The sequence below is a fragment of the Streptomyces sp. NPDC057287 genome (genome assembly GCF_042667905.1).
Taxonomy (GTDB): domain Bacteria; phylum Actinomycetota; class Actinomycetes; order Streptomycetales; family Streptomycetaceae; genus Streptomyces.
Genome location: NZ_JBHUYV010000015.1, coordinates 57016 through 172358 on the forward strand (window position 1 = coordinate 57016; position 115343 = coordinate 172358).

The window sequence follows — 115343 nt, forward strand, 5'->3', positions numbered from 1 at the left end:
AAGGCGCAGGTGTCGCTGGCACAGATGCAGTACATGCTGCCGCGTCTGCGCGGCTGGGGTCAGTCGCTGTCCCGTCAGATGGGCGGCGGCGGTTCCAGCGGCGGTGGCGGCATGGCCACCCGTGGTCCCGGTGAGACCAAGATCGAGACGGACCGGCGGCGGATCCGCGAGAAGATGGCGAAGATGCGCCGGGAGATCGCGGAGATGAAGACCGGCCGCGAGATCAAGCGCCAGGAACGCAAGCGCAACAAGGTGCCCTCGGTGGCGATCGCCGGTTACACCAACGCCGGGAAGTCGTCGCTGCTCAACCGGCTCACCGGAGCGGGCGTCCTCGTGGAGAACGCCCTGTTCGCGACCCTCGACCCGACGGTGCGCCGGGCCGAGACGCCGAGCGGCCGGATCTACACCCTGGCCGACACCGTCGGGTTCGTGCGGCACCTGCCCCACCACCTGGTCGAGGCCTTCCGTTCCACCATGGAGGAGGTCGGCGAGTCCGACCTGATCCTGCACGTGGTGGATGGCTCCCACCCGGTGCCGGAGGAGCAGCTCGCCGCCGTGCGCCAGGTGATCCGGGAGGTCGGCGCCGTCGACGTCCCGGAGGTCGTCGTGATCAACAAGGCGGACGCGGCGGACCCGCTCGTGCTGCAGCGGCTGCTGCGCACCGAGAAGCACGCGATCGCCGTGTCGGCGCGGACCGGCGCGGGAATCGACGAGCTGCTGGCGCTGATCGACGCCGAGCTGCCGCGGCCGTCCGTGGAGATCGAGGCGCTCGTGCCCTACACCCAGGGCGGACTCGTCTCCCGGGTGCACGCCGAGGGCGAGGTGATCTCCGAGGAGCACACCCCGGAGGGCACACTGCTCAAGGCACGCGTCCACGAGGAGCTCGGGGCGGACCTCGCGGTCTTCGTCCCGGCGGCCCACTGACGCGGCAGACGCACAGGAGGCCGGGCTTCCCCGTCGCACGGGGGAGTCCGGCCTCCTGCATGTCTCGGCACCCGGGCGCTCGCACGGCGGCCCCCGGCACGGCAACCGCCGTACCGGGGGCCGCCGTCCGCGGTCCTACTGCCCGGCGTACTTCTTGCTGACGGCCTCGTAGACGCCCTTGGCCTCCTTGCCCAGACGCGGGCCGGCCAGCCAGCCCGCCGTCACCGGGCCGATGGACGTGTTGGAGACCAGGGCCGGCTTACCGTCCTGGCCCTTCGCGACCCAGCCGCCGCCGGAGGAACCACCGGTCATCGTGCACCCGATGCGGTACATCGTCGGCTGCGCCTCGAACACGGCGAGGCGTCCCGGCTCGTCGGTGCACTGGAGGGCCTTCTGGCCGTCGTAGGGCGGGGCCGCCGGATAGCCGGTCGCCGTCATGCTGTCGATCTGCGGGACGGCCGGGGCGTTGAACTCGACCGGGAGCGCCGAACCGACGGTCTCCTCCAGGGACTTGCCTGTCGAGCCCTTCTCCGGGGCGACCTGAAGGACCGCGAAGTCGTACGGAGCGCCCTGCCCGCCGGTCGCGGCGCCCTGGTTGATCCACTGGTCGGAGGTCTGCGCCCACTGGCCCCACCACACGCCGTACGGAGCGAGCTCCTCCTTCGAGGCGTTCTCCAGCTCCGCCGCGGACCTGCCGCTGTCGTTGTACGAGGGGACGAAGGCGATGTTGCGGTACCAGCCGCCGTTCTTGCCCGCGTGCACGCAGTGCCCGGCAGTCCAGACCATGTTGGACTTGCCCGGGTGGGCCGGATCCTGCACCACGGTCGCCGAGCAGACCATCGACCCTTCGGGGCCGTCGAACAGGAGCTTGCCGGACTCCGGCGCGTTGCCGTGGTACGGCGTCCGCAGGTTCGCCGCCGCGACCGGTGCGGGGGTCGGATCCGTCACTCCCTCGTCGCCGGAGATGTCGTTGTCGACGGGGTTCTCCGGCGGCTTCTCGGCCTCGCGCATCCGGTCCGGGTTCCAGAGGTCCTCGATGATCGGGTTGACGTAGTCCTTGGCCTCACGCAGCCAGGTGTCCCTGTCCCAGTTCTTCCATTCGCCGTCCCTCCACTTGTCGAGGTCGATCCCGTGCTCCTTGAGGCGGTCCTTGAGGTCGTCCGGGATCACGACCTTCCCGTCCGAGGACTGACCGGTGGCACTGCTCGGCTCGCCGGCCGCGCCGTCCTCCTCCGGCCCGCAGGCCGTGGCGGTGAGCGTCAGGAGAGCGGCGAGGGCGGCTGCGGCGAACACCCGGGGGGCGCGGCGGGCGCTCCCCCCGCGGCGTGCGGTATCGATCGGGCGCATGGGTCGCATCTGGTGATCCCCCTGGGACTTCGTCACTTGCTTCGGCACCGCACTGCGGACTCGGGATGCGCGGCACGGCCCTGAGGGACGCGGCACACACCTCCGGAGCGGCGGCTCCGTCCCGAGTGCGGCCCCTACTATGCCGGTGCCGATGGGGACGGTGCGCGGCAGGGCCACGGTTCCGCCTGCGCAAGGATCTTCCGATTTACCCGTGATCTCCTGCCGTCCGCGTCGTTGGTACGTACGGGGGACACCCGGGCTGCGTTCATCCGCGCAGTCCGCCCTCTGCCGGACGTACCGAGGCGCAACGCAACATCTCAGCAGGAGGACCGACAGCCGTGGCCGTGACCGAACCAGCTCCGGTGGCACTTCCCCCTGCTCACGAGGGCATCCTGCGGCGTCAGGCGCTACGCGAGTCGGCGGCCCGTACCTACGCGCGGTCGCTGCCGATCGTCCCGGTACGCGCGCGCGGCATGACCATCGAGGGCGCGGACGGCAGGCGCTATCTCGACTGCCTGTCAGGGGCGGGCACCCTGGCGCTCGGCCACAACCACCCCGTGGTGCTCGAGGCCATCAGGAAGGTCATCGACTCCGGCGCCCCGCTGCACGTGCTCGACCTCGCCACACCGGTCAAGGACGCCTTCACGACCGAGCTGTTCGCCACTCTGCCGAAGGAGTTGGCCGACGACGCCCGCATCCAGTTCTGCGGTCCCGCGGGCACGGACGCCGTCGAGGCGGCGTTCAAGCTGGTGCGGCAGGCGAGCGGACGCAGCGAACTCCTCGCCTTCACCGGCGCGTACCACGGGATGACCGCCGGAGCCCTGGCCGCTTCGGGAGGCGCCCCGGACGTGCGGGTGACGAGGCTCCCCTTCCCGCAGAGCTACCGCTGCCCCTTCGGAGCCGGCGGGGAGCGCGGCGCGGACATCGCCGCGCGCTGGACCGAGTACCTCCTGGACGATCCCAAGGGCGGTGTGCCCGCGCCGGCGGCCATGATCCTGGAGCCGGTCCAGGGCGAGGGCGGGGTGAATCCCGCCCCCGACGCATGGATGCGCCGGATGCGGGAGATCACCCGGGATCGCTCCATCGCGCTGATCGCGGACGAGGTGCAGACCGGCGTCGGCAGGACCGGGGCGTTCTGGGCGGTCGAGCACAGCGGTGTCGTGCCCGACGTGATGGTGCTCTCGAAAGCCATCGGAGGCTCGCTGCCCCTCGCGGTGATCGTCTACCGCTCCGAGCTCGACCTGTGGCAGCCGGGGGCCCACGCCGGTACCTTCCGGGGCAACCAGCTCGCCATGGCGGCAGGTGCCGCGACCCTCGCGTACGTGCGGGAGAACCAGCTCGCCGAACGCGCGGGGACGCTGGGCGCGCGCATGCTCGCCCGGCTCCAGGCACTGAGCGCGGACCATCCGAGCATCGGCGACGTCCGGGGCCGCGGCCTGATGATCGGCATCGAGCTCGTGGACCCCGAGGCCGAGCCGCTCACCGTCACCGCCGAGAGCGGCTCCGCCCCACCGCCCGACCCCGCCCTGGCCGCGGCGGTGCAGCAGGAGTGCCTGCACCGGGGCCTCATCGTCGAACTCGGCGGACGCCACAGCGCCGTGGTGCGACTGCTCCCTCCTCTCACTCTCACCGACGAGCAGGCGGCGGCGGTCGTCGACCGCCTCGCCGACGCGCTGAGAGCGGCCGAGCGCTCTCCGCACCGCCGGGCCGCTGCCGGGCCGACCCGCTGATCCCGGACCCCTTACAAGGAAGACCGCCGTGAACCCCACCCCTGCACCCGAGGCCGACGGCCCCCTCACCAGCCAGCAGCGAGGACATGACCTGCCGGACGGCCTCCTCGCCGTCGAGTCGACGACCGTGCCGCGTCAGAAGGCCGGACCGCACGGAACCCCGCGTGCCGGGGCGGACGCCCCGGCCGGAGCCGCTGCCGCGGACCGCCCCTGCCATACGGACCCGCTGGACCATCCGGATCCGCTCCGGGCCGCGGACTCGGCCGGCACGGAGAATCTGCTGCGCTGCTGGACCCGGGAGAACGACCTGGCCCGGCCGCACGGCACCACGCTGCGCATCCCGCTTCCCGCGAGCGGCACAGCCCTGCTGGCCCCGGTGGCCCACTGGTCCGCCACGGGCTGGCACCGCTTCGGCACGCCCGTGCTCGAGAGCGCGCCCCCCGGCGCCCCGGGCGCCGACGCCGTCACCGTGGCCGCGCTGCTGAGCCGCGAGAGCGCGCGGAGCGCCGGAGTCGACCTGGTGGCCAGGGTGGCCGACTCAGTGCGGCACACCGCGGCCTTCATCGCGGACCGGCGCGGCGCACCCACCTCGTCGTCCGAGGCCGACCTCTTCCTCGCCGCCGAGCAGTCCCTCGTCCTCGGGCACCCCCTGCACCCCACGCCCAAGAGCCGCGAGGGCCTCTCCGAGTCCGAGACCCTCCTCTACTCGCCCGAGTTGCGCGGCTCGTTCCCGCTCCACTGGATGGCTGTGGACCGGTCCGTGCTGGCGACGGACTCGTCGTGGACGAAGGCAGGCCGGCCCGTCCCCGCGGAGGCCCTTCTCGCACCCCACGCCGAAGGGCTGAGCCTCCCCGAGGGGACCACGGCCCTCCCGCTCCACCCGTGGCAGGCCGCGGAGGTCCTGCGCCGCCCCGAGGTCGTCGCGCTGTGCGAGAAGGGCCTCCTGCACGACCTCGGCCCGTACGGGGAGCGCTGGCACCCCACCTCCTCCGTCCGCACCGTGCACCGGCCCGGGTCCGACCTCATGCTGAAGCTCTCCCTGGGCGTACGCATCACCAACTCCCGCCGGGAGAACCTCCGTAAGGAACTCCACCGCGGAGCCGAGGTCCACCGGCTGCTCCGCACGGGACTGGCCGACCGCTGGCGGGAGGCGCACCCCGGTTTCGACATCGTCCGGGACCCCGCCTGGCTGGCCGTCGACTACCCGGACGGCAGCCCCGTCCCCGGCCTCGACGTGATGCTCCGCCACAACCCGTTCGGCCCGGCCGACGACGCGGTGTGCATCGCCGGACTCACCGCTCCCCGCCCGTGGCCCGGCCGTCCCGGCACCCACTCGCGGCTCGCCGACACGGTCTCCTCGCTGGCCGCCCGCACGGGCAGGACGACCGGTGCCGTCTGCGCCGAGTGGTTCCTGCGCTACCTCGACCGCGTGGTCCTCCCCGTCCTCTGGCTCGACGCACACGCGGGCGTCGCTCTGGAGGCGCACCAGCAGAACACGCTCGTACTCCTCGACCGGGACGGCTGGCCCGTGGGCGGCAGGTACCGCGACAACCAGGGGTACTACTTCCGGGAGTCCCACCGGAGCGCACTCGAGCGCCGGCTCCCCGGCATCGGAGCCGTCAGCGACACCTTCGTGTCCGACTCCGTCACCGACGAACGGCTCGCCTACTACCTCGGCATCAACAACGTGTTCGGGCTGATCGGGGCCTTCGGTGCCCAGCGGCTCGCCGACGAGCAGCTCCTCCTCGCCGCGTTCCGCCGCTTCCTCGAAGGCGCGGTGGCGCTGGGCTCCCCCCTGCCCGCCTACCTCCTGGAGACGGCACAGCTGCGCTGCAAGGCCAACCTGCTGACCCGGATGCACGGCCTCGACGAACTGGTCGGGCCGGTCGACACCCAGTCCGTCTACGTCGCCATCGCCAATCCCCTCCGCAGCTGAGAGCCAGGACCGCCCGAACCCACGAGAGGAGAGCGTCACGGTGCATCAAGCCGACGCCCATCCCGAGACCGGTGTCGTCCCGCCCGACGCCACCGGTAGCGAGGACACCCTGGAACTGCGGCTCACCGAAGAGCTCCTCGCCCTGCTCGGTGACGACTCCGCGGTCCCCGCGGCGGCCGACGCCTCCGCTCTCGTGGGCAGCCCCGGCGCGTGGAGTCCCGTCGCCACCTCCGCCGGGGTGTTCCAGCTCGTCGCGGTCGAGGCCGGACGTGATCTCGCACTGATCAGCCGCTGGATGAACGACCCGGCGGTCGCCGCCTTCTGGGAGCTGGCCGGACCGGAGTCGGTCACCGCCGCCCACCTCCGGCACCAGCTCGCCGGGGACGGCCGCAGCGTGCCCTGCCTCGGGGTCCTCGACGGCTCGCCCATGAGCTACTGGGAGATCTACCGGGCGGATCTGGACCCACTGGCCCGCCATTACCCGGCACGGCCCCACGACATGGGCGTCCACCTCCTCATCGGCGGTGTGGGCAACCGCGGAAGGGGCATCGGCTCCGTGCTGCTCAGGGCCGTCTCCGACCTCGTACTCGACAACCGTCCGCCCTGCGGACGGGTCGTCGCGGAGCCGGATCTGCGTAACACCCCGTCCGTGTCCGCCTTCCTGAGCGCCGGGTTCCGCTTCTGCGGGGAAGTGGACCTGCCCGACAAGCGCGCCGCCCTGATGGTGCGTGACCGAGCCCACCGCGACCACCTGTGAACGACTCGCCGCACCGCACAGCCCGCTCGAACCCCATCGGTCCCACCCGGAGGAGTCCCCGTGCCGACATATCCCGCGAGCCATCATCCGGCGGAGCCACGCCCGCCGCTCGACACTCCGGAACTCAACCGGACCGTCTGGGACCGGGCAGCGGCGAGGCTCCTCGCCAAGATGCTCGGTGAGTTCGCCTACGAGGAGGTCATCCTGCCCGTACCGGTGAAGGACGGCGGCGCGGGGCGTTCCGGCGACTACACCCTGTCTCTCGACGACGGGGCGGCCCTGCTCTTCCGCGCCGGGCGTGGTGTCTACGGAAGCTGGCGCGTCGACCCCACGACGATCCGCGAGATCGCCGCCGGGAGCACCGGAGGCGGAAGCGCCGTCCACGCGCCCTTCCGGGACCCGCTGCGCTTCCTCGCCCGCGGCTGCCGCCTCCTCGGTCTCGACGGCGCCACGCTCGGCCACCTCATCCGGGAACTGACCGCCACACTCAGCGCCGACGCCCGGCTCGACCACACCGCACTCGGTGTCGCCCAGCTCGCCGAACTCCCCTACGCCGAGCTCGAAGGACACCAGACGGGCCACCCCTGGCTCGTCGCGAACAAGGGCCGCATCGGGTTCTCCGCCGCCGACGCCGCCCGCTTCACCCCCGAAGCCCGGTCGGCCACCGTGCTGCCCTGGATCGCCGTCAGCACACGCATAGCGGGCTACCGGGGAGTGGGCCGAGTGGCCACCTCCGGAGACCTCTACGACCAGGAACTGGACCCCGGTGTCCGGGAGTCCTTCACCGCCGTCCTGCGCGGCCGGGGGCTCGACCCCGAGGACTACCTGTTCCTTCCCGTGCACCCGTGGCAGTGGGACGAGTGGATCGTCCCGCTCTTCGCCCCCGCCATCGCGGACGGCGAGATCGTGCCCCTGCACCCGGACGACGACCTCCGGCTGCCACAGCAGTCCATCCGTACGTTCACCAATGTGGGGCGGCCCGACCGGCACACGGTCAAACTGCCGCTCTCGATCCTGAACACCCTCGTCTGGCGGGGACTGCCCACCGAGCGAACGCTCGCCGCTCCCGCGGTGACCGCGTGGGTCCAGGGGCTGTGCGAGGGCGACCCGTTCCTCCGGGACACCTGTCGCGTGATCCTGCTCGGCGAAGTCGCCTCGGTGGCGGTCGAGCACCCGCTCTACGACTACCTCCCCGAGTCGCCGTACCAGTTCAAGGAGATCCTCGGGGCGATCTGGCGGGAGCCCCTCCAGCCGAGACTCGCACCCGGTGAACGCGCCCGGACGCTCGCCTCGCTGCTGCACACGGATCCCGACGGCCGCTCCTTCACCGCGGAGCTCGTCGCCCGCTCGGGCCTGGCCCCCGCCGCCTGGCTGACCCGGCTCTTCGCGGCCCTGCTGCCCCCGCTCCTGCACTTCCTCTACCGCTACGGCACGGTGTTCTCCCCCCACGGCGAGAACGCCATCGTCGTCTTCGACGAGAACGACGTCCCCGTCCGCCTCGCGATCAAGGACTTCGTCGACGACGTCAACGTCAGCGCGCGGCCGTTGCCCGAGCACGACACGATGCCGCAGGACGTCCGGGACGTCCTGCTCACGGAGGACCCCTCCTTCCTGACCCAGTTCATCCACTCCGGGCTCTTCGTGGGCGTCTTCCGCTATCTGTCCCCCCTCTGCGAGGAGCAGCTGGACGTGCCGGAGGGTGAATTCTGGTCACTCGTCCGTGCCGAGATCCAGCGTCATCACGCCCGTTTCCCCGAGCTCAAGGAGCGGTTCGAGATCTTCGACATGCTGACGCCGACGATCGAGCGGCTGTGCCTCAACCGCAACCGTCTGCATCTGGACGGCTACCGCGACCGGCCCGAGCGCCCGCACGCCGCAGTCCACGGGGTGGTCCCCAACCCGCTCCACCCCTCCGCGTGAGACCGGGACCGGCCGATGGTGTCAGTGGGGAGCCTTAGGGTGGACGGGCTATGACGAAGCCATCTCTCCCCGAGCTCCTCCACGCCGCCGTAGCCGCCGTCGGCGGTACGGAACGGCCCGGCCAGGTCTCCATGGCCGAGGCCGTCGCCGAGGCCGTCGACGACAACGCCCATCTGCTCGTCCAGGCCGGTACCGGCACGGGCAAGTCCCTCGGCTACCTGGTGCCGGCACTGGCCCACGGCGAGCGGGTCGTGGTGGCCACGGCGACGCTCGCCCTCCAGCGCCAGCTCGTGGAGCGGGACCTCCCCCGTACGGTCGAGGCGCTGCATCCGCTGCTGCGCAGGCGGCCCCAGTTCGCGATGCTCAAGGGCCGGTCGAATTACCTCTGTCTGCACCGGCTCCACGAGGGGGCACCGCAGGACGAGGAGGAGGGGCTCTTCGACCAGTTCGAGGCGGCGGCGCCGTCGAGCAAGCTCGGCCAGGACCTCCTGCGCCTGCGCGACTGGTCGGACGAGACGGAGACCGGCGACCGGGACGACCTGACGCCGGGCGTCTCGGACCGCGCCTGGGCACAGATCTCCGTCTCCTCGCGCGAGTGCCTCGGTGCCACCAAGTGCGCGTACGGCGCCGAGTGCTTCGCGGAGGCGGCCCGCGAGCGGGCCAAGCTCGCCGATGTCGTGGTGACCAACCACGCCCTGCTCGCGATCGACGCGATCGAGGGCGCCCCCGTGCTCCCCAAGCACGAGGTGCTCATCGTCGACGAGGCCCATGAGCTGGTCTCGCGGGTCACCGGGGTGGCGACCGGCGAGCTCACCCCCGGCCAGGTGAACCGGGCGGTGCGCCGTGCCGCGAAGCTGGTCAACGAGAAGGCGGCCGACGCGCTGCTGACCGCGTCGGAGGGGTTCGAGCGGGTCCTGGAGCTGGCGCTCCCGGGACGCCTCGAAGAGGTGCCGGAAGACCTCGGCTACGCGCTGATGGCTCTGCGCGACGCCGCGCGTACGGTGATCTCCGCCCTCGGTGGCACCCGGGACAAGTCCGTCCAGGACGAGGACGCGGTGCGCAAGCAGGCCATGGCGTCGGTCGAGTCCATCCACAGCGTCGCGGAGCGCATCACGCAGGGCTCCGAGTACGACGTCGTCTGGTACGAGCGCCACGACCGCTTCGGGGCGTCCGTCCGCGTCGCACCGCTGTCCGTGTCCGGGCTGCTGCGCGAGAAGCTCTTCGCCGACCGCTCGGTGGTGCTGACCTCGGCCACGCTGAAGCTGGGCGGCGACTTCAACGGTGTGGGGGCGTCGCTGGGACTCGCGCCCGAGGGCACCGCCGGCGACGACATCCCGCAGTGGAAGGGGCTCGACGTCGGCTCGCCGTTCGACTACCCGAAGCAGGGCATTCTCTACGTCGCCCGACACCTGGCCACGCCCGGCCGGGAAGGTTCCCGCACGGACATGCTGGCCGAGCTGGCCGAGCTGGTGGAGGCGGCGGGCGGTCGCACCCTGGGCCTGTTCTCGTCCATGCGGGCGGCACAGGTGGCGGCCGAGGAGATGCGGGGCCGGCAGGACAAGCCGGTGCTGCTGCAGGGCGAGGAGACGCTCGGGGAGCTGATCAAGAATTTCGCCGCGGATCCCGAGACGTGTCTGTTCGGGACGCTTTCCCTCTGGCAGGGCGTCGACGTCCCCGGGCCGAGCTGTCAGCTCGTGGTCATGGACCGGATCCCGTTCCCCCGGCCGGACGATCCCCTTATGAGCGCGCGCCAGAAGGCGGTGGAGGAAGCCGGTGGCAACGGCTTCATGGCGGTGGCGGCGACCCATGCGGCGCTCCTGATGGCGCAGGGCGCGGGCCGGCTCGTCCGGGCCATGGGGGACAAGGGTGTGGTCGCGGTGCTCGACCCCCGGCTGGCGAACGCCCGGTACGGGAGCTACCTCCGCGCCTCGCTGCCGGACTTCTGGTACACGACCGACCGGAATCAGGCGCGGCGCTCGCTCGCGGCCATCGACGCGGCGGCCAGGACCGCGGAGTGAGCGAGCCGCCCTGGCGGTCCCGGGCCGTCGGCCCCGCTCAGGCGAGGGGCCGTGGCCGGCGACCTGTGCCATGCGGACGCGTCAGGGCCCCGGGATCGGCGCAGAGATCCCGGGGCCCGGTCCGAACCGGCGGAGCTCACACCCGCCGCAGCACTGCCACGACCTTGCCGAGGATCGTCGCCTCGTCACCCGGAATGGGCTGGTAGGCGGAGTTGTGCGGGAGCAGCCATACGTGGCCGTCCTCGCGCTTGAACCGCTTGACCGTGGCCTCGCCGTCCAGCATGGCCGCCACGATGTCGCCGTTCTCCGCGACCGGCTGGCGCCGGACGGTGACCCAGTCCCCGTCCATGATCGCTGCTTCGATCATCGAGTCGCCGACGACCTTCAGCACGAAGAGCTCGCCGTCACCGACGAGCTGGCGGGGGAGCGGGAAGACGTCCTCGACGGACTCCTCGGCGAGGATCGGCCCTCCGGCCGCGATCCTGCCGACCAGCGGCACGTACGAGGCGGCAGGCTTGCCGGTGGTGTCGGTCGGCTGCGTGCTGGGCTGGTCCGAGCCCCTGACCTCGTAGGCGCGCGGACGATGAGGGTCGCGGCGCAGGAAGCCCTTGCGCTCCAGAGCCATCAGCTGGTGGGCGACGGACGAGGTGCTGGACAGTCCCACCGCCTGGCCGATCTCGCGCATCGACGGGGGATAGCCCCGCCGCTGCACGGAGTCCCGGATCACCTCGATCACGCGCCGCTGCCGGTCCGTGAGCCCCGAGCTGTCCGCCCGGATCCCTGGAGGGCGGCCGGGCAAGGAGCGTGCGGGTCGCGTGGGCTCCGGACCCTCCGCGTTCATGACTGCGTCATTCATGGCATGCACCGGCTCAAGTCGGCCCTGGGAGCGGTGGTCCTGGGCAGTGATGGTGGCACTGTCTGCGGTGGTGGTCACGTCGGCCCCTCTCGAATGGTCTCCCTGGTTAGGCAACGGTAGTAGCTTTCGAAAGGTTGCGCCAAACACACGTTCGAGTGAAAAACAAATAAAGGGCCGTCGCGGGCTTACCGAGAGGTGTATGAGCTGATGCGGTCGACCCTGAATCGCGAGGAGGCTGCCGGTCCTCACGCTAGCGTTCCGCCGGCTCGATCCTGCGCCCGGGGTGTGGTCCCGGCGCGCTGCGGCACGCCCTCGCGGGTTCGCCGTCCGGTGCCCCCGCGGCCTCGGTCGTGGCGCGTTTCCCGTACCCTCGGGGCGGGCCGTAGGCTGCCCCCCGGCCCTTGGGGAACCGCGACACGCGCGGGGGGCCGCGGCGGAGCAAAACCCTAGATGTAGTGGTTGCACCGCTATCGCCACCCATAAGTAGTGGTCCCCGGTCCTCCGGGGTCGAGTTCATCGCCTATGCTTGGGGCTGTCTTCGAGGGTCCTTGGCGGACCCGACAGGGCTATTCAGTCGTGCTGTGAAGGAGGGTTCGGAGAAATGCACTGCCCCTTCTGCAGGCACCCCGACAGCCGGGTCGTGGACAGCCGCACGACGGACGACGGGACGTCGATCCGACGGCGCCGCCAGTGCCCCGACTGCTCCCGTCGCTTCACGACGGTGGAGACCTGTTCGCTGATGGTGGTCAAGCGCAGCGGCGTGACCGAACCCTTCAGCCGCACCAAGGTCATCTCGGGGGTCCGGAAGGCGTGCCAGGGGCGCCCGGTCACCGAGGACGCCCTGGCGAAGCTCGGCCAGCGGGTCGAGGAAGCCGTGCGGGCCACCGGGAGCGCCGAGCTGACGACGCACGACGTGGGTCTGGCCATACTCGGGCCCCTGCAGGAGCTCGACCTGGTCGCGTACCTGCGTTTCGCGTCGGTGTACCGGGCGTTCAATTCGCTCGAGGACTTCGAGACCGCCATCACGGAACTCCGTGAGCAGCGGCCTCGCGCAGAGCAATGCGGGAGCGGCGGGACCCCGGAGGTCCCCGCCCCCGCCGCAGTCGCCGCTGATTGATCACCGAGCCGGCCCGCAGGGACTGCGGGGCCGGTGGTGGGCGGCACCAGACCTGTTCCGAGGCGCTGTGCGCGGCGCCCGGAGCATCAGACACACACTGTGCCCTGGGAAGAACTGGGCACTTCAGGGCGTTTTTGCCCACATATGGGAGGCGGCATGACAGAGACGGCGAGCGGCCCGGCACGAGGTTCCCGCACCAAGGGAGCCAAGTCGACTGCGACCAAGCAGGGCCTGCGCATCGAGCGCATCCACACGAACCCCGGCGTGCATCCGTACGACGAGGTCGCGTGGGAGCGCCGTGACGTCGTCATGACCAACTGGCGCGACGGCTCGATCAACTTCGAGCAGCGTGGCGTCGAGTTCCCCGACTTCTGGTCGGTGAACGCGGTCAACATCGTCACCAGCAAGTACTTCCGGGGGGCTGTCGGCACCCCGCAGCGCGAGACCGGTCTGCGACAGCTGATCGACCGGATCGTGAAGACGTACCGGAAGGCCGGCGAGGACTACAACTACTTCGCCACCCCCGACGACGCCGAGATCTTCGAGCACGAGCTGGCGTACGCCCTCCTGCACCAGATCTTCAGCTTCAACTCGCCGGTGTGGTTCAACGTCGGAACGCCCCAGCCGCAGCAGGTCTCGGCCTGCTTCATCCTGGCCGTCGACGACTCCATGGAGTCGATCCTCGACTGGTACAAGGAAGAGGGAATGATCTTCAAGGGCGGCTCCGGCGCAGGCCTGAACCTGTCCCGCATCCGCTCCTCCAAGGAGCTGCTCTCCTCCGGCGGCAACGCGTCCGGTCCGGTCTCCTTCATGCGCGGTGCCGACGCCTCCGCAGGAACGATCAAGTCCGGTGGCGCCACGCGCCGCGCGGCCAAGATGGTCATCCTCGACGTCGACCACCCCGACATCGAGAACTTCATCGAGACCAAGGTGAAGGAGGAGGAGAAGATCCGCGCCCTGCGTGACGCGGGCTTCGACATGGACCTGGGCGGCGACGACATCACGTCCGTCCAGTACCAGAACGCCAACAACTCGGTCCGCGTGAACGACGAGTTCATGAAGGCCGTCGAGAACGGCGGGAAGTTCGGCCTGCGTGCCCGTATGACCGGGGACGTCATCGAAGAGGTCGAGGCCAAGTCCCTCTTCCGCAAGATGGCGGAAGCCGCCTGGGCCTGCGCCGACCCCGGCATCCAGTACGACGACACCATCAACAAGTGGCACACCTGCCCGGAGTCCGGCCGCATCAACGGCTCGAACCCGTGCAGCGAGTACATGCACCTGGACAACACCTCGTGCAACCTGGCCTCGCTGAACCTGATGAAGTTCCTCAAGGACGACGGCGAGGGCCACCAGTCCTTCCAGGCCGAGCGCTTCGCCAAGGTCGTCGAGCTGGTCATCACCGCGATGGACATCTCGATCTGCTTCGCGGACTTCCCGACCCAGAAGATCGGCGAGAACACCCGCGCCTACCGCCAGCTGGGCATCGGCTACGCCAACCTGGGCGCCCTGCTGATGGCCACCGGCCACGCGTACGACAGCGACGGCGGCCGCGCGCTCGCCGGTGCCACCACCTCGCTGATGACCAGCACGTCCTACCGGCGCTCCGCCGAGCTCGCCGCGGTCGTCGGCCCGTACGACGGCTACGCCCGCAACGCCGAGCCGCACCAGCGCGTCATGAAGCAGCACTCGGACGCCAACGCCGTGGCCGTCCACGTGGACGACCTGGACTCGCCGATCTGGGCCGCCGCCACGGAGGCCTGGCAGGACGTGCTCCGCCTCGGCGCGAAGAACGGCTTCCGCAACGCGCAGGCCTCGGTGATCGCCCCGACCGGCACCATCGGTCTCGCGATGTCCTGCGACACCACCGGCCTGGAGCCCGACCTCGCCCTGGTCAAGTTCAAGAAGCTCGTCGGTGGCGGCTCGATGCAGATCGTCAACGGCACCGTCCCGCAGGCGCTGCGCCGCCTCGGCTACCAGCCGGAGCAGATCGAGGCGGTCGTCGCCCACATCGCCGACAACGGCAACGTGATCGACGCACCCGGTCTCAGGACCGAGCACTACGAGGTCTTCGACTGCGCGATGGGCGAGCGTTCCATCTCGGCCATGGGGCACGTCCGGATGATGGCGGCGATCCAGCCGTGGATCTCCGGCGCCCTGTCCAAGACGGTGAACCTGCCGGAGACGGCCACCGTCGAGGACGTCGAGGAGGTCTACTTCGAGGCGTGGAAGATGGGCGTCAAGGCGCTCGCGATCTACCGCGACAACTGCAAGGTCGGCCAGCCCCTCTCCGCGAAGACCAAGGAGAAGGAGAAGGCCGCGGTCACCGCCAAGGCCGAGGACACCATTCGTACGGCCGTCGAGAAGGTCGTCGAGTACCGTCCGGTCCGCAAGCGCCTGCCCAAGGGGCGTCCCGGCATCACCACCTCCTTCACGGTGGGTGGCGCCGAGGGCTACATGACCGCCAATTCCTACCCGGACGACGGTCTCGGCGAGGTCTTCCTGAAGATGTCCAAGCAGGGCTCCACCCTCGCGGGCATGATGGACGCCTTCTCGATCGCCGTCTCGGTCGGTCTGCAGTACGGCGTGCCGCTGGAGACCTACGTCTCCAAGTTCACCAACATGCGCTTCGAGCCGGCCGGTATGACGGACGACCCTGACGTGCGGATGGCGCAGTCGATCGTCGACTACATCTTCCGGCGCCTGGCGCTCGACTTCCTGCCGTTCGAGACGCGCTCCGCGCTCGGCATCCACTCGGCCGAGGAACGTCAGCGTCACCTCGACACCGGTTCGTACGAGCCTGCCTTCGGGGACGACGAGCTCGACGTGGAGAGCCTGGCCCAGTCCGCTCCCGTGCGTGTGGAGCCTCTGAAGGCCGTGGCATCGCCCGAGGAGTCCGTCGCGGAGAAGCCGGCCCCCAGGGCCGCGCACACCTCGGCCGAGCTGGTCGAGATGCAGCTCGGCATCAGCGCGGACGCGCCGCTGTGCTTCTCGTGCGGTACGAAGATGCAGCGCGCCGGGTCCTGCTACATCTGCGAGGGCTGCGGCTCGACCAGCGGGTGCAGCTGATCCAGGGCGTGGCCACGCCGGACACCTCGTCCGGCGTGGCCCGCGCGGGCGGCTGACCAGCGCCTGACGAAGGGGACCGGCCGACGGCCGGTCCCCTTCGCCGTGTCCGTGACCCCTGCCGCCGAGTGGGTCCGGCCCGTGGCTCCCGCCTTCTCCCGGCGGAAACCCGGCTGACAACGTGTGCCCGCTCCTGGACCATCGGACCGTGACCACAGAACCGCGCCTCTACCTCCGCGTCGTCGTGCCCCCGCTCGGGACTCACGGGGCGGTGGAATGCAGGCCCGTCGTCGACGGGCGCGACATCCTGGCCGATGTCTTCGAGGACGGTCCGGCAGCGGACCCCCGGCACCTGCTCGGCCCGGAGGCGCCCCTGCACGCGACCGAGGCGCCCCGTGAGGTCCGGCTCGCCGAGGCGGAGTGCACCGAAGGGTGCTGCGGCGCCGTCCACGTGACGATCCGGCGTGAGGGACGGCACGTGGTCTGGAACGGATGGCGCAATCCGGATGACGACGGCCTCCGTCTCCCGGAGTTCCGGTTCGACGCGGAACAGTACGAGGCCGAGCTCCGACGGGCCGGTGCGGATCGCGGCTGGGAGTGGCCGGCCCGAAGGGTCGCCCGACTGCTGGAGGCGCGACTGCGGGCCCACTCCGACCGGCTCGCGGTCTGGGAGTGCGAGCTGTCCGCCGTCTCCGCATGGCCCTGGGAGCCCGAGCGGATCGTCGTCCTCCTGTTTCATCCCGGCCCTGCGGCGTCGGCGGACGACCGGCCCTGGCTCCAGTTCAGGATGACCGTCCCGGTCACCGGCGACGATCCCGCCGAACAGGCCGAGCGCATCTGCGCCCGCATCATCGCGCAGGACCCCCGCCGGGTCGCGGAGGTCTGCGGCGGGTCGAAGGAGTTCGCCGACCGGCTCGGCCACCCCTGGCCGCTCTCCTGAGAGGGCCGGGGATGCGCTGTCCTGACCCGTCGCCTCAGGACGTCCCGTCCGGCCGGCTGTAGCGGAGCAGCACGACGCCGTTGCCGAAGGTGCGGGTGCCGGTGTGCCGGAGGTGCATCGGCGTCGCCTCGGACGGCGAGAAGAGTGGTCTGCCCCGGCCGAGGACGACCGGGTGGACGTACAGGTGGAACTCGTCGATCAGGTCCAGGCGCATGAAGGACGCCGCGAGATCGGCACCCCCGACCAGCATGTCCCCGCCGGGCCGCGCCTGGAGGGCGCGGATCTCCTCGACGACCACCTCGCGCACGACGGTCGTGTTCCACTCCGCCCTGTCCAGGGTCCGCGAGAACACGAACTTGGGCATGTCACGCCAGATGCCGGCGAATTCGGCCATGGTGGGGGAGGCCGACGGGTCGTCGTCCGCCGTCGGCCAGAAACCGGCCATCAGTTCGTAGGTGATCCGCCCGTCGAGGAAGGCGCTCACCGTCTTCATCCGCTCGTTGAAGAAGCGGTGCAGTTCTTCGTCGACGAGGTGCCAGTCGAGCTGCCGGCCGGGTCCCTCGAAGAAGCCGTCGAGAGACACCGACATCATCAGGAGGATCTTTCTCATGCGCCCTCGCGGAGGAGTCTGGGGCGTCCGCCCCGTCGGGTATCAGCCGGACCGGCTCCCCATCACGGCGGCGAACGATCCGGGGTCGCCGTCGAATCCGCGGACCGTCCCGTGAAAGCCCCACGAGCCCGATGCGTCCCGGACGAATTCGGCGACGACCGCGGCCGTGGCGGCCGCCACCGCGGAGAAGTCGTCCTCCGCCAGGTTCGTGTAGCCCTCGCGGACCTGCACGGCCGTGTGCTCTATCTGGCCGAAGGTCTTGTGGCCGTCGCGCTGCTGGATGGCGACGCCGACCACCACCCTGGCGTACGCGTCCGACAGCCGGTCCAACTCAAGTGTCATGACCTCGTCGAAGCCGTACCCCTGTCCCGTCCGGCTGTCCCGGTTCAGCGTGATCGTCCCGTCCGGTGACCTGCTGTCGAAGTGCACGAGATAGGCGGGGCTGCCGTAGGGCGCGTCCGTCCCGTACGCCGCCGCGATGATGTCGAGGTCGTTGGCGGGCTCACCTGCGCCACTGGGGTCCCACTTGACCCTTATCTCGACCTTCTCGATGTCCTTGTTGGGAGTGCTCATCGGACGTGCCTCCTCGCTGCTGGACCGACCGTCCCTCTTCCGTCCTCAGATCATGTCCGTAACTGTCCGTGGATCCAACCGTGTTGGTTTCGGGCATCGGATTCGGGCCATCCCGCGGCCGGGACCGTGCGAGGCCGGTGCCGGACCGGCACCGGCACGTCCGGAGCGTGACCCACGCCACGCCGAGCGCCGTACGATGGCGCAGTGCTGGTCAAGTGGATTCGCTGCACCGTGGTGGACCGCCGCGGTTTCGAGCGGGGGCAGCGGAAGTGGGCGGGGCTGCTCGGTGAGCCGGGATTCCGGGGACAGAGCGGCGGGTGGAGCCGAGGGCGGCCCGAGATCGCCCACGTGTTCGCGTTCTGGGAGAACCGTGTCTTCTACGACTCCTTCATGGCCCGTGAGCACGACCGGCTGGCCGCTTCCCAGTCCGGCACGTACAAGGACATGCGGGTGAAGCTCTTCGAGTACCGCTTCGATGTGAAGACCGGTTTCGAGCCGGACTTCACCGACGCGGACGTGGTCAGGGTCGCGCACAGCCGGGTGTACGAGGACCGCGCCGACCACTTCGCCCTCATGCAGCAGAAGGTGTGGAACCCGGCCATGGCGGGATCCCCGGGGATGCTCCGCGGGGTCTTCGGGGAAGCGCCCGGCCGCGAGTTCCTGGTGCTGTCGATGTGGCAGTCGAGCGCGGAGCGAGGCAAGTACCGGCCCGAGGGCGTCGCCCGGCTCTCGGCTCGCGCGGAGGCCGAGAGGGACGTCGAGGTGCTCACGGGGGACGTGGTGCAGCTCGATCCGTCATGGACGGTCTGACGCGTCCCGCCGTTCCCTTCGTCACATACGCCCGATCGAGCCCGCACAATTGCTCGATCGCACCGCCCGGCATCTAGGGTCGCTACATGGCACGACCGCAACGCATCGTTCTCGTCCGCCACGGTGAGTCCGAGGGCAATGCCGACGACACGGTCTACGAACGCGAGCCCGACCACGCGCTCAGGCTCACGGCGAAGGGCCTCGGCCAGGCGCGGGCCACAGGGTCCCGGCTGCGGGAGACCTTCGGTGACGAGCACGTCAGCGTCTACATCTCGCCCTATCGGCGCACCCACGAGACGTTCGGGGCCTTCGGCCTCGAACCCGGGAGCGTCCGTGTGAGGGAAGAGCCCCGGCTGCGCGAGCAGGACTGGGGCAACTGGCAGGACCGGGACGACGTCAGGCTGCAGAAGGCCTACCGGGACGCGTACGGCCACTTCTTCTACCGCTTCGCGCAGGGTGAGTCCGGGGCCGACGTGTACGACCGGGTCGACGCGTTCCTGGAGAGCCTGCACCGCAGCTTCGACGCCCCCGACCACCCGCCGAACGTCCTGCTGGTCACCCATGGGCTGACCATGCGGCTCTTCTGCATGCGCTGGTTCCACTGGTCGGTGGCGGAGTTCGAATCGCTGTCCAATCCTGGAAACGGCGAATCCAGAACGCTGCTGCTCGGCGAGGACGGCCGCTATACGCTCGACCGGCCCTTCGAGCAGTGGCGCACCCCCGAGCCGTACGGCATCTCCGGATAGAGTGGCAGGGCGATGACCGCTGAACCCGCTTCCGACCGCTTCGAACGCGCTCTGGCCAGCCTGCGTGGACTGTCCGTGGGAGATGCCCTCGGCTCCCAGTTCTTCGTCCCGGCAAATTACCCCCTGCTCAAGAGCCGGGACCTGCCTCCCGGCGACTGGCAGTGGACCGACGACACAGAGATGGCCTGTTCCGTGCTGGCCGTGCTGGCCGCGCACGACCGGATCGACCAGGACGTGCTCGCCCACTCCTTCGCACGGCACCACGATTTCGACCGGGGCTACGGGCCCGCGGTGAACCGGCTGCTCAGACTGGTGAGGGAAGGCGGGGACTGGCGGGAGCTGGCATCCGCCCTCTTCCAGGGGCAGGGCTCCTGGGGGAACGGCTCGGCGATGCGTATCGCACCGCTGGGCGCCTGGTACGCGCACGACCCGGAGCAGGCCACCCACCAGGCGGAGATCTCGTCCTACACCACCCATCAGCACCGCGAAGCCGTCGTGGGGGCCATGGCCGTCGCGGCGGCGGCGGCCCTCGTCGCCGCACCGGGAGGGCCACCCTCACCGGAGGCCCTGCTCGACGGTGTCGTCGCCCTGGTCCCGCGCAGCGCGGTCGGTGCCGGGCTCCGCAGGGCGCGCGACATGCTCGACTACCGGGACGCGGGGACGGTGGCGGCGGTGCTCGGCAACGGCCGCCGTACGAGCGCCCACGACACCGTGCCCTTCGCCCTCTGGTCGGCGGCGCGGAGTCTCGGAGACTTCGAGCAGGCCTTCTGGGTGACGGCGCAGGCGGGCGGCGACGTGGACACCACCTGCGCCATCGTCGGCGGAATCATCGCCGCCGAGCCCGTCGGCGCTCCTCCCGCCGACTGGCTCGCACGGACCGAGGACCTGCCCGACTGGGTTCCCCTCGCGCCTGCGCACCGCTGACCTTCTCCCTCCCCGGCGGTCCGCAGGGCCGTCTCCGCGCGGCCCGGAACCCCTACTGTCACGGTCCTGCCACAGCGATGGCCCCGCACGGTTGAAGAGTCCGGCCCGGCCATACCCTTTCGGCCACGCCGCCCTCATCGATCATGGTGGGCGCGCGCCTAGAGACGCCGGGGCCTCGCGCCGCGATGTGCCGCGCGAGCGGACCTCGGTGGGGGGAGGGGTCCCATGTCCGAGAAGTCGTCCGACACGTCCGGTCGGCCCGAGTCGTCACCGGAGTCCGGTGACGGGGCGGAAGCCGCGCCCGGCAGTACGCCCGCGGCGGTGAGCGGGGCGGCTCGGGTGAGCCCCGGCCGCGCGAACGCGGCGGCCACGAAGCCCGCCCGGGCTTCCACCGCGCCTGTGCCGCCGCAGGACACCGGACCGGATGTGCCGAAGGTGCCCGCCTACCTCCAGACGCAGCCGCGCCCGGACGTGTGGCTGGGAAAGGGCCCGCAGCCGCCCGGCCTGCTGTCCCGGCTGCGGACTCCGTCCCCGCCCGCGATCGGGCCGGCGACTCTCTGGTCCGTCTTCGCCACGGCTCTGCTCAGCGCCCTGTTGCTCGGCGACGGCCTGGGGCCCAACCTGCTCATCGTGGCCGTGCCGGCCGCCCTGGGGGCGTTCTTCGCGGCACGCTCGGCGGGTCGTGTCCTCCGGCCCTGGACCGCCGTGTGGGCCGTCGGGGGCATGGCCCTCCTGGCCGTTCCGGCGCTCCGGGAAGCGGGATGGCCGGTCTTCCTCGCAGTGGTGTCGGCCCTCGCCCTGGGATCGCTCGCCCTGCACGGAAGCCGCAGCTGGCCCGGTGTACTGCTCGGTTCGCTGGGGCTGTTCCCCTCGGTCGCGGGGGGTGTGCGCTGGGGGTGGCGCGGGGTGCGCGACCGTGCGGGCGACTCCCGGGGCCGGGTGCGCACCGTGGTGCGCAGCGCGGCGGTGGCGGCCGTGCTGCTCATCGTGTTCGGCACGCTCTTCGCCTCCGCGGACGCCGCCTTCGCCGACCTGCTCGGCAGGCTCACTCCCGACGTCTCGGTCGGTGACAGCCCCTGGCGCCTCTTCCTCTTCGTGCTGGGAGCGGCCGGCGCTCTCGCCGCCGCGTACAGCGCTGCGGCTCCCGTGCGCTGGGACGGCATCACCGTCCGGCCGGGCAAGGCCAGGAACAGGGCGGAGTGGGCAGTTCCGCTGATCGTGCTCGACCTGCTCTTCGCGGCCTTCATCGCGCTGCAGCTCGTGGTGCTCCTCGGCGGGTACGACAAGGTGCGGGAGGAGACGGGCCTGCTGCCCGCCGAATACGCCCGTCAGGGCTTCTGGCAGCTTCTCTGGGCGACCGTCCTGACCCTGCTCGTCATCGCACTCGCCCTGCGCTGGGCCCCGCGGGGCGGACCGCGCGACCGGACCCTGGTCCGGAGCGTCCTCGGCACGCTGTGCGTACTCACGCTCGTCGTCGTGGCCTCCGCGCTGCGACGTATGGACCTCTACGTCGATGCCTTCGGGCTGACCCGGCTGCGGATCTCCGTCGCCGCCGTCGAGCTCTGGCTCGGAGTGGTGCTGGTCCTCATCATCGCGGCCGGTGTCCTCGGAGCCAGGATGCTGCCGCGTGCGATCGCGGCGAGCGCCGCGATCGGTGTGCTGGCCTTCGGCCTGCTCTCGCCGGACGGACTGATAGCCGAGCAGAACGTCGCCCGGTACGACAGGGACAAGAGGATCGACATCGAGTACCTGGAGAGTCTCTCCGCCGATGCCGTACCCGCCCTCGACACGCTGCCGGAACCGCTGAGGTCATGCGCGCTCGAGCACTTCCGGCGCGACCTCGCCCGGCAGGACACTCCGTGGTACGCCTCCAGCTGGGGCGAAGTCCGGGCCCGGGACATCCTGGAGAGGACTCCGGTACAGAACCACGGGTCCGACTGCTACGGCCTCGGGCAGGAGGCCGACGAGCGGGGCGGTGACGAGGAGGAGCACTCCTACGATCCGTACTGAGTACGGCCGTTCCGGGGCACGGGGAGTGGATGTTCCGGGCGCTGAGTGCGCGTGGCCGTTCCTGGGAGTGGATGTTCTCGGGCACTGGGCGTGGCTGTTCTCGGGCCGGGCCGGTGGGCTCCGCCGATCTCTCGGTCACGTGACAGAACACCTCGACGTGCGACTGCGTGCCGGGTGTCCGGTGAACGGGTGCCCGACCCGGCGGGTCCGGTGACAGTTCACGTCCTCGATGCCCCGGGGCGCACGCCGCTGCGGACGGGTGGCCCTCGGCCTCCGGGCTGTCCGCCCGGGCCGAGGAGAGCCTGTACGTAGATGTTCGCTCCTGCGATGTGGTCCGGCCGGGAGCGGCCTCGCGGGACGGCTTCGAGAAGGGGCGCAGCTATCGGACGGCCCTCCGTGAGTGGAACACCACCAGGCTGGCCAACGAAGTTCCTCCCAGCGTTGGGTGGGATTTTCGTAGTACCCAGGGGGTGCACATACGCCCCGTCGATGTGTGCGTAAGCGAACAGGCTTGCCAGGGAGGGGCCTAAGGTCACCGGCCGGGGCTCGGGGCAGCTCCCACGACTCCAAGGGCGTCGTCCCGGTGCGTCATCGCCTGCCGCGCACCGGGAGACGGTGTTCCGGGCGCGCCCGCCAGAGTGCGGAACCGCTCGACGGTGCCCCGGGGTGTTCTTGCCGTGGCCATCGGCGTAACCTGGCAGGCGCCATGCCGTACGAAGCACCCACGCACACCGTCGAGCGCTCACTGCGCGCTACCTCCGGTGCCAGGACCGTCGCCGGTGTCGATGAGGTCGGACGCGGAGCGTGGGCCGGCCCCGTCACCGTGTGCGCGGCCGTCACCGGTCTCCGCAGACCCCCCGAGGGCCTCACCGACTCCAAGCTGATCAGCCCCAAGCGCCGGGCCGAACTCGCCCCGGTGCTGGAGAAGTGGGTCACGGCCTACGGACTGGGCCATGCGTCACCCCTGGAGATCGACGACCTCGGCATGACCGCGGCACTCCGTCTCGCGGCTGTCAGGGCTCTCGAAGCCCTGCCTGTCCGGCCGGACGCCGTGATCCTCGACGGCAAGCACGACTACCTCGGACCGCCCTGGAACGTCCGTACGGTGATCAAGGGCGACCAGTCCTGCATCGCCGTCGCTGCGGCCTCGGTGATCGCCAAGGTCCGCCGGGACACGATGATGGCCGAACTGGGCGCGGGCACGGGGCAGTACACGGACTTCGCCTTCGGCGCGAACGCCGGCTATCCGTCACCGGTGCACCGGGCCGCGCTGGAGGAACAGGGGCCTACACCTCACCACCGCCTCAGCTGGGCCTACCTCGACGCGCTGCCCAGGTGGCAGCACCTGAAGAAGGTCCGATTCTCCGCCGAGGCGGCGGCACTGGAAAGCGGGGGCCAGCTCGGCTTCGACTTCTGATCGCGCAGGCGCACCTACTCGCCGACGCTTCACGCGTCGGCCGTGACAGACCACCATTCATGCCTCTCATCCCCGAGGAGCCTCAGATTCCCGAGAGCGTCCAGGGTCCCCGCGTTACTCCGGCCGCCGGCCGCACCGCGCCGACCCCCCGTCCCGTACCCGGCCCGCGTTCCGCGGCCACACCGCGTCCCGGTAACCCGGGCCGCGGCCCCGCGCGCCCCGCGCGCCCCGCGCCCCCGGTGCAGCGCACGCACCCCACACCCACACCCGCATCGCCCGCCGCGCCGGCTCCCGCCGGGCAGCCGCTGCCGGAGGACCGTTCCGCGGCGCAGTTCCAGGTGATCCCGGCTCCGGCCGGCGGTGCGGTCGACGCCGCCGACGAGGCCGTCGACCTGCTGCTCGACTCCGGACGGGCACCCGGCGACATCCTGGTGCTCACCACCGGCGAACAGCACCCCTGGGCCTCGCACGAGCTCTCCTTCGGAGAAGCCGCGTACTGGGCCCAGCAGGACGCGGGTGACGACGTCTTCTTCGCGGCCACCGCGAACGCCGGCCGCTGCGCCCCGCGGGCCGTGGTCATCGTCGCGGTCAACGGCGACCTGGACGGCCCGTCCGCCCGCGCGCTGTCCGACGTGCGGGAGCGCGCCGGTGCACTGCTGGTCGTGTGCGGCGATCCCGAGAAGATCAACTCCGCGCTCGGTGCCGGAGTCTGAGTTGTACGCCCGTGGGTCCCGGCCGTCCTCGCGGACGGCCGGGACCCACGGCGTTCACCGGGCTGCGCTCCGCCGCAGTGCCTCGGCGGCCCCGCCACCTGTGCGCAGCGGAACAGGGTCGTGGTGCGTGGACGTGGCCGCCAGGTCCGACGGTCCGGACAGCAGCGACGGCATGCGGCCGCCCCTGCCCTCGCCGAGGACCTGCCAACCGCCACGCGTCAGGGTGATGTAGGCCCCGCAGCGAAGGCCGTGCAGGGTGCAGGCGTCCCGCAGGCCCCACATCCATGCCCCGTCCTCTTCCGTCCAGCGCTCGTCGCCCTCGCGGCAGTAGAGCAGGACCGCGGTGCGCACCGGGGTGCGGCGGCGCAGATCGTGCGGGATGACCCTGCGCAGGTGCGCCAGCAGGGCATTGCGGAACTCCCAGCCGTCCGCGGCCGCGGTGGAGCGCCGGGCGAACGAGGCGCTGGCCGTGAGCCGTTCCTCATGATCGAGGACGGCGACGACCGCGGTGGCCGGGGACGGCCGGTGCCGTGCGTGGAGCCCGCTGACGACCTCTCGTGGACTGCGCAGCAGAGGTATGCCTGCCGCAGCCCACTCGGCCGGTTCGAGCATCCTGGCGACGTGGTTGACGGAGCCGGCGGTCGCCGACAGTGAATTGGCTGCGGACGGAGCGAATCCGAAGGTCACGGTCCTCCCTTCGCTACGCGCCCACGGTGCGGGCAGGGTCGAATGAGGGCGCGCCGCGGCACAGCCCTTCCGGGCCCGCGAAATGACCGTGCGGGGAGCGACTCCAATTCTTCCTGTCGTACCGGCAGGCGGCAACGAGCAATTGGCGCGGCTGACGGGTATCTGACGGAATGACACAGATATCCCTGCCCGTTCGGCGACGAACGAAGCCACTTGTGGCGACGAACGAAGCCACCTGTCACGCCTGGACCGCCAGGACCAGCGGAAACACCCCTTCCGCTCCCGCGCGTCGGAGCAGCCGTGCCGCGACGGCCAGTGTCCATCCGGTGTCGGAGAGATCGTCCACGAGCAGGACGGGCCCTCCCGCGGAGGCGAGCGCCTCCGCCAGCGCGGGCTCCACGACGAGCGCCCCGTGCAGCGCCTTCACCCGCTGTGCGCTGTTGGTCTGGGAGATCCGCAGATCCTCGCTGCCCGGTGCGTAGGTGACCGTACCCAGCAGGGGCATCCGGCCGACCTCCGCGATACGGCTGCCGAGCGACTGGACCAACTGCGGCCTCCGGCGTGAGGCGACCGTGACGACTCCTACCGGCCGGGCTGCCGCGTCCGGCCTCCCGGACCCCCAGCCACCAGGGCCCTTGGCCCAGTCCGTGATGACCGTGACCACCGCGGCGGACACGTCGTCGGGGACCGGGGCGTCAGGAGCCTGCGCCGCGAGCAGTGGACGCAGTCTGTTGCCCCACCCGATGTCCGAGAGCCTGCCGAGTGCCCGGCCGGGAAGCGCCAACTCGCCTGCCGGAATGCGTCCCTTGAGGTCGACCCCCACCGCTGAGAGCCCAGTGGGCCACATCTTGCGGGGCTCCACCTCCACTCCTGGCCGGCCGAGCTCGCCGCGAGCCCCGTCGAGGGCCGCCGTGGAGACCTTGTCGTCGAACCGCGAGCCCGCGCAGTTGTCGCAGCGCCCGCACGGGGTGGCCTCCTCGTCGTCCAGCTGGCGTCTGAGGAACTCCATGCGGCACCCGGTCCCGGACGCGTAGTCACGCATGGCCTGCTGCTCGGCGGCCCGCTGCCGCGCGACCCAGGCGTAGCGCTCGGAGTCGTAGACCCACGGCTCGCCGGTGGAGATCCAGCCGCCCTTCACCCTCTTCACCGCCCCGTCGACATCCAGCACCTTGAGCATCGTCTCGAGGCGGGTGCGCCGGAGGTCGACCAGGGGCTCCATGGCAGGCAGGGACAAGGGACGGCCGGCCTGGGCGAGGACGTCGAGCGTCCGGCGGACCTGCTCCTCCGGGGGGAAGGCGACGGAGGCGAAGTACTGCCAGATGGCTTCGTCCTCCTTCCCCGGGAGCAGCAGCACCTCGGCGTGCTCGACTCCACGGCCCGCGCGTCCGACCTGCTGGTAGTAGGCGATGGGGGAGGACGGTGACCCCACGTGCACGACGAAGCCTAGGTCGGGCTTGTCGAATCCCATGCCGAGCGCGGAGGTGGCCACCAGGGCCTTGACCCGGTTGGCCAGGAGATCGTCCTCGGCCTGCTGCCGGTCGGCGTTCTCCGTCCTGCCCGTGTACGACGTGACCGGGTGTCCGCACTGGCGGAGGTAGGCCGTGATCTCCTCGGCGGCCGCGACCGTGAGCGTGTAGATGATGCCCGAGCCCGGCAGCTCCCCGAGATGATCACCCAACCAGGCCAGACGGTGTGCGGCATTGGGAAGTTGGAGCACGCCGAGGCTGAGGCTCTCCCGGTCCAGCGGGCCCCTCAGCACCAGCGCGTCCGTGCCCGCCCCCGTGCCGAGCTGCTCCGCGACGTCCGCGGTCACCCGGGCGTTGGCGGTGGCCGTGGTGGCGAGCACGGGAACGCCCCCGGGCAGGTCGGCGAGCATGGTCCGCAGCCTCCGGTAGTCAGGGCGGAAGTCGTGCCCCCAGTCGGAGATGCAGTGGGCCTCGTCGACCACGAGCAGACCCGTCGCCGCGGCAAGGCGCGGCAGCACCTGGTCCCGGAAGTCGGGGTTGTTGAGCCGCTCGGGACTGACCAGCAGCACGTCGACCTCGCCCGCCGCCACCTCGGCCTGGACGGTGTCCCACTCCTCGGTGTTGGAGGAGTTGATCGTGCGGGCGCTGATACCGGCCCTTGCCGCCGCCGCCACCTGGTTCCGCATCAGGGCGAGGAGGGGCGAGACGATCACCGTCGGCCCGCTGCCCTGCGCGCGCAGCAGCGATGTGGCCACGAAGTACACAGCGGACTTGCCCCATCCCGTCCGCTGGACGACCAGAGCTCTGCGCTTGTCGGCGACGAGGGCCTCGATGGCCCGCCACTGGTCCTCACGCAGCCGGGCGGTGCCGGTGGCGTCCCCGACCAGACGGGCGAGTACGGAATCGGCCGAGGCCCTGAGCTCTGAGCGGTCTGCGTTGGTCATGACCCCATGCAACCCGATGCCTAGGACAAACCGCGAACGGTGGCGCCGACCCTGTGGACAAGTTATCCACAGGGGGTCGCGGAAATCTGCGCACCGCGGGACGGTCATTCCATGAACAAGCACGACGAAACCGCCGGACCGTCCGACGCGCAGCAGATCACGCTGCGCGGTCCCGCGGAACTTGCCGACGCCCTTCCCTACCTGATGGGCTTCCACCCGAACGACAGCGTGGTCATGGTGGCCCTCCACGGCGGCCGGGGCCGCTTCGGCGGCCGGCTCAGGCTGGGCATTCCGCGGGAGCAGGAGGAGTGGGCCGCCGTCGCCGACCAGCTCGCGCGCAGCCTGGTCGAGGGGAGCGAGAGGCGTGACTCCCGCCCTGACGCGATCGTCGTCTTCCTCTGCCAGGACCCTGCCGAGGGGGAGCGGGCACCGCAGACCATGGAGCGGCTGAGGCCGTTCGCGCAGCGTCTGCGCACGGCCTGCGGGACACTCGACGTCCCCGTGCTCGAAGCGCTCTGCATCTCCGACGGCCGGTACTGGTCCTACTGCTGTCCCGACGACCGCTGCTGTCCGGCCGAGGGCAATCCGCTGGCGCTCCCCGGCACCACGGTGATGGCGGCCGCTGCCGCGTACGCGGGGATCCAGGTGCGTGGATCGCTGCGGGACATGGAGGCGCGGCTGGCGCCGTTGATGGCAACCGCGGCCCAGGAGCAGGAGAGAGCTCTCGACTCGGCGGGCGCCGTCCTGGTGTCCCGGATCCTCGATCCCGACGGGCGCGGAGAGGTGGCGGGGGAGACGCTGGCGCTCGCGCGCGACCTCCTGCAGCGCCTCGGGAGTGCGCCTGCGGCGGGGGCTGCTGCGACCGACGGAGGTGACGACGGTCTGATCACGCCGGAGGAGGCCGCGGCGGTGATTCTCGGCCTTCAGGACCGCGAGACCAGGGACCGGGCCGCCGAGTGGATGGAGGGCCGCGAGGCCGAAGCGGCGCTGCGCCTGTGGCGTGCGCTCGCCCGCAGGTGTGTCGGCCCGTACGTGGAGCATTCGGCGGCGCCGCTCGCGCTGGCCGGCTGGGTCTCGTGGTCCACCGGAGACGAGGCCGGTGCCCGGGTGGCGCTGGCGCTCGCCCTGAGGGCCGACCCCGACTACACGTTCGCCCAACTACTGCACCAGGCGTGCAACCAAGGCCTGGACCCGGAGACGCTGCGCCGCTGTCTCCGGGGGGAGCGCATTCTGCGTGAGCGCCACGGAGGTGTCCGCGCCTCCGGGGAAGACGCAGGGCGGCACACGGCGGCGCGCCGCGCGCCGCGTCCGACGACGCGCACTCAGGCCGGGAAGCGGAGGCGGAAGGCGACGCCCCGGCCGCGACACGGCACAGGTCCGCATCAGGGCGCGGCTGTGAGCCGGGGCCGGGCCCGTTCCGCCGGACGGCCGGGTGATCGCGGCGCCAGGAGCCGGGATTGAGAGTCGGCCCGCCGGGGCGGCGCCCGGCAGGGGCTCGCACGAGCGGGGGAGGAGAGGCGGGCGGGTCCGGGCCGGGAGCGGAACGGGTGTCGCGAAGGGAGTGTTTATCGTCAGGAAGACGACTATGATTTCGGCATGCCGCCCTACGACCCGTCGACCTTCCCGCCCTTCGCCGTCACCGTCGACCTGGTCGTCCTCACGGTGCGACGTCACGCGCTCTGCGCGCTGGTGGTGCGCCGCGGCGAATCTCCTTTCCAGGGGCGGTGGGCACTTCCGGGAGGATTCGTCAGGGCCGATGAGGATCTCGGTGCGGCGGCAGCGCGTGAGCTGGTCGAGGAGACGGGGCTCTGCGCACACGATCCGGCCGGCCCCGCAGTCGGAAACGGTGCCCACCTCGAGCAGCTGGCCACCTACGGCGATCCGGAGCGCGACCCTCGGATGAGGGTCGTCAGCGTCGCGCACCTCGCGCTGGCGCCCGACCTCCCGGCCCCGCGTGCGGGCGGCGACGCGAACAGCGCACGCTGGGCGTCCGTCGACGACCTGCTCGGTCCGGGGGGTGGCTTCGGACGCGAGGGCGAGCAGCCCGCGCCACTCGCCTTCGACCACGCGAGGATCCTCGACGACGGAGTGGAACGAGCTCGTTCGAAGATCGAGTACTCCTCACTGGCCACGGCGTTCTGCCCACCCGAGTTCACGGTCGGGGAGCTGCGCAGGGTGTACGAGGCGGTGTGGGGCGTGGTCCTGGACCCGCGGAACTTCCATCGCAAGGTCACGGGCACGCCCGGCTTCCTGGTCCCCTCCGGGGGCACCACCACGCGGCAGGGAGGCCGCCCCGCGCAGCTGTTCCGGGCCGGTGCGGCGACCGTGCTGAACCCGCCGATGCTGAGGCCGGAGGTCTGAGCGGGCGCAGGTTCCGCAGGCTCGCGCCGCAGGAACCTGCGGAACGCGCACAGAAGCATCGATGCACCAAAAGTCTGAAATGTCGCGTTATCTTGCTGGGGTACCCCACCCTGCCGCCGAGCGGTCTCACCCTCCGCGAGAGAAGCGATGCTCCAGGCCATCGGACTCACCAGTGCCCCCCGCCGCGACCACCCTCCCGTCGTGGACGACCTGACCTTCGAAGCCCCGCCAGGCAGTGTCACCGCACTGCTCGGCGCTCCGGGCTCCGGCAAGAGCACGGCCCTCCGCCTGATGCTCGAACTGGAAGCGGGAAGGGGCGTCACCTACTTCAAAGGCCGGCCGCTGCATCGCATCGGCCATCCCGCCCGTGAGGTCGGGGTGCTTCTCGGGGACGTGCCGGGGCATCCGGCGCGCACCGCCCGTGGCCAGCTCCGGATGCTCTGCGCCGCTGCCGGAGTGCCGGCGTCACGGGCCGACGAACTGCTCGAGGTCGTCGGTCTCGCGGCGCTGGGGGACCAGCGGATCGGGACGCTCTCGGCGGGCATGGACCGTCGGCTCGGCCTCGCCTCGGTGCTCCTCGGGGACCCGCACACACTCGTCCTCGACGAGCCCACCGACGGCCTCTCCCCGCGCGAGAGGAGCTGGCTCCACGGGCTCCTCCGCGCCCACGCGGCCGAAGGCGGCACGGTCCTGCACACGACCGGCGACCCCAAGGAGGCCGCCCGCGCGGCCGACCGCGTGGTCACCATCGACCAGGGGCGGCTCGTCGCGGACCAGGATGTCGCCGATTTCTCCCGTACGCGCCTGAGGCCCCGCGTCGCCGTGCGGACCCCGCAGGCGGCCCGGCTTGCCGCCGTGATGAGCCGTGAGGCCCGCGCCGCCCATCGCTCCGTCGAAGTGGTCGCCGAGGACGGCAGCCGGCTGTCGGTGTACGGCAGCAGCTGCGCGGAGGTCGGGGACGTGGCGTACCGGCACGGTGTCCCCGTCCACCAACTCGCCGACGAGACGGGGGACGCGGGTCCGGTCGCCGTCCCGGCCCGAGGGCCGGGCGGCGTTCCGGTGAGGACCGTGCTGCCGGGGCCCGCCTCGACCGTTGCGATCTCGCGGCTGCCACCACCGATCCCCGTACGACCGGCCAGGGGCCCGCTCCGGCCTCTGCGTTACGAGCTGCGCAGGATCTTCGGTGTCAGGACGGCCGCCCTGATCCTGGCGGCGGTCCTCGTCGTGTCGGCGGGCATCTCCGTACTCCTGGCCCGCTCCGGCAGGACGCCCCTGCCGGATCTACTGGTCGCCTGGCCGGACCTGTTGCCGCTGCCCCCGGCCGCGTTCGCCGCCGGGCTGCTGGGCGCCCTCTCCTTCGGTGACGAGTTCCGCTACCCGGCACTCGCGGCCGGGCGGGGGACGGTCCCGCGCCGTCTCGGTCTCCTGGTGGCCAAACTGGCGGTCTCCGGGAGCGTCGCACTCCTGCTCGCCGTGCTCTCGGTGCTGGCCGACGCCGAAGCCCTGCGCCTCGTGTACGGCGGAGACTTGGTCACCGCACCCGTAAACGCCTGGCAGCTCGCCGCAAGTTGGGCGGGCCTCTCGGTCGGATGCGCCTGGGCAGGGTTGCTGGGCGCCGGTGTGTTCCGGCTGACCGGCGCCGGAGTCGCGGCGGTACTGGCGGTTCCGGCGCTCGTCGTACCGCTGGTGCAGAAGCTCCTGGCGGGCCCGTCGGTCCGTTCGATCACCGGGCTTCCGGGCCGGCTGCGTGAACTCGGCTGGCTGCAGTGGCCGTACGAGGTGGACCGGTGGGCCATGGCGGCTGTGCGTGTGGTCGCTCAGCCCGTAGGGCTGGCGCTCTCCTTGTCGTTGGCCGTCCTGGTCTGCGCGTATGTGTTCACCAGCCTTCGAGGGAGGGCCCGTTGGTGACCGGGTCGCCCCGGTCGGCGGAGCTCCTGAGGGCAACTCGCACGAAAACGCTTTATTTCTCCCAATAACGCGTCAATTGGGAGGTGGGTGCCGATCACCCTTTCGTGTGCTTTTCACCAAAGACCTCAAGGGCTGGGTGAGCCGCGCCGAAAAAGGATGCGTGAGTACCCTTGCGCACACCATGATGACCGCCGCCCGCTCCGCCGATTCCGGCCTCGCCGGCCCGGGCGAACTCGACCGCTACCCCTATACGGAGGCGCCGGCCGGCGAGCGTGCCGCGCTCCGTTCCTGGGGAGGGGCCGAATCCGACCTGGGGCGGACCGGCCGACGCGGCACGGCCAGTCGCGGCCGTGGACTCCACGGCCAACTGGTCCAGCAGCTCGGACAGATGATTGTTTCCGGTGACCTCGGAGCCGACCGGCCGCTCGTGCCGGAGGAGATCGGTCAGCGATTCGAGGTCTCCCGCACCGTTGTCAGGGAGTCCCTGCGTGTTCTCGAGGCCAAGGGCCTGGTCAGTGCCCGGCCCAACGTGGGCACGCGGGTCCGCCCGGTGAGCGACTGGAACCTGCTGGACCCCGACATCATCGAATGGCGCGCTTTCGGCCCGCAGCGCGATGACCAGCGCCGCGAGCTGGAGGACCTCCGGTGGACGATTGAACCGCTGGCCGCCCGACTGGCCGCGGGCCACGGGCGCGAGGACATTCAGCAGCGCCTCGGCGACATGATCGAGATCATGGGGCATGCGATGGGGCAGGGTGACGCCATCACGTTCTCCAGGGCCGATGCCGAGTTCCATGCCTTGCTCATCCAGGCGGCGGGCAACCGCATGCTCGAGCATCTCTCCGGAATCGTGTCGGCGGCCCTGCATGTTTCCGGCGGCCCTGTCACCGGCTGCGACCGGCCTGCCGAGGCGTCCCTCGGTCACCACGCGCGGATCGTCGAGGCTCTCGCGTCGGGCGATTCCGCCGGTGCCGAAGCCGCGATGCGGCAGCTGCTGGTCGGCCACACCGACGGGGAGCGCGTGGTTCCCGCGCCTCGCGAGCACTGAGCGCGGTCGGACCGGGGTGTGCGGACCGTGTGCCGCCGGGCCCGAGCGGTTCGGCGGCACGTTTGTGCGGACAGGTGACCTCTGGTTCTGTTTGTCGCGAATGGGGTGTGACTGGGGCCACGCGAATTGGGCGTAACACTCCTCGAAACAGTGCGATGACTTAAGAGGTGACCGCCGCGGAAGGAATACAGCAGCCACGTAGTGCGCTGTGCAGTTCTGAGGCCAAGCCCGCGCCGTCGGCGACATCCCCAGCCGACGGTCGTCGGTTCCAGCCCTCTCCAGGGCCGGGCCGGAAGCCGTTTCCATCGTTCCGAGAGGTTGTTCGTGTCGGCCAGCACATCCCGTACGCTCCCGCCGGAGATCGCCGAGTCCGAGTCTGTGATGGCGCTCATCGAGCGGGGAAAGGCTGATGGGCAGATCGCCGGCGATGACGTGCGTCGGGCCTTCGAGGCTGACCAGATTCCGCCAACCCAGTGGAAGAATGTTCTGCGCAGCCTCAACCAGATCCTCGAGGAAGAGGGTGTGACGCTGATGGTCAGTGCCGCGGAGTCGCCTAAGCGCGCCCGCAAGAGCGTCGCAGCGAAGAGCCCGGTCAAGCGCACCGCCACCAAGACTGTCGCGGCCAAGACGGCCGTGACGCGGACCGTCGCGGCATCTGCCGCCCCGGCGGCCGAGAGCGCGGACGCAGCGGCCGACGACGCCGTTGCCGCTCCTGCGAAGAAGACGGCGGCCAAGAAGACGGTCGCCAAGAAGACCGCCGCGAAGAAGACGGCGGTCAAGAAGACCGCCGCGAAGAAGTCCGGCAAGCAGGACGACGAACTGCTCGACGGCGACGAGGCGGCCGAGGAAGTCAAGGCCGGCAAGGGTGAGGAAGAGGAGGGCGAGGGCGAGAACAAGGGCTTCGTCCTCTCCGACGACGACGAGGACGACGCGCCTGCGCAGCAGGTCGCCGTCGCCGGCGCCACGGCCGACCCGGTCAAGGACTACCTGAAGCAGATCGGCAAGGTCCCCCTCCTCAACGCCGAGCAGGAGGTCGAGCTCGCCAAGCGGATCGAGGCCGGCCTCTTCGCCGAGGACAAGCTCGCCAACTCCGACAAGCTCGCACCGAAGCTCAAGCGCGAGCTGGAGATCATCGCCGAGGACGGCCGCCGGGCAAAGAACCACCTGCTGGAGGCCAACCTCCGTCTCGTGGTCTCGCTGGCCAAGCGGTACACCGGCCGCGGCATGCTGTTCCTGGACCTCATCCAGGAGGGCAACCTCGGTCTGATCCGAGCGGTCGAGAAGTTCGACTACACCAAGGGCTACAAGTTCTCCACGTACGCCACGTGGTGGATCCGCCAGGCCATCACCCGCGCCATGGCCGACCAGGCCCGCACCATCCGTATCCCGGTGCACATGGTCGAGGTCATCAACAAGCTCGCGCGGGTGCAGCGCCAGATGCTCCAGGACCTGGGCCGTGAGCCCACCCCGGAGGAGCTGGCCAAGGAGCTCGACATGACCCCTGAGAAGGTCATCGAGGTCCAGAAGTACGGCCGTGAGCCGATCTCTCTCCACACTCCGCTGGGTGAGGACGGGGACAGCGAGTTCGGAGACCTCATCGAGGACTCCGAGGCCGTCGTGCCCGCGGACGCGGTGAGCTTCACGCTGCTCCAGGAGCAGCTGCACTCCGTGCTCGACACGCTCTCCGAGCGTGAGGCGGGCGTGGTCTCGATGCGCTTCGGTCTCACCGACGGTCAGCCGAAGACGCTGGACGAGATCGGCAAGGTCTACGGGGTGACGCGCGAGCGCATCCGTCAGATCGAGTCCAAGACGATGTCGAAGCTGCGACACCCGTCGCGCTCGCAGGTGCTGCGCGACTACCTCGACTAGATCGGGGACGGACATGGGCCGGGCCCGGAACCTCTTCAGGTTCCGGGCCCGGCCCATGTCCGCGTGCGGCGGCCACGGTGGCGGATAACGCTGAGTGGGCACTGTTCACCTCGGCGTCAGGAGCTTCCATGCCCCGCGTTCTCGTCCGTGCTCTGCCCGCTGCCCTCACCCTGGCGTTTGCCACGGCAGTGATACCCCTCGGTCCCCCGGCCCTCGCCGCAGCGGACAGCATCATCGTCGGCGGGAAGCCGGTGGCCGTCGCGGACAGCCCGTGGACCGTGGCTCTGTCGAGCCGTGACCGGTTCGGAGGAACCCGTGCGGGCCAGTTCTGCGGGGGAGTGGCGATCGCACCCACCGAGGTGCTGACGGCCGCACACTGCCTGCGGGAGGACGTCCTGGGGGCCGCCGTCACGCACGTCCGGGACCTGCGGATCATCGCCGGACGGGACGAGCTGAGCGGGCCGGGCGGCCAGGAGATCCCCGTCCGGTCCGCATGGGTCAATCCTGGCTACGACCCGCACACGAACGCCGGCGACCTCGCGGTCCTCACCCTGGCCCGTGCGCTGCCGAAGGCCGACGTCATCCCGATGGCCGGGACGGGGAGCGAGGCGTACGAGCCGGGCACCGCGGCGACGGTGTACGGCTGGGGTGACACGACCGGGTACGGCGCGTACGCCTCCGGGCTGCGCGCTGCCACCGTGCGGGTACTGCCGGACAGCGAGTGCGTCCGGGCGTACCCCGGAGGCACACAGGGCGCCTACGCCGCCTCATCGATGCTCTGCGCCGGTGAGACGGCGGGAGGGCGGGATGCGTGCCAGGGAGACAGCGGAGGGCCGCTGGTGGCCCGTGGGCGCCTCATCGGGCTCGTCTCGTGGGGAAGCGGCTGCGGGAGCCCGGGCAGCCCCGGTGTGTACACCCGCGTATCCGCGGCGATCAGCTGGATGGCGGACCGGGGCTGACCGCGGGATTCCGTCGCACACATGAGAACGGGCGGCTCCCCTGAGGGGAGGCCGCCCGTCGGCCGGTCCTGGACCGTACCCATGGCTCGTCGTGGATGCGAGGTGTCAGTGTTGTTCCTCGTCGGCGGCACTGGCCTGCACGGCAGTGAGCCGATCTGTCTCATCCTGTATTTCCGCGGCGATCTTCTTGAGTTCCGGCTCGAACTTGCGCCCGTGGTGGGCACAGAAGAGCAGTTCACCGCCGCTGATCAGGACGACGCGCAGATAAGCCTGGGCGCCGCAACGGTCACAGCGGTCTGCTGCGGTCAGCGGGCTCGCGGGGGTCAGAACAGTAGTCACGTCGCCTCTTCTCTAGCTCGACGAGCTGTCGTACCAGGGTCAACATCCAACCAGGCCGAAAACGTTCCCGCTCGTGGCATTTCTTCGAAACTTCTTCTCAGGATGGCTGTCTGTTGCCGGTTCGCGGCGAATGTGCCGTATTGCGTAGCGCTACGGTTTCGCGTTGCTTGTGTGGGCCGGTCCGCCGGCTGGCTTGCCGGTTGTTCATGAGGACGTGCCCGGAGCCTAAATGGTTCATGCCTCGAAGGGAACGTGATGTGCACGTCACTCCAACGAATGATCGAACGCCTATGCGAGGCTGGACTAGCATAAGGATTCCCCCTGGGTGGCGTTACAACCGCTCTACCAGGCCTCGGTAGGCTCTCAGCGGCTACCTAGGCCGAGCCCGTTACCCACTGGGCCCCAAATGAAATTCAGCGAGGAGCGAACCGCGTGACCGCCGATTCCGTGCCGTCCACTGCGCTGCTGACCGGAGCAGGCGGCTCAGACAGGGACAGCTCCAACTACACCGCGCGGCACCTTCTCGTCCTCGAGGGGCTCGAAGCGGTTCGTAAGCGCCCCGGGATGTACATCGGGTCCACCGACAGCCGGGGACTCATGCACTGCCTCTGGGAGATCATCGACAACTCGGTCGACGAGGCTCTCGGGGGCTACTGCGACGCCATCGAGGTCATCCTGCACGACGACTCGTCCGTGGAGGTCCGGGACAACGGCCGGGGCATCCCGGTCGACGTCGAGCCCAAGACCGGGCTCTCCGGCATCGAGGTCGTCATGACCAAGCTGCACGCCGGCGGAAAGTTCGGCGGCGGGTCCTACTCGGCGTCCGGCGGCCTCCACGGCGTCGGCGCCTCGGTCGTGAACGCGCTCTCCGCCCGGCTGGACATCGAGGTCGACCGCAACAGCGCGACCCACGCGATCAGTTTCCGGCGCGGTGTCCCGGGCATGTTCACGGAGCAGGGACCGGACAGCCCCTTCGACCCCGCCAACGGCCTCCGCAAGGCCAAGCGCGTTCCGAAAGCGCGGACGGGTACCCGCACCCGGTACTGGGCGGACCGCCAGATCTTCCTCAAGGACGCGAAGCTCAACCTCGAGACGCTGTACCAGCGGGCACGGCAGACCGCCTTCCTCGTGCCCGGCCTGACCATCGTGGTGCGCGACGAGCGCGGCATCGACGGTGAGGGCAAGACGGAGGAGACCTTCCGTTTCGACGGCGGAATCAGCGAATTCTGCGAGTACCTGGCGCAGGACAAGGCCGTCTGCGACGTCCAGCGCCTGACCGGGACGGGCACGTTCAAGGAGACCGTGCCGGTCCTGGACGACCGCGGACACATGACGGCGACCGAGGTCACCCGGGAGCTGGGCGTCGACATCGCCCTGCGCTGGGGCACCGGCTACGAGACCAACCTCAAGTCCTTCGTCAACATCATCGCCACCCCCAAGGGCGGCACCCACGTATCCGGCTTCGAACGCTCCCTCACGAAGACGGTGAACGAGGTCCTGAGGTCCGCGAAGCTGCTCCGCGTCGCCGAGGACGACATCGTCAAGGACGACGCGCTGGAGGGGCTGACCGCGGTCGTCACCGTGCGGCTCGCCGAGCCGCAGTTCGAGGGACAGACCAAGGAGGTGCTGGGCACCTCGGCCGCCAACCGGATCGTGGCCAATGTGGTCGCCAAGGAGCTCAAGGCGTTCCTGACGTCCACCAAGCGCGACGCCAAGGCTCAGGCCAGGGCCGTGCTGGACAAGGCGGTGGCCGCGGCCCGCACACGCATCGCGGCCCGCCAGCACAAGGACGCGCAGCGCCGTAAGACCGCGCTCGAGTCCTCCTCGCTCCCCGCGAAGCTCGCGGACTGCCGGAGTGACGACGTGGAGCGGAGCGAGCTCTTCATCGTGGAGGGCGACTCGGCCCTCGGCACGGCGAAGCTGGCCCGCAACAGTGAGTTCCAGGCCCTGCTGCCCATCCGCGGGAAGATCCTCAACGTCCAGAAGTCGTCCGTCTCGGACATGCTCAAGAACGCCGAGTGCGGCGCCATCATCCAGGTCATAGGAGCGGGCTCCGGGCGCACCTTCGACATCGACGCGGCGCGGTACGGCAAGGTCATCATGATGACGGACGCCGACGTCGACGGTTCGCACATCCGCACCCTGCTGCTCACGCTCTTCCAGCGGTACATGCGGCCGATGGTCGAGGCGGGGCGGGTCTTCGCGGCCGTGCCTCCGCTGCACCGGATCGAGCTCGTCCAGCCCAAGAAGGGCCAGGACAAGTACATCTACACCTACTCGGACAACGAGCTCCGCCAGACGCTGCTGGAGCTGCAGCGGAAGAACGTCCGGTACAAGGACTCGATCCAGCGGTACAAGGGCCTCGGCGAGATGGACGCGGACCAGCTGGCGGAGACCACGATGGACCCGCGCCACCGCACCCTGCGCCGGATCAACATCGGCGACCTGGAGTCGTCCGAGCAGGTCTTCGATCTGCTGATGGGCAACGAGGTCGCCCCCCGCAAGGAGTTCATCACGAGCTCGGCGGCCACCCTGGACCGTTCGCGTATCGACGTCTGACCCTCTCCACCCGTGGGTGGAGGCTCTTTCTCCACCCACGGTCAGCCCCTGAGCCGATCCCAGGACCTCCGCGTCTCCGTAGCGTCGAAGACATCGAAATCTTCCCGCTTCTCGGAGGCTTCCATGTCAGAGCTCTTCAACGTGCTGGTGATCGTCGCGGTCGTCGCGCTCGTCGTCGTGCGGCAGTTCTCCGCCCAGCGGGTGGGCGATCAGAAGCGGTGGTGGGTGCTCCCCGTCGTCCTGTTCATCGTCGCTCTGCGCAGTGACGGAGCCCTCGACCCCCGTCACGAGACGCTGTCGGCGGTGATGCTGGGCGTGGGCCTCGTCCTGGGTCTGGTCACCGGGGCGGGATGGGGGTGGACCGCCCGGTTGTGGCAGGGGCCGGACGCATCCGTCTGGAGCCGGGGCACCAGGGCCACGCTCTTCGTATGGGCGGGAGGGATCGCGCTGCGCGTCTCGCTGGCCGTGGCCGCAGTGCTGCTCGGGGTACACCAGGGGACGGCCGCCCTGCTCATATCGCTCGCGGCGATGCTGTTCGCACGCAGTGGTGTCCTCTCCATGCGGGCCGACGGCGTGCGCGCGCAGTACGGTGTCACCGCAGGTTCTCCTGTCAGCGGCGCGCCGGCGGCGGCGGCCGCGCAGACCATGTCGAAGGGCGGGGCGTGAACCGCGATACGTGGACGAGCTGGCCCTCCAGGGAGGCTCTGACCCGAGCGCCTCACTCCCGGTCCCGGGCGGCGATCGCTCGGCTCGTGTGGGGCGCGGTGTTCGTCGGACTCCTCTGGAACGCGTTCGCGGACGGACGGTTCGCGCTCTGGCAGGTCGCGGTCGGCCTCGCGGTGACCGCAGGCTGTGTGGCAGCCGCCAGAGCGTTCTTCCGCACCACCAGGGAGCACCGCCTGTGGCCGTCCCTCGGTCTGCTGGTCCTGCTGACGCTGGTGGCGGCCGGGGCCCTGGAAGCGGGCGCGGGAGCCCTCGCGATCGTGCTGTGGTGCGGGTGCGCCGTGGTCACCCTGGAACGTCTCCCGCTGTTCGCCGCGGTTCCTCTCACCGCGGTGACACTCGTCGCCTACGCCGTGGCCAAGGGCGACGGCTGGCTGACGACAGTGATCACGACGGGCAGTCTGTGTCTGGGCGGATATGTGCTGCGTCTCGATGCCGAGGCCCGTGGCAGCTCCCAGCGCCTCCTTGCGCAGGAGCGGGCCGCGAGGGAGGCGGAAGCCGGTGCCGCCGCGCTGGCGGAGCGGTCCAGGATCGCCCGGGAGATCCACGATGTCCTCGCCCACAGCCTCTCCGCCCAGCTGGTGCACCTGGAGGCGGCCCGGCTGCTGATCGAGCGGGAGCCTTCTACGGAATTCCGCGACCAGGTGCTGGAGCGGGTGGTGGCGGCACGCTCCATGGCGCGTGAAGGCCTCGCGGAGACGCGCCAGGCACTCTCCGCGCTCCGCGGGGAGATGACCCCTGTGGAGGACTTCCTGCGGCAGCTGGTGGCCGATGAACGGGCCGACGTGTCCGTGGTGGGGGAGCGCAGGGAGTTGACCGCGGAAGCGTCGCAGACCGTGCGGAGGGTGGCGCAGGAGGCGCTGACCAACACCCGGAAGCACGCTCCGGGGGCAGCCGTCTCCGTCCGGCTGGAGTATCAACCGGACCTGGTGGCCCTGCAGGTACGGGATTGCGGTGGCCATCGTCCGGCGGGCGAGCTCGCTGTCAGCGGCTCCGGTTACGGTCTTGTGGGGATGAGGGAGCGTGCCGAGCTGCTCGGCGGCACTCTCGAGGCAGGGCCGGACGAGGAGGGGTTCGTGGTGAGACTGCGGGTGCCGGCGTGAGTGCGCGGGTGGTGGTCGCCGACGACCAGTCGGTGGTGCGTGAGGGAATCGTCATGCTGCTGGGGCTGCTGCCGGGCCTCGAGGTGGTCGGAGCCGCACGGGACGGGGACGAGGCGGTCGCCCTCGTCGCCGAGACGGCGCCCGATGTGGTTCTGATGGATCTGCGGATGCCCCGTTGCGACGGTGTCGAGGCCACTCGCCGGATCCGCCGGGAGCACCCCGGGACCCAGGTGGTGGTCCTCACCACCTTCGCGGACGACGATTCGCTGTTCGCCGCTCTGAAGGCGGGCGCGCGCGGTTACCTCACCAAGGACGCCCGCGGTGAGGAGATCGCCCAGGCCATCGAGGCAGTGCTGTCCGGTGAGGCGGGGCTCTCGCCCAAGGTGCAGAGCCGACTGCTGGAGCGGGTCACGGCCCAGGCCGTCGAGACCGGTGCGCCGTTGCCCTCCCAGCTGCCCGACGGGTTGACCCCGCGAGAGGCCGAGGTGCTGGTCCTCATCGCGGACGGGCTCTCCAACACGGAGATCGCGCGCACCTTGCACATCTCCAGGGCCACGGTGAAGACACACATCAACAACCTCTTCTCCAAGACGGGGGCACGCGACAGAACCGGGGCCGTGCGCTATGCCTACGGCCGGGGGCTCGCACACCCACCCGGCACTTCCGTCACCTGAAATGGTGAAGCACGGCGAATGAAGTGCCCGGGATCTTCCCGATCTGCCCATTCTTGGCTACGCGGCCGAACAGGCTCGTGGACAAGGGAGTTGTTGGTGGAGAAGGAAGCAGGGCCGGACGCCGCAGCGGTGCGGCTCGACGACCCGTGGTACGAGGCGCCGGCCACCGGGTGGGGCGAGCCCGACGGCGCGGGGGCCGTCGCGGGCGACGGGCGGTCCATGTCGGTGGAGCAGCACAGCCCCAGCGCGGCCGAGATCTATCTTGAGGTGCAGAGCAGCCCGGCGTTCCGCGAAGTGCGCCGCCGCTACCGGAGGTTCGTGGTGCCCGGGGCGGTCGCCTTCCTGCTCTGGTACCTCGCCTATGTCATCGCGGCGACCACCGCGCACGACCTGATGGCGCGCCCCGTGGCCGGTGCGCTGAATGTGGCCATGGTGGCGGGGCTCGGGCAGTTCCTCACCACGTTCCTGCTCACCTGGGCGTACGCGCGTCATGCGCGTCTGCACCGGGACCGTGCCGCGCTAGAACTGCGCTGGGAGACCCAGGAGATGACAAGAGGGGCGGGCCGGTGAGAGGGGAGCACCAGACGCTGGCGCTGCTGCTGTTCAGCGTGTTCATCGCCGTGACCCTCGGCATCACCACCTGGGTCAGCCGGAACAGGCAGGGTTCCGCGGAGGAGTTCTACGCGGGCGGGAGGCTGTTCTCCCCCATGGAGAACGGATTCGCCATCGCCGGTGACTACATGTCGGCGGCGTCCTTCCTCGGCATCTCGGGGCTGATCGCCCTCTTCGGCTACGACGGCATGCTCTACTCGGTGGGCTTCCTCGTGGCCTGGCTCGTCGTCCTGCTCCTCGTCGCCGAACTCGTCCGCAACTGCGGTCGGTTCACCCTCGCCGATGTGGTCGCCGCCCGTATGGCCGAGCGCCCGGTGCGTACTGCGGTGGGTACGTCGTCCGTCACCGTCTCGGTGCTGTACCTGGTGGCCCAGATGGTGGGGGCGGGCAGCCTGGTCGCGCTCCTGCTCGGTGGGACGAGCGACACCGCCCGGTCCTGGACCGTGGTCGGCGTCGGAGCGCTCATGGTGATCTACGTGTCGCTCGGCGGTATGCGCGCCACGACCTGGATCCAGATCGTCAAGGCGGTCCTGCTCATGGCCGGAGCCGTCGCACTCACCGTGCTCGTCCTCGCCCGATTCCACGGCGATGTCAACGCCCTGCTCACATCCGCGGCCGAACGCAGCGGCCACGGACGGGACTTCCTCTCGCCCGGACTCAAGTACGGCGGGAGCTGGACGGCGCGTTTCGACTTCATCAGTCTCGGCTTGGCGCTCGTTCTCGGCACGGCCGGACTGCCGCACATCCTGTCGCGCTTCTACACGGTGCCCACCGCACGCGCGGCCCGGCGGTCCGTCGTCTGGTCCATCGGCCTGATCGGCAGCTTCTACCTGATGACCATCGTGCTCGGGTTCGGAGCGGCCGCGCTCGTCGGCTCCACTGAGGTCCGGGCGTCCAACGCCTCCGGGAACACGGCTGTTCCGCTCCTGGCGCTCGTCCTCGGCGGCGGCGAGGGTTCCACAGGTGGCACGGTGCTCTTCGCCGTCGTGGCCGCGATCGCCTTCGCCACGATCCTCGCCGTCGTCGCCGGGATCACCCTCGCCTCCTCCGCATCGGTGGCCCACGACCTCTACGCCTCGTTCCGGCGGCCGGGTGCCAAGCAGCGGAGCGAGGTCGGCGTGGCGCGGGTGGCCGCCGCGGGCATCGGAGTGGTGGCCATCGGGCTGGGGCTGCTCGCCCAGGATCTGAACGTCGCGTTCCTGGTGGGGCTGGCCTTCGCGGTCGCGGCCTCCGCCAATCTCCCGGTGCTGCTCTACTCGCTGTTCTGGCGGAACTTCACCACCCGGGGTGCGGTCTGGGCCGTCTACGGCGGTCTGGTCCCGGCCGTTGTGCTGGTCCTGCTCTCGCCGGTCGTCTCGGGGAGTCCCACCTCGCTCTTCCCCGGAGTGGACCTCGCGCTGTTCCCTCTGGAGAATCCGGGTCTCGTGTCGATCCCCGCCGGCTTCCTGGCGGGCTGGATCGGCACCGTCACCTCGCCCGAGCCGCCCGACCCGGCCAGGCATGCGGAGACGGAGGTCCGGTCGCTGACCGGGGCGGGGGCGGCGTAGACGGACGGGGAGCGGGCGATCGCGGCTTCAGGAGCCGGTGGCCCAGGTGTACCGGTGCTCCGGGCGGCCCGTCTCGCCGTACTTGAGGGACAGCCGCACCCTGCCCGTGCGTTCCAGCAGCTTCAGATAGCGCTGGGCCGTCTGCCGGCTCATGCCGGCGCTCTCCGCGAGCTCCTGCGCGGAGAGCGGCCCCTCGGCCGTGCGCAGGGCCTGACGGACCAGATCCGCGGTCGTCGTCGAATGCCCCTTCGGCAGGTCGGAACCGCCCGTGGCCCACAGGGCCCCGAACAGCCGGTCCACCTCCGTCTGCTCGGCCTCGCCACCGCCCTCGAAGGTGCGGCGCAGGGCCGCGTACGCCTCCAGTTTGGTGCGGAGCCCGGCGTAGGCGAACGGCTTCACCAGGTACTGCAGGGCTCCGTGGCGCATCGCGGCCTGCACGGTTGCCACGTCGCGCGCCGCGGTCACCATGATCACATCGGTGTGATGGCCGAGCGCGCGCAGTTCCCGCACCACGGCCAGGCCGTTGCGGTCCGGCAGGTAGTGGTCCAGCAGGATCAGGTCGATGGGCGCCTCACCGATCCTGGCGAGCGCCTGTGCGGCCGAATGGGCCATGGCGGCCACCCGGAACCCGGGCACCTTGGAGACGTAGGCAGCGTTGATCCGGGCGACCCGTACGTCGTCGTCCACGACCAGAACCTCGATCACGGGGTGTCTCCTGACGTCGAGGGTCGTACCGGGGTCGGCAGGCTGCCCGGGGCGGGAATGCCCGGCCGCTGCGGCGCACCGGGCTCGGGGGTGGCCCTCCGCCGCGGTCCGCCCGGGTCGGGGACGGCGAGGTGTGCCGGTTCACCCAGGGCCTCGGGGAGGACGACGGTGAACACCGCCCCGCCTTCGGGGGACCCCGACACGGACACACTGCCGCCCTGCCGCTCGGCGAGCCGCCGCACCAGGGGCAGCCCCAGGCCGCGCTTGCCGTGGGCCGGGAGCTCCTTGGTCGACCAGCCCTCCATGAAAATGGATTCGTGGTCGGCGGCCGGTACGCCGGGCCCGCTGTCGCGCACCCGCAGTTCCACCGTACGGCCGTCGGCTCGCAGGCCGACCTCGATCCGTGCTTCGGCCGACCCCGCGGCCGCGTCCAGCGCGTTGTCGACCAGATTGCCGAGGACGGTCACGAGACCGCGCGGGTCCACCAGCCTGTCCGGCAGCCACGCCTCCGGAGCCATGCGCAGGGCCACACCGCGTTCCGCGGCCACGGTCGCCTTGCCGACCAGGAGAGAGGCCAGCAGAGGGTCGTGGACCTTCTCGGTGACCTGCTCGGCCGTTGCGCGGTGGACTCCGACGACCTCCGTGACGAACTCCGCCGCTTCTTCGTGCATCTCCAGTTCGAGCAGGCCCAGGAGTGTGTGCAGCCGGTTGGCGTGCTCGTGGTCCTGAGCGCGGAGTGCGTCGATCAGCCCGCGGGTGGAGTCGAGTTCGCGGCCGAGGTACTCCAGCTCCGTACGGTCGCGCAGCGTGGCCACAGCGCCGCCGTCGTCGGTCGGCATCCGGTTGGCGAGCAGGACGCGGCTTCCGCGGACGGTCACCAGGTCGTCGCCGACCACCCGCCCGGCCAGCACGTCGGTGGTCCGGCCCGCGCCGAGGGCCTCGTCGAGCTGTTTGCCCGCTGCTCCGGGGCCGAGGCCGAGCAGACGCTGCGCTTCGTCGTTCAGGAGCCTGATGCGCCCTGTGCGGTCGAGGGCGACGACCCCCTCGCGGATGCTGTGCAGCATGGCCTCGCGCTCGGTCAGCAGTGCCGAGATGTCGGAGAATGCCAGGTCATGGGTCTGCCGTTGCAGACGGCGGGAGATCAGATAGGCGGCCAGGGCTCCCACGGCCAGCGCCCCGCCCGCGTAGGCGAGCAGCCCTGGGATCGCGGCGAGCAGCCGGGCGCGGACGCTGTCGTACGCGATGCCGACCGAGACGGCACCGACGACCCGGTCCGATCCGTCGAGCAGCGGCACCTTGCCGCGGGCCGAACGTCCGAGCGTGCCGCTGTCGATCTCCATCACGGACCTGCCCGCGAGTGCCGTGCTCGGGTCGGTGGAGACGACGTCGCCGATGCGGGAGGAGTCGGTGTGCGACCAGCGCACTCCCTGCTTGTCCATGATCACCACGTACTCGGCCCCGGTCGACCGCCTGATCCGCTCCGCCGCCCTCTGGACGGCACCGTCCGGGCGCGGCTCGGTGGTGACCAGCGAATCGGCGATCTGCGGCTGAGCCGCGGTGCTCTGCGCGATCGCCAGGGCACGCCGCATCGCCTGGTCGTCGAGCTGCGCGCTGAGCGGTGCCAGGAAGAGGCCCGTGACGAGGACCGTGACGCCGGTGATGATGGCCAGCTGCATCAGCAGGACCTGCGAGAAGACCCGCTTCGGCCAGCCGAACCGGCGCGGTCCCCGTGAGGGGGTCGGTGGGGCGCTCATCGTACGAACGGTAGAGGGCGAAACGTGCTGACCGAAATCTCCTGGCGCCGGACGCGGGTGGACCGGAGCTCTTGCCTCTCCGCCGTCCATCTGTGAGCGTTCTATGGGTATCGGACTTGACGCAATCTTCTTGCTTTTCTTGCGCTAATCTTGCGTTCATGACGCGACGACTTGCTCAAGTTGCCCAGAAAGTAGGAGTCAGCGAGGCCACGGTCAGCCGCGTGCTGAACGGCAAGCCGGGCGTCTCCGACGCCACCCGGCAAGCCGTCCTCTCCGCTCTGGACGTGCTCGGGTACGAGCGTCCGACGCAGCTCCGGGGCGAGCGTGCCCGGCTGGTCGGACTGGTCCTGCCCGAACTGCAGAACCCGATCTTCCCGGCCTTCGCCGAAGTGGTCGGAGGAGCGCTCGCACAGCAGGGGCTGACCCCGGTGCTCTGCACGCAGACCAAGGGGGGAGTCTCCGAGGCCGACTACGTCGAGCTGCTGCTCCAGCAGCAGGTGTCCGGGGTCGTGTTCGCGGGTGGGCTCTACGCCCAGGCCGACGCCCCTCACGATCACTACAAGGTGCTCGCCGACCGCAAGATCCCGGTCGTCCTGATCAACGCGGCCATCGCCCACCTCGGCTTCCCCACGGTCTCCTGCGACGACTCGGTGGCCGTCGAGCAGGCCTGGCGCCATCTCGTCTCCCTGGGCCACGAGAAGATCGGATTCGTCCTCGGCCCGGCCGACCACATGCCCTCCCAGCGCAAGCTCGCCGCCGCCCGGGCCCTCGCCGGGCAGTCGGGGGCCACCGTGCCGGACGAGCGGGTGGCGCGGGCGATGTTCTCGCTCGAAGGCGGTCAGGCCGCGGCCACCCGGCTGCTCGAAGAGGGGGTCACCGGCATCATCTGCGCCAGTGACCCGCTGGCCCTGGGCGCGGTGCGCGCCGCGCGTCGCCGGGGCCTCTCGGTGCCCGGGGACGTCTCCGTCGTCGGCTACGACGATTCGGCGTTCATGAACTGCACGGAGCCCCCGCTGACGACGGTGCGCCAGCCGATCGAGGCCATGGGAAGGGCCGCGGTCGAACTGCTCTCGGTGCAGATCGGGGGGCGTGCGGTGCCGTCCGACGAGCTTCTCTTCGAGCCGGAGCTCGTCGTTCGCGGGTCCACTGCTCGCCCGCCCCGGTAGGCGATCGGCGAGATTTTGCGCAGGCTGTAGCTATTTTGCAGAGCGGTCCTCGCGGGGCGGTGCCGTCTCCGCGGCAGCCGTGCTCGGGGACGGCACCGGCCGCGGTGGACGCGGGCCGGTGTACTGCCCGCTGGGCCGCATGCGCAGCGGCCGTTCCGCGTACTCCTCCATGGCGTGGGCGATCCAGCCCGCGGTGCGGGAGACGGCGAACACCGTCTCGCCCGCCTCGGCAGGCATGCCGCAGGTGACCGAGAAGACGGCCAGAGCGAGGTCGACATTGGCGTGCAGCGGAGTGTGGCGGGCGGTGGTCGCCACGACGTCCCGGGCCGCCGCCATCGCCGGGGCCGCTCGCGGCACCTCGTCCAGCAGTGCGAACAGCACGCTCGCCCGCGGGTCCTCGCCCGTGTAGAGGCGATGGCCGAGCCCGGGTACGCGCCGGCCCGCGCGCAGGTGTTCCGCGACGACCGGGGCCGCGCCGCCCCGGCTGACGACCTCGGAGAGCATGCGGTGCGCCGACCCGCTCGCGGCACCGTGCAGGGGGCCCTCCAGTGCTCCCAGTCCCGCGGAGACCACGGCGTACGGGTGTGCGTGGGTCGAGGCGGCGACTCGTGCGGCCAAGGTCGACGCCGCGAGATCGTGGTCGGCCAGCAGCGCGAGGGCGGTGTCGAGCACGGCCAGCGAGGCCGCGTCCGCGGGCCGGCCGGAGAGCTTCGGCCACAGCCGGCAGGCGAGTGAGGCGCCGGGCTCCGCGTCACCATCGGCCTCCCCGGCGCCCGGCAGTGCGCCCACCAGGGTGGGGAGCAGTCCGCGGGCGCTGTTCAGCACCCCCTCCGGGGAGAGGTCGAAGCGAAGGGGGTCGGCGGCAGCGGCGGCGGCGACGGCCGCTCGGAGCCGGTCCGTCGAGCTGCTGTGCCGTGGGAGGGCGGCTGCTGTCCGCCGCGCCGCGGTGAGTGACTCGGCAGCGGCGGTGAACCGGATCCCGGGCCTGAGCTCACCTGTCCAGATCCACTCGGCGACCTCCTCGTAGCCGTACCGGCGGGCGAGCTCCGCGGCGTCCACGCCGCGGAAGTAGTAGCGGTCCGGCTCGATGAGCGTGATGCCGGTACGGAAGACCAGCTCACCCCCGGCGGACGGTGAAGGGTCCCTACGGCCGGTACGGCGGGCCAGGGCGTCGACCTCCGCGGCGTCGAACGTGCTGCCCCGGCCACCGGGGGTGCGCCTGCTGGTGAGCTGTCCCCGGCTCACGTACGCGTACACCGTCTCGGGCTTCACCCCGAGGCGTCCGGCGGCCTCCCGGGTCGTGAGCCCGGGTGTCCCGGAGCCGCCTTCGGCTCCCGCGTCCTGCGTACCGGTCCCGTGGGCCGAGTCATCCGTCATGGGTCCACCGTATCCATATCCATCGTTTGTCCATGTCCGATCACTCCCAGCCAGGCTTTTATGTTGATTCAATCAATATTGACACTTGTAAATCAATCATGGACAGTCGAATCAACGTTCAACTCACAGGTGGAAGAGAGACCGGCCATGTCTGCCACGCACACGCAAACCGCCCCGCTCGACGTCCCCCGGGGCCTCGCCGGCGTGATCGTCACCGACACCGCGCTCGGAGACGTGCGCGGACGCGAGGGCTTCTACCACTACCGCCAGTACTCGGCGGTCGAACTGGCGCAGAGCCGCAGCTTCGAGGACGTCTGGTACCTGATGTTCCACGGTGAGCTGCCCGACCGGGCGGCGAGCGCCGCCTTCGCCGCACGCACCGCCGGTCTGCGCCGGCTGCCGTCGGAGGTGCGGGAGGCCCTGCCCGCCATCGCCCGCGCCGGGGCGGTCTCCGGCCCGCTCGCCGGACTGCGGACCGCGCTCTCGCTGCTCGGGGCCTCGGCGGGGTTCCGGCCGGTCTACGACATCGGGTCGGACCGCCGCCGCGAGGACGCCCTCACCGTATGCGCCGCGGTTCCCACCGTCCTGACCTCCCTGTACCGCCTCGGGCAGGGTCTGGAGCCGGTCGAACCGCGCGACGATCTTCCGTTCGCCGCGAACTACCTGTACATGCTCACCGGCGAGGAGCCGGAGACGGCACGAGCCGCAGCCGTGGAGCGGTACCTCGTCTCCACCGTCGACCACGGCTTCAACGCCTCCACCTTCACCGCGCGGGTGATCGCCTCCACTGGTGCGGACGTCGCCGCCTGCCTGGTCGGAGCGGTCGGCGCGCTCTCCGGCCCGCTGCACGGCGGCGCGCCCAGCCGCGCGCTGGACACCCTCGACGCCATCGGCACCCCTGACCGGATCGACGGCTGGATCAGGGAACGGGTCCTCGCGGGGGAGCGGATCATGGGGTTCGGGCACCCCGTCTACCGCACGGAGGACCCGCGCTCCCGCATGCTGCGCTCGGTCGCCCAGAGCTTCGGCGGCAACCTCGTCGACTTCGCCGTCGAGGTGGAACGGCAGGTGGAGGCGATCCTCGCCGAGCTCAAGCCGGGACGCGAGCTGCACACGAACGTGGAGTTCTACGCAGGGGTCGTCATGGAACTCTGCGGACTGCCCCGCGAGATGTTCACCCCCACCTTCTGCGCCGCGCGCATGGTCGGCTGGAGCGCCAATATCCTTGAGCAGGCGGAGGACTCGAAGATCATCCGTCCGGCGGCCCGTTACGTCGGCACCCCGCCGCCGCACCCCGTGCCGGCACCCTGACCCACTTGAGGAAGGCCACCCGTTGACCCCGCCCCGCGCCCCGCAGATCCCGGTCGTCGTCCTGGCGGGCTTCCTCGGTTCCGGCAAGACGACGCTGCTCAACCATCTGCTCCGCAACAGGGCGGGCAACCGCATCGGCGTCGTCGTCAATGACTTCGGCTCCATCGAGATCGATGCCATGACCGTCGCGGGACAGGTCGGATCCACGGTCTCGCTGGGCAACGGCTGCATGTGCTGCGCCGTCGACGCGAGCGAGCTCGACACGTACCTGGAGACGCTGACCCGGCCGTCCGCCCGGCTCGATGTGATCGTCATCGAGGCGAGCGGTCTCGCCGAGCCCCAGGAGCTCGTACGGATGCTGCTGGCCAGCGACAATCCGCACATCAGGTACGGGGGACTGGTCGAGGTCGTCGACGCCGCGGAGTTCCCCGCCACGCGGGAGCGCCACCCCGAGATCGGCCGCCACCTCGCGGCCGCCGACCTGATCGTCCTGAACAAGACCGACCGGGTCGAGGACGCGGAGCTCCGGGCCGTCCGGGAAGCCGTCGTCACACTGGGCGGGAAGGCGGCGGTCATCAGCGCCGCGTACGGGAGGATCGACCCGGAGCTGCTCATCGACCCCGTGCTCAGGACCGACGAGGACGACCCGGTCCGTCAGTTGACCTTCGAGGATCTGCTCCCCGAGCAGGACCGCATGCACGAGGAGCATCTGCACGCGGCGTACGAGAGCGTCTCCTTCGCCACCGACGTGCCGCTGAGCCCCCGTCGCTTCATGGCGTTCCTCGACTCGCGGCCCGCGGGCCTCTACCGGATCAAGGGGTTCGCCGACTTCGGTGCCGGCGACCCCGGCAACCGTTACGTCCTCCATGCCGTCGGCGGGTTCCTGCGCTTCGTGCCGCAGTCCTGGCCCCGCGACGAACCGCGGCGGACCCAGCTCGTGCTGATCGGGTCCGGTATCGACGCGGACGTGCTGCGCAAGGAGCTCGCAGCCTGCCAGGACGCACGGCAGGACGCCACCGACGAGCTGGAGCGCAGCATGTGGGGCGTCCTGCGGTACGTGCGGCAGCCGGACGACGACGAGGCCTGAGGCCTCCCGCCGCCCGGCGGTGTCCTACAGCGGTCCGGCGATCACCGCGACCGGGCTGGTCAGGGGCGTGCCCGACCCGTCACGGCGCGGATCCGGGGCCGGCAGCTCGGCGGGCGCGCCGTTCTTCTGCGCGGCCCGTGCCGGGGCTCCGCCCACCCAGGCGAACACCAGGACGTCCTCCCCCTTGAGGAAGCGCTGGCAGCGCACGCCGCCGGTGGCCCTGCCCTTGCGCGGATACTGGTCGAACGGAGTGAGCTTCCAGGTGCGCTCGGAGTCGTCCAGCGTGCCGTGCGACCCGGCGACGGTGAAGACCACGGCGTCCGCCGCGGGGTCCACCGCGTTGAACGACAGGACCACGGTGCCCGGCGCTAGCTTGACGCCGGCCATGCCGCCTGCCGCGCGTCCCTGCGGACGCACGGCCGAGGCCGGGTAGCGCAGCAGCTGCGCGTCGGACGTGATGAAGACCAGGTCCTCCTCGCCCGTACGCAGCTGGGTGGCGCCGACGACGCGGTCACCGTCCTTCAGGGAGATGACCTCCAACTCGTCCTTGTTGGCCGGGTAGTCGGGCACCACACGCTTGACCACACCCTGCAGCGTGCCGATGGCGAGACCGGGCGCGTCCTCGTCCAGTGTGGTGAGGCAGACCAGCTCCTCGTCCGGCTCCAGCGTCAGGAACTCGGAGACCTGGGCCCCGCCAGAGAGGTTCGGAGCCGCGTGGGTGTCCGGCAGCTGCGGCAGGTCGATCACCGAGAGGCGCAGCAGCCGCCCGGTGGACGTCACCGCACCCACGTCCCCGCGAGCGGTGGCGGCGACGGCCGAGACGATCGCGTCGTGCTTCGTGCGCTTGGCGTCCTCGGCCTGGACGAGCGGCTCCGCGTTGGCCGTACGGGCCAGGAGGCCGGTCGAGGAGAGGAGGACCTGGCAGGGGTCGTCGGCGACCTCCAGCGGCACGGAGGCGACTTGCGAACCTGCGGACTCCAGCAGGACCGTGCGGCGATCAGTGCCGAACTTCTTCGCCACGGCGGCCAGTTCGGCCGAGACCAGCTTGCGCAGCTCGGCGTCCGACTCCAGGATCGCGGTCAGCTCGGCGATCTCCTCGGTCAGCTTGTCCCGCTCGGCCTCCAGCTCGATCCGGTCGAAGCGGGTGAGCCTGCGCAGCGGGGTGTCCAGGATGTACTGCGTCTGGATCTCGCTCAGCGAGAAGCGCTCCATCAGGCGCTCCTTCGCCTGCGCCGAGTTGTCGCTGTCCCGGATGAGGCGGATGACCTCGTCGATGTCGAGCAGCGCCACCAGGAGGCCCTCGACCAGGTGCAGCCGGTTGCGCCGCTTGGTCCTGCGGAACTCGCTGCGGCGGCGCACCACGTCGAAGCGGTGGTCGAGGTAGACCTCCAGGAGCTCCTTGAGCCCCAGGGTGAGAGGCTGCCCGTCGACCAGCGCCACGTTGTTGATGCCGAAGGACTCCTCCATCGGCGTCAGCTTGTAGAGCTGCTCCAGCACGGCCTCGGGGACGAAGCCGTTCTTGACCTCGATCACCAGACGCAGACCGTGGGCCCGGTCCGTGAGGTCCTTGACGTCGGCGATGCCCTGGAGCTTCTTCGAGCCGACGAGGTCCTTGATCTTGGCGATCACCTTCTCCGGGCCGACGGTGAAGGGGAGTTCGGTGACGACGAGACCCTTGCGACGGGCCGTGACGTTCTCTATGGCGACCGTGGCGCGGATCTTGAACGTGCCACGCCCGGCGGCGTAGGCGTCCTTGATGCCGCCGAGGCCGACGATCCGGCCGCCGGTCGGCAGGTCGGGCCCCGGGACGAAGCGCATCAGCGTCTCGAGGTCCGCGCCCGGGTGCCGGATGAGGTGGCGGGCGGCGGCGATGACCTCGCCGAGGTTGTGCGGGGGCATGTTGGTCGCCATGCCGACCGCGATCCCGGAGGCACCGTTGACCAGGAGGTTCGGGTACGCCGCCGGAAGGACGACCGGCTCCTGCTCCTGGCCGTCGTAGTTGGACTGGAAGTCGACGGTGTCCTCGTCGATCGACTCCGTCATCAGGGTCGTGGCGTCGGCCATCCGGCACTCGGTGTACCGCATGGCGGCGGGCGGGTCGTCGTTGCCCAGCGAGCCGAAGTTGCCGTGCCCGTCGACGAGGGGCAGGCGCATCGAGAACGGCTGTGCCATGCGCACCAGTGCGTCATAGATCGACGCGTCGCCGTGCGGGTGCAGTTTGCCCATCACCTCGCCGACGACGCGCGCGCACTTCACGTAGCCGCGGTCGGGGCGCAGCCCCATCTCGTTCATCTGGGACACGATGCGGCGGTGGACGGGCTTCATGCCGTCGCGGGCATCGGGCAGCGCCCTGGAGTAGATCACCGAGTACGCGTACTCGAGGAAGGAGCCCTGCATTTCGTCGACGACGTCGATGTCGAGGATCTTCTCCTCGAAGTCGTCCGGCGGCGGGGTTTTCGTGCTGCGGCGGGCCATCGCGGCTGCGACTCCTTCACAGATTCTGTCGGGCAACCTCAGGTTCTGACGCCGACCATTGTGGACCGCCGTACCGACAACGCCGACCTCGACCCGTCCGAAGCGGCCCCGGGGCCCCCGCTGAGCCCCCGTTTACGGCAGCATCTACGACAACATTCACCCAACGGGAACTTCGCCAGGTACCCGTGCGCTTGCTTAGAGTGGCAGGTCCGGCAGGAAATCCTGTACCGATCGAAGGGACGTACATGCCCATGGGTCACACGGCCACAGCCCAGGCCGGTTCCGGCGGCTTGACGGCGACCGAGCACCGCTTGGCCAACGGCCTGCGCGTGGTGCTCTCCGAGGACCATCTGACCCCCGTCGCCGCGGTCTGCCTCTGGTACGACGTCGGCTCCCGCCACGAGGTCAAGGGCCGCACAGGCCTGGCTCACCTCTTCGAGCACCTGATGTTCCAGGGTTCGGGCCAGGTCAAGGGGAACGGGCACTTCGAGCTGGTGCAGGGGGCCGGTGGTTCCCTGAACGGCACGACCAGCTTCGAGCGCACCAACTACTTCGAGACGATGCCCACGCACCAGCTGGAGCTGGCCCTGTGGCTCGAGGCCGACCGGATGGGCTCGCTGCTCGCCGCGCTCGACGAGGAGTCGATGGAGAACCAGCGGGACGTCGTGAAGAACGAGCGCCGCCAGCGCTACGACAACGTCCCGTACGGCACGGCCTTCGAGAAGCTCACCGCCCTCGCCTACCCGGAGGGCCACCCGTACCACCACACTCCGATCGGTTCGATGGCCGACCTGGACGCGGCGACCCTGGACGACGCGCAGGCGTTCTTCCGGACGTACTACGCGCCGAACAACGCCGTGCTCTCCGTCGTCGGGGACATCGACCCGGAGCAGACGCTCGCCTGGATCGAGAAGTACTTCGGTTCCATCCCCTCGCACGACGGCAAGCAGCCCCCGCGCGACGGCACGCTGCCGGACGTCATCGGCGAGCAGCTGCGCGAGGTCGTCGAGGAGGAGGTCCCCGCGCGTGCGCTGATGGCCGCCTACCGGCTGCCGCACGACGGCACGCGGGCGTGCGACGCCGCGGACCTCGCCCTGACCGTGCTCGGCGGCGGCGAGTCGTCCCGCCTGCACAACCGGCTGGTCCGCCGCGACCGTACGGCGGTGGCCGCCGGCTTCGGGCTGCTGAGGCTGGCCGGCGCGCCCTCCCTGGGCTGGCTGGACGTCAAGACGTCCGGTGGTGTCGAGGTGCCGCAGATCGAGGCGGCGGTCGACGAGGAGCTGGCCCGCTTCGCCGAGGAGGGTCCCACTCCGGAGGAAATGGAACGCGCTCAGGCGCAGTTGGAGCGCGAGTGGCTGGACCGGCTCGGCACGGTCGCCGGCCGCGCCGACGAACTGTGCCGGTACGCCGTCCTGTTCGGTGACCCGCAGCTCGCGCTGACCGCGGTGGGCCGCGTGCTCGACGTGACGGCGGACGAGGTCAGGGAGGCCGCCCGGGCCGCCCTGCGACCCGACAACCGTGCGGTCCTGGTCTACGAGCCGGTCGAACCGGCCGACGAGACGGACGGCACCGACGCGCACGAGGGGGCAGACAAGTGACCGACGCCGCCGTGACTGGAGTAGCGATGCAGTACCACCCGCAGCCGACCGCCGGCGAGGCCAGGCCCTGGGCCTTCCCCGCGCCCGAGCGTGGCGCCCTGCCCAACGGGCTGACCGTGCTGCGCTGCCACCGCCCCGGCCAGCAGGTCGTCGCCGTGGAGATCTTCCTCGACGCGCCGCTCGACGCCGAGCCCGAGGGGCTGGACGGCGTGGCGACGATCATGTCGCGCGCCCTGTCCGAGGGCACGGACAAGCGCTCCGCCGAGGAGTTCGCCGCGGAGCTGGAGCGCTGCGGCGCCACGCTGGACGCCCACGCGGACCACCCCGGGGTCCGCGTCTCCCTGGAGGTCCCGGTCTCCCGGCTGTCCAAGGCCCTCGGCCTGGTCGCCGAGGCCCTGCGGGCCCCGGCCTTTACGGAGAGCGAGGTCGAGCGCCTGGTCGTCAACCGCCTCGACGAGATCCCGCACGAGCAGGCCAACCCCGCCCGCCGGGCCGCCAAGCAGCTGTCCAGGGAGCTCTTCCCCGCCACGGCCCGGATGTCGCGTCCGCGCCAGGGCACCGAGGAGACGGTCCGGCGGATCGACGCCGCGGCCGTGCGCGCCTTCTACGACGCCCACGTCCGGCCGTCCACGGCGACGGCGGTCGTCGTCGGCGACCTCACCGAGGTGGATCTGGACGCGCTGCTCGCCGAGACCGTCGGCGACTGGTCGGGCAATGCGGGCCAGGCCCGCCCGGTGCCCCCGATCACCGCGGACGACACCGGCCGTGTGGTCATCGTGGACCGTCCCGGAGCCGTGCAGACACAGCTGCTGATCGGCCGCATCGGCGCGGACCGGCACGACAGCGTGTGGCCCGCCCAGGTCCTCGGCACCTACTGCCTGGGAGGCACGCTCACCTCGCGGCTGGACCGCGTGCTGCGCGAGGAGAAGGGCTACACCTACGGCGTCCGGGCCTTCGGACAGGTGCTGCGCTCGACTGCGCCCGGTTCCTCGTCCGGGGCGACCGGTGCCGCCATGCTCGCCATCAGCGGCTCCGTCGACACGGAATCCACGGGGCCCGCGCTCGACGACCTCTGGAAGGTCCTGCGCACCCTGGCGGCAGAAGGGCTCACCGACGCGGAGCGTGAGACCGCCGTGCAGAACCTCGTGGGCGTCGCCCCGCTGAAGTACGAGACGGCGGCCTCGGTGGCGGGCACTCTCGCCGACCAGGTGGAGCAGCACCTGCCGGACGACTACCAGGCCGAGCTGTACGCGCGCCTGGCCGGGACCGGCACGGTCGAGGCGACCGCCGCAGTGGTCAACGCGTTCCCGGTGGACCGGCTGGTCACCGTCCTGGTCGGGGACGCCTCGCAGATCGCGGAGCCCGTCCGGGCGCTCGGCATCGGAGAGGTGTCGGTCGTCTCCGGCTGACATGACGGGACATCAGGGGCCCCGGCGGGCAATCCCGCCGGGGTTCTGTCATTTGTCCGTATAGTCGCAAAAGTTTCTGTTCATCCTGTGGGATGTACGACAAAAGCCCCGTTCCGTTTGGTGAGGGGAAGCGGCTCGCTCTAGCGTCGGCCCGGCTGTCCGTCAGACGAATGCCGCATCCGTGGCGCCGGGCAGCCATCGCCGAGTCCCCGTCAGGCGCGAGCCTGGGGAGCCGGGGACCCACGCAGTCCCTGGGGTGAATCGGATCCCTGTACCTCGCACGAGTCTCCAGGGGCCCGTAGGAGACCTTCCTGCTCCGAACCCGTCAGCTAACCCGGTAGGCGAGAAGGAAGGAAAGGACCAGCCCCTCCATGGCGTTCATCCGTGCCACCGGGAAGCACCGTGCCCCGAGCCGCCTGACGCGCAAGAGCGCCGAGGTCGCCGGCATCGCGGCCCTGGCCACCGCCGGTGTCATCGGCGCCACCGCGTCCCCCGCCCTCGCCGCGGAATCCGAGACCCCCGCCTCCTCCTCCACCGGTCTGACGCAGACCGTCGCCCTCGACACCACGCTTGCCGCCCAGATCGACGCCCAGGCGAAGGCCCAGGCGCACCAGGCCGAGGTCGAGGCCAAGGCGAAGGCCGCCGCGAAGGCCAAGGCCGAGGCGAAGCGCAAGGCCGAAGCCCGCGCCAAGGAGGTCCGCGAGGAGAAGGCGCGTGCCGCCCGCGCCGCCGAGCGCGCCCGGCTGAACGCCTTCCACCTCCCGGTCGCCGGCTCGCACGTGACCACGGGCTACCAGTCCGGCGGCGCGCTCTGGTCCTCCGGTACCCACTCCGGAGTGGACTTCCAGGCGGCGTCCGGCACCTCCGTCGTCGCGGTCGGCGCCGGCACCGTCGTCGAAGCGGGCTGGGGCGGCGCGTACGGCAACAACATCGTGCTCAAGATGAAGGACGGCACGTACACCCAGTACGGCCACCTGTCCTCGATCGGTGTCTCCGTCGGCCAGAGCATCGGATCGGGCGAGCAGATCGGCATCTCCGGTTCGACCGGCAACTCCACCGGGCCGCACCTGCACTTCGAGGCCCGGACCACCCCCGAGTACGGATCGGACATGGACCCCGTCGCCTACCTCCGTGCCCACGGCGTCCAGGTCTGACCCCACCCCCGCACGGCACCGCTCCGACGAAGGCCCCGGCATGTGCCGGGGCCTTCGCCGTGCGTCCGGGGAGGTGTGTGCCGAAGCCCCCGAAGAACTGCTCCCTGGCCAAAAGATATCCATGGATTCCACCCTGCCATCGGAAATTCCCGCAGGTTGCAATAGAGTCGCAGAACAGGCGTCGATCAGCCGCGTTTCGCGGGGATTAAGGCGGAGGTTCGGACATGCGCATTCCCGCGCATTCGGTATGCACGGCAATCCGTGACGACATCGTCTCCGGTGTCTTCGAGCGCGGCAGCCGCCTCACCGAGGAGGTGCTCGCGCGTCGCTACGGCGTCTCCCGCGTCCCCGTACGCGAGGCGCTGCGCACCCTGGAGTCCGAGGGGTTCGTCGTCACCCGCCGGCACGCCGGCGCCTGCGTCGCCGAGCCCACGGAGCAGGAGGCCGCCGACCTCCTGGAGATCCGGATGCTCCTGGAGCCCCTGGGAGCCGCACGGGCGGCCCAGCGTCGTACCGACGCGCACCTCAAGGTGCTCCGAGGCCTGGTCAGGCTGGGGCAGGAGCGGGTCCGCCGGGGGGAGGGGGAGGATCTGCGCTCCCTGGGCGGCTGGTTCCACGAGACGCTGGCGCAGGCATCAGGCAGTCCGGCGCTCATCGCGTTGCTCACCCAGCTCCGGCACAAGATCACCTGGATGTACGCCGTCGAACAGCCGGCTCGCCCCGCGGACTCCTGGGCGGAGCACGGCGCTCTCGTCGACGCCGTGGCGCGCCGCGACGGGGAACGCGCCAGGATGCTCGCCGCCCAGCACGCGGAGCGGGCCACTGCGGCACATCGGCTGCGTCGCCCGGACCGCACCGGGCACACGGCGGCCGCGGCCCGCGTGAGGACTTCGCAACACCCCGTAAACATCGCGGGCGTCCGTCATTAACAATTGCGCCGTATACAAAGAGTGGTAATTACCGGAGGGCTTTCTTTTTGCTGCCCTGATCCCGAATTCCGGTGCTTGCCCGCTCTTGCTCCTGAAACAGAAGAGCCGCGGCTCCCGGGTAGGGGTGCCGCGGCTTTCCCGCAGAAAAGGATCCGGATCGGGAACGGCCCGGATCAGACGGTCTCCGGGAGCTCCTCGAGCCCCTCGGCGACCAGCTTCGCCAGACGGTCCAGGGCGGCCTCGGCGTTGTCCGCCTCGGACGCGAGCACGATCTCCTCGCCGCCCTGGGCGCCCAGTCCGAGCACCGCGAGCATGGAGGCGGCGTTCACGGGGTTGCCGTCCGCCTTGGCGATCGTCACGGGGACGCCGGAGGCCGTGGCGGCACGGACGAAGATGGAAGCGGGGCGGGCGTGCAGGCCCTCGGCCCAACCGACGTTGACGCGGCGCTCAGCCATGGTTCTGCCCTTCACGTATCAATAGGTTGTCTAGACCAGTCTCTCATGTGGTGCGCACTGCTGTGCCCGGCGTCGCGCCGGGCACTCACCGCCCGCCGGTCGCCTCAGCCTGCCCCTGCCGCGAACCCGCCGCGACCGGTGTGCAGGGCCGTAGGCTTTGCCCATGGAGCCCACTCCGGAGCAGAGTCCGCACCACGCGTACCCCGACCACTGGGAGGCGGACGTGGTGCTCCGCGACGGTGGCACCGCGCGCGTCAGGCCCATCACCACGGACGATGCCGAGCGGCTGGTCAGCTTCTACGAGCAGGTGTCCGACGAGTCGAAGTACTACCGCTTCTTCGCCCCGTATCCGCGTCTCTCCGCCCGGGACGTGCACCGCTTCACCCATCACGACTACGTCGACCGGGTGGGACTGGCCGTCACGGTCGGCGGCGAGTTCATCGCCACCGTGCGCTTCGACCGGATCGACGAACAGGGCCGGCCCGCCTCCGCCCCCGCGGACGAGGCCGAGGTCGCCTTCCTCGTCCAGGACGCCCATCAGGGCCGTGGCGTGGCGTCCGCCCTGCTCGAACACATCGCCGCGGTGGCCAGGGAGCGGGGCATCCGGCGCTTCGCCGCCGAGGTGCTGCCCGCCAACAACAAGATGATCAAGGTGTTCCGGGACGCCGGGTTCACCCAGCAGCGCAGCTTCGAGGACGGCTCCGTCCATCTCACCCTCGACCTCGAGCCCACGGCCGAGTCCCTCGCCGTCCAGCGCGCCCGCGAACAGCGCGCCGAAGCGCGCTCCGTGCAGCGTCTGCTGGCCCCCGGTTCGGTCGCGGTCGTCGGTGTCGGCCGGGAGCCGGGAGGCGTGGGCAGGACGGTGCTGCGCAACCTCCTCGGCTCGGGCTTCACCGGTCGCGCGTACGCGGTGAACGCGTCCTTCGCCGCGGACGTGGGCACGGCCGAAGGGGTTCCCGCGCACCGCTCCGTGGGCGGGATCGGCGAGCAGGTCGACCTCGCCGTCGTCGCCGTCCCCGCCGACCGGGTGCCCGAGGTCGTCGCCGACTGCGGAGAGCACGGGGTCCAGGGGCTCGTCGTCCTGTCCGCCGGGTACGCCGAGCGCGGCGCCGAAGGGCGGGAGCGGCAGCGTGAGCTGGTCCGGCAGGCACGCTCGTACGGCATGCGGATCATCGGCCCCAACGCCTTCGGCATCATCAACACCTCCGACGAGGTCCGCCTCAACGCCTCCCTCGCCCCCGAGTCGCCCAAGGCGGGGCGCATCGGGCTCTTCACCCAGTCCGGCGCCATCGGGATCGCCGTCCTGTCCGGCCTCCACCGGAGGGGCGCCGGCCTGTCGGCGTTCATCTCCGCGGGCAACCGGGCCGACGTCTCCGGAAACGACTTCCTGCAGTACTGGTTCGAGGACCACGGAACCGATGTCGCTCTGCTCTACCTGGAGTCGCTCGGCAACCCGCGCAAGTTCACCCGGCTCGCCCGCCGGACGGCGGCCGTGAAACCCGTCGTCGTGGTGAAGGGCGCCCGGCACAGCGGATCCGCCCCGCCCGGCCACGCCGTACCGGCCGGCCGGATCCCCGACGCGACGGTGTCCGCGCTGATGCGGCAGGCGGGCGTGATCCTCGTCGACACCGTGACGGAGATGGTCGACGCGGGCCTGCTCCTCGCCGGCCAGCCGCTGCCGGACGGACCCAGGGTGGCGATCCTCGGCAACTCGGAGTCCCTGGGACTCCTCACCTACGACGCCTGCCTCGCGGAGGGGCTGCGCCCGCGTCCGCCCCGCGACCTCACCACGGCGGCGGGCCCCGGCGACTTCCGGGACGCCCTGGCGGAGGCCCTCGCCGACCGGACCTGCGACGCCGTGATCGTGACCGCGATCCCCTGGGTGGGGGAGAACGGAGAGGCGGAGACCGGGGACGGCGAGGTACTGGCGGCCGCGCTCCGTGAGGCGGCGGCCGGCGGCCCCGCCAAGCCGGTGGCGGTGGTGCACGTGGAGATGGGCGGCCTGGCGCAGGCCCTGGCCGCCGCCACGAGCACGGCCACTCCGGCCGGCACGCCGCCGGCCGCACCCGCCGCCGGTCCGGCGCCGTCCTCCCCGTCGCCCGCACCGGCGGAGAACGGGCCCCGGGGCGGGGGCTCGGCACCGGCCGGGCTGCCGCCGGAGGAGGACGCCACCGGGCGCATCCCCGCCTACCCCGCCGCCGAGCGGGCCGTCCGGGCGCTCGCCGAGGTGGTGAAGTACGCCCAGTGGCGGCGTCAGGCGGCCGCCCCCGGCAAGGTGCCCGAATTCCTGGACGACACCATCGACGAACACGGGACCGCCGGGCTGATCGACACGCTGCTCGGGCCGAGTCCCGACCCGCGAGGCCGTCCCCTCACCCACGACGAGGCCCGCGAGCTGCTCGACCGCTACGGCATCACCGTGCGGTCGGCGCTTCCCGCACCCGATCCGGAGGCCGCCGTCGCCGCCGCCGCGGAGCTCGGCTACCCGGTGGCCCTCAAGACCACCGCACCCCACCTCCGCCACCGTGCCGACCTGGGTGGCGTCCGGCTCGATCTGGCCGGCGAGAACGCCCTGCGCCGGTCGTACGACGAGCTGACCGACCTGCTCGGCTCGCCCGCGGAACTCCGGCCTGTCGTGCAGGCCATGGCACCCCGGGGCGTCGACACCGTCGTCAGGGCCTCGATCGACGCTGCCGCCGGCGCCGTCCTCTCCTTCGGCCTTGCCGGGGCGCCCTCCGAACTGCTGGGCGACACGGCCCACCGTCTCGTCCCCGCCACCGACCGCGACGTCGCCGAGCTCATCCGCTCGATCAGGGCGGCTCCGGTGCTGTTCGGCTGGCGCGGCGCCGCGCCGGCGGACACCGCGGCGCTCGAAGAGCTCCTTCTGCGCGTCTCCCGGCTGGTCGACGACCACCCCGAAGTGGTGTCGGTCGCCCTGGAGCCCGTGGTCGTGGCGACGCACGGGCTGACGGTCCTCGGGGCGAGCGTCCGGCTCGCCCCGCCGCCCGCCCGCAGCGACCTCGGCCCCCGTCGGCTTCCCAGTTACTGACCGGCGGATCCGTGCGGGGGCCCGTACCCGGATCCGCGTACGGGCCCCCGCACGGCGTCCCCGGCAGCCACCGGCCCCCCGTAGGATGGTCCTCATGGCAAAGACCGGTACGACGACCCAGGGGCTGCGCGCGGCGATCGAGCGCAGCGGCTACTACCCGGCCCTCGTGGCCGAGGCGGTGGAGGCCGCCGTCGGCGGGGAGCCGGTCGCTTCGTACCTGGTGCACCAGGAGACCACCTTCGACTCCAACGAGGTCCGCCGCCATGTCACGGTCCTCGTCCTGACGGACACCCGCTTCATCGTCAGCCACACCGACGAGCAGGCCGCCGACACCAGCTCCCCGACGCCGTACGCCACGACGTCCACGGAGTCGGTCAAGCTCGACCGGATCTCGTCCGTCGTGGTCAGCCGCGTGGTCGCCAATCCCGAGAAGTACGTGCCCGGCACCCTGCCCCGCGAGGTCGTCCTGACCATCGGCTGGGGCGCGGTCTCCCGCATCGACCTCGAACCCGCCGCCTGCGGCGACCCCAACTGCGAGGCCGACCACGGCTACACCGGCAGCTCCACCGCCGACGACCTGAGCCTGCGTGTCAGCGAGGCCGGCGACGGCCCGGACACCGTGCGCCAGACCCTCGCGTTCGCCCAGGCCCTCTCCGAAGCCACGGCCGCGACCGCGCCGCCCACCCGCTGATGGTCCAGCCCGCCTGGCAGGACCCCGTCCTGCTCGCTCCGGAAAGCGCGCCCGTGCCCGAGTACGGCAGCGGCTCGCTCGCCGATCTGCTGCCGACGCTCGTGGCGGGGCAGGGCGTGCCCGGCTTCGGGGCGGCGATCCCGGAGCTCACCCCCGCCGACCGGAACTGCGTCTTCCTGATCGACGGCCTCGGCTGGGAGCAGATCAAGGCCCACCCGGACGAGGCACCCTTCCTGCACTCCCTGCTGCCCACCTCCCGCGGCGGCACCGGCCGGCCGATCACCTCGGGCTTCCCGGCGACCACGGCGACATCCCTCGCCTCGGTCGGTACGGGCCTCGCCCCCGGAGAGCACGGCCTTCCCGGCTACACGGTGCGCAACCCGGAGACGGGCGCGCTGATGAACCAGCTCCGCTGGAGGCCGTGGACCGACCTCAAGGCCTGGCAGCCGTACCCCACCGTCTTCCAGCTCGCCGACGCCGCGGGCGTGCGTACGGCCCAGGTCTCCGCCCCCGGCTTCGAGCAGACCCCGCTCACCAAGGTCGCGCTCAGCGGTGGTTCCTTCCTGGGGCGGCTCACCGGCGAGGACCGGATGGACCTCGCCGCCGAGCGGCTCGCCGCCGGCGACAGGTCCCTGGTCTACACGTACTACAGCGAGGTCGACGGCCAGGGGCACCGCTTCGGCGTCGACTCCGACGCCTGGCGGGGCCAGCTCATGTACGTCGACGGGCTCGCCCGGCGTCTCGCCGAGCAGCTGCCGCCCCGCTCGGCGCTGTACATCACCGCCGACCACGGCATGATCGACATCCCGTTCGACGAGCAGTCCCGCATCGACTTCGACGAGGACTGGGAGCTGGGCGCCGGGGTCGCCCTGCTGGGCGGCGAGGGCCGCGCCCGTCATGTGTACGCGGTCCCCGGTGCCGAGGCCGACGTGCTCACGGTCTGGCGCGAGGTGCTCGGCGAACAGTTCTGGGTGGCGAGCCGGGACGAGGCCGTCGCGGCGGGATGGTTCGGTCCGCGGATCGACGAGCGGGTGTACGGCAGGATCGGCGACGTCGTGGCCGCCGCCCACGACGACGTGGTGATCACCGCTTCGGTCAAGGAGCCCAACGAGTCCGCCATGGTGGGCATGCACGGATCGCTGACCCCCGTGGAGCAGCTCGTCCCGCTCCTCGAAGTACGCTCGTAGCCGGCGTTTCCCCCACCTCGACAGCACCGCACCCCCGAAAGGCGCTCGACTTCTCATGCCCGAGCTTGTGTTCTTCTCCGGAACGATGGACTGCGGAAAGAGCACGCTGGCCCTCCAGATCGGCCACAACAGGTCGGCACGCGGTCTGCAGGGTGTGATCTTCACCCGGGACGACCGGGCGGGGGAGGGGAAGCTGTCGTCCCGGCTCGGCCTGGTCACGGAGGCGGTCGAGGCGGCACCGGGGATGGACCTGTACGGCTACCTCGTGAGCCGGATGTCGCAGGGCGACAAGGTCGACTACGTGATCGTGGACGAGGCCCAGTTCCTCGCTCCCGAGCAGATCGACCAGATAGCCCGCGTCGTCGACGATCTCGGCCTCGACGTGTTCGCCTTCGGTATCACCACGGACTTCCGCACCAAGCTGTTCCCGGGCTCCCAGCGGCTGATCGAACTGGCGGACCGCATAGAGACGCTCCAGGTCGAGGCCATGTGCTGGTGCGGTGCCCGTGCCACGCACAATGCCCGGACGGTCGGCGGGGTGATGGTGGTCGAGGGGGAACAGGTGGTCGTCGGCGACGTCGACCGGCCGGCCGCCGACATCGGCTACGAGGTCCTCTGCCGCAGGCATCACCGCCGCCGCATGACGAGCGCGGCGGCCCACGCGGGTGCCCTGTCGCCGGACGTGCTGCCGGTCAACCACGGCTGAGTGTCGGCCTGCCCGGCCCCGCGCCGCGGCGCTGCCTGATCGTTTCACCACGGGATCGGTTCGGTGGGGCTGCCCGGGGCTGACCCGCATCTTTCTGCGACGGCGTCGGGTGTCCGAGGCGCAAGCCGTGGGTGGAATACGCACGTGCTGCTCGATGGTCTGCGGGGTGTCATGCTCCCCCACGAGCAGAATGGCGCAGGTCCTTCTGGTCCTTACACGGTACGAGGTGCTGTGGGACAGCCATCCGGCAGCTGGATGCCGGGCGGAGGGATGTGAGGGGTCGCACGTGGCCCCGCCGGGCGTGGTCTGCCCGGTCCGGGACCAGGAGCAAGGTGGCCCGGCGGGGCAGCGCTCAACTCTGCACGCATGCGCGGGAGAGATGCTCGGATCATGGCTCGTGACTGCTTCTACCCGTCCGCCTACCGCGGCTTCGGGGGAGGCGGGGGAGGCGGAGGGCCTGAGGATCGAGGGGGCTTGACGACCGGCACCGGATCGCCGAGCGGGTCCCCGAGAGGCCCGTCCCAATCATCGAGGGCGGCGTCCGCGTTCGCCTCCCCCGTCTCATCCGTACCTGTGTTCACCTCAGTAACCCCTTGTGGAATCGAACCGAACTCGGCTTTTCCATCCGGCACTTGTCCCTCCCCTGGAGGTGCTAGAAATCATTGCCCGCATCCTAATGACCGGTAGGTCGGGCAAGTGCGGCTTCATGCATGTTCGGATTGTTTCGCCGTGAGGAGCGCCCGTGCCCACGAACATCGTCGGATTCGTGATGCTCGTCGTCCTCGCACTTCCTGGCTATGTCTACCATCAGGCGCTCGACCGGCATGTCCCGAAGAGGGTGCACACCTCGTTCATGGAGCTGGTGTCCATCCTGTTCGCCAGCGTGATCGTCGATGCCGTGACGCTTTCCCTCCTCAAAGCGGGATCGAGTTTCGGGCTCTGGTACAACCCGGGTTTTCGCGCGCTCTACCGAAGCCCGCGCACGTACGTCATGGACCACTTCACAGCGATCTCGATCTGGTCCGCCGCCGCGCTCGCCCTTGCTTGTGTGATCGGATACGGCGCAGGTGCGGGCCAGTGGAGGCGACTGCTCCCCGGACTTCTGCAGAGTCGGCTGCACGCGCGGACCAGACGGCTCGAACCGCAACATTCGGCCTGGTGGCTGCTCTTCAGAGAGCACCGCGACGCAGACGTCTACGTCGGCTGTGTCCTCGACGACGGAAGCTATCTCGCCGGGTTGCTGCACAGCTACAGCCGGGTGCCCACCGAGCACGGCGACCGCGAACTCACCCTCCGGGGCGACATCTCCTACCGGCCGCCCGGGGACGACACGACGGTCGTGCTGCCGGAGGTCAACGCGGCAGCGGTCAGCGCCCGCCGCCTGACTTTCGTGACGGTCAGCTACATATCGCGTGTCGAGGAGCTCCCCGAGGAGACGCCCGAGCTGCCGACCGCGAGCCCTCGTGCGGCTTTCACGCCTCCCGTCGCTTCCATTCCCACTGTCGTCCGGCCAGGTCAGGAGTAGCCAGTGACTGTTGTGCTCACTGATCGGTGGGGAGGCTGCGCGGTGAGCGAGACCGTCGCACAGTTGCTGTTCCGTGCCCGGGCCCTGGCGGCGGAGGAGCGGTCGGCCGATGTGCTCGGCCGCCATCTCGTGCTGGCCGTCGGTGAGGCCGTCTCAGGCTCCACCCCGTCCTTGCTGCGCGATGCCTTGGCGACGGTGGGTTTCTCGTACGACGCACCACCAGGGGGCGACCTGTCCGCGCCGGCCAGTACGCTACCGGGCCTGTCCCCACCCCTGCCCGACGATGCGACCCGCGCTCTGCTGGCCTCTCTCGACGCCTGGGCCGGGCTGACCGGCGACACCCGCGCGACGAGCCTGCACCTGCTGGCCGTCCTGGTCGAGGACTGTCCCGATGCCTCGGAACTCCGGCAGTCGGGCCTGACGGCCGATGACGTCCTCCGCGCGGCCGCCCGTCACCGGTACGGGACGTCCCGCTCCGGTCCCGGTCCTGACTTTGACGAGGACACCCCCTTCACACGGCTCCAGCAGGCGAAGAGCGAGCTGTTCACGGTGGAGAGGCCACCCAGGACCGAGGAACTCAGGCGGAGGACACCCAAGTTCCTGTCACCGAAGCTGACGCGAGCGAACAACCATGTCATGCCCGAGCACGTGCAACGGCTGAACACGCCACGCGGCGTACGGCAGATCCGTCGGATGGCGCTGCTGAATCCGCCTGCCGAAATCGCGCGCTGGGCCACGGTCCTGGCGCTGATCGTGCAAGGTCTGGGCCCCGGTCCGTGGTGGCTGGCGCTCCTCACGATCCTTGTCTGGCGCCCGGCGAACCAGCTGTCCCTCCTGTACTGGTTGATCGTGAAGGGGATACCGGTGCTCCTCGTCCCGGGGCCGCTGCGCTACGCCGTCTGCTGTGCCGCGCTTCTGGACCTTCTTCACGCCCACAGCCAGCTGCTGATGAAACGGGTGGACCTGGCCGAGCCCGGGCTGAGCCTCGGCGGGCTGTGACGCCGGTTCTGGGGCCCGCACATCGAGCGTGTGCTGGGTGACACCGAGGCGGTGAACCGATGAGTGGGCGGCCCCGGGGGAAGGGGCGGAGTGCGCGCACGGCACCCGAGTTCAGGAGCGAACAAGGGGCGACCGACTGGCTCGCGCGACGTGGCGGACCGGAGGATCTCGCGGCGGAGGCGCTCGTCGCACCCATCAGCCTGCTGGTGACCAGAAGAGTCGCCTCCACCGAGGCGCTGGGCGGCCTCGGCGCGACGCTGGCTGTGATCCCCGCGATCGTGCGGGACCATCGCGCATGGCGCCGGCACAGGACGAACCGGCGCCACCTCGGTCTCTGGCTGATGGACGCCTCGGGTCTGGATGCGCGCACGTACATGCTGCGTCCGACCTTGCTCCGGCTGTACGTCGGACTGCCCACGGTGGCAGTCGTGCTGGGTCTGGAGGGCACGGGGACCCGGCAGTTGATCGCCGCCGTCATGATATTCACGGCCGTCAGCCTCCTCACGATCCGGAACCTCCGGTGGGCGGCTGGGCCCGCCGCGGCGGCCCTGGCCGCGAGCCCGGGGCTGTGGTGGCTGGACGCGCTGGCGCTGTGGGCGACGTTCCTCGTGCTCGCTTCATGGGACATGTGGGAGCTGATGGGGAGCCCATGGTGGGCGCGGGGGCCCGCCTTCGCGTTCGTTCCGGCACGTACCCGGATCAGGCTCAGGGCCCGTCGCCAGTGGTCGTCCTTCGCAACAGCGGTGGATCTCGCCTCCCACGGCCGGGCCGACAGCGCGGCTCCGTTCGTCGCCGACGTGCGGAAACGGCCCGTTCCCGCTGACTGTGAACCCGTTCTGCGCATGGTCCGTGCCATGCGGCAGTTGCACGCGGAGGACAGAGCGGGCGCGCTGCTGACCGCGCGGGAGGCCGCCGAGGCCGCGCGGAGCGCGCCGGACCCGCTGCGTGGCTGGTGCCTGGGGGAGCTGTCGCGGGTGTTCGCCGCCAACGGGGAGAGCGATCGGGCGGCGGCCGTGGGCGCCGATGCCGTACGACTGCTGTCGGGTCGCCGGGGCCGTACCCACCGCAGACGGCTCGTCATCGAGGAGCTGGACCGCGGGATGGAGGAAAAGCCCCTTCACGAAGCCCTGCGCGACGTCCATACGATGCGGCGCACCGCGCTGCGCTCCAAGGACAGTTGGCTGACGCTCAGGACGGAACTGTGGCTTGCCCAGCTGTTGCTGCGTGCCGGGAACGACGAGGGCGCCCGCCACTCCCTGCGGTGTGCCCACCGCAACGACGCGCGTTCGGATTTCCTCGTGCCACCCGACGAGGCCGCTCGTGTCCGGCTGTTGTCGGCAACGGTCCTGGTGGAACGCACGGAGAGACGCGACGACGGCCGACGTGACGCGCTTGCCGCGCTGGCCCAGGTCGACGCCCGCACCAGACCGCTCGCCGCCGCCGCGGCGAGGCAGGTACTCGCTCGCGCGGACGAAGCAGACGGACACGAACGGGCGGCGCTCGCCCAGGCGGTGCAAGCCCTGCTCGTGGTGCACGAGACCCGCTACCAGGTGGGCACGGGTCAGGGACGCAAGCTGTGGGAACACATGCAGCTCAGTGCCTACGGAACCGCCCTGAGGCTGGCCTCGCGGCAGGGCCGGGCGGCGAGCGCGGTGGTCGCGGAGATCGTCGAGACGGCCAGGGGGGAAGTGCTGCCCCGGCGCATGGACGATGCGGAGCTGGCCAGGCACCGGGCGTTGTGGGAGGCGGTGGGCGCCGCGCAGCTGAGGGGGACCGGCGGAGGTGACGAGAGTCGCGCGAGCGACGCGGCGCAGACGGGCGGCGACAGCCGGCCCGGCGCCGACCACGCCGGCAGTCCCGGACAGGCGGCGCTCGCCGAGATCGGGCTGAGCCCTGTGCGCAGGCCCCCTTCGATCGCCGTGGCCGGTTCGCGGCGACTGCCCGCCGGGGTCATGGCGGGGGCCGGGGCTCGCGGAGCCGACGAGCAGGAGGCCGACTTCGACCTTGACAGGGCGCTCGTGGCCGTCGCGGGCCGCTGCTGGTACTGGAGCGCGGTGACCGTCCAGTACCGCTACTACTGGACGGTGCGCGCACCGTCCGGTGAGTGGTCGCACGGTTGGCGGCCCCTGGGGCCGGGGACCGAGGCCGCGCTCGCCGACAAGGACCTGCGCGACGCCCTGCCGCTGCCGCGGCCCGGCGAGGCGGCGGAAGCACTGCGGGGACGGGTCACGAGCGGCGCACTGTCGGCGCCGGCGAGCGACGGGCGCGAACTGACCCTGCTGAGCCGGGTGTCCGCGGCCTTTCTGCCGGAACCCCTGGCGAAGGGCCTGGCCGCTCACACCGGAAGCACGGTCTCCGTCGTCGTGGCGCTCCCGGCCGCACTCGGCCATGTCCCGGTTGCGGCACTGCCCTTGACCGCGGGACGCGACGTTCGCGTCGTCGACATGGCCCGGGTGATACACGTACCCGCCTGGGCCGTGATCGGCCAGTGTCTGGCGCGGCCCGCAGGCCGGCTCGGGGCCCCCGGTGAACTGAAACTGGCCGTGCTCCGACCGGACCACGCCGAAGGCGACACCGAAGCGACCGAGGAAGCCCGAGCGGCGACGGGGGGCGGACCGGCCGGGCCCGGTGCGCGGTCCGCGGAGACGACGAAGCCCGTTCTGCAACCCCCGGCGCGTGCCCGGCGGGTCCTGCGCGGACCTGTCACCAAGGAGGAGCTCACCCGGGCGCTGCGGCAACTCGCCGCCCTGGACGAGCGTGACGGGCTGCTGTACCTCCTCGGCCATGTCGGCGTCGTGCCGGGCAATCCCTATCTGAGTGGGTTGCGCGTCGCCCCGACGCCAGGAGACGGCACGGAGCCGGGCGGTACGGCGATGCTGTCGATGGCGGACATGCTGGACAGGCCGGACGGGGGTCCCGGGACCGTGGACGAAACCGGCGTCAGCTGTCCTGTCCCCCGCAAGGTCCTGGCCGTCGGCTGTGCGAGCCTCGGACTGGAGCTGTCGCCTTCGGAGAAGGGGAAGGACCCGGTCCGCACGCCGGTGAGTGAGTGGCTGGGCCTCGGCTCCGCGCTCCTGCTCGCCGGCGCGGATCACGTCGTCTGCACGGTCTACCCGGTGCTCCACCCCTCGGCCCAGCTGGAGGCCGCGGCGCGGCTCCTGACACTCCGGCTCTGTGCGGGTACCGCCCCGCCGGATGCTCTGCGCGAGATGCAACTCGCCCACTTGGAACGGTGGCGTCGAGGAGCGGGCGGCAGGCCCTTCGTCTGGCAGGCCTTCGCCTACACAGGAGTGGGAGGCTGAGATGCGCCACCTGTGGCTGTTCGCCCGCTGGGCCCCGATGGTGGCCGGACTGTGCTGGTTCGGCCTGGGTTTCGGTGAGCCCTGGTACGTCACCGCCTGCCTGGCGGCCGCCGCGCTGGCACGGCCGTCGTTCTTCCTCCTGGGTGTGCCGGCGGCCGGGGCGGCCTGGCTCCTGGGGACACCGCTCTGGCTCGCACTCGCCGCCGCGTTCTACCGGCTGCTCTACGAGGTGCCGGTGTGGGGAATGACCTCGCGCTTCGTGACGCCGCCGGTACGCATGTTGCGGCTGAGCCCTCGCCTGACATGCGGACACGTCCGGGCTGAATTCGTGCGCCGCGCCGATACGGACATGCGAGAGGGCCGGGCTGCCTCTGCGCTCGACCGCTACCTGCGCGTCCTTGCGGACCACCCCGCCCCGTACACGGATCCGTGTGTACGAGTCCTTCTGACGCGCGCGGCCGAGGCGGCGGTGCGGTGCGGGTGCCCGCAGATCGCCGAGGAACTGGCGGCCGGTGCCCTCCACGCTCTGGGGACAGTGCCCCCGGAGCAGCTCGGCGTCGTCGCGGCTCGTGCGGGCGCTGTACGGGCGCAGGCCCTGGGCGAACTGGGTGACTGGGAGGGAGCGTCCGCCGCGCTGCGACGGGCGCAGAGCGTCGCGCACACGGACGGTTCCACCGACGAGCTGGTGCGGACCGCTGCGGTGGGAGTCCACTTCCACGACACCAGACCGGGCGCAACTCTGGACCAGGAACTGGACACCGGTGCGGGGCTGCTGACGGAGCAGCGGCTCAGTTCCGGCGACAGGCGCGTCCTGATAGCCCTGCACATGATCATCGGTGGGCGTCTGCTGGCATCCGGGCATCCTGGGGAAGCAGTGAAGGCGTATTGCCAGGGCGGGACGAGCAGCGGCGTCTACGAGAGGGTCGGGGGCGACGACTCGGCCCTGGAACGATGGCGCCACCGGATCGGACCGCGCTGGAGGGGCGCCCTCCGGCTGTGGCTGGCAACGGTCTGCGGGCAGATGCAGAGCCAGATCGCGAACGGGGAGAAGGCCGTCGGCCCGCTCCGCGGCGAGTACGAGCACTGGGTGGCCCTGGCCCCGTCGTTCGAGGACCCGCTGCTCACCGCGAGACTCACCGCGTACCAGGTGGCTCTGGACCCCGACGGTTCCGGCGATGCACGGACACCGGTCCGGCACCTGATGGAAAGCCGGTCGTTCGTCTTCGCCGACCGGGTGGCGCAGACCGGATGGGCCGCGCTGCACGCCGACCCGGGCGGCGAAGACGATCTGAGCTGGTGGACGCGGGCCGGTGACCGGGCTCGGCTGACGACGTCGTTGCACGAAGCGCAAGCTCACTTCGCACGGCTGAACGCCGCGTCCCCGCGCGTGTTCGGCGCGATGTACGCCAGGGTCACCAGGACCACGGAGGCGCTGGCGACGCTGCTGGGTGAACGGGCACCGGAGGGAGCCCCCGCGCCGGTGCGGCCTCCCCTGCCGGCCGCTGCCCCCGCGGCAAGGGAGGCCCAGGTGGCCACGGCTGTGACGCCTGAGTACCCGGCCCCGGCGCCCTCGTCCCCGCCGATGCCGGCCTCGACAGCCGCGGCGGCGCGAATAGGAGCTGTGCTGGCCGGGGCAGCGGTGCCCTCGGCGGTGTCTCCGCCGGTATCGCCCGCGGCCGCGGCGGCGCGAATCGGGGCCGTGCTGGGCGGGCAGGCACGGGAGGCTCCGTCGGCCATCGTCTCCCCGGAGTCCGTTGCGCGACCCGCCGGCTGGGCCCCGCTGCCCGGGGCATCTCCCTCCGGTCCTTCCCCACAGGGCAGGTTCGGGGCGCCGAGCTGGTTGCCCAGGGCCGAGGGCCTCATGGGCGGGCGCTCCTGGACGTTTCTGACGGCGGTCGCAGAGGCCCATCTGCTGGGACACAGCCACGTCGGCACCGAGCACCTGCTGTTGGCGGTCCTCGGCGACCCGCTCTGTGCTTCGCTGCTGGAGCCGTTCGGCGTCGGCCCGACAGCGGTCCGTCAGGCGGCAGCCGCCGTGCTGGCCCGGAACCCGCAGAGCACAGTCGGCACGACGCTGACCGGGCCGGCCGGCGAAGTCCTGCTGAGAGCCGGGGAGGAGGCCGCGCGCTGCGGTCGGGAAGAGCCCCGTCCGCTCCATCTCCTCTTCGCCCTGCTGCAGCAGAAGACCGGAACACCCGTGTCACTGCTCGCTGTCCTCGGCGTGGACCCGCAGGAGATCCTTGTCAGGACCGGCCACTGGCTGTACGCGGAACGCGCGGCGGTCATCGGCCCGCCAGAGCTCTGGCCCTACGGACTGCCCGACCCGCTGCCGTACACCGCCCGCGCCCGGGCCGTGCTCGTCGAGGCGGCTCGTCTGGCACGGTCCTCCGGTCCGGGGGGACTGCTGGGGCTTCGTGAACTCTCGGCCGCTGTCACGGCCCAGGACATCACCGTCCACCCGGCAGCCGGACAGCCGGTGCGCGTGACAGCCGGAGGCCGGCGCGTACTGCGCACGGCGGTGGCACGGGCACACGGCTCGGGTCACCTGGGAGTCGATCCTGAGGACCTGGTGTGGGCCGTGGAGAAAGCGGCATCCGGTGCGGGCGCCGATACCGAGGAGGAACACGCTGTCGGCCGATTCCCTCACTGGGATACCGCTGTGACGACCGCGCTGGACACGGCCGCGGCGACCGCCGAGGCCGACGGGTATCCGTACATCGGCCCCGAGCACCTTGTGGCTGCTCTGGACGCGGCACCGCCTTCGGCCTCAGGCGCGTCCCTGCCGTCGGCACCGTTGCCACTCACGCCCCTCAGCAAGCACGCGCTCGCGGTCGCCCGGGCGAGGGCATCGGCGCTGAAGCATCCGTTCTGTGGAGCGGACGACCTGCGGCATGCGCTGACGGAGGTCGGACTCCGTCCGATGCCCGGCCCCGGGACGAGACCGGCCACAACCCCTGCGCTGCTCACACCCGGCTTCGAGCGCGCGACACGATGGGCCCTGGAGCAGCAGGAGAAGGACAGCAGGGCGGCCGCGGCCCGGGCGAGCGTGGCAGGGCTCCGCCGGGCCCTGTGGCGGCGCACCGAGATCCTGCGCTTCCTCGCCATGGTCGATCCCGGTACGTACGAATCGCAGTTGGTTGCAGAAGTGGCAGCCACCGCGCATCAGCTGGGTGCCGGCCCAGCCCTGGAAGCCACCCTGCGGCAAGCGGTGTCCCTGGCCCGGGACATTCGCGCGCGTACCCCCGGCGCCGCAGGGCTGATCGCGTATGCCGAGGCATTGATCGAGATGGGGACCTGTCTCAGCCGGCTGGACAGGAAGGAGGCAGCGGCAGCGTACTTCGAGGAGGCCGCGGGGGCGCTGAGCGCAGGTGACGACGACACGGCCGACCGGCTCCGGGGCGTGGCCCTCTTCCAGTACGCCAAGTGCGCGGTCACAGCCACGCCTTCGGCGGCCGAGGCCATTCTGTCGGAGGCGGCGGGCCACTACCTGACGGCTGCGGCCGACGGCGGGCAGTCCCAGAGGACGGCCTTGGCCGAACCTGCGCTCTTCGTCATCGGCGCGCTCACCGACCTGAACGCCCCCGAGCGGGCTCTCGCGTTCGCCACCCGGACCCTGAGTGTGTCAGGCCTCGCGGTGCGGGACCTGATGGAGATCCACCTGAGGCGTGCGGACCTGCTCCGGCGCCTGCACAGGGATGACCTGGGGCTCGCCGACATGACCGCCGCCGTTCTGCTGGCACCGGACGACCCCTACCCGGTGATGCGCCGGGGCGTTCTGCTCACTCGCCTGCGGCGCATGGACGAGGCACTTTCGGACTTCATCCGTGCGTCGGACCTGGCACCGATGTACCCCGCTCCGAGACGCAGGCGCGGCCAGGCCCTGATCCGCATGGGCCGCTTCGCCGAAGCTCTCTCCGTGCTGGAGGACGCCACAACGGACTTGTCCGATCCCGAGCAGAGCGTCGAGGACCTGGTGGCCATCGCCGAAGCACTGCGCGGGTCGAGCAGGGCGCAGGAGTCTCTTCGTCCCGTGCGGGCGGCGTACGCGCAGGCGCCCGACTTTCCGTGGGTCCGGTATCAGTACGCCCTTTCGCTGCACATGACGGGCTCGGTCCGGCACAGCAGACTGCATCTGGGCGGAGCGATCAGAACGGAGACCGAGCAACTGCGCGGGCCGGCCGGGTCCAGCTCGGTCGCGGGGAGGCCGGCGGCGAACCTGACGGTCTACTTTGCCGCGCTGGGAGCCGCGCGTCAGTCCCGCACATGGCTGGCCACCGCGCTCGCGAGCATCCGCCACGCCTGGACCCTTGCCGACCTGAGGGAGGATCTGGAGGCGCTCTCCCGCACCATCCCCACGTCAGCGGCCCTGTGCGCGCAGCTTCTGCACATGGTTGACGCCGAGCGGACCGACTGACTGTCCGCCGCTGTTGAGGACCCGCGGCCGAGGACCGTACCGGGGACCGGGAACCGGTAGCGCAGGTTCATGCCGTTCGCCGGCCCGACCTGCCTTTCGCCGCGGTCACACGAGGTGGCCGTAGTCCGGCAGGGTCAGGCCGGTGTTGGCGGCGCGGCCTACGTCCGCCGTGAGGCGGGCCGGATCGCGCGGCGCTTCGTTGCGCGCGTCCAGCGTCGCCTGGGTGCGGGGGGCGACGACGCCTCCGCCCGAGGTGGCCAGGGCCTGGTTCATCTCCACGTGTGGGAGTGCAGGCCGTCGGCGCCGATCACCAGGTCGAAGGCGCGGTGGCCACCGCCGGCGAAGGTCACGTCCACCCGGTCCCCGCGGTCCTCCTCAGCTGCCCGGCGGCCGGACGATCGTGAACACCGCACCCTCGGGGTCGGCCACCGTGGCAAGCCTGCCGCTGGAGGCCTCCCGTGGTGGCTGCAGCACATGACCGCCGAGCTCCACCACCCGTGCCGCCGCCTCGTCGGTGTCGGCGACCTGGAAGTAGGTCATCCAGTGCGGACCGCGGTCACGCGGCAGGCCATGGCCCACGCCGTGCAGGGCGGCCACCGGGCGGCCCTGGAGGTGCAGCGTCTGGTAGTCGAAGTCGGCCGAGACGACAGCCTCGGTCTCGAACCCGAACACGGCCTGGTAGAACTTCGCGACCGACGCGGTCTCTCTGGTCACCAACTCGTTCCACACGGGGGTGCCCGGAGTGCCCGCGAGGGCGGTGCCGAGGTGCTCGGCGGCCTGCCAGACGCCGAAGACCGCCCCGCCGGGGTCGGACGCGAGCAGGAGGCGGCCGGCGGCCCCCGCCTCGATGGGCCCGACGGCCACCGTCCCGCCGCAGGAACGGATCGCCTCCGCCGTGACGTCCGCGTCCTCGGAGGCGAGATAGGTCGTCCAGGCGATCGGGAGGTGCCGGTCGGGGGGCAGTTGGCCGATGCCCGCGACCTCCTTGCCGCACAGCAGCGCGCGGACGTACGGCCCCAACTCGTCGGGCCCCGGCTGGAACTCCCAGCCGAACAGCCTGCTGTAGAACTCCTGGGTCGCGGTCAGGCCGTGCACGATCAGACTCACCCAGCACGGCGCTCCGGGCGTGCGCCGGGCGGCAGCCTCGGTCATCTTCTTCTCTCTCCTCGTACCATCGGGTCGCCGTACGGGGGGACGGGGCCTGCACGGCGTCCAGCGGTACGGATACGGGTGCGTACGCTCCGTGCAGATGCTCGCACCACTCAGGCTCCGAGGCACCCCGGCCGCGCCGCGTTTTCCGGCTCACCCTCACACCGATGACCGATTTGATGCGGTACATCCATTTCGGTACGGCCTCCCCCCGGGTGGCCCCTGCGCGAAGATGGCACCCATGAAGCCCATCATCACCGCATCCGAATACATGAGCGAGTCGGCGGGGTCGCGTCCGCCGGTGCTCCTGGACATCCGCTGGCAGCTCGGCGGGCCGAACGGCCGCGCCGACTACGAGGCCGGGCACCTTCCCGGCGCGGTGTTCGTCGACCTCGACTCCGAGCTCGCCGGTCCGGCGGGCAGCGGCGGCCGTCACCCCCTCCCGTCCCCGGAGGCGTTCGGGGCGGTCATGCGGCGCGCGGGGGTCGGCCGCGAGACTCCGGTGGTGGTCTACGACGGAGGCCAGGGATGGGCGGCCGCCCGCGCCTGGTGGCTGCTGCGGTGGACCGGGCACCCCGATGTCCGTGTGCTGGACGGTGGTCTCGCCGCGTGGACGGGGGAGCTCACCACGGACGTCCCGAGGCCCGCCGAGGGCGACTTCCGGCCGGAGCCGGGCGCGCTCGGCCTCCTGGACGCGGACGCTGCCGCGGAGCTGGCGCGCTCCGGTCTGCTGCTCGACGCGCGGGCCGCGGAGCGCTACCGGGGGGACGTCGAGCCGATCGACCGCGTCGGCGGCCACATCCCCGGTGCGGTGTCCGCCCCGACCACGCAGAACGTCGATCAGGACGGGCGCTTCCTGCCCGCCGGCTCGCTGGCTTCCCGGTTCGCGGCGCTGGGGGCCGACGGCTCCAGCCGCGTCGGTGTCTACTGCGGCTCCGGCGTCTCGGGTGCCCACGAGGTCCTGGCCCTGGAGCTCGCCGGACACCGGGCGTCCCTGTACGCCGGATCCTGGTCGGAGTGGTCCTCGGACGAGTCCCGTCCCGTCGCCACCGGGCCGGACCCCGCCTGACGCGTACGGCCCCGGCGCGGGCATGAGGAGGGCCGTCGCGACTGTGCCCCGCCCCCACACGGCATGAGGAGGGCCCGTACGCGCTGCGTACGGGCCCTCCTCATGCCACGGGCGTACGGCCCGTCCTCAGTCCTGCTTCTTCCTGCGTGTGCCGAAGACGATCTCGTCCCAGCTCGGCACCGCCGCACGGCGTCCCGGGCGGACACCGTCCGCCTCGGCCTGGCGGTCCGTCGTCCCGGTCAGCCGGTCGCGGTGACCCGCCACCGCGCGAGGCATCAGCACGTCGGCGTAGGCGGACCCCGCCCCGGCGGACGCCGCCGCGGCCGGAGGCTCGTCCGCTTCCGGCTCCTGCTGGGCCGCAGGCTCGAGCGCGGGCGGTTCGGGCTGGGAGGGCCGCTCCGGGACGACCATGTCGCCACGGAAGCTCGGCACCGCCTCCAGGAGGCTGGTCAGCGAGTCGCGCTCGCCGGCGGACACACCGCGCTCCTCCGGCTCCGCGGCCGAGGGGACGGGGCGCTCGATCTGGCGGTCCAGCGCACGGTCCAGCGGCCGGTCGCGCGGCAGCCGTGCGATCCGGGGCACGAACGGGAAGCTGGGCTCCGGGGCGGCGACGTCATCGGTCTCGCCGATGAGCGAGCGCGCCTCCTCGTCCACGGCCTGGACCAGCCGGCGCGGCGGGTCGTAGGTCCAGCTCGCGGAGTGCGGCTCACCCGCGACGCGGTAGACGAGCAGGACCTCCCAGGTGCCGTCGTCGCGGCGCCACGAGTCCCACTGGACGGTCTCCCTGTCGGCGCCGCGCAGCAGCAGCCGCTCCTGCACCGCCTCGCCGAGCTGGGGGCCGGTGTTCTCGCCGGGGCGTCGCACCGGAGTTTTCCGGGCGCGCTCGGCCATGAACGCGCGCTCCGCGAGCACGGGGCCCTCGAAGCGGCGGACCCGGTCCACCGGGATGCCGGCGAACTGGGCGACCTCCTCGGCGGAGGCGCCGGCTCGTATGCGCGCCTGGATGTCGCGCGGGCGGAGATGGCTCTCCACCTCGATCTCGATCTGGCCGAGCCGGGCGCGGTCATTGCGCACGGCGGCACGCAGCCGCTCATCGATCGGAAGCGTGTACTCCGTGCTGTCCGCAGCCTTGAGCACCAGTCGTGTGCCGTCGTTTGAGACGGCCACGACACGCAGTTCGGGCATGGGAACCTCCCGGGTGGTGCCTGCCGACGTCACGTGCGTCGCTGCTTCCGCTAGTCGAGTGTGACCTGCCCGGGTTCGGCCTGCCACAACCTTGCCAAGTTACCCGGCGTGTCGGGCCTTGGCCCTGGACGCCACGATGGCACGGTTACCTGTTTGCGACGCGGAGCGACCGGATGGTCGCTCCATGTAGCAGGCGCCCGTGCGATGCCGCGGCGCCGCCGGTTCGGGTGCCGCCTTCGGCCCCCTCCCGCAGGTCCCGGATACCCATGTGGGAGTCCGGCCCCAGGGCTCGCCACAGTACTCCATTCGGGCCACGTGGGTGGACCGGCGCGCCGCCGAAGTTCTCGGCGGGCACGGGAGTTGGGTTACCCCGTCTTCCGTGGTTTGCGCCCGATGCGTGTGCTGCTTCACAAAATCTCCAGAAACGGAACTATCTGATTCGCTCAAATGTCCTTTCCTGGTGCAAGGTGGGGTAGTTGTCGAGCAGGGGCTGATCATGGTTCAGAAGCCGCAGATTGATGCGGAACGCAAGGAAAGGCGCATAGATCTGAGCCTGCCGCAGGTCGCCGGCAGCGCCGTCGCGGCGGTCGCGGCGGCGGTGATGGCCTCACAGCTCGGTGTCTACGGGACGATCGCCGGCGCCGGCGTGATGAGCGTGGTCGCCACCTGCGGGGGATCCGTCTTCCAGCACTTCTTCCGCCGCACCGGGGAGCAGATCCGCGAAGTCACCGTCCAGGTGAAGCATCCGGCGGGCCGTCAGGTGACCGTACGAACCCGGGAGACATCGCCCGCGCCGCGGGGGCCGGAGGACGACGCGACGAGGGCCCTGCGCACGGTGGGGGCCGAAGCGGACCGCACCACGGTGCTGCGGCAGGCCCGGCCCGGCGGTGCGGACCCCGGCCCGGACCGCACCACCCTCCTGCCGCAGGTCTCGGCCGCAGGCGTCGACCCCGGCTCGGACCGCACCACCCTCCTGCGGCAGGTCGGGTCCGCGGGCGTCGACCCCGGCGGCGCGCTCCCGGGTGACGCCCTCACGGACGAGTCCTACTCCGACGCACGCACGCACGGCACCCGTGTCCGTGGCTGGAAGCGTTCGGTCCTCGCCGCCACGGGGGTCTTCGTCCTCTCCATGGCCGGTATCACGGTGTACGAAATGGTCTCCGGCCATGATCTGGGGGGCAACGGAGGAACGACGATCGGCTCCGTCGTGAGCGGGGAGCGCCACGGGGGCACCACCTCGCCGTCGCCCTCGTCCGGCACGGGCCAGGACGACGACGGGGACGACGAACGCGACGGCGGCGTGCCGGACGGCGACGGGTCGACGACGCCCGGGACCGGACCGGACGACGGCCGGAGCGCTCTTCCCGACCCCTCCGCCGGCGACGGTTCCGCCACCGGTCCCACCCCCACGCCTTCGGCGTCGGGCGGGACCACCACCGCGGAACCCTCCGCCCCGGCGACGCCGGACGCCGACGGCACCACTCCCGCGGCACCGGATCCCACCGGGGCGGACGGTGCCCCGGACCAGCAGGACGAGGGCGCGACCGGGACGGGCACGGACGGGTGATCCGGGCAGCCCGTCCCGCCGCGCCCGGTCAGTCGCCGAGCACGCGACGCAGATAGTCGTTGGCGAACAGCCGGTCCGGGTCGAGCCGGTCGCGTACGGCGGTGAACTCGCCGAACCTGGGGTAGGCCCCGGCGAGGTAGCCGGAGTCCCGGGTGTGGATCTTGCCCCAGTGCGGGCGGCCCTCGTATCCCGTCATGATCCGCTCGACCGCTGTGAAGTACGCCTGGTAGGGCGTGCCCCGGTACATGTGCACCGCGATGTAGGCGCTCTCCCGGCCCGAGGCCGTGGAGAGCGCGATGTCGTCCGCGGGCGCCGTGCGGACCTCGACAGGGAAGCTGATCCGCAGCGGCGAGCGTTCCACCATGGCCTTGAGCTCGCGCAGTGCCCCGACGGCCGCCTCGCGGGGCAGGGCGTACTCCATCTCGACGAAGCGCACCCGCCTGGGGCTGGTGAACACCTTGTACGGGATGTCGGTGTACGTGCGGGCCGACAGGGCGCGGCTGGAGATCCGCGCGATGGCGGGGATGGCCCCGGGGACCGCCCGGCCGACCGAGCAGGCGACCTGGAAGATCCCGTTGGAGAGGAGTTCGTCCTCGATCCATCCGCTGACCCGCCCGGGCGGATCGGCGGGACCCGCGCTGCGGTTGTTGCGCTTGGTGTTGCAGTTGCCGGTGTGCGGGAACCAGTAGAACTCGAAGTGTTCGTTCTCCGCGACGAGCTGATCGAAGTCGGCCGTGACGCGGTCGAAGGGCATCGGTTCCTCACGGGCGGTGAGGTGGAAGACGGGTTCCACCGCGAACGTGACGGCGGTGACCACGCCCAGCGCGCCGAGACCGATCCGGGCCGCCGCGAAGACGTCCGGGTGCTCGTCGGGCGAGCAGCGCAGCACCGTGCCGTCGGCCGTGACCAGTTCCAGCGCGCGGATCTGGGCGGCGATCGACGCCGAGTCGCGGCCGGTTCCGTGCGTACCCGTGGAGGTGGCCCCGGCGACCGTCTGCTCCATGATGTCGCCCATGTTGGTGAGGGAGAGCCCCTCACGGGCGAGCGCTGCGTTCAGGCGCTTCAGCGGAGTGCCGGCCTCCACCGTCACGGTCATCGCCGCACGGTCGATGCCGCGGATGCCGGTGAGCAGGTCCGGGCGTATGAGGACCCCGTCGGTGGCCGCGGTCGCGGTGAACGAATGACCGGTGCCGACGGGCTTGACCGTCAGACCGTCCTCGGACGCCCTGCGCAGCACCTGGGCGAGCTCGTCGACGGAGGCCGGGGACGCCACGCGTGCCGGCCGGGCGGTGACATTGCCCGCCCAGTTACGCCACGTGCTCGCCGTCCGTGCGTAGGTGTCGGTCATCTTCCCCGCGCCCTCCCGTAGGAACCGGCTCCGCGAGCCGGCGATACCCCAGGAACGCCACCGCGGCCGCGAGCGCTCCCGCCACGGCGGGCACCGCGTACCCCGCCGCCGCCCCGGAGGCGTCGACCACCCAGCCTGCGGCGGAGGAGCCGAGCGCCACCCCGACCGCGAGTCCGGTACTGGTCCAGGTCATGCCCTCGGTGAGCTGGGTGCGCGGTACGTGCTGTTCGACGAGAGCCATCGTGGTGACCATCGTCGGTGCGATGGAGAGGCCCGCGACAAAGAGCGCCACGGCCAGGAACGGCAGGCTCCCGGCCAGTTGGAGGGGGATCATACTCACGGCCATGGCGCACACTCCCACCAGCCACCTGGTGGAGGGCCTTCCCTTCAGGTGCAGCAGGCCGAAGACCGCCCCCGCGAGACACGATCCCAGGGCGTAGACGGCGAGCACGAGACTGGCCGCGGCCTTGTGGCCGCGCTCCTCGGCGAACGCCACCGTCACCACGTCCACCGCACCGAAGACCGCCCCTGTGGCGACGAACGTGACCACCAGCACCTGGAGGCCGGTCGAACGCAGGGCCGATCCGCCCGTGTGGTGCTCCTTCGGGTGCGGCACGGGCTCGGTCGCCCTCTGGGCCGTCAGCCAGAACACGCCCACCACCAGGAACACGCCGGCCAGCAGAGGACCCGCCTCCGGGAACCACGCGGTGGACAGACCGATGGAGACGATGGGGCCGAAGATGAAGCACACCTCGTCGACGATCGACTCCCAGGAGTACGCGGTGTGCAGCTGACGCCCCGTGCCCCGGTAGATCTCGGCCCAGCGGGCCCGGACCATCGAACCCACGCTCGGGACGCAGCCGGCACCGGCGGCGAAGACGAACAGGGTCCAGTCGGGCAGCCGCTGCTGGGCGCAGACCAGCAGCCCGGCGACCGACGCGGCGGCGAACAGGGTGACGGGACGCAGTACCCTGCGCTGCCCGTGACGGTCGACCAGCCGTGACACCTGCGGACCCATGACGGCCGCCGCCATGGCGAGCGTCGCGGAGAGCGCGCCCGCCAGCCCGTACCGGCCGGTGAGCTGGGAGATCATCGTCACCACGCCGATCCCCATCATGGACAGCGGCATCCGGCCGAAGAATCCGGCGGCGGAGAAGTTCCGGGTTCCCGGGGCGGCGAAGATGGCGCGGTAGGGGCTGGGCATGGGGGGAGCTCCGGGGAAGCCTGTCAGGTGTGCGGGGGGCTGACACAGCTTACGGCGGCGGCGTGCCCCGCCGGACCCGCCGACGGCGGTCGCCGCGCTGTCGGAGGCGGGTGGCAGGATCGGGTGCATGTCCGATCTGCGCGATCCCGCTCCCTACGACGCTCTGCTGCTGCTCTCCTTCGGCGGTCCCGAAGGCCCGGACGACGTGGTCCCGTTCCTGGCGAACGTGACGCGTGGCCGGGGCATCCCGGAGGAACGGCTCAAGGAGGTCGGCAAGCACTACTTCCTCTTCGGGGGCGTGAGCCCGATCAACGCGCAGAACAGGGCGCTGCTCGACGCCCTGCGCAAGGACTTCGCCGAGCACGGCCTCGCGCTGCCGGTGCACTGGGGCAACCGCAACTGGGCCCCCTACCTCACCGACACCCTCCGGGAGATGGTCACCGACGGCCACCGCCGGATCGCCGTGCTCGCCACCAGCGCCTACGCCTCGTACTCCGGCTGCCGCCAGTACCGCGAGAACCTCGCGGAGTCGTTGTCCGCACTGGAGTCCGAAGGGCTCCCGGTACCCCGCGTCGACAAACTGCGGCACTACTTCAACCACCCCGGCTTCGTCCGTCCGATGGTGGACGGTGTGCTGGCCTCGCTGGCCGATCTCCCCGAGGACGTCAGGGCGGGCGCGCACCTCGCCTTCACCACGCACTCCATCCCCACCTCGGCGGCCGACGCCTCCGGGCCCGCGGAGACCCACGGCGACGGCGGTTCCTACGTCGCCGAGCACCTGGACGTCGCCCGGCTGATCACCGAGGCGGTGCGCGAGGAGACGGGCGTCGAGCACCCGTGGCAGCTCGTCTACCAGTCGCGCAGCGGCGCCCCGCACATCCCGTGGCTCGAGCCCGACATCTGCGACCACCTGGAGACGCTCCACGGCGACGGCGTCCCCGCGGTGGTCATGGCCCCGATCGGCTTCGTGTCGGACCACATGGAGGTGCTGTACGACCTCGACACGGAGGCCACCGCCAAGGCCGCCGAGCTCGGGCTGCCCGTACGCCGCTCCGCGACGGTGGGCGCCGACCCCCGCTTCGCCGCCGCGGTGCGTGAGCTCGTCCTGGAGCGTGCGGCCGCCGAACAGGACCGTCCCGTCGCGCCGTGCGCCCTGGGTACCCTCGGCGCCTCCCACGACCTCTGCCCCGTCGGCTGCTGCCCCGCCAGGGTCCTCAAGCCGGCGGCCGCCGGGGCCGACAGCCCCTTCTAGCCACCGACCGCCCGCTTCCCCCGCCGCGCGGGGACCGGCACGCCCGTCCGGGCCCCGCGACACCACGTCTGGAGCGCTGTGACCGACCCACTCCTGTCCGAACTGCTCGACCTCGCCCTGGAGGCCGCCCGCAGGGCCGGCGCGCTGCTGCGCGACGGCCGCCCCGCCGACCTCGGGGTGGCGGCGACGAAGTCCAGCCCGATCGACGTGGTCACCGAGATGGACATCCGCGCGGAGAAGCTGATCACCGGCTACCTCTCCGAACACCGCCCCGCCGACGGATTCCTCGGCGAGGAGGGCGCGAGCGCCGAGGGCACCAGCGGCATCCGGTGGGTCATCGACCCGCTCGACGGCACGGTGAACTACCTCTACTCCCTCCCCACCTGGTCCGTCTCCGTCGCCGCCGAGCGCGACGGGGAACGGATCGTGGGCGTGGTCGAGGTCCCGATGCGGCGCGAGACGTTCCACGCGGTGCTCGGCGGCGGCGCGTACGGGAACGGGGACCGGCTGCGCTGCCGCCCCACGGCCCCCCTCGACCGGGCCCTGGTGTCGACCGGCTTCAACTACGTCACCGAGGTACGCACCCATCAGGCGGCCGTGGCCCAGCAGCTGATCCCGCAGCTGCGGGACATCCGGCGCGGGGGATCCGCGGCCGTCGACCTCTGTGACGTCGCGGCCGGCCGGCTCGACGGCTACTACGAGCGCGGGCTGCACCCGTGGGACGTCGCGGCGGGGGACCTCATCGCCAGGGAGGCGGGCGCCCTCACCGGAGGCAGGCCGGGACGGCCCGCGGACGGAGACCTGACGGTCGCGGCCACTCCCGGCGTGTTCGAGCCGCTGCAGGCACTCCTCGAGGGACTGGGAGCCTGGCACGACTGACGCATGACATTCCTGAGCCCGTTGCGAGGCTCAGGAAGGGCGTACCGGCACGAGAGGGCCCCGGGGCAGCCATGGCGGCTTCCGGGGCCCTCTCGTGGCGGCTCAGAGGCTTGTGGCGCCGATTTCCACGCCGTGCTCGGCGGCGAGGCGGTGCAGGTCGTCAAGCTCTCCCTGCTCGACGTCCGCGAGGAAGTCGTCGCCCGTCTCGCGAGCCATGGTGAGGTCGGACTCGGTGGTTTTGATTCGTTGCAGCAGACCTGCGGTGAAAGCGTCCATGAAGCGCCCCCTCATCGTGGGTCGGTGGCACGGGGGTGTGCCCGGTGGTCCTCCGGTCTGCGGGCCGGAGTGCGGGTGATCACGCAGTCCCTCTGGAAGCAGGACGGGCTGTGGTACGCCACATGCAGGGCGTGATCGCGGGGTGTGAGGTCGTACTCCCCGTGCCGGGCCTGCGAGAAACCTCAACTGGCATATGAATCCGATCAATTCCCCGTGGGCCCGGCCGGTGGGGCGTCGTCTTACCGCCGGTTTATGCGCGTTACGGGCAGGATGGACGCGCACAGTCGGTGCCGCTGACGTGCGGCGAGCGGCCGGATCGAGGGCCGCTCGCCGTTTTTTCGGGAAACTAGGGAAGGACTGCGCCGTGCGCGTACTCGTCGTCGAGGACGAGCAGCTGCTCGCCGATGCGGTGGCCACCGGTCTGCGCCGGGAGGCCATGGCCGTCGACGTCGTCTACGACGGAGGGGCGGCCCTGGAGCGCGTCGGGGTCAACGACTACGACGTCGTCGTGCTCGACCGGGACCTCCCGGTGGTTCACGGTGACGACGTCTGCCGCAAGATCGTCGAGCTCGGGATGCCCACCCGGGTGCTGATGCTCACCGCGTCCGGTGACGTCAGCGACCGGGTCGAGGGCCTTGAGCTCGGCGCGGACGACTACCTGCCCAAGCCCTTCGCCTTCAGCGAGCTGACGGCGCGGGTGCGCGCCCTGGGGCGCCGCACCACCGTCGCCCTGCCACCCGTGCTGGAGCGGGCCGGGATCAAGCTCGACCCCAACCGCCGTGAGGTCTTCCGTGACGAGCAGGAGATCCAGCTCGCCCCGAAGGAATTCGCCGTCCTGGAGGTCCTGATGCGCAGCGAGGGCGCGGTCGTCTCGGCCGAGCAGCTGCTGGAGAAGGCCTGGGACGAGAACACCGACCCCTTCACCAACGTGGTGCGGGTGACGGTCATGACCCTGCGGCGCAAGCTCGGCGAGCCCCCCGTCATCGTCACCGTCCCCGGCTCCGGATACCGGATCTGAGGGCGTGATGGCAGCCTCCCCCGCGCCAATGAAGGCGCCTCCGAAGCCGACCTGGGAACCCAAGGCGCAGGAGTCGCCGTATCCCTGGCTGCGGCCGACCATCCGGATACGGCTCACGCTCCTGTACGGCGGGATGTTCCTGATCGCGGGCATCCTGCTGCTGTCGATCATCTACATGCTGGCCGCCCAGGCCCTGAACGTGGGCAGCGACCTGCCCTTCCAGGTCGTGAACGGGCAGGTCACGAGCGAGGTGTGCGACCTGCCGACGAAGGCGAGCCCCGACACCTTCAACGCGGCGATGAACGCCTGCGTCAACCGTCAGCGCGAGCACGCGCTCGACTCCCTGCTGAACAGGTCGCTGCTCGCCCTGGTCGGCCTCAGCGTCATCGCGTTCGCCTTCGGGTACGCCATGGCGGGCCGCGTCCTGTCGCCGCTCGGCCGGATCACCCGCACCGCCCGGCGGGTGGTCGGCACGGACCTGACCCGGCGGATCGAGCTGGACGGCCCGGACGACGAGCTCAAGGAGCTCGCGGACACCTTCGACGAGATGCTGGACCGGCTGGAACGGGCCTTCACCGCCCAGCAGCGGTTCGTGGGCAACGCCTCGCACGAGCTGCGCACACCCCTCGCGATCAACCGCACGCTGCTCGAGGTCCACCTCTCCGACCCGGAGGCGCCGCCGGAGCTCCACCAGCTGGGCAGGACGCTCCTGGCCACCAACGAGCGCAGTGAACAGCTGGTCGAGGGGTTGCTGCTGCTGGCCCGCAGCGACAACCAGATCATCGAGCGCAAGCCCGTGGACATGGCCGAGGTCGCCGACCGCGCCATCGACCAGACCAGGGCCGAGGCCGCCGCGAAGGGGGTCGAGGTCCGCGGTGAGCGCGCCCAGGCCGTCGTCCAGGGCAACGGGGTCCTCCTGGAGCGCATCGCGCTCAACCTCGTGCAGAACGCCGTGCGCTACAACGTGGCGGAGGGCGGCTGGGTGGAGGTCACCACGGAGCTCCAGCACGGGCAGGCGCTCCTGGCCGTCTCGAACACCGGGCCCGTCGTGCCGGCGTACGAGATCGACAACCTCTTCGAGCCCTTCAGGCGGCTGCGCACGGAGCGCACGGGCAGCGACAAGGGGGTCGGGCTCGGCCTGTCGATCGCGCGATCCGTCGCGCGGGCCCACGGAGGCCGTATCATCGCGGAGCCCCGCGAGGGCGGTGGTCTCGTGATGCGCGTCACCCTGCCGGTCTGAGAGGCTTCACGGTGTGAGGCCGCATTGGATGGCTCTGTTCGCTTTGGGCGGAATTTTTGAACCGTGTTTCCGTTCTGTCCCTGTGTGATCGATCACAGAAGCGAATTTCGGTCCCTCTACTCTCCGTGATCACATCTCCGCCCGAAAGCCTGGAAACGTCCGGGTTTCCGGGGGGCGGTATCACGGGAAGTACACGGGGTGGCGCCCGTGAACTGCACCAATCGGACCGTGTACGGTCCCCATCGCCACCCAAGCTGATCGCTCACGAGAGATCCGGTTGGGTGTCGATTGAGTAACAGACCTTGATGTGAGGCAAAATCTCCGCCTCAGGTCGGGCACAAGTCCGGCCTCTCACGCGTTACGGCGCTGAGACACCGCAGACACCCAAGAGGGGGAGAGCGACATGGCAACGGATTACGACACCCCACGCAAGACCGACGACGACGTGGACCAGGACAGCCTCGAAGAGCTCAAGGCTCGTCGGAGCGACAAGACGGCATCCGCCGTCGACGTCGACGAGTTCGACGCGGCAGAGGGACTGGAGCTGCCCGGCGCAGACCTGTCCAACGAAGAGCTGGCCGTACGGGTCCTGCCCAAGCAGGCCGATGAGTTCACCTGCATGAGCTGCTTCCTCGTGCACCACCGCAGCCAGCTGGCACGCGAGAAGAACGGCCAGCCCATCTGCCGCGACTGCGACTGAGGCCGGCCGGCCGTGGCAGGCGACACACCGTTCCGGAAGCGGCGCTTGCGGCGCACGAAGTCGTCGGAGGCACATCAGGGCGGCACAGGCCCGGCAGAGGGCGAGAACCCCACTGCCGAGCACCGGGCCGCCCTGCCTGCCTCTCCCGGCACACCTGACGACGAGCGGGGCCGTCCGGCCTCGCTCGAAGCGGTAGGGGCGGCCGACGCGCCTTCCGGGCAGGACGGAGCGGAGCCCTCCCCGAGGGGATCCGGCCGTCTGCACACACTGAAACGAGGCGTACGCAAGAGCCGCGAGAGCGCGGTGTCCGCAGCCGGCCTGGTCGCCGACCGCATCATCGACACGGCTCCCCGTGTCCCGGTCCGGGACCTCGCCACCCTGCGCAGGCAGTTCCCGGGGCTCGGCCCCGAAGAGCTCGCCGACAAGCTCGTCGCGGGAGCCTGCAAGGCCACCGCGGCCGTCGGCGCGGGCATCGGGGCGGCTGCGATGATGCCCGTACCGCCCGCCATGCTCGCAGAGCTGGCCGCCGAGATCACCGGAGTGGCAGCCGTCGAGATGAAGCTCGTCGCCGAGCTCCACGAGGTCTACGGCCGGCGTCCGCCGGGCAACCTCGGCCAGCGCAGCACCGCGTATCTGACGTCGTGGACGGAGGAACGCGGCATCGACGTCTCCCGCCCCACCACGCTCAACGCGGCGCTGGGCGGACAGATGAAGCGCGAGCTGCGCCAGCAGATCATGAAGCGCATGGTGCGCGACCTGCCGAATCTCATCCCGTTCATGGTCGGTGCCGCCGTCGGCGCACTGATGAACCGGCGGGACACCAGGAAGCTCGCCGACCGGGTCAGGAGCGACCTGCGGCGCCACCAGGTCCCCTGGGACCGTCTCCCGGCGCTTCCCCCGCTGGAGCAGCCCGCACGGCCCGCGGAGGAGCTCCCCGAAGGCCTGGACGACCCGGGCCGCTGACCCCCGGGGTGCGCATCAGGGCCCTGCGGGCGGGTGCCGGCCCCTCGGGCAGGCCGGGCCCCTCATGCGAACCGGGCCCCTCAGGCGGGTACGGGCGCGAGCGCCGCCACCAGAGCCTGCGGCTCCCGGGTCGACAGATAGAGGTACGGCGTCGGGTCGGCCGGATCCGTGACCTTCACCCGCACCGCCGTCGGGATGTAGCTGCGCAGCAGCATGAACGCGCGGGTGTCCGCCCTGTACGAGCGCCAGGCGCGCGCCTCCTCCCCGTCCAGCACCTCGGCGTCGCCGAGCGCCTCCAGCGGGATCCGGGCATCGCCCGCGACGAGTGCGCCGGCCACGACCCGGATGCGCGCCGAGCCGTACGAGCTCACGCCCGCGCACGCCGCGGCCGCGCCGCCCACCAGGCCGCCGAGCATGGGCAGGGCGCCGAGCGGCAGGAGCATCAGCGCACAGGCGACGCCGATCCCGAAAGCGATGAGCCACCACGAACGGGGTGCGGTGAGACGTTCGTCGAAGGGGGGTGCGGAAGGCTGCATGAAAGCAAGCTTGGCACGGCGCGCCCCGCGGTCGGCCGCGCGGGTAAGGTCTGCGCCTGTGAGTGGAACATCTGCACGTCTGACACCCCCGGCCGGCGCGGTGAAGCCCGTCCGCCATCCCGACGCCCCGGCGCCCGGCGAGATCCTCGGCTCCCACTACGAACACTGTTTCGGCTGTGGTGGGGGACAGGCGCACGGACTGCACCTCCGCGCGACGGCCGGAGAGGGCGTGAGCGTCACCGCCGAGTTCACCGTGAAGCCCGCCCATCAGGGAGCCCCGGGACTGGCGCACGGCGGAGTCCTGGCCACGGCCATGGACGAGGCGCTCGGCGCCCTGAGCTGGCTGCTGCGGGTCATCGCGGTGACCGGACGGCTGGAGACCGACTACGTCCTGCCGGTTCCGGTCGACACCGTGCTCTTCCTGGAGGCCGAGGTCACCGCCGTCCACGGCCGGAAGATCTACTGCCGCGCGACAGGACGGACCGGCGGCCCCGAGGGACCCGTCGCGGTCCGTGCGGAGGCCCTCTTCATCGAGGTCAAGGTGGACCACTTCATCGACAACGGCCGGCCGGAGGAGATCCGGGCGGCCATGTCCGACCCGGACCAGGTCCGTCGTGCACGCGCCTTCGAGGTGAACCCCTGATGCGCCGGCCCGTCGACGTACTCATCCGCCGGGTCGACCCGGACGTGCCGATTCCGGCCTACGGACACCCGGGCGACGCCGGTGCCGATCTGGTCACCACAGAGGCGGCCGAACTCGCCCCCGGCGAACGGGCGGTGCTGCCCACCGGGGTGTCGATCGCGCTGCCCGACGGCTACGCGGCCTTCGTGCACCCCCGTTCGGGCCTCGCGGCCCGCTGCGGAGTGGCCCTCGTGAACGCCCCAGGGACGGTCGATGCCGGGTACCGTGGGGAGATCAAGGTCATCGTGGTCAATCTCGACCCACGCGAGACCGTGAAGTTCGAACGGTTCGACCGGATTGCCCAACTGGTCGTCCAGCAGGTCGAGAAGGTGCGTTTCCACGAGGTGACGGAGCTTCCCGGCTCGGCGCGGGCCGAGGGGGGCTTCGGATCCACCGGCGGTCATGCCGCTGTGGACGGCGTCACGGGCGGTAACACCCAGGGTGGGAACAGCTACGCTTCGGTCGTATCCGACCGGGAAGGACATTGACGTGTTCGGACGTCGCAAGAACAGTGGTTCCGCCAAGGACACGGCGGACGAAGCGCGCGAGGCCGAGCAGGTCGCCGACGAGCTCGACGACACCGGGGCCGCGAGCGGCTCGCGCCGCACGAATCTTCCTCCCGCCCCCCGTCCCGACGGGCCGTGGGACATCTCCGAGACCTCCCAGCCCGGTGAGGGCAGGGTGGACCTGGGCGGCATCTTCGTGCCCGGGGTCGAGGGCATGGAGCTCCGGGTGGAGGTCGCCGGTGACGCCATCGTCGCCGCCACCGTCGTGCTGCGCGACAGCGCGGTCCAGCTGCAGGCCTTCGCCGCTCCCAAGAAGGAGGGCATCTGGGGCGAGGTGCGCGAGGAGATCGCCTCGGGCATCACCCAGCAGGGCGGGATCATCGACGAGGTCGAGGGCCCGCTGGGCTGGGAGCTGCGCGCCCAGGTCCCCGTACAGCTCCCGGACGGGAAGAACGGCGTACAGCTGGTGCGCTTCGTCGGGGTCGACGGTCCGCGCTGGTTCCTGCGCGGAGTGATCTCCGGACAGGGCGCGGTGCAGCCGGAGGCCGCCGGGCTGCTGGAGACCATCTTCCGGGACACCGTCGTGGTCCGCGGTGAGGGCCCGATGGCCCCGCGCGACCCGATCGTCCTGAAGCTTCCCGACGACGCGCAGATGGTGCCCGAGGGCGTGCAGCAGGAGGACCAGGAGAGCTCGAAGTTCTCCGGCGGGATGGGCCAGCTGCAGCGCGGGCCCGAAATCACCGAGGTGCGCTGACCGCACCCCAGCTCGTCGCAGTGCCGGTGGGCCGCATCCCGGGGAGGGGATGCGGCCCACCGGCCTTTCCATTGCCTGACCGGGTGCCGCACGCACATACTGGCGGCTGCCGAGGGAGCGGTACGCACGACGGCGTACGCACGGGGGAGAACGATGACACGGAGCACCGACGGCCGGGCCGGTACGGTCCTGGCCGACAGCCCTGCCGACGGTCCGATGGTGCGGATCGAGGACCTGCACCGGTCGTACGGGACCGGCGCGGCGGCCGTGCACGCCCTGCGCGGCGTCTCCTTCGAGATCCCGCGCGGAGAGCTCGTCGCGCTCAAGGGCCGCTCGGGATCGGGCAAGACGACGCTGCTCAACCTCGTCGGCGGCCTCGACACCCCGGACGGCGGCCGCATCACCGTCGCCGGCACCGATCTCTCGGAGCTCGGCGAGGAGGGGCTGCTGGAGCTGCGCAGGGACCGGATCGGCTTCATCTTCCAGTCGTTCGGCCTGATCCCGATCCTGACCGCCGCGGAGAACGTCGGCGTACCCATGCGCCTGCGCAGGACGGACCCCCACGAGCGTGAGGAGCGGGTGGCCCTGCTGCTCTCCCTGGTCGGTCTCGGCGATCACGCCCAGCAGCGTCCGGGGGAGCTCTCCGGGGGCCAGCAGCAGCGTGTCGCCATCGCCAGGGCGCTCGCCAACCGGCCCGCCCTCCTGATCGCCGACGAGCCCACCGGACAGCTCGACGCGGAGACCGGACTCGCGGTCATGCAGCTGCTGCGCGCGGTCGTGCGCAGCGAGGGCGTCACCGTCCTCGTCGCCACCCACGACCCCCAGCTGCTCGGCTTCGCCGACCGGATCCTGGAGCTCAGCGACGGGCACATCGTCGAACACGTGTAGACGGCAGCGCCGCACACGTGTAGACGGCAGCGCCGCACACGCGGCGGAGTGCGGCCCGGCAGGTGAACGTGTGTCGCAGTCGCCCGCCGCCGCTTCGTGCAGTACGTCGGTCTGTGCGTGCCCCTTTTTGAGGTTCGCGCCGGGGGCTTGGTCGGGGCTCCGGCAGCGTGCTGGTGGGCGCGGATGGAGGTGGAGTCGATGTTGATGTTCCAGTCGATGCCGCCTCCGGCGTCGGCGACGGCCTGGGCGTGCTGGAGCAGTCGTTCCCAGGTGCCGTCGGCGGACCACAGCATGTGGCGCTTGTGGATGGTCTGCCACGGGCCGAAGCGGGCGGGCAGCTGACGCCATTGGCAGCCGGTGCCCAGCCGGTGGATGATCCCGTTGATCACCTGCCGGTGATCCCTCCAACGGCCGCAGCGGCCGTTGCTTGTGGGGAGCAGTGGCTTCAGCACTGCCCATTCGTCATCGGTGAGATCCCCTCTGCTGAGCACGCCGTCAGCTCCTTCGTTCAGGCCGGGTCGATGTCCGCCGCGAGCTGGTCGGCCACGGTCCGGGGTTCGCGGCCGAGGAGTTCGGCGAGCAGCGGGTCGATTCCGGCGAAGCGGCCTTCACGGGCGGCCTCAAAGGTGGTGAGCGTCATTCGGGCCATGGCTTCCGGGGTGCCGGCGGCGACCTTGGCCACGATCCACTCCTCATCGGGCGGCGTGACGCGCTCGACCTCGCGGCCGGTGATCTCCGAGGCCAGGGAGGCGACGTCGTCGAACGTCACGGCCTGGCGGGCGGTGAGGGTGACCGGGCCGTCGTACGCCCGGTCCCCGGCCAGGATGACCGCTGCGGCTTCGGCGGCGTCGGCGCGGTCGGTCCAGGAGACGGGGCCGTCGGCCGGGGCGGTGATGATGCCGCTCTGCTGCCAGGGGCCCAGCAGCCAGCCCAGGCTGTGGGCGTAGAACCCGTTGCGCAGCGCGGTCCAGGCGACGCCCGAATCGGCGAGGATCTGCTCGGTGACGGCGTGGTCGCGGGCCGGGTGGAAGGGACTGTCGGCGCCGGCTCCCTGGTGGCTGGTGTAGAGGATGCGGTGGGCTCCTGCGGCTACGGCGGCGTCGATGCCGACGCGGTGCAGGGCGACGGCGTCGGCATGCGGGTCGTTGGAGGAGACGAGCAGGACCTGCTCGGCGCCCTCGAAGGAGTGCCGCAGCGCGGCCGGGTCCTCGTAGGAGCCCTGGCGCACGCGTACTCCGCGGTCGGCGAAGTGCTGCGCCTTGGCGGTGTCGCGGACGCTGACACCGATCTGCTCGGCGGGCATGCGCTCGAGGAGGTGTTCGACGGTGGCGCCGTTGAGCGCGCCGGTCGCACCAGTGATGACGATCATGAGGGTTCCTTTCGTTCCCGCAGCGCGCGTTCGACGCGTGCGGCGGGCGGGGGGTCAGTGGGTGCGCAGGAGCGGCAGGAGGACGTCATCGACGAGGTGGGCGACGAACGGTTCGTCGCACGGCTCGCCCGTGATCACGATGCGGTGCACGATCACGGCCGGAGCGATCTCAGCGAAGAGCTCGGCGGCCCTGGGGGCCAGCTGTTCTCCGTGCCGGATCGCCTTTTGCAGCGGCTCGTCGGTCATCGCGGCCTCGTCGCGGCGCAGGATGCGGCGCATCTCCTCCGCGAGCCGCGCATCGCTGCGCATCCCGGCGAACAGGGCCCCGAGCATGCCGATCTCCTGCTCGGCGATCTGCCGGGCCAACCAGGAGACGAGCCCGAGCAGGTTCTCCCGGAGATCATCCGCGGCAGGTTCAGGAGGTGTGGCCTGCGCGCGGTGCTCGACGGCGGCGGCGACGAGCGCGGCCTTGTCTCGGTAGCGGCGGTAGATCGTCGTCTTCGCCGACCCGGAGCGCGCCGCGACCGCCTCCATGGACAGCTGCTCGTAACCCACCTCGGTGAGCAGCGACAGCGTCGCCTCCAGGATGGCCAGCCCGCGACTGGTGTCACGCGGCCGCCCCATGAGGGACGGCCCGTCCGTGCCGTGGGCCCGCGGGCTATTCGGTGCGCTTGCCACTCCGACTCCTACTTTCGCTACGCTACGGTTGCGTATCGAAAGTAACCCGGAACGCAGCCAGCGGCAACTCAAGCCGGTGCGGCCGTGTGGCGCTGATCGAGGAGACAGGGCCTAGCCGCCCACGTGCGGGGGGCTTCGCCGGGCGTCCGGGCGCGGGGACGTGCCCGGACGCATCAGAATCCCGTCAATACGACCCCCGCGCCCGGCCCTGACCCCTTTTGCCGGAAATTCTCGGGGTAGCTTCGACACCGGCTCCCGCATCAGCGGCGGCCGGTCGCAGAGAAGACAATGGGGCCATGGCACGCGGCAAGCTTCGGATCTACCTGGGTGCGGCACCCGGCGTCGGCAAGACGTACGCGATGCTGTCCGAGGCCCACCGCCGCGTGGAACGGGGCACCGACTGCGTCGTCGCGTTCGTGGAGCACCACGACCGGCCGCGTACCGAGGTGCTCCTGCACGGCCTGGAGCAGATCCGCCGGCGCGACATCGAATACCGCTCGGCCGTCTTCGCCGAGATGGACGTCGACGCCGTCCTGGAACGGGCCCCGGCCGTCGCGCTCGTCGACGAGCTGGCCCACACCAATGTGCCGGGCTCCCGCAACGCCAAGCGATGGCAGGACGTCGAGGAGCTCCTCAAGGCCGGCATCGACGTGGTGTCCACCGTCAACATCCAGCACCTGGAATCCCTCGGCGACGTCGTGGAGTCGATAACCGGGGTGCGTCAGCAGGAGACCATCCCCGACGAGGTCGCCCGCCGGGCCGACCAGATCGAGCTCGTCGACATGTCGCCCCAGGCGCTTCGCCGCCGCATGGCCCACGGCAACATCTACCAGTCCGACAAGGTCGACGCCGCCCTGTCCAACTACTTCCGCCCCGGCAACCTCACCGCCCTGCGGGAGCTGGCCCTCCTCTGGGTCGCCGACCGGGTCGACGAGTACCTCCAGCAGTACCGCGGCGAGCACGACATCAGCGCCCCCTGGCAGGCCCGCGAGCGCATCGTCGTCGGACTGACCGGCGGCCCCGAGGGCCGCACGCTCATCCGCCGCGCCTCACGGATGGCGGCCAAGGGCTCCGGGAGCGAGATCCTCGCGGTGTACATCGCCCGCAGCGACGGGCTGACGTCCGCCTCGCCCAAGGAGCTGGCGGTGCAGCGCACCCTCGTCGAGGACCTCGGGGGCACCTTCCACCACGTCATCGGCGACGACATACCCTCCGCGCTCCTCGCCTTCGCCCGGGGCGTCAACGCCACCCAGATCGTCCTCGGGTCCAGCCGCCGCAAGACCTGGCAGTACGTCTACGGCCCCGGGGTGGGCGCCACCGTCGCCCGCGAGTCCGGACCCGACCTCGACGTGCACATCGTCACGCACGAGGAGGTCGCCAAGGGACGGGGGCTGCCCATCGCGCGCGGCGCCCGGCTCAGCCGCACCCGGATCATCTCGGGCTGGCTGGTCGGTGTCGGGGGGCCTGCCCTCCTGACCCTGCTCCTGCACGGCATGGAGAACGGCCCCGGCCTCGCCAACGACGTCCTCCTGTTCCTGTTCATGACCGTCGCCGCCGCTCTGCTCGGCGGACTGGCGCCCGCACTCGCCTCGGCCGCCGCGGGGTCCCTGCTCCTGAACTACTGGTTCACCCCGCCCACCCACACCCTGACCGTGCAGGACCCGGAGAACTTCGTCGCCATCGTGATCTTCTTCGCGGTGGCGGTCGCGGTCGCCTCCGTCGTCGACCTGGCGGCCCGGCGCACCCACCAGGCGGCGCGGCTGCGTGCCGAGTCGGAGATCCTGTCCGCCCTCGCGGGGAGCGTCCTGCGGGGCGAGACCGCCCTGGACGCCCTGCTGGACCGGGTGCGCGAGACCTTCGGCATGGAATCCGTGGCCCTCCTGGAGCGGCAGAGCGACGTCGAGCCCTGGACCTGCGCCGGATCCGTCGGCCCCGCCCCGGTGGTACGGCCCGAGGACGCGGACGTGGACATGCCCGTCGGCGACCACATGGCGCTGGCGCTCTCGGGCCGCGTGCTGCCCGCGGAGGACCGCCGGGTCCTCGGTGCCTTCGCCGCGCAGGCCGCCGTCGTGCTGGACCGGCAGCGTCTGGTGGGGGAGGCCGAGGCGGCGAGGAGGCTGGCCGAGGGCAACCGGATCAGGACGGCGCTGCTCGCCGCCGTCAGCCACGACCTGCGGACCCCGCTGGCCGCCATCAAGGCCGCCGTCAGCTCCCTGCGCTCCGACGACGTCTCCTGGTCCGACGCGGACGAGGCCGAGCTCCTCGCGGCCATCGAGGACGGAGCCGACCGCCTGGACCACCTGGTCGGCAATCTGCTCGACATGTCCCGCCTGCAGACCGGCACGGTAACGCCGCTGATCCGCGAGATCGACCTCGACGAGGTCGTCCCGATGGCGCTCGGCGGCGTACCGGAGGGCAGCGTCGACCTGGACATCCCCGAGACGCTGCCCATGGTCGCCGTCGACCCGGGGCTGCTGGAGCGGGCCGTGGCCAACATCGTCGAGAACGCGGTCAAGTACAGCCCCGGCCGGGAACGGGTCGCCGTGGCCGCCAGTGCCCTGGGCGAGCGCGTCGAGCTGCGGGTGGCCGACCGGGGGCGCGGGGTCCCCGACGAGGCGAAGGAACGCATATTCGAGCCCTTCCAGCGCTACGGTGACGCTCCGCGCGGCGCCGGAGTCGGCCTCGGGCTCGCCGTCGCCCGCGGCTTCGTCGAGTCGATGGGCGGCACCCTGGACGCCGAGGACACCCCGGGAGGGGGACTCACCATGGTCCTCACCCTCACGGCCGCCCCGGGACAGGTCCGGGCCGGTCCCGTGCCTCCCGTACACGTCACCTCATGAGATCTCCGGGGCGCACCCCGGCCCCGTACACGTATTCCGGAAAGGCAGGTCCGCGATGACCCGGGTCCTCGTGGTCGACGACGAGCCGCAGATCGTACGCGCGCTCGTGATCAACCTGAAGGCGCGCAGGTACGAGGTGGACGCGGCGCCGGACGGGGCGACCGCCCTGCAGCTGGCGGCGGCGCGCCACCCCGACGTCGTCGTCCTCGACCTCGGTCTGCCGGACATGGACGGCGTCGAGGTGATCAGGGGACTGCGCGGCTGGACCCGCGTGCCGATCCTCGTGCTCTCCGCCCGCCACACCTCGGACGAGAAGGTGGAGGCCCTCGACGCGGGGGCCGACGACTACGTCACCAAGCCGTTCGGCATGGACGAGCTGCTCGCCCGGCTGCGCGCCGCCGTGCGCCGGGCGGAACCGGTCGGACAGGACGGCGGCGACGACCTGGTGGTCGTCGAGACGGAGGGGTTCACCGTCGACCTGGCGGCGAAGAAGGTCCACCGCGAGGGCCGCGACGTGCGGCTGACACCCACCGAGTGGCACCTGCTGGAGGTCCTCGTCCGCAACGCCGGGCGGCTGGTCAGCCAGAAGCAGCTGCTCCAGGAGGTCTGGGGGCCCTCGTACGGCACCGAGACCAACTACCTGCGGGTCTACATGGCGCAGCTGCGCCGCAAGCTGGAGGCGGATCCGTCGCACCCCAGGCACTTCGTGACCGAGCCGGGCATGGGCTACCGCTTCGAGCGGGGACGACCTGTCGCGGAGTGAACGCGTTCACTCGTCCGGGTGGTACTCGTGCGGGCCCGCCCCTACCACAGGAGACCGGTACCCTTCGGGTATGAGTGCTGTTCCCCGATCCGAGAAGTCCGGCAGCAGGGCGGAGAAGCCGTCCGGCCGCTTCCGACGCATGCTCGACCGGCTGTCCAGCTCCCAGGAGGACCTCGAGTCCGAGGAGCTGCGGGAGGACTCGCACGCCTCGGGATGCACACGCATCTCCGAGTGCACCGACCGCCAGATCGTCAAGGTCACTGGTACCTTGCGGACCGTGACCCTGCGTCCGCGGGCCGGAGTGCCCGCTCTGGAGGCGGAGCTCTTCGACGGCACCGCGCCGCTCGACGTGGTCTGGCTGGGCCGGCGTTCCATCGTCGGCATCGAGCCGGGCCGCAAGCTCATCGCGTCGGGCCGCGTGGCCATGAGCCACGGGCGCCGGGTGCTGTTCAACCCCAAATACGAACTCCGACCGCTCGGCAAGGAGTAGCCGGTGACGTCTCTCGACAAGCCGACGTCCGATACGGACCAGCCCCACCGCACCGACCAGCAGGACGCCGACGCGAAGGCGGTCACGGAAGCCGCGCTCTTCGAGGCCTTCGGCGGCGTGCGGGGCATGGTGGAGACAGTCCTGCCCGGGCTGCTCTTCGTCACGATCTTCACCATCAACAAGGACCTGACGGCCTCGGCTGTCGCCGCGCTGGGCGTGTCCCTGCTCCTCGTCGTCGTACGGCTGCTCCGCAAGGACACCGTCAAGCACGCGTTCAGCGGGGTCTTCGGCGTGGCCTTCGGTGTGCTCTTCGCGAAGATGACGGGCAACGCCAAGGACTTCTACCTGCCGGGCATGATCTACACGCTCGGACTGGCCCTCGCCTACCTCGTCACGACGCTCGCCGGGGTGCCGCTGATCGGGCTGATCCTCGGCCCGGTCTTCAAGGAGAACCTCTCCTGGCGGACCAGGAACCCCGGTCGCAAGAAGGCGTACGCCAAGGCCAGCTACGCCTGGGGGCTGATCCTGCTCGCCAAGTGCGCGATCCTCTTCCCGCTGTACTGGTGGGCCGACACCGCGCAGCTCGGCTGGGTGCTGGTGGCGCTCAAGATCCCACCGTTCCTGCTCGCGGTGTACCTGACCTGGGTCTTCCTCGCCAAGGCGCCGCCGCCCATCGACGTCTTCGCCGAGATGGAGGCGGAGGAGCAGGCAGAGAAGGACCGCAAGGCCGCGCGGAGCGCGCAGGCCGCGGAGGCCCGCAACTCCGAGATCTGACACACGAGGGCACACGCGTGGGGCCCCGGACCGTTTCCGGTCCGGGGCCCCACGCGTACGCGGACTCAGTCCTCGGCAGGCTCGCGGCGGACCGACAGCAGGTCCTCCAGCTGCTCCTCGCGCGCCTGGGCGGCCACGAACAGCAGTTCGTCACCGGCCTCCAGGGTCTCCTCGGGGCTCGGCGTCAGCACGCGGGTACCGCGGATGATCGTGACGAGCGAGGTGTCCTCGGGCCAGGCCACATCGCTCACCCGGATGCCGGCCAGAGCCGACTCCGGGGGCAGCGTCAGCTCGACCAGGTTGGCGTCGCCGTGGCTGAAGCGCAGCAGCCGGACGAGATCGCCGACGCTCACCGCCTCCTCGACCAGGGCGGACATCAGCCGCGGTGTGGAGACCGCGACGTCGACACCCCAGGACTCGTTGAACAGCCACTCGTTCTTCGGGTTGTTCACCCGGGCCACGACCCTCGGCACGCCGTACTCGGTCTTCGCGAGCAGCGAGACGACCAGGTTGACCTTGTCGTCGCCCGTCGAGGCGATCACGACGTTGCACCGCTGGAGCGCCGCCTCGTCGAGCGACGTGATCTCGCACGCGTCCGCGAGGAGCCACTCGGCCATCGGGACCCGCTCCACCGAGATGGCGGTCGGGGCCTTGTCGATCAGCAGGACCTCATGCCCGTTCTCCAGGAGCTCGGCCGCGATGGAACGGCCCACCGCACCGGCCCCGGCAATCGCGACGCGCATCAGTGACCGCCCTCCTCGGGACCTTCGGCAAAGGCCTCCTCGACCTTCGCGATCTCGTCCGTACGCATCATGACGTGGACCAGGTCGCCCTCCTGCAGAACCGTCTGCGACGTGGGCAGTATGGCCTCACCCAACCGGGTGAGGAAGGCGACGCGGACGCCCGTCTCCTCCTGCAGTGTGCTGATCTTGTGCCCGATCCACGACGGCGTGGTGTGCACCTCGGCGAGCTGCACACCGCCGCTCGGGTCGCGCCACAGCGGCTCCGCGCCCGAGGGCAGCAGCCGCCTCAGCATCTGGTCCGCCGTCCAGCGGACCGTGGCGACCGTGGGGATGCCCAGACGCTGGTAGACCTCGGCGCGCCGCGGGTCGTAGATGCGCGCCGCGACGTTCTCGATGCCGAACATCTCGCGCGCCACCCGGGCGGCGATGATGTTGGAGTTGTCGCCACTGCTGACGGCCGCGAACGCTCCGGCCTCCTCGATCCCCGCCTCGCGCAGGGTGTCCTGGTCGAAACCGACCCCGCTGACCCGCCGGCCGCCGAACCCGGAACCGAGACGGCGGAACGCCGTGGGGTCCTGGTCGATCACGGCGACCGTGTGCCCCTGCTGCTCAAGGGTCTGTGCGAGAGCGGCTCCGACGCGCCCGCATCCCATGATGACGATGTGCACCTTGCGCCTACCTCGCCGTCCTGGTCATCCGGATGACCTGCGAAAACACCCTGCTCACACTTCTCTCTCAGCTTGCGGGGCAAACAATGGGGCAACCACCTTCGGCGTTGCCCGGGGATGAGCTTATGCGGCCACACCCGCACCACTTCATCCGAGTGTGCGTACCCCCCCGGGCCGATGAGCAAAAGGGGAGCTGGGCGGCGTCCGGCAGCGCGTCGGGGGGAGCCGCGGGGACGACGGGCGGAAGGGTGGCGTCCGCCCGGTCCGGACCCGGCCGTCACGCAAGGATTTCGTTAAGGATTCCATGGACTTTTCCGGTGAGGGCGGGTAATTATGAAGGTTTTTCGGGTGCCGAGGGGGTGGTGCTTCGTCGGCGTGTCCCGGCAACGCTTACGATCCTCACCGTGTCCAAACTGACCGACGTGCCCAAACGGATCCTGATCGGCCGGGCGCTGCGCAGCGACAAGCTGGGGGAAACGCTCCTCCCCAAGCGCATCGCGCTCCCCGTCTTCGCATCCGACCCGCTGTCCTCCGTTGCGTACGCACCCGGGGAAGTCCTCCTCGTGCTGTCCATCGCGGGCGTGTCGGCGTACCACTTCAGCCCGTGGATCGCGGTCGCGGTCGTGGTCCTGATGTTCACCGTCGTCGCCTCGTACCGGCAGAACGTCCGTGCGTACCCGAGCGGCGGCGGCGACTACGAGGTCGCCAACACCAACCTCGGGCCGAAGGCCGGTCTGACCGTCGCCAGCGCGCTCCTCGTCGACTACGTCCTCACGGTCGCCGTGTCGATCGCCTCCGGCGTGGAGAACCTCGGCTCCGCCATCCCCTTCGTCGTCGAGCACAAGACGTCCTGCGCCATCGGGGCCATCGTGCTGCTGACGCTGATGAACCTGCGCGGGGTGAAGGAGTCCGGCAAGCTCTTCGCGATCCCGACGTACCTGTTCGTCGCCGGTGTCTTCGTGATGATCCTCTGGGGGGCGTTCCGCGGACTCGCCCTCGGCGACACGATGCACGCGCCCACCTCGGACTACGAGATCAAGCCCGAGCACCAGGGGCTCGCCGGCTTCGCCCTCGTCTTCCTGCTGCTGCGCGCCTTCTCCTCGGGCTGTGCGGCGCTCACCGGGGTCGAGGCCATCAGCAACGGCGTGCCCGCGTTCCGGAAGCCCAAGAGCAAGAACGCCGCGACCACGCTCGCGGCGATGGGCCTGCTGGCCGTCACCATGTTCTGCGGCATCATCGGCCTCGCCATGGCCACCGACGTGAAGATGGCCGAGAACCCGGCGAAGGACCTGATCCACAACGGTGCGGCGGTCGGCGCGGGCTTCGTCCAGGACCCGGTGATCTCCCAGGTCGCCGCGGCGGTCTTCGGGGAGGGCACCTTCCTCTTCGTCTTCCTGGCGGCGGCCACGGCGCTCGTGCTCTTCCTGGCGGCCAACACCGCGTACAACGGCTTCCCGCTGCTCGGTTCGATCCTCGCCCAGGACCGCTACCTGCCCCGTCAGCTGCACACCCGCGGCGACCGGCTGGCCTTCTCCAACGGCATCGTGCTGCTGGCCGGAGCCGCGATCCTGCTCGTCTGGATCTACGGGGCCGACTCGACCCGGCTCATCCAGCTCTACATCGTCGGCGTCTTCGTCTCCTTCACGCTCAGCCAGACCGGCATGGTGCGGCACTGGAACCGCCATCTGCGCACCGAGAAGGACCCGACGGCGCGCCGCCACATGATCCGTTCGCGGGCGATCAACACCTTCGGCGCGTTCTTCACCGGCCTGGTCCTCGTCGTGGTCCTGGCCACCAAGTTCACGCACGGCGCCTGGGTCGCACTCCTCGGCATGGTGATCTTCTTCGGCACGATGACCGCGATCCGCAAGCACTACGACCGGGTCGCCGAGGAGATCTCCGCGGACGAGGCACCGTCGGACGACACCATCCGGCCCTCGCGGGTCCACTCGATCGTCCTGGTCTCCAAGCTCCACCGGCCCACGCTGCGCGCCCTCGCGTACGCCAAGCTCGTGCGCTCCGACCAGCTGGAGGCGCTCTCCATCAGCGTCGACCACGAGGAGACGAAGGCGCTCCGGGAGGACTGGGAACGCCGCGGCATCGACATCCCGCTGAAGATCCTCGACTCGCCCTACCGCGAGGTGACCCGGCCGGTCATCGAGTACGTCAAGGGCCTGCGCAAGGACCGCCCGCGGGATGTGATCAGCGTCTACATCCCCGAGTACGTGGTCGGCCACTGGTACGAGCACCTGCTGCACAACCAGAGTGCCCTGCGGCTCAAGGGCCGGCTCCTCTTCACCCCGGGGGTCATGGTGACCTCGGTGCCGTACCAGCTGGAGTCCTCCGAGGCCGCGAAGGTGCGGGCCAGGAGGCGCGCGGACTGGACCGCTCCGGGCTCGGTCCGACGCGGCCCCGTGGAGCGGCGTCAGCACAAGGAAGCCGGCCACAAGGGCTGACTCCGCGCCCCGCCTGTGGTAAGCGGCCGGCTTCCGCCCACGTAGACTGGTGGGCTGTTGTCCGGCCGCTTTCCCGTTTCCTGATCTCTGGAGCCACCCCCTCATGCAGAACGAATCCACGTCGTCGCAGCCCGGGGAATCCCTGATCGGCCGGGAGTACGAGGTCGAGGTCGGCCCCGTCGCGCACGGTGGTCACTGCATCGCCCGCACGTCCGAGGGGCAGGTGCTCTTCGTGCGGCACACCCTTCCGGGCGAGAAGGTCATCGCCCGGGTCACCGAGGGCGAGAGCGACTCGCGCTTCCTGAGGGCCGACGCGGTCACCGTGATCGACGCCTCGAAGGACAGGGTCGAAGCCCCCTGTCCGTACGCCGGCCCCGGCAAGTGCGGCGGCTGCGACTGGCAGCACGCCAAGCCCGGTGCCCAGCGCCGCCTCAAGGGCGAGGTCATCGCCGAGCAGCTCCAGCGCCTCGCGGGCCTCACGCCCGAGGAGGCCGGCTGGGACGGCACGGTCATGCCGGCCGAGGGCGACAAGCTCCCGCCGGGCGAGGTCCCGGCCTGGCGCACCCGCGTCCAGTACGCCGTCGACCAGGACGGCCTGGTCGGACTGCGCAAGCACCGCTCGCACGAGGTCCAGCCGGTCGACCACTGCCTGATCGCGGCCCCCGGCGTCTCCGAGCTCGGCATCGAGAAGCAGGACTGGCCCCAGATGGCCACGGTGGAGGCCATCTCCGCCACCGGCTCCCACGACCGCCAGGTCATCCTGACCCCGCGCGAGGGCGGCCGGCTCCCGCTGGTCGAGCTGGACAAGCCCGTCTCCGTGCTCCGCGTCGACGAGAAGGACGGCGGTGTCCACCGCGTCCACGGCCGCGCCTTCGTCCGCGAGCGCGCCGACGACCGTACGTACCGCGTCGGCTCGGGGGGCTTCTGGCAGGTCCACCCGCAGGCGGCGGACACGCTGGTCCGCGCGGTCATGCAGGGGCTGCTGCCCCGTAAGAACGACACGGCGCTCGACCTCTACTGCGGCGTCGGCCTGTTCGCGGGCGCCATCGGCCAGCGGATCGGCGAGAAGGGCGCGGTGCTGGGCATCGAGTCCGGCAAGCGCGCGGCCGAGGACGCCCGGCACAACCTGAAGGACCTGGACCGGGTCCGCATCGAGCACGGCAAGGTCGACCAGGTCCTGCCGCGCACGGGCATCACGGAATGCGACCTGATCGTCCTGGACCCGCCGCGCGCGGGTGCGGGCAAGGCCACGGTCAAGCAGCTGGTCGCTCTGGGCGCCCGCCGCATCGCCTACGTCGCCTGCGACCCCGCGGCGCTGGCGCGGGACCTGGCGTACTTCCGGGACGGCGGTTACAAGGTGCGGACGCTGCGGGCGTTCGACCTGTTCCCGATGACGCACCACGTGGAGTGCGTAGCGATCCTTGAGCCCGCCGCAAAGGGCGCCTGACCTGCTGTTTCGCCGAGTGTGCATTATGTGCGCTGTGGGCGTTGCGGGCGATATCTTGACGCATATTCGACGCATGTTGGGCCCTTCTGACGCACGTTCTGATGAGGTGACAGATGCCCGGTTCTGCAGGTGACGGTGTGTCGAGTACGGCTTGAGGGAGCTTCCTCTGTGCCGCCTCTTGGTGAACCCGTGCTCGATATGGCCTGATTTAAGGCTCAGTAGGAACGGGGTCCGTAGGGGCTCCAGTGGCCGAGGAAAGGCTAGAGGTCGTCGCCGCTGGGCTTGGGTGGGGTGGGCAGCTTCGGCGCTGCGGCGGACTCGGTGAGGTGCTGGAGCCGGGCGTCCGTGAGGGCGAGCCACGCCTCGATCTCTGTCCTTTCCTGCCCGGGTGGCAGCGATGTGGCGTAGTCGCGTACTGCAGTGACGTATTCGGTCAGGCGCTTGGTCCGGTGCCAGGCGTCTGCTTGTTCTTCGAGGTGCTTGACGCGATAGGCGTAGGCGTGTGCGGTGCGCGCTTCCTCCATGGCGGTTTCCCAGCGCCTCTGCTGGGCTTCCCTGGCCTGCTGGTCTGCAAGGCGTTTGTGTTCTGCGGCTTTGCCGCGGAGGTCGACTTCTTGTGCAATTTCGGCGAGTTGGTCTTCCAGCGGCCGGTCGGGGACATCGGCCCATTCGTGCTTCTTGGCGTCGGCGAGTTCCTTGTCGGTGGGGATGTGTTCGCTGCGGTCCTGTTCTTGAAGGACGAGGAATCCGACGCTTTCGCCTTGGGCGGTGATGGTGAAGTGCGGTGGTGCGCTGCGGCGACGGCGGGGTGGGGGAGCGCCTTAAGTGGTTCCGAGTGCTGCCTTATGGCCTTGCGATTCGGTGGCGATGATGAGGGCCTGGATGATGCGCAGGGCTCGGCCTTGGATGGATTTGGTGAGCCCCATGGGCTGCGGCCGTTGTTGGAGGGCGGCCACGAGGGAGTGGGGTTTGGTGAGTCTGGCCGGAAGGGGGAGCGGGGTGAGTTCGGCGAGGCGCCAGGTGGGGATGTCGGCGAGTTTGATTTCGTATCCGCGGTGGGTGCGGTATGCGTAGAGCTCTTGTGTGCGCGGGATCTTGCCGGACTTGCGGGCGGTGTTCACCCGTGATGTCCAATTCGCTGCGTGTGGTCCGGTTTCGATGGGCTTGATGAGGCAGCCGTCGTTCGCGGCCAGTTCTTCGAGGAGTTGGTCTGTGTAGTTCGGACGGGCGCTGAGTGCGCTCTTGGCGCGTGGCGGTGCCGGCTTGCGGCTGGGCTGCGCGGGTGGTGCAGCGTTCTGCTCGACGGGGCAGATGCCGCGGTCGGTGAGATGCTGCCGCCCTTTGTCGGTGAGGTTGGCGCTCCAATGCCCTCGGCGTTTGGTAATTTCTATGAGTCCGCGACTCTGTAGTGCCTGAGCGCTGACCTTGAAAGTGCTGTCCGGCCAGACTCCGTCGGGACACCCCTGGCCCACCCAGTCGAGCACGGCCTGCTGCCGCTCGTTGAGGCTCTGGTGCATGCGGACCTCCCGCGGTTCCCGGGTGTGTCGCCCTGGAGACAATGCCCGTAACTTCCGCGGCAATTCCGAGCGTCGTGAGAGGACGTTCGTTCGGGTGAGACGTGTTGCGTGGGCTGTTTAATAAGGAGAGAACAGCTCTTCCTGACGGTTCTCCTTAGACGTCGTTTCTTTTGGTGTGATCGTTCGTCGAACCGGGCATGACGGATCTCGTTGAGCGGCTGGTGCCAGACGAGTTATGGGTGTTGTTCCGGCGGGTGGTGCCGCCGACGGAAGTGATACGTCCGCAGGGCGGGGGCCGTCGGCGGGCTGGTGACCGCGAGGCTCTGGCCGCGATCGTCTTCGTAGCTACTTCAGGCTGCACCTGGCGCCAGCTCTCGCCGGTGTTCGGTCCGAGCTGGCAGACGGTCTACCGGAGGTTCGCCCAGTGGAGCCGGGCCCGAGTCTGGGCGAAGGTGCACCGCGTGATCCTGGACGAACTCGGGGTCCGCGGAGAGGTTGACTGGTCGCGCTGCGCAATCGACTCGGTGAGCCTGCGGGCTGCAAAGGGGGGCTTCTGACGGGACCGAATCCGACCGACCGCGGCAAGTCGGGATCGAAAATCCACCTGATCACCGACAGAAATGGGCTGCCTCTGTCCCTGGGCATCTCCGGCGCCAACATGCACGACAGTCAGGGTTTGGAGCCGCTCGTGCGCGGTATCCCGCCCATCCGATCACGCCGCGGGTCTAGACGCCGCCGGCCGGCGAAACTGCACGCAGACAAGGGCTACGACTACAACCACCTGCGCCGATGGCTTCGCGGGCGTGGAATCCGCCATCGCATCGCCCGTAAGGGCGTCGAGTCCTCACAACGACTGGGCCGCCATCGCTGGAGTCGAGCGAACCGTCTCTTGGCTGGCCGGCTGCCGCCGGCTCCACCGTCGCTACGAACGCAAGGCCGAGCACTTCCTCGCCTTCGTCGGCATAGCCGCACTCCTCATCTGCCACCGCCGATTAGCCACTCTGCTCAGGGCCTGAGCTGGCCCTGCTGCACGTCGAAACAGATCAGCCCCATCGAGTCAGCCAGGGCTGCCGCGTAGGCCGACGCTTCCTCGGCCATGCTCCAGCTCATTCCGAAGTAGATGAGCGGACCGCTTGCACCGTCGATCAAAGGCCCGACCGACCAGGACGAGGTTTCCTCCTCGTCTTCGGTGATGTCGCACCACCGCTCAAGAAGAGCGGTGACGTAGGCCGCGATGAGTTCGGACGCTGGCTCCCCGGCCTCGCCATCGAGATAGCGGTCGTAGAGGTCACTGAAGAAGCGGCGGGCGGTCTTGGCATCCGGAGGCCGATCGCCTTCCCAGACAGCCAGGTCGTAGCTCATGCCCGGAGGCTCTCACACCGCACTGACACACATTTGAGCCGGTCAAAGGCACGCGCAACAGCCATAAGAAACGACGTCTTAGAGCCGGGGCGGGTCCCTGGCGAGGCGCGGGCAGCCATCGCGCTGACGCGCCCGGGCCGCGCGCTGTCCTCACGGAGAGGCGTGGGCGTCACCGGGACGTGCCGTCGGCCCGCCGTCCTCCGCAAGGCGGCGGGAGATCGCGCGGGCTGTCGCCCGGACGGCCGGGCCGTATCCTGCCTCCGCGAAGCCAGTGCTGGGTGCCACGACCGACAGTGCCGCCACCACCTCGCCTCCGTTCCGCACCGGCGCGGCCACGGTGTCCACCGGCCAGGGATTACTCTGCCGGCCGAAAGCGTGATCACCGCGCCGCACCTCGGCAAGGGCCCGGCGCAGGTCGGCCGGGGTGCGGATGTCGTCATGGCCCTGCCGGAGGCGACCCTCCTCGGGCGCGTAGGCGGCGATGGCGTCGTTCTGGACGGCTGTCGGAGCGAAGGCGAGGAGCACCAGTCCGACGCCGGTGGTCGCGAGCGGAAGCCGTCCTCCCACGCGGTAGTGCACGGGGCCGGCGTCGAGTGCCGAGAGGCGCTCGACGAGCAGTGCCTCGTGCTGCTCGCGCACGGCGAGCAGCACGTGCTGCCGGGTGACGTGGAAGAGGTCTTCCATGTACGACATGGCCACGGAACGTAGCCCGTGGCCGCGTGGCGCGAGGGACGCGGTCTCCAGCAGGCGCAGCCCCACCACGTAGCGACCGTCGTCGAGACGCTCGAGGGCACCCGCGTGGACCAGCGACCGGGCGAGCCGCAGAGTGCTACTGCGGGGGATACCGCTTCGCAGCGCGAGATCGCCGAGAGTCTGCGCACGATGGTCGGAGTCGAACGCGTGGAGCAGGGCGAACGCCCGATCGATGACCGGTTGCCCCTCCGCAGGTTTCCCGCCGCGGCGAGGCCTAGTGCTATCGCCAGAACTCGGCGTTTCATTCATCGGCATCACAGATGCCATTCTACGGCGTCATTTCTACGCTGGTCGAGGTACGGACCTGCACTCAAGGGAGCCCCGCATGACCCCGACCCCGACCGGCCTGATCGATGTCCACGCCCACTTCGTGACCGACAACTATGTAGCGGCGGCCCGGTCCGCCGGGATCGAGCACCCCGACGGGATGCCGGGGTGGCCTTCGTGGAGCGTCGAACAGCATCTCGACCTGATGGACCGCTCGGGAATCGAGAAGTCCTATCTGTCGATCTCCTCTCCGGCGGTGCACTTCGGCGACGACGAAGCGGCCCGGGCCCTCGCGCGCGAGGTCAACGAGTTCGGGGCCGGGGTCCGCGTCGAGCGTCCGCAGCGGTTCGGCCACTTCGCGTCCCTGCCCCTGCCCGACGTCGAGGGCTCACTCGCCGAGACCGCCCACGCACTCGACGCACTCGGCGCGGACGGGGTCGCCGTGGAGACCAACCACCACGGCGTCTACCTCGGGGATCCCCGCCTCGAGCCGTTGTGGGAGGACCTCGACCGCCGTGGTGCCGTCGTCTTCGTCCACCCGACGTCGCCGCCCCACGCCGAGGACGTCTCCCTGGGCCGGCCCCGGCCGATGCTGGAGTTCCTCTTCGACACCGCCCGCACCGCGAGCGACCTGCTCCTGCGCGGTGTCCTGACCCGCCACCCCCGGATTCGCTGGGTGCTGACCCACGGTGGGGGAGCGCTGCCGCTGCTCGCCGACCGTATCGACATGTTCAGCGCCGTGTTCCGCGACAGCTCCACGGACGCCCCCAGCGCCCTGGAGCAGTTCGGCCGCCTCTGGTACGACATGGCCGGGACGCCCTTCCCGCGCCAGATCCGGGCTCTGGACGCCGCGTTCGGCACCGAGCGCCTCCTGTACGGCAGCGACTACTGCTGGACACCCGCCGAAGGTGCGCGCGCCCAGGTCGCGTCCGTGGACTCGGCGACGCAGCCGTCCGCCACCGACACCTGGCGGGACCTCACCACCCGTAACGCGCGGCGTCTGTTCGCCGGGTGACGGCCGCCCGGAGCCATAGCTCGAAGCCCGACGTCGTGATGACACCAGGACACCCTCAAGGAGAGACATGAGCAGGTACGTCGAGCCGTCCTCGATCAAAGGGCGCGTGGTGGTGCGGGACGTCACCGTGGTCGACCCGCTGGACGGACGCCGCACGCCCGGTCAGGACGTGGTGGTCGAAGGGAACCGGATCACCTCCGTGACCGCGACCGGTGCCCCGGTCGCGGACGCACACGTGGTGGAGGGCCGAGGACGCTTCGTCGTCCCGGCCTACATGGACATGCACATGCACGCTCTGAACACCCCGGAGGACGTCGACGGAACCTATGCGCTGATGCTCGCCAACGGCGTCGTCGGCTTCCGCCAGATGTCGGGCAACAGGGCGCTGCTGAAGTCCCGTCGCGAAGGCACGCTGCCTCGGCCGACCGGTGCGCCGGCCCTGAAAGCAACCGCTGGTGACCTGCTGACCCCGCTGAACGCCGCCACGGTCGACGGCGCGGTGCAGGCCGTGCGGGAACAGCACCGCGACGGTGCCGACTTCGTCAAGGCGGGGATGACGACGCGGGAGACGTTCCTGGCGGCCCTCGAGGAGGCGAACCGGCTGGGCATCCCCCTGGGTGGCCACCTGCCGGCCGACCTCGACCCCCGTGAGGCCGCGCGTGGCGGAACCTGGTCGATCGAGCACCTCGGTCCGGGTGTCACCGTGTTCGCCGCGGCGTCCTCGCGGGAGGCCGAGGTGCGTTCCAAGAACGCCACCCGGAAGCTCCCACCGCTCCCCAAGGTCAAGTTCCCCGGGGCCGACAAGCTGGTGATGAAGCTGGTCAAGAGCATGGCCGTGAACCCGGCCACCGGCACCTCCGAACTGGAGGCCCACGCCTACGACCTCGCCGACGACTCGTACGACCAGCAGAAGGCCGAGGAGCTGGCGGCCCTGTTCGTCGAACACACCACCTGGCAGTGTCCGACCCTGATCCGGGTCCACACCCAGCAGTTCGGCGACTCAGCCGAGCACACCGAAGACCCGAGGCGCCGCTACATGGCCCCCGAGGAACTGCGCGCCTGGGACAAGTCGGCCAAGAAGTTCGCCAAGCTTCCCGACGCCACCCGCAAGGCCCTGCGCAGCCACTGGGCCGTGCAACTGCGGATGACCAAGACATTCGCGGACGCCGGGGTCCCGATGGTCGCCGGCACCGACGCCTGCGGAGCTGCCGGAATCATCCCCGGGTTCTCCCTCCACGACGAGTTCGACCACCTGGCGGCAGCCGGGCTGGACCCGCTGACCATCCTGCGGATGACAACGACCGAACCGGCCCGCTTCCTGGGCGAGGAAGGGGCCTCCGGCCAGGTCGCCCCCGGCATGCCCGCCGATCTGGTGCTCCTGGACGAGGACCCGCTGGAGGACCACACTGCCCTGCGAGCGATCGCGGGCGTGATGCGGGACGGTTCCTGGTGGTCCCGCGCCGAACTCGACGCCGTACTGGAGCGCATCGCCGCCAAGCCCGGCGCGCACTGACCGCGGCCGGTCCGGTCCCGGTCGGTCAGCCGCTCGCGGCTGAGGATGGTGCGGTGAGAACGCGGTGGAGTCGTTGACCTCGGCGCCACACGGCGCGGATGGAGAGGCTGTCGGTGATGTTCACCGTGGGATCACCGTCCACCAGCAGCAGGTCTCCCTGCCGGCCCGGGGCGATGGAGCCCCTGTCGGGCAGCCGGAAGCTGGTGGCAGCCGATGACGTGGCGGCGGTCAGCGCTTCGGTCGGGGTGAGTCCGCAGTCGACGAGGAGGGCGAGTTCCTGGTGGAGGCTGACGCCGTGTGCGGTGCCCAGTACGCCCACGTCGGCCGCATCGGTGCCGGCCACGATGGTGACGCCGGCGCGGTGGAGCGCACGGGTGGCGAGCTTGGCGTTCTCCAGGGAGCTGGGGCTGTCCAACTGCCAGCAGGTACAGAGGTTCTGGTGCCACGGGTCGGGGATGAACTGTCGTGCACGTTCGTCCTGGGCGACTGCCTGGCCCGTCAGTTCGCCGGCCATCGAACCCATCGTCACGAGGGTCGGGATGACGAAGACGCCCGCCTCCTTGATGGTGCGGACCACTTCTTCGCTCGGCGGCTGGTCCATGAAGACGTGCACGAGGCCGTCGACGCCGGCCCGGACCGCCGCCAGTGTGTTCTGCACACTCGTGGCATGGGCTACCGCGAGCAGTCCGTGCGCGTGCGCCTCGGTGACGACGATGCGGGCGGTCTCCTCGGACAGTGTCGGTGAGGGGTGTCCCATCGCTGTTCCGTCGTCGATGAGCAGTTTGATGAAGTCGGCCCCTTCCGCGATGCGGTCCCGGACGAACTGGGCCGCATCCGCCGGGCTTTCGATCACCGGGAACTGTTCGCGGAAGGACAGGCCGATCAGCATCGACGGATGTCCGCCGAGGACGGTCGCGCCGGTCGACGCCGATCGGATGTCCGCCATGTCGTTGCGCTCGGCGGCGCGTGTGCGCTGGTCGCCGAGGCGTTCGGGGACGGTGAACATGTCCATCTCGGTCGTGACACCGAACAGGATCGCCAACGCGAGGGCGTCACCCGTGGGGTGGGTGTGGGAGTCGATAAGTCCCGGGAGCAGTGTGGCGCCCGTGCCGTCGACGACGGCGTACCGATCGGTGTCGTACCGGAGCGCGGCGTCCGGCTGGGGGACGACCGCGGCGATCCGTTCGCCCTCCACCACCACGTCTGCCCGGTCGACTGCCGTCGCACCGTCGAAGAGGCGTACGTTCCTCACGACGAAGCCGTCATGAGAGAGGTCAGAAGCCGACATTGGCTGCCCCCTTGAGTCCGAGCATGGCGCGGGCTTCGTCCGGGGTGGCGAGGTCACGGCCCGCCTCCTTCAGGATCCGCGCGACCTTCGCGACCTGCTGGGCGTTCGACGTGGCGAGTTCGCCTCTGCCGATGTACAGGCTGTCCTCCAGACCGACACGGACATGACCGCCGAGCAGGGCGGACTGCGTGGCGAAGGGCATCTGATGCCTGCCTGCGGCGAAGGCCGAGAGGTAGTAGTCGTCGCCGAACAGGCGGTCGGCGACGGTCACCATGTGCTGGAGGTTGTCGAGGTCGGCGCCTATGCCGCCGAGGACGCCGAAGACGCATTGGATGAGGAACGGGGCCTTCGCCAGGCCGCGGTCGACCATGTGGGCGAGGTTGTAGAGGTGCCCGACGTCGTAGCACTCGTACTCGAAACGAGTTCCCGCGCCGTCGCCGAGCTCACGCAATGTGGTCGCGATCTGCGCGAAGGTGTTGGTGAAGACCGCCGATTCGGAAGCGCGCAGATAGCGCTGTTCCCAGTCGTGCTTCCACTCGCGGTTGGCATCGGCGGCGGGAAACACCCCGAAGTTCATCGAGCCCATGTTCATCGACGCGAGCTCCGGCTGGGCGCGCCGGGCAGCGGCGAGCCTGTCGTCGATCGACATGGTCATGGCGCCACCGGTCGTGATGTTCACGACCGCGTCGGTCCGTTCCCTGATCTGCGGAAGGAACTGCATGTACACGTCCGGATCGGCGGTCGGTTGCCCGGTCCGCGGATCGCGGGCGTGCAGGTGCACGATTGCGGCACCGGCTTCGACCGCGTCGATGCTCTGCGCTGCGATCTCCTCCGGAGTCACCGGGAGGTACTCGGACATGCTGGGCGTGTGAGCCGAGCCGGTGACCGCGCAGCTGATGATGGCCTTGGACGTTCGTTTCATCGGGATTCTCCTCGTTCTACAGCGTGACGCTGTCCGCTTCGGTGCCGATGTGCGGGTGTGGTGGCGCCCGGGGCGAGTTGCAGAGGTTGGTCTGTCTGAGCGTTGTGGTGCGCGTCGAGGAACGCGTCGGTCAGTAGGGCTGCCCGAGGGTCTTGAAGGCGTTGCTCAGCAATGCCACGTTGTCGGATGTGGGGGCCCCCGCCTGCTCTAGGCGTGAGAGTTCCACGCTCGTCTCCACGACCGTGGCGACGCGGGAGTGACGTCGCTCCATGAAGGTGTCGAAGGCCGTCTCCAACGTGGGTGCCTTCGAGACGCACTGCGCCAGCACGACGGCGTCCTCCAGTGCCATCCCGCCACCCATGCCCATGTGGGCGGTCGTCGCGTGCGCGGCGTCACCGACGAGGATCGTGCGCCCGCGGTGCCACGGGGCGGGCAGGAGGATCCAGTCGAAGGGCCTGCCGATCAGGTCCGCGTCCCGCGTGAGGCGGCGCCGCATCTCGACGACGGCGGGGGCCGTGTACGAGTCGAGGAGGCGGGCGAAGAGCGAGTAGACGTCCTCGTCGCTCAGATGCACGCGTTCGGGCATGTCGATGACGGCCGGAATGTAGGTCAGGCCGCCGGGGAGGTGGTAGAAGCCCAGCCGACCCGCAGGGCCGTTGTACCACCCCTCGCCGTCGATGCGCGGGCCGGACATCATCCAGCGCAGGCTGTACTGCCCCGAGTACGCGGGCTGGGGGGCGTCGGGGAAGAGGCGGGAGCGGGTGCGGGAGCCGATCCCGTCGGCGCCGACGACCATGTCGTAGCGGGCCTGGCGTCCGTCGGTCATGGTGACGAACACACCGTCGTCGCGGTCGTCCGTCGTCCGGGCCGTCACACCCCGGTAGACCTTGACGCCCAGTTCCCGCGCGGTCTTCTCCAAGGTCGCCAGGAACACGGGCCGATGGACGCCGATGGCGTCCTTGACACCGGGCAGCTGCGGGCGCTTCGGGCCCTCGCTGATCAGGTTCCCGGCGGCGTCCATCTGATCCGCCACGGTCGACCCGGGCAGGAACGGTGTGCTGCCGGCGTAGCAGGCGTCGTAGACGCCGAGTTCGTCGAGCGCTTGCGTCGCCCGGCCGGACAGGGCGATCGACGCTCCGCCGGGCGCGTCGGCGAGTTCCACGACCTCACAGCTCACCCCTACGCGGGACAGTGCGATTGCCGTCGACAGGCCGGCGATGCTTCCGCCGACGATCAGTGCTGTTGAAACGCAGGCCATTGCTGCATCTCCTTTCCGACAGGGCCACGTATGTGGCCCGGATGGGGGCTGTGCTGACCGAGGTCACGTACGTTCTCCGACGCGGCGTTCAGTGACGTGGAGCCGGTGCGTGGGCCAGGAGGTGTGTCGCGTTCCGGGTGGTGAGCGTCCGCCAGGTGTCCGCGACCGACGGGCGCGGCGCGGCGTCGATGGCGGAGATCTGCTTCTGCGCCAGGTCCGGAGGGGTCCAGCAGTAGTCGCTTCCGTACAGCAGCCGCTCGGTGCCGAAGGCGCGGACGAGAGCGGGAATCTGGTTCGGGAACGGTGTGCCCGCCATGTCGAACCACAGGCTGCTCAACTGGTCCGGTACTGAGGCGGAGGGTGCCGCGCCATCGTCCGTGGCATCCATGCTCAGCCCGAGACGGAAGAGTTCCATGCGGTCGGCGAGGAGGGGGAGTGCTCCGCCACCGTGGGTGAAGACCCACCGGATTCGCGGGTGCCGGGTCAGTACGCCGTTGAACACGAGATCGCTGGCGGCGCGCGCGGAGTCGAAGAGGAATTCCAGCATGGGGCGCGGCCGACCCAGCGACACTGCGTCGGAACCGGGGGGTGAGGTGGGATGCACGAACACCAACGCGCCCCGGGCGTCGAGCTCCCGCCACAGAGGTTCGAAGCGTGTGTCGCCGAGGTAGATGCCGGCGTGGTTGGTCTCGACGGCTACACCGTCGGCGCCGAGCGCGTCCAGGCTGTGGATCGCCTCATGTACCGATCCCTCGGTGTCCGGCATCGGGAGGGAGGCGAAGAAGCCGAAGCGCGTGGGGTGCTGCTCGCAGATCCGGCCCGCGAACTCGTTGACCTCGCGGCTGAGCAGCCGGGCGGCCTGGTCGTCCCCGAAATGCGTCCCCGGCGAGGAGATGGACAGGATCGACTTCTGAATTCCACCGTGGTCCATGAGGCCCAGGTGGTCGTCGGTGCTCCACGTGGGCCAGGACGGCATTCCGTCCGGATGCGCAATTCCAGCGGACTTCGCAGCGGCCACGTAGCTTTCAGTGACGAAGTGGGCGTGTACGTCGATCAATTTATCCATCGACGGAGACGTGATGGGCACAGTATGCATCAGGTGTTCTCACTCTGTTCGCAGTGGGCTCAATGCGTCGTTGACCCGCGTGAGTTCATCGAGCATGGCCTTCGCGGAGCCAGCCATGATCTCGTTCGGTACGAGCCCTGCTTTCTCGTCGATGAACTGCTGCACGAAGGGAAGGGCGACCGCCTCGGGCAGCGGAGTCATCTTGAGGGTGGTGACCACTTGTTTGATCATTTGGGCTGCCCGGGTGCCGGCGGAGACTCCGCCGTAACTGACCAGGCCGACCGGCTTGTACTGCCACTCGTGGTGCAGGTAGTCGATCGCGTTCTTCAGCTCGGCGTTGTATCCGTAGTTGTACTCCGGCATGACGAATATGAAGGCGTCGGTGCCGGCGATCCTCGCGCTCCACTCCCGGGTGTGGTGATGGACGTATCGAGA

Annotated in this window: 94 protein-coding genes, 3 pseudogenes and 1 riboswitch (2 of these 98 only partly in view); of the genes and pseudogenes, 63 read left to right on the forward strand and 34 right to left on the reverse strand. The window is 70.8% G+C overall.

Annotated elements, in window-relative coordinates:
- Positions 1–924: the 3' portion of a GTPase HflX gene (gene hflX, locus ACFUNE_RS26670; protein WP_383573106.1), read on the forward strand. Its footprint begins 597 nt before the window's first position; the window shows 924 of its 1521 coding nt (coding positions 598–1521); its start codon lies off the left edge, out of view; its stop codon occupies positions 922–924.
- A gap of 135 nt (positions 925–1059) precedes the next feature.
- On the opposite strand, the gene ACFUNE_RS26675 is transcribed toward hflX, so the two are convergent.
- A complete protein-coding gene (locus tag ACFUNE_RS26675) occupies positions 1060–2271 on the reverse strand; it encodes a trypsin-like serine peptidase (RefSeq protein ID WP_383573109.1) in 1212 nt (403 codons plus the stop codon).
- Between the two features lie 338 nt (positions 2272–2609).
- Here ACFUNE_RS26675 and ACFUNE_RS26680 point away from each other — a divergent pair, with 338 nt between their 5' ends.
- The 5 genes from ACFUNE_RS26680 to ACFUNE_RS26700 are packed head-to-tail and all read left to right on the forward strand — an operon-like array spanning position 2610 to position 10632.
- Positions 2610–4001: a diaminobutyrate--2-oxoglutarate transaminase family protein gene (locus ACFUNE_RS26680; RefSeq protein WP_383573111.1), complete on the forward strand. Its 1392-nt coding sequence runs from the start codon at positions 2610–2612 to the stop codon at positions 3999–4001.
- 28 nt (positions 4002–4029) lie between these two features.
- Entirely contained in the window at positions 4030–5937 is a 1908-nt protein-coding gene (locus tag ACFUNE_RS26685) for an IucA/IucC family protein (protein ID WP_383573114.1), read from the forward strand.
- Between the two features lie 40 nt (positions 5938–5977).
- Positions 5978–6694, forward strand: a complete 717-nt coding sequence (locus ACFUNE_RS26690) for a GNAT family N-acetyltransferase (RefSeq protein ID WP_383573116.1) — start codon at positions 5978–5980, stop codon at positions 6692–6694.
- A gap of 60 nt (positions 6695–6754) precedes the next feature.
- Positions 6755–8614 (forward strand): IucA/IucC family protein, encoded by a 1860-nt coding sequence (locus ACFUNE_RS26695; protein WP_383573119.1) that lies wholly within the window; start codon positions 6755–6757, stop codon positions 8612–8614.
- 50 nt (positions 8615–8664) lie between these two features.
- Positions 8665–10632 carry an ATP-dependent DNA helicase gene (locus tag ACFUNE_RS26700; RefSeq protein WP_383573123.1) on the forward strand — a complete coding sequence of 656 codons (1968 nt, stop codon included), beginning with the start codon at positions 8665–8667 and terminating at the stop codon, positions 10630–10632.
- A gap of 136 nt (positions 10633–10768) precedes the next feature.
- Here ACFUNE_RS26700 and lexA read toward each other — a convergent pair whose 3' ends face one another.
- Positions 10769–11566 (reverse strand): transcriptional repressor LexA, encoded by a 798-nt coding sequence (gene lexA / locus ACFUNE_RS26705; protein WP_329233606.1) that lies wholly within the window; start codon positions 11564–11566, stop codon positions 10769–10771.
- Positions 11567–12089: 523 nt separating this feature from the next.
- Here lexA and nrdR point away from each other — a divergent pair.
- The 3 genes from nrdR to ACFUNE_RS26720 all read left to right on the forward strand — a co-directional run bounded on the left by nrdR (position 12090) and on the right by ACFUNE_RS26720 (position 16608).
- Complete coding sequence (gene nrdR, locus ACFUNE_RS26710; RefSeq protein WP_383573126.1) at positions 12090–12605, forward strand: transcriptional regulator NrdR; 516 nt, start codon at positions 12090–12092, stop codon at positions 12603–12605.
- A 156-nt stretch (positions 12606–12761) separates the two neighbouring features.
- Complete coding sequence (locus ACFUNE_RS26715) at positions 12762–15671, forward strand: vitamin B12-dependent ribonucleotide reductase (RefSeq protein ID WP_383573129.1); 2910 nt, start codon at positions 12762–12764, stop codon at positions 15669–15671.
- A gap of 205 nt (positions 15672–15876) precedes the next feature.
- On the forward strand, positions 15877–16608 hold the full coding sequence (locus ACFUNE_RS26720) for a hypothetical protein (protein ID WP_383573132.1): 732 nt from the start codon (positions 15877–15879) through the stop codon (positions 16606–16608).
- Between the two features lie 34 nt (positions 16609–16642).
- Here the strand turns inward: ACFUNE_RS26720 and ACFUNE_RS26725 are convergent, their stop codons facing one another.
- Together ACFUNE_RS26725 and ACFUNE_RS26730 are read right to left on the reverse strand one after the other, a co-directional pair.
- Positions 16643–17218: a dihydrofolate reductase family protein gene (locus ACFUNE_RS26725; protein ID WP_383573134.1), complete on the reverse strand. Its 576-nt coding sequence runs from the start codon at positions 17216–17218 to the stop codon at positions 16643–16645.
- A 42-nt stretch (positions 17219–17260) separates the two neighbouring features.
- On the reverse strand, positions 17261–17791 hold the full coding sequence (locus ACFUNE_RS26730) for a TerD family protein (protein ID WP_383573137.1): 531 nt from the start codon (positions 17789–17791) through the stop codon (positions 17261–17263).
- 204 nt (positions 17792–17995) lie between these two features.
- Here ACFUNE_RS26730 and ACFUNE_RS26735 point away from each other — a divergent pair, with 204 nt between their 5' ends.
- The 6 genes from ACFUNE_RS26735 (at position 17996) to ACFUNE_RS26760 (ending at position 24411) form a co-directional block, all read left to right on the forward strand.
- On the forward strand, positions 17996–18601 hold the full coding sequence (locus ACFUNE_RS26735; RefSeq protein ID WP_383573140.1) for a YdbC family protein: 606 nt from the start codon (positions 17996–17998) through the stop codon (positions 18599–18601).
- 86 nt (positions 18602–18687) lie between these two features.
- Positions 18688–19347, forward strand: coding sequence for a histidine phosphatase family protein (locus ACFUNE_RS26740; RefSeq protein WP_383573142.1), 660 nt, complete (start codon positions 18688–18690; stop codon positions 19345–19347).
- 12 nt (positions 19348–19359) lie between these two features.
- The gene (locus ACFUNE_RS26745) at positions 19360–20271 is read left to right on the forward strand and encodes an ADP-ribosylglycohydrolase family protein (protein WP_383573145.1); all 912 of its coding nucleotides are present in this window, start codon (positions 19360–19362) and stop codon (positions 20269–20271) included.
- 225 nt (positions 20272–20496) lie between these two features.
- The gene (locus tag ACFUNE_RS26750) at positions 20497–22281 is read left to right on the forward strand and encodes a DUF4153 domain-containing protein (RefSeq protein WP_383573148.1); all 1785 of its coding nucleotides are present in this window, start codon (positions 20497–20499) and stop codon (positions 22279–22281) included.
- A 706-nt stretch (positions 22282–22987) separates the two neighbouring features.
- On the forward strand, positions 22988–23698 hold the full coding sequence (locus ACFUNE_RS26755) for a ribonuclease HII (protein ID WP_383573151.1): 711 nt from the start codon (positions 22988–22990) through the stop codon (positions 23696–23698).
- A 59-nt stretch (positions 23699–23757) separates the two neighbouring features.
- Positions 23758–24411 (forward strand): hypothetical protein, encoded by a 654-nt coding sequence (locus ACFUNE_RS26760; protein ID WP_383573153.1) that lies wholly within the window; start codon positions 23758–23760, stop codon positions 24409–24411.
- A gap of 54 nt (positions 24412–24465) precedes the next feature.
- Here ACFUNE_RS26760 and ACFUNE_RS26765 read toward each other — a convergent pair whose 3' ends face one another.
- Together ACFUNE_RS26765 and ACFUNE_RS26770 are read right to left on the reverse strand one after the other, a co-directional pair.
- Positions 24466–25098 carry a hypothetical protein gene (locus ACFUNE_RS26765; RefSeq protein WP_383573156.1) on the reverse strand — a complete coding sequence of 211 codons (633 nt, stop codon included), beginning with the start codon at positions 25096–25098 and terminating at the stop codon, positions 24466–24468.
- A 238-nt stretch (positions 25099–25336) separates the two neighbouring features.
- Positions 25337–27508: a RecQ family ATP-dependent DNA helicase gene (locus ACFUNE_RS26770; RefSeq protein ID WP_383573159.1), complete on the reverse strand. Its 2172-nt coding sequence runs from the start codon at positions 27506–27508 to the stop codon at positions 25337–25339.
- 111 nt (positions 27509–27619) lie between these two features.
- Here ACFUNE_RS26770 and ACFUNE_RS26775 point away from each other — a divergent pair, with 111 nt between their 5' ends.
- From ACFUNE_RS26775 to ACFUNE_RS26800, 6 genes are all read left to right on the forward strand, one after another.
- Entirely contained in the window at positions 27620–28969 is a 1350-nt protein-coding gene (locus tag ACFUNE_RS26775; RefSeq protein WP_383573162.1) for a DUF4192 domain-containing protein, read from the forward strand.
- A gap of 135 nt (positions 28970–29104) precedes the next feature.
- Positions 29105–29869 (forward strand): NUDIX domain-containing protein, encoded by a 765-nt coding sequence (locus ACFUNE_RS26780; RefSeq protein ID WP_383573165.1) that lies wholly within the window; start codon positions 29105–29107, stop codon positions 29867–29869.
- Positions 29870–30016: 147 nt separating this feature from the next.
- The gene (locus tag ACFUNE_RS26785) at positions 30017–31777 is read left to right on the forward strand and encodes an ATP-binding cassette domain-containing protein (protein WP_383573168.1); all 1761 of its coding nucleotides are present in this window, start codon (positions 30017–30019) and stop codon (positions 31775–31777) included.
- A 181-nt stretch (positions 31778–31958) separates the two neighbouring features.
- A complete protein-coding gene (locus ACFUNE_RS26790; protein WP_383573437.1) occupies positions 31959–32825 on the forward strand; it encodes a FadR/GntR family transcriptional regulator in 867 nt (288 codons plus the stop codon).
- Positions 32826–33149: 324 nt separating this feature from the next.
- The gene (locus ACFUNE_RS26795) at positions 33150–34694 is read left to right on the forward strand and encodes an RNA polymerase sigma factor (protein ID WP_383573170.1); all 1545 of its coding nucleotides are present in this window, start codon (positions 33150–33152) and stop codon (positions 34692–34694) included.
- Between the two features lie 128 nt (positions 34695–34822).
- Positions 34823–35653, forward strand: a complete 831-nt coding sequence (locus tag ACFUNE_RS26800; protein WP_383573173.1) for a S1 family peptidase — start codon at positions 34823–34825, stop codon at positions 35651–35653.
- Positions 35654–35758: 105 nt separating this feature from the next.
- Here the strand turns inward: ACFUNE_RS26800 and ACFUNE_RS26805 are convergent, their stop codons facing one another.
- Positions 35759–35992, reverse strand: a complete 234-nt coding sequence (locus ACFUNE_RS26805; RefSeq protein WP_014153643.1) for a hypothetical protein — start codon at positions 35990–35992, stop codon at positions 35759–35761.
- A gap of 432 nt (positions 35993–36424) precedes the next feature.
- On the opposite strand from ACFUNE_RS26805, the gene ACFUNE_RS26810 reads away from it, so the two are divergent.
- The 6 genes from ACFUNE_RS26810 (at position 36425) to ACFUNE_RS26835 (ending at position 43210) form a co-directional block, all read left to right on the forward strand.
- Positions 36425–38551, forward strand: a complete 2127-nt coding sequence (locus tag ACFUNE_RS26810) for a type IIA DNA topoisomerase subunit B (RefSeq protein WP_383573176.1) — start codon at positions 36425–36427, stop codon at positions 38549–38551.
- Between the two features lie 123 nt (positions 38552–38674).
- Complete coding sequence (locus ACFUNE_RS26815; RefSeq protein WP_383573178.1) at positions 38675–39217, forward strand: DUF1453 domain-containing protein; 543 nt, start codon at positions 38675–38677, stop codon at positions 39215–39217.
- Positions 39214–40377: a sensor histidine kinase gene (locus tag ACFUNE_RS26820; RefSeq protein ID WP_383573181.1), complete on the forward strand. Its 1164-nt coding sequence runs from the start codon at positions 39214–39216 to the stop codon at positions 40375–40377. Before ACFUNE_RS26815 ends, ACFUNE_RS26820 begins: the two co-directional genes overlap by 4 nt.
- Entirely contained in the window at positions 40374–41051 is a 678-nt protein-coding gene (locus ACFUNE_RS26825; protein ID WP_383573184.1) for a response regulator, read from the forward strand. The genes ACFUNE_RS26820 and ACFUNE_RS26825 overlap by 4 nt, the downstream gene beginning before the upstream one ends.
- Before the next feature lie 96 nt (positions 41052–41147).
- A complete protein-coding gene (locus ACFUNE_RS26830) occupies positions 41148–41621 on the forward strand; it encodes a DUF485 domain-containing protein (protein ID WP_383573187.1) in 474 nt (157 codons plus the stop codon).
- A complete protein-coding gene (locus tag ACFUNE_RS26835; protein ID WP_383573190.1) occupies positions 41618–43210 on the forward strand; it encodes a cation acetate symporter in 1593 nt (530 codons plus the stop codon). Before ACFUNE_RS26830 ends, ACFUNE_RS26835 begins: the two co-directional genes overlap by 4 nt.
- A 27-nt stretch (positions 43211–43237) precedes the next feature.
- Here the strand turns inward: ACFUNE_RS26835 and ACFUNE_RS26840 are convergent, their stop codons facing one another.
- Together ACFUNE_RS26840 and ACFUNE_RS26845 are read right to left on the reverse strand one after the other, a co-directional pair.
- On the reverse strand, positions 43238–43915 hold the full coding sequence (locus ACFUNE_RS26840; RefSeq protein ID WP_383573193.1) for a response regulator: 678 nt from the start codon (positions 43913–43915) through the stop codon (positions 43238–43240).
- Positions 43912–45669, reverse strand: coding sequence for an ATP-binding protein (locus tag ACFUNE_RS26845; protein WP_383573196.1), 1758 nt, complete (start codon positions 45667–45669; stop codon positions 43912–43914). The genes ACFUNE_RS26840 and ACFUNE_RS26845 overlap by 4 nt, the downstream gene beginning before the upstream one ends.
- A 158-nt stretch (positions 45670–45827) precedes the next feature.
- Here ACFUNE_RS26845 and ACFUNE_RS26850 point away from each other — a divergent pair, with 158 nt between their 5' ends.
- Complete coding sequence (locus ACFUNE_RS26850; RefSeq protein ID WP_383573199.1) at positions 45828–46835, forward strand: LacI family DNA-binding transcriptional regulator; 1008 nt, start codon at positions 45828–45830, stop codon at positions 46833–46835.
- Between the two features lie 30 nt (positions 46836–46865).
- Here the strand turns inward: ACFUNE_RS26850 and ACFUNE_RS26855 are convergent, their stop codons facing one another.
- Positions 46866–48212: a citrate/2-methylcitrate synthase gene (locus tag ACFUNE_RS26855; protein ID WP_383573202.1), complete on the reverse strand. Its 1347-nt coding sequence runs from the start codon at positions 48210–48212 to the stop codon at positions 46866–46868.
- 147 nt (positions 48213–48359) lie between these two features.
- On the opposite strand from ACFUNE_RS26855, the gene ACFUNE_RS26860 reads away from it, so the two are divergent.
- Together ACFUNE_RS26860 and ACFUNE_RS26865 are read left to right on the forward strand one after the other, a co-directional pair.
- Positions 48360–49523, forward strand: coding sequence for a citrate synthase/methylcitrate synthase (locus tag ACFUNE_RS26860; RefSeq protein ID WP_383573205.1), 1164 nt, complete (start codon positions 48360–48362; stop codon positions 49521–49523).
- A gap of 22 nt (positions 49524–49545) precedes the next feature.
- The gene (locus ACFUNE_RS26865) at positions 49546–50610 is read left to right on the forward strand and encodes a CobW family GTP-binding protein (RefSeq protein ID WP_383573208.1); all 1065 of its coding nucleotides are present in this window, start codon (positions 49546–49548) and stop codon (positions 50608–50610) included.
- Positions 50611–50634: 24 nt separating this feature from the next.
- On the opposite strand, the gene ACFUNE_RS26870 is transcribed toward ACFUNE_RS26865, so the two are convergent.
- The gene (locus ACFUNE_RS26870) at positions 50635–53085 is read right to left on the reverse strand and encodes a DNA topoisomerase (ATP-hydrolyzing) subunit A (RefSeq protein WP_383573211.1); all 2451 of its coding nucleotides are present in this window, start codon (positions 53083–53085) and stop codon (positions 50635–50637) included.
- A gap of 245 nt (positions 53086–53330) precedes the next feature.
- Between ACFUNE_RS26870 and ACFUNE_RS26875 the strand changes: the two genes are divergently transcribed.
- From ACFUNE_RS26875 to ACFUNE_RS26890, 4 genes are all read left to right on the forward strand, one after another.
- A complete protein-coding gene (locus ACFUNE_RS26875; RefSeq protein ID WP_383573214.1) occupies positions 53331–54683 on the forward strand; it encodes a M16 family metallopeptidase in 1353 nt (450 codons plus the stop codon).
- A gap of 26 nt (positions 54684–54709) precedes the next feature.
- Positions 54710–56092: a M16 family metallopeptidase gene (locus ACFUNE_RS26880; protein ID WP_383573440.1), complete on the forward strand. Its 1383-nt coding sequence runs from the start codon at positions 54710–54712 to the stop codon at positions 56090–56092.
- A 189-nt stretch (positions 56093–56281) separates the two neighbouring features.
- A riboswitch (cyclic di-AMP (ydaO/yuaA leader) is annotated at positions 56282–56451 on the forward strand.
- A gap of 12 nt (positions 56452–56463) precedes the next feature.
- Entirely contained in the window at positions 56464–57246 is a 783-nt protein-coding gene (locus ACFUNE_RS26885) for a M23 family metallopeptidase (RefSeq protein ID WP_383573217.1), read from the forward strand.
- A gap of 224 nt (positions 57247–57470) precedes the next feature.
- Positions 57471–58175, forward strand: a complete 705-nt coding sequence (locus ACFUNE_RS26890) for a GntR family transcriptional regulator (RefSeq protein WP_383573220.1) — start codon at positions 57471–57473, stop codon at positions 58173–58175.
- Positions 58176–58348: 173 nt separating this feature from the next.
- Here the strand turns inward: ACFUNE_RS26890 and ACFUNE_RS26895 are convergent, their stop codons facing one another.
- The gene (locus ACFUNE_RS26895; RefSeq protein ID WP_018520603.1) at positions 58349–58630 is read right to left on the reverse strand and encodes an HPr family phosphocarrier protein; all 282 of its coding nucleotides are present in this window, start codon (positions 58628–58630) and stop codon (positions 58349–58351) included.
- A gap of 163 nt (positions 58631–58793) precedes the next feature.
- Here ACFUNE_RS26895 and ACFUNE_RS26900 point away from each other — a divergent pair, with 163 nt between their 5' ends.
- From ACFUNE_RS26900 to ACFUNE_RS26935, 8 genes are all read left to right on the forward strand, one after another.
- On the forward strand, positions 58794–61679 hold the full coding sequence (locus ACFUNE_RS26900; protein WP_383573223.1) for a GNAT family N-acetyltransferase: 2886 nt from the start codon (positions 58794–58796) through the stop codon (positions 61677–61679).
- Between the two features lie 94 nt (positions 61680–61773).
- Positions 61774–62370, forward strand: coding sequence for a DUF5998 family protein (locus tag ACFUNE_RS26905; RefSeq protein ID WP_383573226.1), 597 nt, complete (start codon positions 61774–61776; stop codon positions 62368–62370).
- A complete protein-coding gene (locus ACFUNE_RS26910) occupies positions 62370–63557 on the forward strand; it encodes an alkaline phosphatase family protein (RefSeq protein ID WP_383573229.1) in 1188 nt (395 codons plus the stop codon). The genes ACFUNE_RS26905 and ACFUNE_RS26910 overlap by 1 nt, the downstream gene beginning before the upstream one ends.
- A 55-nt stretch (positions 63558–63612) precedes the next feature.
- The gene (locus ACFUNE_RS26915) at positions 63613–64263 is read left to right on the forward strand and encodes a thymidine kinase (protein ID WP_383573232.1); all 651 of its coding nucleotides are present in this window, start codon (positions 63613–63615) and stop codon (positions 64261–64263) included.
- Positions 64264–65005: 742 nt separating this feature from the next.
- The gene (locus tag ACFUNE_RS26920; protein WP_383573235.1) at positions 65006–65788 is read left to right on the forward strand and encodes a DUF6338 family protein; all 783 of its coding nucleotides are present in this window, start codon (positions 65006–65008) and stop codon (positions 65786–65788) included.
- Between the two features lie 42 nt (positions 65789–65830).
- A complete protein-coding gene (locus ACFUNE_RS26925; RefSeq protein ID WP_383573238.1) occupies positions 65831–66787 on the forward strand; it encodes a hypothetical protein in 957 nt (318 codons plus the stop codon).
- A 59-nt stretch (positions 66788–66846) separates the two neighbouring features.
- Positions 66847–70089 carry a hypothetical protein gene (locus tag ACFUNE_RS26930; RefSeq protein ID WP_383573241.1) on the forward strand — a complete coding sequence of 1081 codons (3243 nt, stop codon included), beginning with the start codon at positions 66847–66849 and terminating at the stop codon, positions 70087–70089.
- Between the two features lies 1 nt (position 70090).
- On the forward strand, positions 70091–74503 hold the full coding sequence (locus ACFUNE_RS26935) for a Clp protease N-terminal domain-containing protein (RefSeq protein ID WP_383573243.1): 4413 nt from the start codon (positions 70091–70093) through the stop codon (positions 74501–74503).
- 105 nt (positions 74504–74608) lie between these two features.
- On the opposite strand, the gene ACFUNE_RS26940 is transcribed toward ACFUNE_RS26935, so the two are convergent.
- Both ACFUNE_RS26940 and ACFUNE_RS26945 read right to left on the reverse strand, forming a co-directional pair.
- A complete protein-coding gene (locus tag ACFUNE_RS26940; protein WP_383573246.1) occupies positions 74609–74782 on the reverse strand; it encodes a hypothetical protein in 174 nt (57 codons plus the stop codon).
- 96 nt (positions 74783–74878) lie between these two features.
- Complete coding sequence (locus tag ACFUNE_RS26945) at positions 74879–75655, reverse strand: VOC family protein (protein ID WP_383573249.1); 777 nt, start codon at positions 75653–75655, stop codon at positions 74879–74881.
- A gap of 238 nt (positions 75656–75893) precedes the next feature.
- On the opposite strand from ACFUNE_RS26945, the gene ACFUNE_RS26950 reads away from it, so the two are divergent.
- Positions 75894–76721, forward strand: coding sequence for a sulfurtransferase (locus ACFUNE_RS26950; RefSeq protein WP_383573252.1), 828 nt, complete (start codon positions 75894–75896; stop codon positions 76719–76721).
- Between the two features lie 126 nt (positions 76722–76847).
- Here ACFUNE_RS26950 and sepH read toward each other — a convergent pair whose 3' ends face one another.
- Complete coding sequence (sepH, locus tag ACFUNE_RS26955; RefSeq protein WP_383573255.1) at positions 76848–77906, reverse strand: septation protein SepH; 1059 nt, start codon at positions 77904–77906, stop codon at positions 76848–76850.
- Positions 77907–78402: 496 nt separating this feature from the next.
- Here sepH and ACFUNE_RS26960 point away from each other — a divergent pair, with 496 nt between their 5' ends.
- A complete protein-coding gene (locus ACFUNE_RS26960; RefSeq protein ID WP_383573258.1) occupies positions 78403–79473 on the forward strand; it encodes a hypothetical protein in 1071 nt (356 codons plus the stop codon).
- A gap of 28 nt (positions 79474–79501) precedes the next feature.
- Here ACFUNE_RS26960 and ACFUNE_RS26965 read toward each other — a convergent pair whose 3' ends face one another.
- The gene (locus ACFUNE_RS26965; protein ID WP_383573261.1) at positions 79502–80821 is read right to left on the reverse strand and encodes a D-arabinono-1,4-lactone oxidase; all 1320 of its coding nucleotides are present in this window, start codon (positions 80819–80821) and stop codon (positions 79502–79504) included.
- Positions 80781–82025, reverse strand: a complete 1245-nt coding sequence (locus ACFUNE_RS26970; protein WP_383573264.1) for an MFS transporter — start codon at positions 82023–82025, stop codon at positions 80781–80783. Before ACFUNE_RS26970 ends, ACFUNE_RS26965 begins: the two co-directional genes overlap by 41 nt.
- Positions 82026–82152: 127 nt before the next feature.
- Between ACFUNE_RS26970 and ACFUNE_RS26975 the strand changes: the two genes are divergently transcribed.
- On the forward strand, positions 82153–83277 hold the full coding sequence (locus ACFUNE_RS26975) for a ferrochelatase (protein WP_383573267.1): 1125 nt from the start codon (positions 82153–82155) through the stop codon (positions 83275–83277).
- Positions 83278–83355: 78 nt separating this feature from the next.
- On the forward strand, positions 83356–84156 hold the full coding sequence (locus tag ACFUNE_RS26980) for an inositol monophosphatase family protein (RefSeq protein ID WP_383573270.1): 801 nt from the start codon (positions 83356–83358) through the stop codon (positions 84154–84156).
- Between the two features lie 102 nt (positions 84157–84258).
- On the opposite strand, the gene ACFUNE_RS26985 is transcribed toward ACFUNE_RS26980, so the two are convergent.
- On the reverse strand, positions 84259–84432 hold the full coding sequence (locus ACFUNE_RS26985; RefSeq protein ID WP_383573273.1) for a hypothetical protein: 174 nt from the start codon (positions 84430–84432) through the stop codon (positions 84259–84261).
- Between the two features lie 364 nt (positions 84433–84796).
- Between ACFUNE_RS26985 and ACFUNE_RS26990 the strand changes: the two genes are divergently transcribed.
- From ACFUNE_RS26990 to ACFUNE_RS27005, 4 genes are all read left to right on the forward strand, one after another.
- Positions 84797–85450 carry a response regulator transcription factor gene (locus ACFUNE_RS26990; protein WP_359466041.1) on the forward strand — a complete coding sequence of 218 codons (654 nt, stop codon included), beginning with the start codon at positions 84797–84799 and terminating at the stop codon, positions 85448–85450.
- A gap of 7 nt (positions 85451–85457) precedes the next feature.
- The gene (locus ACFUNE_RS26995; RefSeq protein WP_383573276.1) at positions 85458–86690 is read left to right on the forward strand and encodes a sensor histidine kinase; all 1233 of its coding nucleotides are present in this window, start codon (positions 85458–85460) and stop codon (positions 86688–86690) included.
- A gap of 403 nt (positions 86691–87093) precedes the next feature.
- Positions 87094–87390: a DUF4193 domain-containing protein gene (locus ACFUNE_RS27000; RefSeq protein ID WP_003965732.1), complete on the forward strand. Its 297-nt coding sequence runs from the start codon at positions 87094–87096 to the stop codon at positions 87388–87390.
- Between the two features lie 12 nt (positions 87391–87402).
- Positions 87403–88353, forward strand: a complete 951-nt coding sequence (locus ACFUNE_RS27005; RefSeq protein WP_383573279.1) for a hypothetical protein — start codon at positions 87403–87405, stop codon at positions 88351–88353.
- 80 nt (positions 88354–88433) lie between these two features.
- On the opposite strand, the gene ACFUNE_RS27010 is transcribed toward ACFUNE_RS27005, so the two are convergent.
- On the reverse strand, positions 88434–88889 hold the full coding sequence (locus ACFUNE_RS27010) for a DUF3093 domain-containing protein (protein WP_383573283.1): 456 nt from the start codon (positions 88887–88889) through the stop codon (positions 88434–88436).
- Positions 88890–88947: 58 nt separating this feature from the next.
- Between ACFUNE_RS27010 and ACFUNE_RS27015 the strand changes: the two genes are divergently transcribed.
- The 4 genes from ACFUNE_RS27015 to ACFUNE_RS27030 all read left to right on the forward strand — a co-directional run bounded on the left by ACFUNE_RS27015 (position 88948) and on the right by ACFUNE_RS27030 (position 91719).
- On the forward strand, positions 88948–89532 hold the full coding sequence (locus tag ACFUNE_RS27015) for a PaaI family thioesterase (RefSeq protein ID WP_383573286.1): 585 nt from the start codon (positions 88948–88950) through the stop codon (positions 89530–89532).
- Positions 89532–90059: a dUTP diphosphatase gene (gene dut, locus ACFUNE_RS27020; RefSeq protein WP_383573289.1), complete on the forward strand. Its 528-nt coding sequence runs from the start codon at positions 89532–89534 to the stop codon at positions 90057–90059. Before ACFUNE_RS27015 ends, dut begins: the two co-directional genes overlap by 1 nt.
- Before the next feature lies 1 nt (position 90060).
- On the forward strand, positions 90061–90831 hold the full coding sequence (locus ACFUNE_RS27025) for a DUF3710 domain-containing protein (protein ID WP_383573291.1): 771 nt from the start codon (positions 90061–90063) through the stop codon (positions 90829–90831).
- Between the two features lie 153 nt (positions 90832–90984).
- A complete protein-coding gene (locus ACFUNE_RS27030; protein WP_383573294.1) occupies positions 90985–91719 on the forward strand; it encodes an ABC transporter ATP-binding protein in 735 nt (244 codons plus the stop codon).
- A 119-nt stretch (positions 91720–91838) separates the two neighbouring features.
- Here the strand turns inward: ACFUNE_RS27030 and ACFUNE_RS27035 are convergent.
- The 3 genes and pseudogenes from ACFUNE_RS27035 to ACFUNE_RS27045 form a co-directional block, all read right to left on the reverse strand.
- Positions 91839–92210, reverse strand: a pseudogene (locus ACFUNE_RS27035) (IS5 family transposase); the annotation flags it as partial.
- A gap of 17 nt (positions 92211–92227) precedes the next feature.
- Positions 92228–93088: an SDR family oxidoreductase gene (locus ACFUNE_RS27040; RefSeq protein WP_383573297.1), complete on the reverse strand. Its 861-nt coding sequence runs from the start codon at positions 93086–93088 to the stop codon at positions 92228–92230.
- Between the two features lie 54 nt (positions 93089–93142).
- On the reverse strand, positions 93143–93766 hold the full coding sequence (locus ACFUNE_RS27045; RefSeq protein WP_383573300.1) for a TetR/AcrR family transcriptional regulator: 624 nt from the start codon (positions 93764–93766) through the stop codon (positions 93143–93145).
- Positions 93767–94062: 296 nt separating this feature from the next.
- Here ACFUNE_RS27045 and ACFUNE_RS27050 point away from each other — a divergent pair, with 296 nt between their 5' ends.
- The 4 genes from ACFUNE_RS27050 to ACFUNE_RS27065 all read left to right on the forward strand — a co-directional run bounded on the left by ACFUNE_RS27050 (position 94063) and on the right by ACFUNE_RS27065 (position 98633).
- Positions 94063–96606 carry a DUF4118 domain-containing protein gene (locus ACFUNE_RS27050; RefSeq protein WP_383573303.1) on the forward strand — a complete coding sequence of 848 codons (2544 nt, stop codon included), beginning with the start codon at positions 94063–94065 and terminating at the stop codon, positions 96604–96606.
- Positions 96607–96661: 55 nt separating this feature from the next.
- Positions 96662–97369: a response regulator gene (locus ACFUNE_RS27055; RefSeq protein WP_383573305.1), complete on the forward strand. Its 708-nt coding sequence runs from the start codon at positions 96662–96664 to the stop codon at positions 97367–97369.
- Between the two features lie 70 nt (positions 97370–97439).
- Positions 97440–97859 (forward strand): OB-fold nucleic acid binding domain-containing protein, encoded by a 420-nt coding sequence (locus tag ACFUNE_RS27060; RefSeq protein ID WP_329233729.1) that lies wholly within the window; start codon positions 97440–97442, stop codon positions 97857–97859.
- Between the two features lie 3 nt (positions 97860–97862).
- Positions 97863–98633 carry a DUF3159 domain-containing protein gene (locus ACFUNE_RS27065; protein ID WP_383573308.1) on the forward strand — a complete coding sequence of 257 codons (771 nt, stop codon included), beginning with the start codon at positions 97863–97865 and terminating at the stop codon, positions 98631–98633.
- Positions 98634–98698: 65 nt separating this feature from the next.
- Here ACFUNE_RS27065 and ACFUNE_RS27070 read toward each other — a convergent pair whose 3' ends face one another.
- Positions 98699–99376 (reverse strand): TrkA family potassium uptake protein, encoded by a 678-nt coding sequence (locus tag ACFUNE_RS27070; RefSeq protein ID WP_104789637.1) that lies wholly within the window; start codon positions 99374–99376, stop codon positions 98699–98701.
- Complete coding sequence (locus ACFUNE_RS27075) at positions 99376–100044, reverse strand: TrkA family potassium uptake protein (RefSeq protein ID WP_014153600.1); 669 nt, start codon at positions 100042–100044, stop codon at positions 99376–99378. Before ACFUNE_RS27075 ends, ACFUNE_RS27070 begins: the two co-directional genes overlap by 1 nt.
- A gap of 404 nt (positions 100045–100448) precedes the next feature.
- On the opposite strand from ACFUNE_RS27075, the gene ACFUNE_RS27080 reads away from it, so the two are divergent.
- Positions 100449–102500, forward strand: coding sequence for an APC family permease (locus ACFUNE_RS27080; protein WP_383573312.1), 2052 nt, complete (start codon positions 100449–100451; stop codon positions 102498–102500).
- 103 nt (positions 102501–102603) lie between these two features.
- Positions 102604–103947 (forward strand): class I SAM-dependent RNA methyltransferase, encoded by a 1344-nt coding sequence (locus ACFUNE_RS27085; RefSeq protein ID WP_383573315.1) that lies wholly within the window; start codon positions 102604–102606, stop codon positions 103945–103947.
- A gap of 260 nt (positions 103948–104207) precedes the next feature.
- Here ACFUNE_RS27085 and ACFUNE_RS27090 read toward each other — a convergent pair whose 3' ends face one another.
- Together ACFUNE_RS27090 and ACFUNE_RS27095 are read right to left on the reverse strand one after the other, a co-directional pair.
- Positions 104208–104471 carry a hypothetical protein gene (locus tag ACFUNE_RS27090; RefSeq protein WP_383573318.1) on the reverse strand — a complete coding sequence of 88 codons (264 nt, stop codon included), beginning with the start codon at positions 104469–104471 and terminating at the stop codon, positions 104208–104210.
- A gap of 297 nt (positions 104472–104768) precedes the next feature.
- On the reverse strand, positions 104769–105464 hold the full coding sequence (locus ACFUNE_RS27095) for a hypothetical protein (protein ID WP_383573321.1): 696 nt from the start codon (positions 105462–105464) through the stop codon (positions 104769–104771).
- Positions 105465–105661: 197 nt separating this feature from the next.
- Here ACFUNE_RS27095 and ACFUNE_RS27100 point away from each other — a divergent pair.
- A pseudogene (locus ACFUNE_RS27100) lies at positions 105662–106480 on the forward strand (IS5 family transposase).
- On the opposite strand, the gene ACFUNE_RS27105 reads toward ACFUNE_RS27100, so the two are convergent.
- From ACFUNE_RS27105 to ACFUNE_RS27115, 3 genes and pseudogenes are all read right to left on the reverse strand, one after another.
- Complete coding sequence (locus tag ACFUNE_RS27105; protein WP_383573324.1) at positions 106470–106826, reverse strand: hypothetical protein; 357 nt, start codon at positions 106824–106826, stop codon at positions 106470–106472. The pseudogene ACFUNE_RS27100 and the gene ACFUNE_RS27105 overlap by 11 nt on opposite strands.
- 150 nt (positions 106827–106976) lie before the next feature.
- Positions 106977–107519 (reverse strand): IclR family transcriptional regulator, encoded by a 543-nt coding sequence (locus ACFUNE_RS27110; RefSeq protein WP_383573443.1) that lies wholly within the window; start codon positions 107517–107519, stop codon positions 106977–106979.
- Between the two features lie 147 nt (positions 107520–107666).
- Positions 107667–107846: pseudogene (locus tag ACFUNE_RS27115) on the reverse strand (hypothetical protein); the annotation flags it as partial.
- A gap of 58 nt (positions 107847–107904) precedes the next feature.
- Here ACFUNE_RS27115 and ACFUNE_RS27120 point away from each other — a divergent pair.
- Both ACFUNE_RS27120 and ACFUNE_RS27125 read left to right on the forward strand, forming a co-directional pair.
- Complete coding sequence (locus tag ACFUNE_RS27120) at positions 107905–108861, forward strand: amidohydrolase family protein (protein ID WP_383573327.1); 957 nt, start codon at positions 107905–107907, stop codon at positions 108859–108861.
- A gap of 67 nt (positions 108862–108928) precedes the next feature.
- On the forward strand, positions 108929–110374 hold the full coding sequence (locus tag ACFUNE_RS27125; RefSeq protein ID WP_383573330.1) for an amidohydrolase family protein: 1446 nt from the start codon (positions 108929–108931) through the stop codon (positions 110372–110374).
- Positions 110375–110399: 25 nt separating this feature from the next.
- On the opposite strand, the gene ACFUNE_RS27130 is transcribed toward ACFUNE_RS27125, so the two are convergent.
- From ACFUNE_RS27130 to ACFUNE_RS27150, 5 genes are all read right to left on the reverse strand, one after another.
- Positions 110400–111662: an amidohydrolase family protein gene (locus ACFUNE_RS27130; protein WP_383573333.1), complete on the reverse strand. Its 1263-nt coding sequence runs from the start codon at positions 111660–111662 to the stop codon at positions 110400–110402.
- Positions 111649–112584: a 3-keto-5-aminohexanoate cleavage protein gene (locus ACFUNE_RS27135; protein WP_383573336.1), complete on the reverse strand. Its 936-nt coding sequence runs from the start codon at positions 112582–112584 to the stop codon at positions 111649–111651. Before ACFUNE_RS27135 ends, ACFUNE_RS27130 begins: the two co-directional genes overlap by 14 nt.
- Before the next feature lie 130 nt (positions 112585–112714).
- Positions 112715–113842 carry an FAD-dependent monooxygenase gene (locus ACFUNE_RS27140; RefSeq protein WP_383573339.1) on the reverse strand — a complete coding sequence of 376 codons (1128 nt, stop codon included), beginning with the start codon at positions 113840–113842 and terminating at the stop codon, positions 112715–112717.
- 88 nt (positions 113843–113930) lie between these two features.
- Positions 113931–114908 (reverse strand): amidohydrolase family protein, encoded by a 978-nt coding sequence (locus ACFUNE_RS27145; RefSeq protein WP_383573342.1) that lies wholly within the window; start codon positions 114906–114908, stop codon positions 113931–113933.
- Positions 114909–114947: 39 nt separating this feature from the next.
- Positions 114948–115343, reverse strand: partial view of an NADPH-dependent FMN reductase gene (locus ACFUNE_RS27150; protein ID WP_383573345.1) — the 3' portion only. 174 nt of this gene lie beyond the right edge of the window; only the last 396 of its 570 coding nucleotides appear in the window; its start codon lies beyond the right edge, outside the window — the gene reads right to left on this strand; it ends in the stop codon at positions 114948–114950.

Bases quoted from the DNA above. Each gene is read 5' to 3' on its own strand.
- ACFUNE_RS26675 (WP_383573109.1), bottom strand. From the start codon at position 2,271: ATGCGCCCGATCGATACCGCACGCCGCGGGGGGAGCGCCCGCCGCGCC.
- ACFUNE_RS26700 (WP_383573123.1), top strand. From the start codon at position 8,665: ATGACGAAGCCATCTCTCCCCGAGCTCCTCCACGCCGCCGTAGCCGCC.
- nrdR (WP_383573126.1), top strand. From the start codon at position 12,090: ATGCACTGCCCCTTCTGCAGGCACCCCGACAGCCGGGTCGTGGACAGC.
- ACFUNE_RS26715 (WP_383573129.1), top strand. From the start codon at position 12,762: ATGACAGAGACGGCGAGCGGCCCGGCACGAGGTTCCCGCACCAAGGGA.
- ACFUNE_RS26725 (WP_383573134.1), bottom strand. From the start codon at position 17,218: ATGAGAAAGATCCTCCTGATGATGTCGGTGTCTCTCGACGGCTTCTTC.
- ACFUNE_RS26730 (WP_383573137.1), bottom strand. From the start codon at position 17,791: ATGAGCACTCCCAACAAGGACATCGAGAAGGTCGAGATAAGGGTCAAG.
- ACFUNE_RS26740 (WP_383573142.1), top strand. From the start codon at position 18,688: ATGGCACGACCGCAACGCATCGTTCTCGTCCGCCACGGTGAGTCCGAG.
- ACFUNE_RS26745 (WP_383573145.1), top strand. From the start codon at position 19,360: ATGACCGCTGAACCCGCTTCCGACCGCTTCGAACGCGCTCTGGCCAGC.
- ACFUNE_RS26750 (WP_383573148.1), top strand. From the start codon at position 20,497: ATGTCCGAGAAGTCGTCCGACACGTCCGGTCGGCCCGAGTCGTCACCG.
- ACFUNE_RS26755 (WP_383573151.1), top strand. From the start codon at position 22,988: ATGCCGTACGAAGCACCCACGCACACCGTCGAGCGCTCACTGCGCGCT.
- ACFUNE_RS26760 (WP_383573153.1), top strand. From the start codon at position 23,758: ATGCCTCTCATCCCCGAGGAGCCTCAGATTCCCGAGAGCGTCCAGGGT.
- ACFUNE_RS26770 (WP_383573159.1), bottom strand. From the start codon at position 27,508: ATGACCAACGCAGACCGCTCAGAGCTCAGGGCCTCGGCCGATTCCGTA.
- ACFUNE_RS26775 (WP_383573162.1), top strand. From the start codon at position 27,620: ATGAACAAGCACGACGAAACCGCCGGACCGTCCGACGCGCAGCAGATC.
- ACFUNE_RS26780 (WP_383573165.1), top strand. From the start codon at position 29,105: ATGCCGCCCTACGACCCGTCGACCTTCCCGCCCTTCGCCGTCACCGTC.
- ACFUNE_RS26785 (WP_383573168.1), top strand. From the start codon at position 30,017: ATGCTCCAGGCCATCGGACTCACCAGTGCCCCCCGCCGCGACCACCCT.
- ACFUNE_RS26790 (WP_383573437.1), top strand. From the start codon at position 31,959: ATGATGACCGCCGCCCGCTCCGCCGATTCCGGCCTCGCCGGCCCGGGC.
- ACFUNE_RS26800 (WP_383573173.1), top strand. From the start codon at position 34,823: ATGCCCCGCGTTCTCGTCCGTGCTCTGCCCGCTGCCCTCACCCTGGCG.
- ACFUNE_RS26815 (WP_383573178.1), top strand. From the start codon at position 38,675: ATGTCAGAGCTCTTCAACGTGCTGGTGATCGTCGCGGTCGTCGCGCTC.
- ACFUNE_RS26845 (WP_383573196.1), bottom strand. From the start codon at position 45,669: ATGAGCGCCCCACCGACCCCCTCACGGGGACCGCGCCGGTTCGGCTGG.
- ACFUNE_RS26850 (WP_383573199.1), top strand. From the start codon at position 45,828: ATGACGCGACGACTTGCTCAAGTTGCCCAGAAAGTAGGAGTCAGCGAG.
- ACFUNE_RS26855 (WP_383573202.1), bottom strand. From the start codon at position 48,212: ATGACGGATGACTCGGCCCACGGGACCGGTACGCAGGACGCGGGAGCC.
- ACFUNE_RS26860 (WP_383573205.1), top strand. From the start codon at position 48,360: ATGTCTGCCACGCACACGCAAACCGCCCCGCTCGACGTCCCCCGGGGC.
- ACFUNE_RS26870 (WP_383573211.1), bottom strand. From the start codon at position 53,085: ATGGCCCGCCGCAGCACGAAAACCCCGCCGCCGGACGACTTCGAGGAG.
- ACFUNE_RS26875 (WP_383573214.1), top strand. From the start codon at position 53,331: ATGCCCATGGGTCACACGGCCACAGCCCAGGCCGGTTCCGGCGGCTTG.
- ACFUNE_RS26880 (WP_383573440.1), top strand. From the start codon at position 54,710: ATGCAGTACCACCCGCAGCCGACCGCCGGCGAGGCCAGGCCCTGGGCC.
- ACFUNE_RS26885 (WP_383573217.1), top strand. From the start codon at position 56,464: ATGGCGTTCATCCGTGCCACCGGGAAGCACCGTGCCCCGAGCCGCCTG.
- ACFUNE_RS26890 (WP_383573220.1), top strand. From the start codon at position 57,471: ATGCGCATTCCCGCGCATTCGGTATGCACGGCAATCCGTGACGACATC.
- ACFUNE_RS26895 (WP_018520603.1), bottom strand. From the start codon at position 58,630: ATGGCTGAGCGCCGCGTCAACGTCGGTTGGGCCGAGGGCCTGCACGCC.
- ACFUNE_RS26900 (WP_383573223.1), top strand. From the start codon at position 58,794: ATGGAGCCCACTCCGGAGCAGAGTCCGCACCACGCGTACCCCGACCAC.
- ACFUNE_RS26905 (WP_383573226.1), top strand. From the start codon at position 61,774: ATGGCAAAGACCGGTACGACGACCCAGGGGCTGCGCGCGGCGATCGAG.
- ACFUNE_RS26910 (WP_383573229.1), top strand. From the start codon at position 62,370: ATGGTCCAGCCCGCCTGGCAGGACCCCGTCCTGCTCGCTCCGGAAAGC.
- ACFUNE_RS26915 (WP_383573232.1), top strand. From the start codon at position 63,613: ATGCCCGAGCTTGTGTTCTTCTCCGGAACGATGGACTGCGGAAAGAGC.
- ACFUNE_RS26930 (WP_383573241.1), top strand. From the start codon at position 66,847: ATGAGTGGGCGGCCCCGGGGGAAGGGGCGGAGTGCGCGCACGGCACCC.
- ACFUNE_RS26935 (WP_383573243.1), top strand. From the start codon at position 70,091: ATGCGCCACCTGTGGCTGTTCGCCCGCTGGGCCCCGATGGTGGCCGGA.
- ACFUNE_RS26945 (WP_383573249.1), bottom strand. From the start codon at position 75,655: ATGACCGAGGCTGCCGCCCGGCGCACGCCCGGAGCGCCGTGCTGGGTG.
- ACFUNE_RS26950 (WP_383573252.1), top strand. From the start codon at position 75,894: ATGAAGCCCATCATCACCGCATCCGAATACATGAGCGAGTCGGCGGGG.
- sepH (WP_383573255.1), bottom strand. From the start codon at position 77,906: ATGCCCGAACTGCGTGTCGTGGCCGTCTCAAACGACGGCACACGACTG.
- ACFUNE_RS26960 (WP_383573258.1), top strand. From the start codon at position 78,403: ATGGTTCAGAAGCCGCAGATTGATGCGGAACGCAAGGAAAGGCGCATA.
- ACFUNE_RS26965 (WP_383573261.1), bottom strand. From the start codon at position 80,821: ATGACCGACACCTACGCACGGACGGCGAGCACGTGGCGTAACTGGGCG.
- ACFUNE_RS26970 (WP_383573264.1), bottom strand. From the start codon at position 82,025: ATGCCCAGCCCCTACCGCGCCATCTTCGCCGCCCCGGGAACCCGGAAC.
- ACFUNE_RS26975 (WP_383573267.1), top strand. From the start codon at position 82,153: ATGTCCGATCTGCGCGATCCCGCTCCCTACGACGCTCTGCTGCTGCTC.
- ACFUNE_RS26985 (WP_383573273.1), bottom strand. From the start codon at position 84,432: ATGGACGCTTTCACCGCAGGTCTGCTGCAACGAATCAAAACCACCGAG.
- ACFUNE_RS26995 (WP_383573276.1), top strand. From the start codon at position 85,458: ATGGCAGCCTCCCCCGCGCCAATGAAGGCGCCTCCGAAGCCGACCTGG.
- ACFUNE_RS27000 (WP_003965732.1), top strand. From the start codon at position 87,094: ATGGCAACGGATTACGACACCCCACGCAAGACCGACGACGACGTGGAC.
- ACFUNE_RS27010 (WP_383573283.1), bottom strand. From the start codon at position 88,889: ATGCAGCCTTCCGCACCCCCCTTCGACGAACGTCTCACCGCACCCCGT.
- dut (WP_383573289.1), top strand. From the start codon at position 89,532: ATGCGCCGGCCCGTCGACGTACTCATCCGCCGGGTCGACCCGGACGTG.
- ACFUNE_RS27030 (WP_383573294.1), top strand. From the start codon at position 90,985: ATGACACGGAGCACCGACGGCCGGGCCGGTACGGTCCTGGCCGACAGC.
- ACFUNE_RS27040 (WP_383573297.1), bottom strand. From the start codon at position 93,088: ATGATCGTCATCACTGGTGCGACCGGCGCGCTCAACGGCGCCACCGTC.
- ACFUNE_RS27050 (WP_383573303.1), top strand. From the start codon at position 94,063: ATGGCACGCGGCAAGCTTCGGATCTACCTGGGTGCGGCACCCGGCGTC.
- ACFUNE_RS27055 (WP_383573305.1), top strand. From the start codon at position 96,662: ATGACCCGGGTCCTCGTGGTCGACGACGAGCCGCAGATCGTACGCGCG.
- ACFUNE_RS27060 (WP_329233729.1), top strand. From the start codon at position 97,440: ATGAGTGCTGTTCCCCGATCCGAGAAGTCCGGCAGCAGGGCGGAGAAG.
- ACFUNE_RS27070 (WP_104789637.1), bottom strand. From the start codon at position 99,376: ATGCGCGTCGCGATTGCCGGGGCCGGTGCGGTGGGCCGTTCCATCGCG.
- ACFUNE_RS27085 (WP_383573315.1), top strand. From the start codon at position 102,604: ATGCAGAACGAATCCACGTCGTCGCAGCCCGGGGAATCCCTGATCGGC.
- ACFUNE_RS27090 (WP_383573318.1), bottom strand. From the start codon at position 104,471: ATGGAGGAAGCGCGCACCGCACACGCCTACGCCTATCGCGTCAAGCAC.
- ACFUNE_RS27095 (WP_383573321.1), bottom strand. From the start codon at position 105,464: ATGCACCAGAGCCTCAACGAGCGGCAGCAGGCCGTGCTCGACTGGGTG.
- ACFUNE_RS27105 (WP_383573324.1), bottom strand. From the start codon at position 106,826: ATGAGCTACGACCTGGCTGTCTGGGAAGGCGATCGGCCTCCGGATGCC.
- ACFUNE_RS27110 (WP_383573443.1), bottom strand. From the start codon at position 107,519: ATGTCGTACATGGAAGACCTCTTCCACGTCACCCGGCAGCACGTGCTG.
- ACFUNE_RS27120 (WP_383573327.1), top strand. From the start codon at position 107,905: ATGACCCCGACCCCGACCGGCCTGATCGATGTCCACGCCCACTTCGTG.
- ACFUNE_RS27125 (WP_383573330.1), top strand. From the start codon at position 108,929: ATGAGCAGGTACGTCGAGCCGTCCTCGATCAAAGGGCGCGTGGTGGTG.
- ACFUNE_RS27130 (WP_383573333.1), bottom strand. From the start codon at position 111,662: ATGTCGGCTTCTGACCTCTCTCATGACGGCTTCGTCGTGAGGAACGTA.
- ACFUNE_RS27135 (WP_383573336.1), bottom strand. From the start codon at position 112,584: ATGAAACGAACGTCCAAGGCCATCATCAGCTGCGCGGTCACCGGCTCG.
- ACFUNE_RS27140 (WP_383573339.1), bottom strand. From the start codon at position 113,842: ATGGCCTGCGTTTCAACAGCACTGATCGTCGGCGGAAGCATCGCCGGC.
- ACFUNE_RS27145 (WP_383573342.1), bottom strand. From the start codon at position 114,908: ATGGATAAATTGATCGACGTACACGCCCACTTCGTCACTGAAAGCTAC.